At 60.4% G+C, this 114531-nt stretch carries 100 protein-coding genes, 2 tRNA genes and 2 pseudogenes (2 of these 104 cut by a window edge); 54 read left to right on the plus strand and 50 right to left on the minus strand.

Going from position 1 to position 114531, the window contains the following annotated elements; genetic code table 11:
- A protein-coding gene (gene rfbB, locus ACVWSC_RS01310; RefSeq protein WP_442111524.1) for a dTDP-glucose 4,6-dehydratase crosses the window boundary here: on the minus strand, positions 1-322 show its 5' portion. 761 nt of this gene lie to the left of the window's left edge; only the first 322 of its 1083 coding nucleotides appear in the window; it begins with the start codon at positions 320-322; its stop codon lies off the left edge, out of view.
- A gap of 196 nt (positions 323-518) precedes the next feature.
- On the opposite strand from rfbB, the gene ACVWSC_RS01315 reads away from it, so the two are divergent.
- The 4 genes from ACVWSC_RS01315 to ACVWSC_RS01330 all read left to right on the plus strand — a co-directional run bounded on the left by ACVWSC_RS01315 (position 519) and on the right by ACVWSC_RS01330 (position 6029).
- The gene (locus tag ACVWSC_RS01315) at positions 519-3425 is read left to right on the plus strand and encodes an aminotransferase (protein WP_442111526.1); all 2907 of its coding nucleotides are present in this window, start codon (positions 519-521) and stop codon (positions 3423-3425) included.
- A 183-nt stretch (positions 3426-3608) separates the two neighbouring features.
- Entirely contained in the window at positions 3609-4487 is an 879-nt protein-coding gene (gene aguB / locus ACVWSC_RS01320) for an N-carbamoylputrescine amidase (RefSeq protein ID WP_442111528.1), read from the plus strand.
- Between the two features lie 61 nt (positions 4488-4548).
- Positions 4549-5655: an agmatine deiminase gene (gene aguA, locus ACVWSC_RS01325; RefSeq protein ID WP_442114239.1), complete on the plus strand. Its 1107-nt coding sequence runs from the start codon at positions 4549-4551 to the stop codon at positions 5653-5655.
- Between the two features lie 182 nt (positions 5656-5837).
- The gene (locus ACVWSC_RS01330) at positions 5838-6029 is read left to right on the plus strand and encodes a hypothetical protein (protein WP_442111529.1); all 192 of its coding nucleotides are present in this window, start codon (positions 5838-5840) and stop codon (positions 6027-6029) included.
- Positions 6030-6114: 85 nt separating this feature from the next.
- On the opposite strand, the gene ACVWSC_RS01335 is transcribed toward ACVWSC_RS01330, so the two are convergent.
- Positions 6115-8202, minus strand: a complete 2088-nt coding sequence (locus ACVWSC_RS01335; RefSeq protein WP_442111531.1) for a TonB-dependent receptor — start codon at positions 8200-8202, stop codon at positions 6115-6117.
- Positions 8203-8553: 351 nt separating this feature from the next.
- Between ACVWSC_RS01335 and ACVWSC_RS01340 the strand changes: the two genes are divergently transcribed.
- Positions 8554-9846, plus strand: coding sequence for an OprD family porin (locus ACVWSC_RS01340; protein WP_442111533.1), 1293 nt, complete (start codon positions 8554-8556; stop codon positions 9844-9846).
- Positions 9847-9912: 66 nt separating this feature from the next.
- Here ACVWSC_RS01340 and ACVWSC_RS01345 read toward each other — a convergent pair whose 3' ends face one another.
- Complete coding sequence (locus ACVWSC_RS01345; protein WP_442111535.1) at positions 9913-11577, minus strand: FMN-binding glutamate synthase family protein; 1665 nt, start codon at positions 11575-11577, stop codon at positions 9913-9915.
- A 221-nt stretch (positions 11578-11798) separates the two neighbouring features.
- On the opposite strand from ACVWSC_RS01345, the gene ACVWSC_RS01350 reads away from it, so the two are divergent.
- Positions 11799-12989 carry an MFS transporter gene (locus ACVWSC_RS01350; protein ID WP_442111537.1) on the plus strand — a complete coding sequence of 397 codons (1191 nt, stop codon included), beginning with the start codon at positions 11799-11801 and terminating at the stop codon, positions 12987-12989.
- Positions 12990-12993: 4 nt separating this feature from the next.
- On the opposite strand, the gene ACVWSC_RS01355 is transcribed toward ACVWSC_RS01350, so the two are convergent.
- Positions 12994-14145: a lysozyme inhibitor LprI family protein gene (locus ACVWSC_RS01355; protein ID WP_442111539.1), complete on the minus strand. Its 1152-nt coding sequence runs from the start codon at positions 14143-14145 to the stop codon at positions 12994-12996.
- Positions 14146-14320: 175 nt separating this feature from the next.
- Here ACVWSC_RS01355 and rfaD point away from each other — a divergent pair, with 175 nt between their 5' ends.
- Positions 14321-15316, plus strand: coding sequence for an ADP-glyceromanno-heptose 6-epimerase (rfaD, locus tag ACVWSC_RS01360; protein WP_442111541.1), 996 nt, complete (start codon positions 14321-14323; stop codon positions 15314-15316).
- Positions 15317-15464: 148 nt separating this feature from the next.
- On the opposite strand, the gene ACVWSC_RS01365 is transcribed toward rfaD, so the two are convergent.
- Both ACVWSC_RS01365 and ACVWSC_RS01370 read right to left on the minus strand, forming a co-directional pair.
- A complete protein-coding gene (locus tag ACVWSC_RS01365) occupies positions 15465-16844 on the minus strand; it encodes a flavin-containing monooxygenase (RefSeq protein ID WP_442111543.1) in 1380 nt (459 codons plus the stop codon).
- Positions 16845-16938: 94 nt separating this feature from the next.
- Positions 16939-17139 (minus strand): hypothetical protein, encoded by a 201-nt coding sequence (locus tag ACVWSC_RS01370; RefSeq protein WP_442111545.1) that lies wholly within the window; start codon positions 17137-17139, stop codon positions 16939-16941.
- Positions 17140-17426: 287 nt separating this feature from the next.
- On the opposite strand from ACVWSC_RS01370, the pseudogene ACVWSC_RS01375 reads away from it, so the two are divergent.
- Together ACVWSC_RS01375 and ACVWSC_RS01380 are read left to right on the plus strand one after the other, a co-directional pair.
- Positions 17427-18386, plus strand: a pseudogene (locus tag ACVWSC_RS01375) (HAMP domain-containing protein); the annotation flags it as partial.
- A 93-nt stretch (positions 18387-18479) separates the two neighbouring features.
- The gene (locus tag ACVWSC_RS01380; RefSeq protein ID WP_476461744.1) at positions 18480-19244 is read left to right on the plus strand and encodes a methyl-accepting chemotaxis protein; all 765 of its coding nucleotides are present in this window, start codon (positions 18480-18482) and stop codon (positions 19242-19244) included.
- A gap of 58 nt (positions 19245-19302) precedes the next feature.
- Here the strand turns inward: ACVWSC_RS01380 and ACVWSC_RS01385 are convergent, their stop codons facing one another.
- The gene (locus ACVWSC_RS01385) at positions 19303-19500 is read right to left on the minus strand and encodes a hypothetical protein (protein ID WP_442111547.1); all 198 of its coding nucleotides are present in this window, start codon (positions 19498-19500) and stop codon (positions 19303-19305) included.
- A 245-nt stretch (positions 19501-19745) separates the two neighbouring features.
- Here ACVWSC_RS01385 and ACVWSC_RS01390 point away from each other — a divergent pair, with 245 nt between their 5' ends.
- Positions 19746-19991: a type II toxin-antitoxin system RelB/DinJ family antitoxin gene (locus ACVWSC_RS01390; RefSeq protein WP_442111549.1), complete on the plus strand. Its 246-nt coding sequence runs from the start codon at positions 19746-19748 to the stop codon at positions 19989-19991.
- A 21-nt stretch (positions 19992-20012) separates the two neighbouring features.
- Here ACVWSC_RS01390 and ACVWSC_RS01395 read toward each other — a convergent pair whose 3' ends face one another.
- The 5 genes from ACVWSC_RS01395 to ACVWSC_RS01415 all read right to left on the minus strand — a co-directional run bounded on the left by ACVWSC_RS01395 (position 20013) and on the right by ACVWSC_RS01415 (position 22047).
- Positions 20013-20939 carry an ImmA/IrrE family metallo-endopeptidase gene (locus ACVWSC_RS01395; RefSeq protein ID WP_442111551.1) on the minus strand — a complete coding sequence of 309 codons (927 nt, stop codon included), beginning with the start codon at positions 20937-20939 and terminating at the stop codon, positions 20013-20015.
- The gene (locus ACVWSC_RS01400; RefSeq protein ID WP_442111553.1) at positions 20936-21250 is read right to left on the minus strand and encodes a hypothetical protein; all 315 of its coding nucleotides are present in this window, start codon (positions 21248-21250) and stop codon (positions 20936-20938) included. The genes ACVWSC_RS01395 and ACVWSC_RS01400 overlap by 4 nt, the downstream gene beginning before the upstream one ends.
- Positions 21251-21259: 9 nt before the next feature.
- Positions 21260-21496: a colicin E3/pyocin S6 family cytotoxin gene (locus ACVWSC_RS01405; protein ID WP_442111555.1), complete on the minus strand. Its 237-nt coding sequence runs from the start codon at positions 21494-21496 to the stop codon at positions 21260-21262.
- Between the two features lie 176 nt (positions 21497-21672).
- Positions 21673-21748 (minus strand) — tRNA-Thr (locus ACVWSC_RS01410).
- Positions 21749-21822: 74 nt separating this feature from the next.
- Positions 21823-22047, minus strand: a complete 225-nt coding sequence (locus ACVWSC_RS01415; RefSeq protein WP_442111557.1) for a hypothetical protein — start codon at positions 22045-22047, stop codon at positions 21823-21825.
- Between the two features lie 457 nt (positions 22048-22504).
- On the opposite strand from ACVWSC_RS01415, the gene ACVWSC_RS01420 reads away from it, so the two are divergent.
- Both ACVWSC_RS01420 and mdtI read left to right on the plus strand, forming a co-directional pair.
- Positions 22505-22864, plus strand: a complete 360-nt coding sequence (locus ACVWSC_RS01420) for an SMR family transporter (RefSeq protein WP_442111559.1) — start codon at positions 22505-22507, stop codon at positions 22862-22864.
- Positions 22858-23187: a multidrug/spermidine efflux SMR transporter subunit MdtI gene (gene mdtI, locus ACVWSC_RS01425; protein WP_442111561.1), complete on the plus strand. Its 330-nt coding sequence runs from the start codon at positions 22858-22860 to the stop codon at positions 23185-23187. Before ACVWSC_RS01420 ends, mdtI begins: the two co-directional genes overlap by 7 nt.
- A gap of 239 nt (positions 23188-23426) precedes the next feature.
- Here the strand turns inward: mdtI and ACVWSC_RS01430 are convergent, their stop codons facing one another.
- From ACVWSC_RS01430 to ACVWSC_RS01450, 5 genes are read right to left on the minus strand one after another with little or no spacing between them, the layout of a single operon-like run.
- Positions 23427-24647 carry a methyltransferase gene (locus ACVWSC_RS01430; protein WP_442111563.1) on the minus strand — a complete coding sequence of 407 codons (1221 nt, stop codon included), beginning with the start codon at positions 24645-24647 and terminating at the stop codon, positions 23427-23429.
- Between the two features lie 45 nt (positions 24648-24692).
- On the minus strand, positions 24693-25382 hold the full coding sequence (locus ACVWSC_RS01435; protein WP_442111565.1) for an ABC transporter permease: 690 nt from the start codon (positions 25380-25382) through the stop codon (positions 24693-24695).
- The gene (locus tag ACVWSC_RS01440) at positions 25379-26074 is read right to left on the minus strand and encodes an ABC transporter permease (protein WP_442111567.1); all 696 of its coding nucleotides are present in this window, start codon (positions 26072-26074) and stop codon (positions 25379-25381) included. Before ACVWSC_RS01440 ends, ACVWSC_RS01435 begins: the two co-directional genes overlap by 4 nt.
- A 57-nt stretch (positions 26075-26131) precedes the next feature.
- Positions 26132-26893, minus strand: coding sequence for an ABC transporter substrate-binding protein (locus ACVWSC_RS01445; RefSeq protein WP_442111569.1), 762 nt, complete (start codon positions 26891-26893; stop codon positions 26132-26134).
- Positions 26894-26906: 13 nt separating this feature from the next.
- Entirely contained in the window at positions 26907-27680 is a 774-nt protein-coding gene (locus ACVWSC_RS01450; protein ID WP_442111571.1) for an ABC transporter ATP-binding protein, read from the minus strand.
- Between the two features lie 611 nt (positions 27681-28291).
- Here ACVWSC_RS01450 and gabP point away from each other — a divergent pair.
- Positions 28292-29686, plus strand: coding sequence for a GABA permease (gene gabP, locus ACVWSC_RS01455; RefSeq protein WP_442111573.1), 1395 nt, complete (start codon positions 28292-28294; stop codon positions 29684-29686).
- A 75-nt stretch (positions 29687-29761) separates the two neighbouring features.
- Here gabP and ACVWSC_RS01460 read toward each other — a convergent pair whose 3' ends face one another.
- The 6 genes from ACVWSC_RS01460 to ACVWSC_RS01485 all read right to left on the minus strand — a co-directional run bounded on the left by ACVWSC_RS01460 (position 29762) and on the right by ACVWSC_RS01485 (position 35206).
- Positions 29762-30202: a hypothetical protein gene (locus ACVWSC_RS01460; RefSeq protein ID WP_442111575.1), complete on the minus strand. Its 441-nt coding sequence runs from the start codon at positions 30200-30202 to the stop codon at positions 29762-29764.
- Between the two features lie 78 nt (positions 30203-30280).
- A complete protein-coding gene (ppk2, locus tag ACVWSC_RS01465) occupies positions 30281-31309 on the minus strand; it encodes a polyphosphate kinase 2 (RefSeq protein WP_442111577.1) in 1029 nt (342 codons plus the stop codon).
- 144 nt (positions 31310-31453) lie between these two features.
- Positions 31454-31529: transfer RNA gene (locus tag ACVWSC_RS01470), tRNA-Phe, on the minus strand.
- 91 nt (positions 31530-31620) lie between these two features.
- Positions 31621-31893: an oxidative damage protection protein gene (locus tag ACVWSC_RS01475; protein WP_133216489.1), complete on the minus strand. Its 273-nt coding sequence runs from the start codon at positions 31891-31893 to the stop codon at positions 31621-31623.
- Positions 31890-32957 carry an A/G-specific adenine glycosylase gene (gene mutY / locus ACVWSC_RS01480; RefSeq protein WP_442111579.1) on the minus strand — a complete coding sequence of 356 codons (1068 nt, stop codon included), beginning with the start codon at positions 32955-32957 and terminating at the stop codon, positions 31890-31892. Before mutY ends, ACVWSC_RS01475 begins: the two co-directional genes overlap by 4 nt.
- A complete protein-coding gene (locus tag ACVWSC_RS01485; RefSeq protein WP_442111581.1) occupies positions 32954-35206 on the minus strand; it encodes an AsmA family protein in 2253 nt (750 codons plus the stop codon). The genes mutY and ACVWSC_RS01485 overlap by 4 nt, the downstream gene beginning before the upstream one ends.
- 346 nt (positions 35207-35552) lie before the next feature.
- On the opposite strand from ACVWSC_RS01485, the gene ACVWSC_RS01490 reads away from it, so the two are divergent.
- From ACVWSC_RS01490 to hisF, 6 genes are all read left to right on the plus strand, one after another.
- The gene (locus tag ACVWSC_RS01490; protein ID WP_442111582.1) at positions 35553-37214 is read left to right on the plus strand and encodes an OFA family MFS transporter; all 1662 of its coding nucleotides are present in this window, start codon (positions 35553-35555) and stop codon (positions 37212-37214) included.
- A gap of 180 nt (positions 37215-37394) precedes the next feature.
- A complete protein-coding gene (gene hisB, locus ACVWSC_RS01495) occupies positions 37395-37988 on the plus strand; it encodes an imidazoleglycerol-phosphate dehydratase HisB (RefSeq protein WP_028942262.1) in 594 nt (197 codons plus the stop codon).
- Complete coding sequence (gene hisH / locus ACVWSC_RS01500) at positions 37988-38626, plus strand: imidazole glycerol phosphate synthase subunit HisH (protein WP_442111585.1); 639 nt, start codon at positions 37988-37990, stop codon at positions 38624-38626. The genes hisB and hisH overlap by 1 nt, the downstream gene beginning before the upstream one ends.
- Positions 38626-38886 carry a DUF2164 domain-containing protein gene (locus ACVWSC_RS01505; RefSeq protein WP_442111587.1) on the plus strand — a complete coding sequence of 87 codons (261 nt, stop codon included), beginning with the start codon at positions 38626-38628 and terminating at the stop codon, positions 38884-38886. Before hisH ends, ACVWSC_RS01505 begins: the two co-directional genes overlap by 1 nt.
- Positions 38887-38929: 43 nt before the next feature.
- Entirely contained in the window at positions 38930-39667 is a 738-nt protein-coding gene (gene hisA, locus ACVWSC_RS01510; RefSeq protein ID WP_134061226.1) for a 1-(5-phosphoribosyl)-5-[(5-phosphoribosylamino)methylideneamino]imidazole-4-carboxamide isomerase, read from the plus strand.
- A gap of 10 nt (positions 39668-39677) precedes the next feature.
- Positions 39678-40448, plus strand: a complete 771-nt coding sequence (gene hisF / locus ACVWSC_RS01515; RefSeq protein ID WP_442111589.1) for an imidazole glycerol phosphate synthase subunit HisF — start codon at positions 39678-39680, stop codon at positions 40446-40448.
- A 65-nt stretch (positions 40449-40513) separates the two neighbouring features.
- Here the strand turns inward: hisF and choV are convergent, their stop codons facing one another.
- The 3 genes from choV to ACVWSC_RS01530 all read right to left on the minus strand — a co-directional run bounded on the left by choV (position 40514) and on the right by ACVWSC_RS01530 (position 43550).
- Positions 40514-41692: a choline ABC transporter ATP-binding protein gene (gene choV, locus ACVWSC_RS01520; protein ID WP_442111591.1), complete on the minus strand. Its 1179-nt coding sequence runs from the start codon at positions 41690-41692 to the stop codon at positions 40514-40516.
- The gene (gene choW, locus ACVWSC_RS01525; protein ID WP_442114240.1) at positions 41689-42537 is read right to left on the minus strand and encodes a choline ABC transporter permease subunit; all 849 of its coding nucleotides are present in this window, start codon (positions 42535-42537) and stop codon (positions 41689-41691) included. The genes choV and choW overlap by 4 nt, the downstream gene beginning before the upstream one ends.
- A 65-nt stretch (positions 42538-42602) precedes the next feature.
- Positions 42603-43550: a choline ABC transporter substrate-binding protein gene (locus ACVWSC_RS01530; RefSeq protein ID WP_442111593.1), complete on the minus strand. Its 948-nt coding sequence runs from the start codon at positions 43548-43550 to the stop codon at positions 42603-42605.
- A 451-nt stretch (positions 43551-44001) separates the two neighbouring features.
- Here ACVWSC_RS01530 and ACVWSC_RS01535 point away from each other — a divergent pair, with 451 nt between their 5' ends.
- Both ACVWSC_RS01535 and gbdR read left to right on the plus strand, forming a co-directional pair.
- Positions 44002-45378 carry an L-serine ammonia-lyase gene (locus ACVWSC_RS01535; protein ID WP_442111595.1) on the plus strand — a complete coding sequence of 459 codons (1377 nt, stop codon included), beginning with the start codon at positions 44002-44004 and terminating at the stop codon, positions 45376-45378.
- A 392-nt stretch (positions 45379-45770) separates the two neighbouring features.
- Positions 45771-46874: a choline metabolism transcriptional regulator GbdR gene (gene gbdR, locus ACVWSC_RS01540; RefSeq protein ID WP_442111597.1), complete on the plus strand. Its 1104-nt coding sequence runs from the start codon at positions 45771-45773 to the stop codon at positions 46872-46874.
- 60 nt (positions 46875-46934) lie between these two features.
- Here gbdR and ACVWSC_RS01545 read toward each other — a convergent pair whose 3' ends face one another.
- From ACVWSC_RS01545 to choX, 5 genes are all read right to left on the minus strand, one after another.
- Positions 46935-47189 carry a hypothetical protein gene (locus ACVWSC_RS01545; protein WP_442111599.1) on the minus strand — a complete coding sequence of 85 codons (255 nt, stop codon included), beginning with the start codon at positions 47187-47189 and terminating at the stop codon, positions 46935-46937.
- 149 nt (positions 47190-47338) lie between these two features.
- A complete protein-coding gene (locus ACVWSC_RS01550; RefSeq protein WP_442111601.1) occupies positions 47339-47809 on the minus strand; it encodes a thioesterase family protein in 471 nt (156 codons plus the stop codon).
- Positions 47810-47822: 13 nt separating this feature from the next.
- A complete protein-coding gene (locus ACVWSC_RS01555; protein ID WP_442111603.1) occupies positions 47823-48788 on the minus strand; it encodes an L-carnitine dehydrogenase in 966 nt (321 codons plus the stop codon).
- Positions 48789-48803: 15 nt separating this feature from the next.
- On the minus strand, positions 48804-49688 hold the full coding sequence (gene cdhC, locus ACVWSC_RS01560; protein WP_442111605.1) for a 3-dehydrocarnitine:acetyl-CoA trimethylamine transferase CdhC: 885 nt from the start codon (positions 49686-49688) through the stop codon (positions 48804-48806).
- Positions 49689-49794: 106 nt separating this feature from the next.
- Positions 49795-50739, minus strand: coding sequence for a choline ABC transporter substrate-binding protein (choX, locus tag ACVWSC_RS01565; RefSeq protein ID WP_442111607.1), 945 nt, complete (start codon positions 50737-50739; stop codon positions 49795-49797).
- Between the two features lie 143 nt (positions 50740-50882).
- On the opposite strand from choX, the gene ACVWSC_RS01570 reads away from it, so the two are divergent.
- Positions 50883-51830: a GlxA family transcriptional regulator gene (locus ACVWSC_RS01570; RefSeq protein WP_442111609.1), complete on the plus strand. Its 948-nt coding sequence runs from the start codon at positions 50883-50885 to the stop codon at positions 51828-51830.
- A 1-nt stretch (position 51831) separates the two neighbouring features.
- Here ACVWSC_RS01570 and ACVWSC_RS01575 read toward each other — a convergent pair whose 3' ends face one another.
- From ACVWSC_RS01575 to ACVWSC_RS01585, 3 genes are all read right to left on the minus strand, one after another.
- Positions 51832-52467 carry a hypothetical protein gene (locus ACVWSC_RS01575; RefSeq protein WP_442111611.1) on the minus strand — a complete coding sequence of 212 codons (636 nt, stop codon included), beginning with the start codon at positions 52465-52467 and terminating at the stop codon, positions 51832-51834.
- A 66-nt stretch (positions 52468-52533) separates the two neighbouring features.
- A complete protein-coding gene (locus ACVWSC_RS01580; RefSeq protein WP_442111613.1) occupies positions 52534-53250 on the minus strand; it encodes a hypothetical protein in 717 nt (238 codons plus the stop codon).
- A 129-nt stretch (positions 53251-53379) separates the two neighbouring features.
- The gene (locus tag ACVWSC_RS01585) at positions 53380-53781 is read right to left on the minus strand and encodes a lysozyme inhibitor LprI family protein (RefSeq protein ID WP_442111615.1); all 402 of its coding nucleotides are present in this window, start codon (positions 53779-53781) and stop codon (positions 53380-53382) included.
- A gap of 250 nt (positions 53782-54031) precedes the next feature.
- Between ACVWSC_RS01585 and ACVWSC_RS01590 the strand changes: the two genes are divergently transcribed.
- The 6 genes from ACVWSC_RS01590 (at position 54032) to etfB (ending at position 61765) form a co-directional block, all read left to right on the plus strand.
- Positions 54032-55009 carry a dipeptidase gene (locus ACVWSC_RS01590; RefSeq protein WP_442111617.1) on the plus strand — a complete coding sequence of 326 codons (978 nt, stop codon included), beginning with the start codon at positions 54032-54034 and terminating at the stop codon, positions 55007-55009.
- A gap of 77 nt (positions 55010-55086) precedes the next feature.
- On the plus strand, positions 55087-55617 hold the full coding sequence (locus ACVWSC_RS01595) for a DUF5943 domain-containing protein (protein WP_442111619.1): 531 nt from the start codon (positions 55087-55089) through the stop codon (positions 55615-55617).
- A gap of 15 nt (positions 55618-55632) precedes the next feature.
- Complete coding sequence (gene dgcA / locus ACVWSC_RS01600; RefSeq protein ID WP_442111621.1) at positions 55633-57693, plus strand: dimethylglycine demethylation protein DgcA; 2061 nt, start codon at positions 55633-55635, stop codon at positions 57691-57693.
- A gap of 115 nt (positions 57694-57808) precedes the next feature.
- Complete coding sequence (gene dgcB, locus ACVWSC_RS01605; RefSeq protein ID WP_442111623.1) at positions 57809-59758, plus strand: dimethylglycine demethylation protein DgcB; 1950 nt, start codon at positions 57809-57811, stop codon at positions 59756-59758.
- Positions 59758-60981, plus strand: coding sequence for an electron transfer flavoprotein subunit alpha (etfA, locus tag ACVWSC_RS01610; RefSeq protein WP_442111625.1), 1224 nt, complete (start codon positions 59758-59760; stop codon positions 60979-60981). The genes dgcB and etfA overlap by 1 nt, the downstream gene beginning before the upstream one ends.
- A gap of 13 nt (positions 60982-60994) precedes the next feature.
- Positions 60995-61765 carry an electron transfer flavoprotein subunit beta gene (gene etfB, locus ACVWSC_RS01615; RefSeq protein WP_442111627.1) on the plus strand — a complete coding sequence of 257 codons (771 nt, stop codon included), beginning with the start codon at positions 60995-60997 and terminating at the stop codon, positions 61763-61765.
- A 798-nt stretch (positions 61766-62563) separates the two neighbouring features.
- Here the strand turns inward: etfB and gbcA are convergent.
- Complete coding sequence (gene gbcA, locus ACVWSC_RS01620; RefSeq protein WP_442111629.1) at positions 62564-63856, minus strand: glycine-betaine demethylase subunit GbcA; 1293 nt, start codon at positions 63854-63856, stop codon at positions 62564-62566.
- Positions 63857-64142: 286 nt separating this feature from the next.
- Between gbcA and gbcB the strand changes: the two genes are divergently transcribed.
- From gbcB to ACVWSC_RS01645, 5 genes and pseudogenes are all read left to right on the plus strand, one after another.
- Complete coding sequence (gene gbcB, locus ACVWSC_RS01625) at positions 64143-65240, plus strand: glycine-betaine demethylase subunit GbcB (RefSeq protein WP_442111631.1); 1098 nt, start codon at positions 64143-64145, stop codon at positions 65238-65240.
- Positions 65241-65464: 224 nt separating this feature from the next.
- Complete coding sequence (locus ACVWSC_RS01630; protein ID WP_442111633.1) at positions 65465-65695, plus strand: hypothetical protein; 231 nt, start codon at positions 65465-65467, stop codon at positions 65693-65695.
- Positions 65692-65994 carry a cell division protein ZapA gene (locus ACVWSC_RS01635; RefSeq protein WP_442111634.1) on the plus strand — a complete coding sequence of 101 codons (303 nt, stop codon included), beginning with the start codon at positions 65692-65694 and terminating at the stop codon, positions 65992-65994. Before ACVWSC_RS01630 ends, ACVWSC_RS01635 begins: the two co-directional genes overlap by 4 nt.
- 201 nt (positions 65995-66195) lie before the next feature.
- Positions 66196-67227 (plus strand): annotated as a pseudogene (locus ACVWSC_RS01640) (HAMP domain-containing protein); the annotation flags it as partial.
- 132 nt (positions 67228-67359) lie between these two features.
- Complete coding sequence (locus ACVWSC_RS01645; RefSeq protein ID WP_442114241.1) at positions 67360-68088, plus strand: methyl-accepting chemotaxis protein; 729 nt, start codon at positions 67360-67362, stop codon at positions 68086-68088.
- Between the two features lie 83 nt (positions 68089-68171).
- Here ACVWSC_RS01645 and ACVWSC_RS01650 read toward each other — a convergent pair whose 3' ends face one another.
- From ACVWSC_RS01650 to ACVWSC_RS01660, 3 genes are all read right to left on the minus strand, one after another.
- A complete protein-coding gene (locus ACVWSC_RS01650) occupies positions 68172-69212 on the minus strand; it encodes a threonine aldolase family protein (protein ID WP_442111636.1) in 1041 nt (346 codons plus the stop codon).
- Between the two features lie 110 nt (positions 69213-69322).
- The gene (locus ACVWSC_RS01655; RefSeq protein WP_442111637.1) at positions 69323-70018 is read right to left on the minus strand and encodes a hypothetical protein; all 696 of its coding nucleotides are present in this window, start codon (positions 70016-70018) and stop codon (positions 69323-69325) included.
- Between the two features lie 75 nt (positions 70019-70093).
- Positions 70094-70783, minus strand: a complete 690-nt coding sequence (locus tag ACVWSC_RS01660; protein WP_442111639.1) for a hypothetical protein — start codon at positions 70781-70783, stop codon at positions 70094-70096.
- A 353-nt stretch (positions 70784-71136) separates the two neighbouring features.
- Here ACVWSC_RS01660 and glyA point away from each other — a divergent pair, with 353 nt between their 5' ends.
- The 7 genes from glyA (at position 71137) to fdhA (ending at position 79939) form a co-directional block, all read left to right on the plus strand.
- Positions 71137-72390 (plus strand): serine hydroxymethyltransferase, encoded by a 1254-nt coding sequence (glyA, locus tag ACVWSC_RS01665; protein WP_442111641.1) that lies wholly within the window; start codon positions 71137-71139, stop codon positions 72388-72390.
- Between the two features lie 20 nt (positions 72391-72410).
- Positions 72411-73661 carry a sarcosine oxidase subunit beta family protein gene (locus tag ACVWSC_RS01670; RefSeq protein WP_442111643.1) on the plus strand — a complete coding sequence of 417 codons (1251 nt, stop codon included), beginning with the start codon at positions 72411-72413 and terminating at the stop codon, positions 73659-73661.
- 14 nt (positions 73662-73675) lie between these two features.
- Entirely contained in the window at positions 73676-74005 is a 330-nt protein-coding gene (locus ACVWSC_RS01675) for a sarcosine oxidase subunit delta (RefSeq protein ID WP_442111645.1), read from the plus strand.
- The gene (locus tag ACVWSC_RS01680; RefSeq protein WP_442111647.1) at positions 74002-77022 is read left to right on the plus strand and encodes a sarcosine oxidase subunit alpha; all 3021 of its coding nucleotides are present in this window, start codon (positions 74002-74004) and stop codon (positions 77020-77022) included. Before ACVWSC_RS01675 ends, ACVWSC_RS01680 begins: the two co-directional genes overlap by 4 nt.
- A 117-nt stretch (positions 77023-77139) precedes the next feature.
- A complete protein-coding gene (locus ACVWSC_RS01685; RefSeq protein ID WP_442111649.1) occupies positions 77140-77772 on the plus strand; it encodes a sarcosine oxidase subunit gamma in 633 nt (210 codons plus the stop codon).
- A gap of 11 nt (positions 77773-77783) precedes the next feature.
- On the plus strand, positions 77784-78641 hold the full coding sequence (purU, locus tag ACVWSC_RS01690; protein ID WP_442111651.1) for a formyltetrahydrofolate deformylase: 858 nt from the start codon (positions 77784-77786) through the stop codon (positions 78639-78641).
- A 98-nt stretch (positions 78642-78739) separates the two neighbouring features.
- Positions 78740-79939: a formaldehyde dehydrogenase, glutathione-independent gene (fdhA, locus tag ACVWSC_RS01695; protein ID WP_028942224.1), complete on the plus strand. Its 1200-nt coding sequence runs from the start codon at positions 78740-78742 to the stop codon at positions 79937-79939.
- A 63-nt stretch (positions 79940-80002) separates the two neighbouring features.
- On the opposite strand, the gene ACVWSC_RS01700 is transcribed toward fdhA, so the two are convergent.
- Positions 80003-80458, minus strand: a complete 456-nt coding sequence (locus tag ACVWSC_RS01700) for an REP-associated tyrosine transposase (RefSeq protein ID WP_442111653.1) — start codon at positions 80456-80458, stop codon at positions 80003-80005.
- 475 nt (positions 80459-80933) lie between these two features.
- On the opposite strand from ACVWSC_RS01700, the gene ACVWSC_RS01705 reads away from it, so the two are divergent.
- Both ACVWSC_RS01705 and ACVWSC_RS01710 read left to right on the plus strand, forming a co-directional pair.
- Positions 80934-81239, plus strand: a complete 306-nt coding sequence (locus ACVWSC_RS01705; protein WP_442111655.1) for a DUF3077 domain-containing protein — start codon at positions 80934-80936, stop codon at positions 81237-81239.
- Between the two features lie 152 nt (positions 81240-81391).
- Positions 81392-81958 (plus strand): DUF2780 domain-containing protein, encoded by a 567-nt coding sequence (locus tag ACVWSC_RS01710; protein WP_442111657.1) that lies wholly within the window; start codon positions 81392-81394, stop codon positions 81956-81958.
- A 6-nt stretch (positions 81959-81964) separates the two neighbouring features.
- Here ACVWSC_RS01710 and ACVWSC_RS01715 read toward each other — a convergent pair whose 3' ends face one another.
- On the minus strand, positions 81965-83326 hold the full coding sequence (locus tag ACVWSC_RS01715; protein ID WP_442111659.1) for an APC family permease: 1362 nt from the start codon (positions 83324-83326) through the stop codon (positions 81965-81967).
- 182 nt (positions 83327-83508) lie between these two features.
- Entirely contained in the window at positions 83509-84390 is an 882-nt protein-coding gene (locus tag ACVWSC_RS01720) for an acyltransferase (protein ID WP_442111661.1), read from the minus strand.
- A 180-nt stretch (positions 84391-84570) separates the two neighbouring features.
- On the opposite strand from ACVWSC_RS01720, the gene rloA2 reads away from it, so the two are divergent.
- The 4 genes from rloA2 to creD all read left to right on the plus strand — a co-directional run bounded on the left by rloA2 (position 84571) and on the right by creD (position 88728).
- The gene (gene rloA2, locus ACVWSC_RS01725) at positions 84571-85074 is read left to right on the plus strand and encodes a retropepsin-like aspartic peptidase RloA2 (RefSeq protein ID WP_442111663.1); all 504 of its coding nucleotides are present in this window, start codon (positions 84571-84573) and stop codon (positions 85072-85074) included.
- Between the two features lie 107 nt (positions 85075-85181).
- Positions 85182-85865 carry a two-component system response regulator CreB gene (gene creB, locus ACVWSC_RS01730; RefSeq protein ID WP_442111665.1) on the plus strand — a complete coding sequence of 228 codons (684 nt, stop codon included), beginning with the start codon at positions 85182-85184 and terminating at the stop codon, positions 85863-85865.
- On the plus strand, positions 85865-87298 hold the full coding sequence (gene creC / locus ACVWSC_RS01735; RefSeq protein WP_442111667.1) for a two-component system sensor histidine kinase CreC: 1434 nt from the start codon (positions 85865-85867) through the stop codon (positions 87296-87298). Before creB ends, creC begins: the two co-directional genes overlap by 1 nt.
- A 95-nt stretch (positions 87299-87393) precedes the next feature.
- Positions 87394-88728, plus strand: coding sequence for a cell envelope integrity protein CreD (creD, locus tag ACVWSC_RS01740; RefSeq protein ID WP_442111669.1), 1335 nt, complete (start codon positions 87394-87396; stop codon positions 88726-88728).
- Positions 88729-88915: 187 nt separating this feature from the next.
- Here creD and ACVWSC_RS01745 read toward each other — a convergent pair whose 3' ends face one another.
- The 5 genes from ACVWSC_RS01745 to aceE form a co-directional block, all read right to left on the minus strand.
- A complete protein-coding gene (locus ACVWSC_RS01745; RefSeq protein WP_442111670.1) occupies positions 88916-89545 on the minus strand; it encodes a glutathione S-transferase in 630 nt (209 codons plus the stop codon).
- A 9-nt stretch (positions 89546-89554) separates the two neighbouring features.
- Positions 89555-90217, minus strand: coding sequence for a peptide-methionine (S)-S-oxide reductase MsrA (gene msrA / locus ACVWSC_RS01750; protein WP_442111671.1), 663 nt, complete (start codon positions 90215-90217; stop codon positions 89555-89557).
- 122 nt (positions 90218-90339) lie between these two features.
- Positions 90340-93033 carry a putative bifunctional diguanylate cyclase/phosphodiesterase gene (locus tag ACVWSC_RS01755; protein ID WP_442111672.1) on the minus strand — a complete coding sequence of 898 codons (2694 nt, stop codon included), beginning with the start codon at positions 93031-93033 and terminating at the stop codon, positions 90340-90342.
- 332 nt (positions 93034-93365) lie between these two features.
- Complete coding sequence (gene aceF, locus ACVWSC_RS01760) at positions 93366-94985, minus strand: dihydrolipoyllysine-residue acetyltransferase (RefSeq protein ID WP_442111673.1); 1620 nt, start codon at positions 94983-94985, stop codon at positions 93366-93368.
- A gap of 13 nt (positions 94986-94998) precedes the next feature.
- Positions 94999-97644 carry a pyruvate dehydrogenase (acetyl-transferring), homodimeric type gene (aceE, locus tag ACVWSC_RS01765; protein ID WP_442111675.1) on the minus strand — a complete coding sequence of 882 codons (2646 nt, stop codon included), beginning with the start codon at positions 97642-97644 and terminating at the stop codon, positions 94999-95001.
- Positions 97645-98110: 466 nt separating this feature from the next.
- Between aceE and glnE the strand changes: the two genes are divergently transcribed.
- From glnE to ACVWSC_RS01805, 8 genes are all read left to right on the plus strand, one after another.
- Positions 98111-101047 (plus strand): bifunctional [glutamate--ammonia ligase]-adenylyl-L-tyrosine phosphorylase/[glutamate--ammonia-ligase] adenylyltransferase, encoded by a 2937-nt coding sequence (glnE, locus tag ACVWSC_RS01770; RefSeq protein WP_442111677.1) that lies wholly within the window; start codon positions 98111-98113, stop codon positions 101045-101047.
- Between the two features lie 157 nt (positions 101048-101204).
- Positions 101205-102254 (plus strand): lipopolysaccharide heptosyltransferase II, encoded by a 1050-nt coding sequence (gene waaF, locus ACVWSC_RS01775; RefSeq protein ID WP_442111679.1) that lies wholly within the window; start codon positions 101205-101207, stop codon positions 102252-102254.
- Entirely contained in the window at positions 102255-103313 is a 1059-nt protein-coding gene (gene waaC, locus ACVWSC_RS01780) for a lipopolysaccharide heptosyltransferase I (protein WP_442111681.1), read from the plus strand.
- The gene (locus ACVWSC_RS01785) at positions 103313-104437 is read left to right on the plus strand and encodes a glycosyltransferase family 4 protein (RefSeq protein WP_442111683.1); all 1125 of its coding nucleotides are present in this window, start codon (positions 103313-103315) and stop codon (positions 104435-104437) included. The genes waaC and ACVWSC_RS01785 overlap by 1 nt, the downstream gene beginning before the upstream one ends.
- A complete protein-coding gene (gene rfaP / locus ACVWSC_RS01790) occupies positions 104434-105240 on the plus strand; it encodes a lipopolysaccharide core heptose(I) kinase RfaP (RefSeq protein WP_442111685.1) in 807 nt (268 codons plus the stop codon). Before ACVWSC_RS01785 ends, rfaP begins: the two co-directional genes overlap by 4 nt.
- Positions 105240-105974, plus strand: coding sequence for a lipopolysaccharide kinase InaA family protein (locus ACVWSC_RS01795; protein ID WP_442111687.1), 735 nt, complete (start codon positions 105240-105242; stop codon positions 105972-105974). Before rfaP ends, ACVWSC_RS01795 begins: the two co-directional genes overlap by 1 nt.
- Positions 105971-106723 carry a lipopolysaccharide kinase InaA family protein gene (locus ACVWSC_RS01800; protein WP_442111689.1) on the plus strand — a complete coding sequence of 251 codons (753 nt, stop codon included), beginning with the start codon at positions 105971-105973 and terminating at the stop codon, positions 106721-106723. The genes ACVWSC_RS01795 and ACVWSC_RS01800 overlap by 4 nt, the downstream gene beginning before the upstream one ends.
- Positions 106723-108165: a lipopolysaccharide kinase InaA family protein gene (locus ACVWSC_RS01805; protein ID WP_442111691.1), complete on the plus strand. Its 1443-nt coding sequence runs from the start codon at positions 106723-106725 to the stop codon at positions 108163-108165. The genes ACVWSC_RS01800 and ACVWSC_RS01805 overlap by 1 nt, the downstream gene beginning before the upstream one ends.
- 91 nt (positions 108166-108256) lie before the next feature.
- Here ACVWSC_RS01805 and ACVWSC_RS01810 read toward each other — a convergent pair whose 3' ends face one another.
- From ACVWSC_RS01810 to ACVWSC_RS01825, 4 genes are all read right to left on the minus strand, one after another.
- Entirely contained in the window at positions 108257-111253 is a 2997-nt protein-coding gene (locus ACVWSC_RS01810; RefSeq protein WP_442111693.1) for a dermonecrotic toxin domain-containing protein, read from the minus strand.
- A gap of 68 nt (positions 111254-111321) precedes the next feature.
- Complete coding sequence (locus ACVWSC_RS01815) at positions 111322-111513, minus strand: hypothetical protein (protein ID WP_442111694.1); 192 nt, start codon at positions 111511-111513, stop codon at positions 111322-111324.
- A complete protein-coding gene (locus ACVWSC_RS01820; RefSeq protein WP_442111696.1) occupies positions 111510-112628 on the minus strand; it encodes a PepSY-associated TM helix domain-containing protein in 1119 nt (372 codons plus the stop codon). Before ACVWSC_RS01820 ends, ACVWSC_RS01815 begins: the two co-directional genes overlap by 4 nt.
- An 83-nt stretch (positions 112629-112711) precedes the next feature.
- Positions 112712-114531, minus strand: partial view of a TonB-dependent siderophore receptor gene (locus ACVWSC_RS01825; RefSeq protein ID WP_442111698.1) — the 3' portion only. Its footprint extends 616 nt past the window's final position; the window shows 1820 of its 2436 coding nt (coding positions 617-2436); its start codon lies off the right edge, out of view; its stop codon occupies positions 112712-112714.

The following is a 114531-nucleotide window of genomic DNA, read 5'->3' on the forward strand; positions in this document are numbered from 1 at the left end:
GCAGGCTGTAGGTGCCGACGATGTTGGTCTGAATGAAGTCTGACGGGCCATCGATCGAGCGGTCGACATGCGATTCTGCCGCAAGGTGCATGATTGCCTGGGGTTCAAAGCGCTTCAGCACCGCGCTGACCGTTGTCTGATCAGCGATATCGGCCTGGACAAATTCATAGCGGGTATTGGTCGCGATACGGGTCAGCGACTCCAGATTGCCGGCATAGGTCAGCTTGTCGAGGTTCAGCACCTCGTGCTCGGTATTGTCGATCAGGTGACGAATCAGGGCCGAGCCGATGAAGCCGGCACCGCCGGTAATGAGTATTCGCATGTCCAATGACCTTTGATGAATCTGTTGATGTTCGCTCAAGCCTAGCTCGCAAACAGTTATAAGCAGGAGCAAAGCGGTACCGCTGTCCGGGCAGGTTACTGTGCAATGCCTCGTTGTTCATCGCTTTTTACCGGCCATGCTTGCTTATCGGCCAAAGCGGTGGCGATATAAGCAGCAAAAAAAACGAGGTCGTACCATGCCGCTCAGTACCCTGATTCATCGCTCCACGCAGCCCTGCCCCGACGTCAGCGAGCAGCAGGCGCTGCTTTTAGTGCAGGAGCACTACGGGCTTGGCGGTACGTTGCAGTCGTTGGGCAGTCAGCAAGACCTGAATTTTCGCGTCGACAGCGCCCAGGGCCGTTATGTGCTGAAAATCTGTCACGGCGATTATGCCACTGCTGAACTGCAAGCTCAGCACGCGGCCTTGAGTTACCTACGTGAGCGCGGGCTGCCGGTACCAGCCGTGGTGGCTGCAGGTTCCGGTGAGCAATTGCTGGCGCTGGATGTGCAGGGCCAGCTGCTGCGGGTACGGTTGCTCGACTACATCGAAGGGCAGTCGCTGACTCGCCTCAAGCACATGCCGCCACAGCTGATTGCCGAGTTGGGCAGGCTCTGCGCGCGGATCGACCAGGCTTTGGCCGATTTCACCCATCCCGGCCTTGAGCGCACGCTGCAATGGGACCCACGCCACGCCCCGGCGCTGATTGCCCACTTGCTGCCGGTGCTCAGCGACGGGCCACGCAAGGCGCAATTGCTTGCGGTCACTGAAAAGGCCGAACAACGCTTGCGGCCCCTGCTTGAACAGCTACCGATGCAAGCCGTGCACCTGGACATCACCGATGACAACGCCGTGTGGCAGCGTGATGAACAGCGCCAATGGCAGCTACAAGGGGTGATCGATTTCGGTGATTTGCTGCACACCTGGCGCATCGCCGACTTGTCGGTAACCTGCGCGGCCCTGCTGCATCATGCCGAAGGCGATCCACTGCGCATTTTGCCCGCCGTTCAGGCCTATCATGCGCTCAACCCGCTGACCGAAGCCGAACTGCAGGCGCTCTGGCCGATGATCGTGGCGCGCGCTGCGGTGCTGGTGCTCAGCAGTGAGCAGCAACTGAGCGTCGATCCGGGCAACACCTACATTCGTGACAACCTGAGCCACGAGTGGGAAATCTTTGATGTCGCCACCAGCGTACCGTTCGAGCTGATGGAGGCTGCAATTCTGCACGTAACAGGCTTTGCCGCACCTGCCGTGGCGCAGCAAGGCGGGGTGCTGTTGCCAGGCCTGGTGGCGGGTACCGTAAAAACCGTGGACCTGGGCGTGCTGAGCAGTCATTGCCAGGCTGGCAACTGGGAGCAACCGGGGTTTGATCAGCAGTTGCTCCGCGAGCAGGCCGCTGAGCAAGGTGCGGCCTGTTCGCTGTACGGGCAGTATCGCTTGTCGCAAACCCATATCGACAACCCGCAAGAACCCGCCACTTTTGCCCTGAACGTTGAGCTGCAGGCCCCGGCGGGCACCGCGTTGCAGGCACCCTGGGCCGGTGTCTGGCTACAAACGGGCGCCGGTCAGGGATGCTTGAAGGGTGAGCAGTGCAGCCTGTGGCTGCGTGGGCTGGTGAATGCGCCGGAGTCCGGTGCGCAACTGAGCCAAGGCCAGCCGTTGGGCCAGACCGATGGCGTGTTGAGTGTGCAGCTGTGCCGTGTCGCCGACCTGTGCCCGCCCGCCTTTGTGGTGCCATCGCGGGCCGCGGCCTGGGCGGCCTTGTGCCCGTCGCCGCAAGCCGTCTTGGGGTTTGCTTGTGAGGCCGAGCCGCTGGTCGATGCGCAACAACTGCTGGCGCGTCGTGACGCCAGCTTTGCCCGTTCGCAGAAGCACTACTACGAGCAGCCACCGCATATCGAGCGCGGCTGGCGTAACTACCTGATCGACATGCAGGGGCGCTCGTACCTGGACATGCTCAACAACGTCGCGGTGCTCGGTCACGGCCACCCACGCATGGCCAGTGAATCCGCGCGCCAGTGGTCGCTGGTCAACACCAACTCGCGCTTTCACTATGCGGCGATCGCCGAGTTCTCCGAGCGTTTGCTGGAGCTGGCGCCGGACTCGATGGACCGGGTGTTCCTGGTCAACAGTGGTACCGAGGCCAACGACCTGGCGATTCGCCTGGCCTGGGCCTACAGCGGTGGTCGTGACTTGCTCAGCGTGCTAGAGGCTTACCACGGCTGGTCGGTGGCCACCGATGCGATTTCCACCTCGATTGCCGACAACCCCCAGGCATTGAGCACGCGGCCGCAGTGGGTGCACCCGGTGATCGCGCCGAACACCTACCGTGGGGCGTATCGCGGCGATGACAGCACCGCTGATTATCTGCGTGATGTCGACGCCAAATTGGAGGCTTTGGCCAGCGAGCAGCGGCAATTGGCCGGGTTCATCTGCGAGCCAGTGTATGGCAACGCGGGCGGCATCTCGCTGCCACCGGGCTATCTGCAACAGGCGTATGCCAAGGTGCGCGCGGCGGGTGGCGTGTGCATTGCCGACGAAGTGCAGGTTGGCTACGGGCGGTTGGGCGAGTACTTCTGGGGCTTTGAGCAGCAAGGCGTGGTGCCGGACATCATCACCATGGCCAAGGGCATGGGCAATGGCCAGCCACTGGGCGTGGTCATCACCCGCCGGGAGATTGCCGAGGCGCTGGAGGCCGAGGGTTATTTCTTCTCGTCTGCCGGCGGTAGCCCGGTCAGCTGCCGGATCGGCATTGCCGTGCTGGATGTCATGAAAGAGGAAGGCCTGTGGGACAACGCCCGCGATGTTGGCCGCTACTTCAAGGCACGCTTGCAGGCATTGGTCGATAAACATCCGTTAGCCGGTGCTGTGCATGGTTCGGGTTTCTACCTGGGGCTGGAGTTGGTGCGTGATCGCAGCACCCTGGAGCCGGCCAGCGAAGAAACCACCACCCTGTGCAACCGCCTGCGTGACTTGGGCATCTTCATGCAGCCTACTGGCGACTACCTGAACATCCTCAAGATCAAGCCGCCGATGTGTACCACCCGTGCCAGCGTGGACTTCTTCGTCGACAGTATCGACAAGGTGCTGAGCGAAGCGCTCTAGCCCGTGGCTTAAAAGCCGGATAAACCGATAACAATCGGTTTATCCGGCTTTTTTGTGGCTGAAATTTTTGATTTGTCACTTTTAAAGCCGATATTTATCGGATATAAAGTCGTCCATCACCCAGCAATCTGTTTTCGGTCGCCTGCACGGTCAGTCGGCCCGGTTGTCCTTCGAGGAGGTTTCATGAGCCGCACCGTCACTGTCGCCGCCACTCAGATGGCGTGTTCCTGGGATCGCCAGGACAACCTGGCCACCGCCGAAAAACTGGTTCGTGAAGCAGCTGCCAAGGGCGCGCAGATCATCCTGATCCAGGAACTGTTCGAAACCCCGTACTTCTGCCAGAAGCCGAATCCGGATTACCTGCAACTGGCGACGCCGGTTGAGACCAACGCCGCGATCGAGCATTTCCAGGCCCTGGCCAAAGAGCTGCAGGTAGTGCTGCCAATCAGCTTCTTCGAACTGGCCGGGCGTGCGCGCTTCAACAGCATCGCGATCATCGATGCCGACGGCAGCAACCTCGGTGTGTACCGCAAGACTCACATCCCGGATGGCCCTGGCTACCACGAAAAGTATTACTTCAACCCGGGCGACACCGGCTTCAAGGTCTGGCAAACCCGTTACGCCAAGATCGGCGTCGGCATCTGCTGGGACCAGTGGTTCCCCGAGTGCGCGCGCAGCATGGCGCTGCTGGGTGCCGAAGTGCTGTTCTACCCGACCGCCATCGGCAGCGAGCCGCACGACAAGACCATCTCCTCGCGCGACCATTGGCAGCGCGTACAGCAAGGCCATGCCGGCGCTAACCTGATGCCGCTGATTGCCAGCAACCGTATTGGTAACGAAGCGCAAGACGGCTACGACATCACCTTCTATGGCTCCTCGTTCATCGCCAACCAGTTCGGCGAGAAAGTCCAGGAGCTCAACGAGACCGAAGAGGGCGTGCTGGTGCATACTTTCGACCTCGACAAACTGGAGCACATCCGCAGCGCCTGGGGCACTTTCCGTGACCGCCGTCCGAACCTGTACGGCCCGGTGAAAACCCTCGATGGCGCGCTGGAATCCTGATCGTCCACTGACCCTGCTGCAGGCCCCGAATGCCTGCGGCGAACACTGCAAAGGTTTACACATGAAGACCCTGACCAGCACCCCACGCGCCGACGGCTTTTACATGCCAGCCGAATGGGCGCCGCAAACCCAGGTATGGATGGTCTGGCCTGAGCGTCCGGACAACTGGCGTCTGGGCGGCAAACCGGTACAAGCTGCACACGTGACGCTGGCCAATGCCATCGCCCGTTTCCAGCCGGTCACCGTGGCCGTTTCTGCCGCACAATACGACAACGCTCGCGCCCGTCTGGATGCGCCGAACATTCGTGTGGTTGAAATCAGCAACGACGACGCTTGGGTGCGTGACACCGGGCCAACCTTCGTCATCAACAACAGCGGCGAAGTCCGTGGCGTTGACTGGGGCTTCAATGCCTGGGGTGGTTTCGAAGGCGGGCTGTATGCGCCGTGGAACCGTGACGAGCAAGTGGCAAGCAAAGTTCTCGAAATGGAACGTTGCCCGCGCTACCACACCGAAGGCTTTGTGCTGGAAGGCGGTTCGATTCACGTCGATGGTGAAGGCACCCTGATCACCACCGAAGAATGCCTGCTCAACCACAACCGCAACCCACACCTCAATCGCGAGCAGATCGAAGCGGTGCTGCGTGACCACCTGGCGGTGGACACCATCATCTGGCTGCCCGATGGCCTGTACAACGACGAAACCGACGGCCATGTCGACAACTTCTGTTGTTACGTGCGCCCAGGTGAAGTGTTACTGGCCTGGACAGATGATCCTCAAGACCCCAACTACGCACGTTGCCATGCCGCACTTGAAGTGCTGCAGAACAGCCGCGATGCCAAAGGTCGCACCTTTACAGTGCACAAGATGCCGATTCCGGGACCGCTGTTCGCCACTGAAGAAGAGTGCGCGGGTGTCGATCCGGTTGCCGGTAGCCAGGAGCGTAACCCCTCGGTTCGCCTGGCGGGTTCCTACGTCAACTTCCTGATCGTCAACGGCGGCATCATCGCGCCAAGCTTCGACGACCCGGCAGATGCCGAGGCTAGAGCGATTCTGGCCCGAGTGTTCCCGGAGCATGAAGTGGTGATGATCCCAGGGCGCGAGATGCTTTTGGGCGGCGGCAATATCCACTGCCTGACCCAGCAGCAGCCGGCCCCATTCAAGGGCTGAATTTGCGCAAATAAAAAACCCGTCTTCGGACGGGTTTTTTTATGGGCGGGCGACAGTCGGCGTGAGCGCTGGCACACCTCTTGTATTTGTTTTGCATTGTATTTCAAACAGATAGGGCAAATCGGTTCTGTCACAAAGTTTGAGTAATTTAGCCGCTCACGGCCCAGGGAGTACGTGTTGAAATGAATGCAGTAAGTGAGTCGGCTTCGCCCTCATCGGCAATGAACCCGCAGTCACTCCAGCGAGTGGCGCAGTGGTTGAAAGACAACAGAGTTATCCGGGGCAGGAAGTCCGATCACCGTCGAGTGTTGCTGGCGCGTTACCCAACAGGCTTGATCACCGAAGCAGAGCTGGAAGCCCTGCTCGGTAGCTGAATACCTGTAGGAGCGGGCTTGCCCCGCGATACGATGTGACTGACAGATCGCTATCGCGGGGCAAGCCCGCTCCTACCGGGGTGGGTTAGAAGCTGTAGGTGCCGGTCACGACCAAGCTGCGCGGATCACCGAACTGGATCTGCGCGGCACTGGTTGCCGAGCTGTAGTAAGTCTTGTCGGTAATGTTGTTCAGCGCGGCGCGCAGGTCCCAGTCTTTGGCGCGGAAACCGGCCAGCGCGTCCCAACGGCCATAGCCAGGCAGCACCGCAGTGTTCTGGTTGTCGGCGTAACGTTCGCCAACAAAGGTCAAACCAGTTTCGCCGTACCAACCCATCTCCGGCTTCCAGGTCACGAATACGCTGCCATTGCGCTTGGCGACGTTGCTGACCCGATTGCCTTCCTGGCCGTTGCTGTCTTCAACGATGGTGGCGTCCTGAATACCGATCCCACCACGCATGTACCAGTTGCCAACGATGTTGCCGGTGGCCGTCAGTTCAATACCACGCGAGCGCTGCAGGCCGGTCATCAGCGTGACATCCGGCTGGTTCGGGTCGCTGGTGCGGCGGTTGTAGAGTTCCAGCTCGTAAATGGCCAGCGTGGTGCTCAGGCGCTCGTCGAGCCAGTCGCTCTTGACCCCCACTTCTTTCTGGCGGGTCTCTTCAGGGCTGGTCTCGTTGCTGTTGCCCGGGGCGCCTGGGGTAATACCGATCAGGCCACCACCCACTGGCGAGAAGGTCTTGCTCCAGGAGGCATAGAAGGAGTGTTCCTTCCACGGTGAATACACCACGCCCAGACGCGGGCTGGTGCTGTTGCTGTCCTGCTTCTCGGAAAGGTCGTTCTTGAGCTTGTTGGTGGTTTCCACTTCGAATTGGTCGAAGCGCACACCGGCCAGCACTTGCCATTGATCGTTCAGGCGCAGTTGGTCCTGGATGTACAGGCCGCGGCTATCGACCACCGTGTGGTTGTTGCTCGACGCGATCATCTGCCCGTTGTACTGCGCGTTACGGTCAGGGTTGTACACGTTCACGCTCGGCACTGGCGTGGCATTTTTGTACAGCAGCGGGTCACGACGCTGATGGCCGAACTCCACGCCAGTCAGCAAGGTGTGCTGCAGGCCGAAGGTGTCGAAGTTGCCTTCCAGTTCCACGTTGTTGAACAGGTTGCGGGTGTTGAGGTCTTGCTGCCAGCGTTGGCGGGTAACTTGCCCGGTCTTGGCGTTGTAGCCCGTCTGATAGGTGTTGTCGAAATCACTGTTGAGCTTGAACAAGCCCAGGGTGTGGCGCACCTGCCAGTTTTCGCTGAGCTGGTAATTCAGGCGCGAGCGCAGCGATTGCGCTTTGTCGTCGATGAAGTCGCGCTGGGTATCACCGTAGGTGGTGGAGCGGCTGACATCGGCCGGGCGGCCATTGATGCTCGGGATGCCGCGATCAGGGGTACGGTTGTAGCGGCTGTATTCATACTGCACCAGCCAGTTCAGGTCTGGGGTCAGTTGCCAGCTCATCGACGGCGCGAACAGCTGGCGGCTGCCGTCGATGCCATGACGGAAACTGTTGTTGTCCTGGTTGCCCATGTTCAGGCGCAGGCTGATGTTATCGCTCGGGTCGGCGCTGAGGTCGGCATACAGGCTGCGCAGGTCTTCGCTGCCGCCTTGCGCTTCGATGCTCGAACGGCGTCCGGCTTCGGGCAGCTTGCTGATGCGGTTGACGATCCCGCCCTGGCTGCCACGCCCGTACAGGACCGCTGCCGGGCCCTTGAGCACTTCGATGCGTTCAATGTTGTGCAGGTCGCGCACGTATTGGCTGTCGTCGCGGATGCCGTCCAGATAAAAGTCGTTACTGGCATCGAAGCCGCGGATGCGCACACTGTCAAAGCGCGTATCGGCGCCGGTGCTGACGTTCGGGATACCACTGAGCGCCTTGCCCAGGTCATTGCTGCCGTAGTCCAGTACGTTGCTGGTTTTTACCGCGTCGATGGTTTGCGGAACGTAACGTGCTGGTGTCGAAGTGCGGGTAGCGGTGCTGACTTCCTTGACCCGGGGATCGTCCTGATCACGGTCGCTTTCAGCGGTCACCGAAAGCTCGGGCAAGTTCAGGGGAGCGGCAACTGCCAGGGTGGAACCGAGAAACAGGGATACACCCAAGGTCAAGGGTGAGAGGCGGCAGGGGGCAGGCATTGAAAACATCCGAGGGTATTAGACGAAAGCGGGATTGAAAAAGCGCGCGAATGATAATGCGTGCTATTTACTTATGTTATTCGTTTCTCTTCTGCTTTCGTAGTTTTATGTTTCAATTTGTTTCGTGCTTGTCAGGGGCATTTCACGAATTTTTGACATGCTCATCTTTACACGGATAGGATTCGGTCAACGCCTGTAGGCCCATGAGCCAAGAGTCCAGAATAAAAGGCCCGCTGCGAACTTCGCAGGCGGGCTTTTTGTTTTCTGACCCGCGAGCGTCAACCCACGCAGGGGGCGTGGTTTTTGGCGTCGGCCGCAGTGCGTATTTGACTAAGTAATAAGGAAAATAAAATGTTGAAATCCAGGATCAGCCTGGTCGCGCTGGGGCTTATGGCCGCGACTCAGGTTTCGGCCAATGACCAGGCCAACGCAAAGGGCTTTATCGAAGACAGCAGCGCCAGCCTGCTGCTGCGCAACGCCTTCATCAACCGTGACAAGAAGCACGACACCCAGGACCAGCGGGAATGGGGTCAGGCTTTCATCGGTAAGTTCTCCTCTGGCTTCACCCAGGGCACCGTCGGTGTCGGTGTAGATGCTTTCGGTCTGTACGCAGTGCGTCTGGACGGCGGTAAAGGTCATAACGGCGGCGCCGGTATCGACTTCTTCAAGCCGGCTGATGGCGACTCGCCGACCAACCAGCAGAACTCCCCGCACAACCTGGCCCGTGGTGGCGCAGCCGTTAAATTCCGCGTTTCCAACACTGTACTGAAGTACGGTGACCAAATGCCGGAACTGCCAGTGCTGCAGTACGATGACGGCCGCCTGCTGCCAGAAAGCTACACCGGTACCCTGATCACCTCCAAAGAGATCAAGGGCCTGGAACTGAACGCCGGTCGTTTCACCCAGGAAGCGCGTAAAAGTGCTGAAGGCCGTGACAGCGGTGGCCTGAAAGCCATCAACGTGTTTGGCGGTAGCTACAAGTTCACCGACAACCTGTCGGCCTCGCTGTACGGCTCCGACGTTGAAGACGTGCTGAAGAAGCAGTACCTGGGCGTGAACTACGTTCACCCGCTCGCGTCTGACCAGTCCCTGACCCTGGACTTCAACGGTTACAAGACCAAGCTGGATCGCGACTTCGCTTCTGACGACCGTCGTGACAACACCATCTGGAGCCTGGCGGCAACCTACGCCTTCGGCCCGCACTCGATCACCCTCGCGCACCAGCGCAGCACCGGTGATACCGGCTACAACTACGGCTTCTACCAGAACGCCGGCGGTATCGGTGACGGTGGTTCGACCATCTACCTGGCCAACTCCTACTGGTCTGACTTCAACAACGAAGACGAACGCTCCTGGCAGCTGGGCTACGGCCTGGACTTCGGCGCCTTCGGTGTACCGGGTCTGACCTACAAAGTGGCTTACGTGCGTGGTGACAACATCAACACCCGTGGCTTCGGCGAAGGTGAAGAGCGCGAAATCTTCAACCAGTTCAAGTACGTGGTTCAGGAAGGTGCTGCCAAAGACCTGTCGATCAAACTGCGTAGCTCGTTCCTGCGTACCTCGAACAGCATGCGTCAGGCTGAGCTGAACGACGACGGCAACGAAGTCCGCGTATTCGTTGAATACCCGATCAGCATTCTCTGATCGATTCGCGGGGCAAGCCCGCTCCTACCGGTAGGAGCGGGCTTGCCCCGCGAGACGACCCCAGCGTCAAGCCGGGGTCGTATGTTTACGACGTGCAGCGAGTATCACTGGCTGCACCTCGCCTGTCTCCGGCTCAAAACTGTCACTGCGAGCCATCCGCCACATCCGCGCATAAAACTCACTGTCAATCGAGCCGCTGAGCAACTCGCCAGGCTTGAGGAACACGTGCAACTGCGAAAACAGCCGAATCTCGCTGGCACTGATACGCCGTACCAGGTGCTTGGGTTTAAGCTGCGACGGATGTTCAAGCCCCGCAGCCGCAAGCATCTCTGCCAGCGCATGCAAGGTATTGCGGTGAAAGCTGTACACCCGCTCGGCCTTGTCCGGCACCACCAGTGCGCGTTGTCGAAGCGGATCCTGAGTCGCCACCCCGGTGGGGCACTTGTTGGTGTGGCAACTCTGCGACTGAATGCAGCCAATGGCGAACATAAAGCCACGTGCCGAGTTGACCCAGTCCGCCCCGATTGCCAACACACTGGCAATATCGAAAGCGCTGACAATCTTGCCGCCCGCACCAATTCGCACCTTGTCGCGCAGGTTCAGGCCAACCAGGGTGTTATGCACAAACATCAAACCTTCGCGCATCGGCACGCCGATGTTGTCGCTGAACTCGCGCGGCGCAGCGCCGGTGCCGCCTTCCTTGCCGTCGACCACGATAAAGTCTGGAACAATGCCGGTGACCAGCATGGCCTTGGCGATGCCCATGAACTCCCACGGGTGACCCAGGCAAAACTTGAACCCCACTGGCTTGCCGCCCGACAGTTCGCGCAGTTGCGCGATGAACTGCAGCAACTCGATGGGCGTGCGAAAGGCACTGTGCGCAGCCGGTGAAATGCAGTCTTCACCCACCGTTACGCCACGGGTGGCAGCAATCTCGCTGCTGACCTTGTGCCCCGGCAGAATCCCGCCGTGCCCGGGTTTGGCGCCCTGGCTCAGCTTGATTTCAATCATCTTCACCTGCGGGTCACGCGCTTGCCTGGCGAAGCGGTCGGGGTCGAAGCGACCGGCAGGCGTGCGGCAACCAAAGTAGCCGCTGCCAATCTCCCAGATCAGGTCCCCGCCGTGTTCACGGTGATACGGGCTGATGCTGCCTTCGCCAGTGTCATGGGCGAAGCGGCCTTTCTTCGCGCCCTGGTTGAGCGCAGCGATGGCGTTGGCGCTGAGGGCGCCGAAGCTCATCGCCGAGATGTTGAAGATCGACGCCGAGTAGGGCTGACGGCACTGCGGGCCACCAATGGCGATGCGAAACGAGGCGGGGTCGGGGGTGTCGGCCGGCAACATCGAATGGCTGATGAACTCGAAGCCTGGGCGATACACATCGTTGAGCGTGCCAAAGGCCTTTTCGGCGCTTTCGTTCTTCGCCCGTGCATACACCAGTGAACGCTGGGCCCGCGAGAACGGCAGTTTGTCGTCATCGCCTTCGAGCAGGTACTGGCGAATCTCCGGGCGGATGGTTTCGATCAAGTAACGGATATTGCCCAGAATCGGGTAGTTGCGCCGCACGGCATGATGGCTTTGGCGCAGGTCGTTCAGGCCAACCAGGCTGAGCAACGCGCAGATCACCGTGAAGGGCCAGAGCCAGGCATGGCTGGCAAGGAAGGGCAGGCTGATGAAGGTGAAGAGCAGGCAGCCGGCCAGACAGGCGTAACGGCTGGGGAGCGAAGCTTTCATGAATCTTCCGCTGACAGGAGTAATCGTGCCTAGGATAGGGCAAGCACTGCAGCGGAAAACCCGTGAATTCGGTAAAAGACTTTTATCCCCGTGGTGCTTGCAAGGCCCGCGCTAGCGCGTTAGTTCGCTTGCTACTGATCCTTACTCCGCAACTTGCATAACTGCCGTGGGCAGCCTGCATGTTACAAGGCATTTCCAGTATTTTCAGGCGCCTGTGCACCATGTTTGCCACCTCTTCCGCCCCCAGAACACAGGGGTTCGGCCTGCTCTGCCTGGCCAGTTACCTGTTGTCGTTGTCGTACGGTTCGACGTTCTTGTTGTCGCTGCTGGTAAGCAGCCGTGGCGGTAACGAGCAGGATGCCGGGCAGATCATTTCACTGGCCATGCTCAGTACCGTGGTGGCGGTGTTGGTGAGCGGGCACCTGGCCGACCGCTTGGGCTCGGCGCGGGCCATTGTGCTGTCGGCGTTGTGCCTGGTGGCGGCGTGCCTGGGTTTTGCCCTGGTGCCCGGCACTGGCATAGGTTTGATGCTCTGTGGCCTAACCCTGGGCCTTGGTTGGGGCGCCTTTTACACCCTGGGGCCGATTCTGGTCAGCGAACGGGTCGATGCCCAGCGCCGCACCCACAGTTTTGCGCTGCTCTCGGGCAGTATGATGAGCGGCATCGGCTCCGGGCCGCTGGTGGGCAAGCTCGCCAGCCTGTTCGGCTTGCCGGTGCAAACGGCGTTCTTCAGCGCTGCCATGGCTGCATTGCTCGGCCTGCTGATCTTCAATTACCTGGCACGCTTGCCGTCGCCCGCTACCAGCCCGGTCAGCATCAGCCGACGCGCGTGTATCGAGGTGCTGGGCTCCAGGGCGCGCTGGCCGATCGTCATGGTCGGCCTGGGCGGGGCGATTTTTGGTGGCCTGGGCAGCTTTCAAACCTCGTATGCCGGCGCGCATGGACTGGACTACTCGTTGTTTTTCATTGGCTTCATGAGTGCCGCGATCAGTTGCCGGCTGCTGGTTGCTGGCTGGGTGGTCAAGCGCGATGCCTACTGGGCGTCGTGCGTGCTCTCGGGCTTTACCGTGCTGGCGGTGCTGGCGCTGGGCTGGGGGGTAGCGGGTAACCTTGGCTACCTGCTGGCCGCGGCATTGCTCGGGGTCGGTTATGGCCTGAACTACTCGGTGATCAACGGCCTGGCGGCCAACCAGGCACCGCCCGGCCGCACGCCACAAGCCTTGCTGCTGTTCAGCCTGGCGTACTTTCTAGGGGTGTTCGGCTACCCTTGGCTGGCAGGCCGCCTGATTGTCAGCAGCGGCACTGAAGCGATGATGGTCAGCCTGCTGATCATTGCCTTGCTCAACTGGGCGATCAGTGTTGCTCGCCTGTACGGGCGCCGACGCGCCGGGACGCTGTCGGCGCCCGCCTGAGCATTTACTGCTGAGGGGCGATGGTGAACATCAGCTTATCGCCCTCAAGATAAACAAGTGCTTCCTGGCCCAGCACGTCCACCGGGACGGCCGAAACGGCTTCGTGCTCGGGGACGATCTTTTCCAGCGTTTTGTTTACCAGGTCAGCGCGCCAGACGCAGGCAAAGTCGCCACTGTTGTCGAAGTACAGCACCGGCCGGGTTGGATTCCACATCGGGTTTACCACGCTCCAACCGTTATCGTTCTTGTCCATGATCCGGTCGTAGGTGTTGCCGTCGCGCTCGTACGGGTAATGCAGCATCACGTTTGTGTTGTTGTAGTTCAGGTCGGTGGCAATCATCGCCTTGGAAAAGCGCTTGGCACCGGATTCCGCAGAAAACAGCTGGGCCGAAGGCTGGGGTTGCTCCTTGGAGCCCAGGGTGTAAGCCATGCTCTGTTCGGCTTCGCCCTTCACCCGATGCCGGTAATAGAACACCCCGTCGATGATGCCGGCATAACGCTCACCCTGATCATTGGCGCCGATGTTGTTCCAGCCGCTGAAGCGAATGTCGCGGACAATCGGGTGCAGGCCGGGGCGGGCGTCGGAGTACTCGTACAGCGAGCCGAAGTAGCGTCTCTCATAGCTATTGCCAGCGTTACGGACCGTCTGGTCGACGTGTTCGCCAACAAAAACCACCGCGTTCAACACCCCGTCCAGGATTGCCACGTCAACTATCTGGGTATACAGGTGAGGGTTAACGCCTGGGACGGTAGCCAAGGCAAAGCGTTGCCACGGTGCGTCAGTGATCTGCAGGTAGGGCTGTTGGTCTGACGATGGCCGTAAGGTAGGTGCCTCGGCCTGAGGGTCTGGCTGTGCCGGAGTCAGCCGCGTGATTTGTTGATCGTAAGCGTTCTCAATGCATGTGGCCGATTTGCACAGGTTGCGTACTTCGCGCAGCCAGCGCCGTTGCAGTTCGCGGAAAACTTTCTGGTGTTGAAGGGGTTGGTACAGTGCGCTGAGCTGTTCGTCCTTGACCGACAGCGTCGGCGCTGTACACACGGCGGTCTCTACCAGCGTACTGGCTTTGCTGCAGTCGAAACTGGCGGCAAAGGCCGCAGGGCTGGCGAAAAAGGCGCAGGCCAGGGCAGCAGGTAGCAAGCGTGAAAAGGCGTTCATCAGACATCCATGTGCACGAGAGCGGGGCAGCGATGATACGGCAGCGGCGGCCATCACCGCAAAATCATGGCCTGACCAGCGTCACGGTTATCCACAAAACTATTGATCCTGGTTAATTCTTGTACAAATTCCCCGACTAGACTGACCGCTCAGCACCCTCAAAGGGGGAGATGGCATGACGATTATCGTGACCGGCGCCGCAGGCTTTATCGGCAGCAACCTGGTGCAGGCCCTCAACCAACGCGGCGAAACCGAGATCATCGCGGTAGACGACCTTCGCGACGGCGACAAGTTTGCCAACCTGGCCGACAGCGAGATTGCCGACTACTTGGACAAAGACGACTTTCTCGAGCGTTTTGCCCGTGGCCAGTTCGGCAAGGTGCGCGCTGTCCTGCATCAAGGCGCTTGTTCCAGTACCGTCGAAAGCGACGGACGCCTGATGATGGACAACAACTACCGCTTCAGCCGCGACCTGCTGGACGCCGCCCAAGGTCTGCAAGTGCCGTTGCTGTACGCCTCATCGGCGGCGGTGTATGGCGCCGGCAGGGACTTTCGCGAACAGCGCGAATGCGAGCGGCCCCTGAACGTCTACGGCTATTCCAAGTTTCTCTTCGACCAGCGCGTGCGTCGCCAGCTACCGGTTGCCCGTAGCCAGGTGGTGGGCCTGCGTTACTTCAATGTGTACGGCCCGCATGAGCAGCACAAAGGCGCGATGGCTTCCGTCGCCCTGCATTGCTTCAACCAGTATCAGGCGCATGGCAGAGTCAGCCTGTTCGGCAGCTACGGTGACTACCCCAGCGGCGGCCACCTGCGCGACTTTGTCTCGGTAGAGGATGTGGTCAAGGTCAACCTGTTCTTTCTCGACCGCCCGCAGCTCAGCGGTATTTTCAATGTCGGCAGCGGCCGTGCCCAGCCCTTCAACGACGTTGCCCTGGCCGTGATCAACCGCCTGCGCGAACAGCAGGATCTGGCGCCGTTGTCACTGGAAATGGCCTTGCTTGAAGGCATTCTGGAATACAGCGAGTTCCCCGAGCATTTGCGTGGCAAGTACCAGTGCTACACCTGCGCCGACCTTGAGCGTTTGCGCGGCGTGGGTTACCAGGCGCCAACGCTGACCGTCGAGCAGGGGGTTGCACGTTACTGTGACTGGTTGCAGGAAACGGCGGCCTAGTTTTGGGAGCAACTGTCCCACACCACCTGTGGGAGCGGCGGTTCGGCGACCCGACTTGCCCCGCGAACACGGGCGAAGCCCGTGCCATTCACCGCAGTGCCTGCTTCGCGGGGCAAGTCGGGTCGCCGCACCGCCGCCCCCACAGAGCCTAGTGCTGACGCAGGGTTTTGACATCGCCTTTGGCTGAAGTCTCGCGCAGGTATTCGGCCAGTGAGTCATCCATGGCCTGCAGCCAGCGGGTATGGTGCGGCACTGCCGCCGTGCCGGTGATTACCGAGCGGTAGGACTTGTCGCGATAGCCCATGATGTCCTGCTTCTTGTCCGACTTCCATTTGAGGAAGATACGGTTGACCGCGTCGATGTCGAAGCTCGGGTAATCGGTTTGCTCGATCAAGTGCTGGATATAGCGGCCTTGAAATTCGTACATCGATGCCGTTGTTTCCAGGGCTTGCTCTTCGGCACGCCAGCGTTCGCTGTCGCTGTGCATCGCTGTCTGATTCGGCAGGCTGATACGCCCGAGCATGTAATCGCGGGCAAACCAGGCCTGGGCGTCGAACAGGTTGAAGCTGTACCAGAGGTCTTGCATGCCCAGGTACATCAGCTGTGGGTTCTGCTCCCACACCACACCCTGGTAAAGCCCCAGTGGCCACAGGCGGTTGTTGGTTTTCAGCGCCAGTTCATCGGGCAGGAACGGGAAGTGATGCTGGTAGCCCGTGCACAGAATGATCGCATCGACGCGCTTGCTGGAGCCGTCGGCAAAAAACGCCAGGTCGCCTTCCACCCGCTGCAATTGCGGGCGTTCTTCCCAGCCCTTGGGCCACTTGTAACCCATCGGTTGGCTACGCCAGGCGCTGGTAATCGAACGTGCGCCGTACTTGAAACACTGCGAACCGATGTCCTCGGCGGAGTAGCTGCTGCCGACGATCAGCACGTCTTTACCCTTGAACTCCAGCGCATCGCGAAAATCGTGAGCGTGCAGAATGCGCCCGGAAAAACGCTCGAAACCGGCAAAGTCCGGCACATGCGGCGTGGAGAAATGCCCGCTGGCCACCACGACAAAATCGAACACCTGCTCGATGCTCTGGTCGAGGCTGTAGTCGTGGGCATTGACTGTGAAGGTACGGCTGACTTGATCAAAGCGCACCGCTTTAACCGCAGTATTGAAGCGAATGTAATCGCGCACACCGGCCTTCTTCACCCGGCCCTGGATGTAATCCCACAGCACTTCGCGTGGCGGATACGAAGAAATCGGCCGTCCGAAGTGTTCATCGAAACTGTAGTCGGCGAACTCCAGGCACTCCTTTGGCCCGTTCGACCACAGGTAGCGGTACATACTGCCGTGCACCGGCTCACCGTGCTCATCCAGGCCGGTGCGCCAGGTGTAGTTCCACATACCGCCCCAATCGGCCTGCTTCTCGAAACAGACCACCTCGGGCATCGGTGCGCCCTGGGCATGAGCGGATTGAAAGGCACGCAACTGCGCCAGGCCAGACGGGCCGGCGCCGATAATGGCAACACGAATAGTCATAAGATTTCCTGCCAGAAAACACTGAAAAAAATGCAAAGCGTCTCCAGCCCTGAGCGGTAAAAGCCCGAGCGATGGAAAGCGGAAAATTCAGGTGTCAGTGAGCAGGCGGAGGAACAGGGCGCTTGCGCTTGTGGGCCAGCAGGGTGTCGCGAGGTGGAATCGACAGCGTGTGAAACAGCGTCGAGAGGGGGGAGCTGCACAGCGAAAGGTCAGCGGCGAAGGAGGGCCCGAAAGGCTTGCCGAACAGCGCGGCAAACGGGCCCTGGGGGCGAAAGATACGTGTGTTCTCGTTCATGATGGGCTGATTCTGCCTCTTCTCGTTATGGATGCCTTTTTAGCTATAACGGATGGGGGCAGGGATTACAAGGTTGGCGGTCCCTGGGTGGGAGCGGGCTTGCCCCGCGATAGCGTTTTGTCAGCCATATCGCATCGCGGGGCAAGCCCGCTCCTACAGGTCAGTTCAAGGTTTGCTTGTCTGCGGCCGATACCGGTCAATTGTCCGGTAGAAGATGTACACAACAGACCATGAACAAAAATCTGCGTTTCAGTCACAAGATTCTGTTAGCCGCGTCATTGATCGTAATGCTCGCGTTTACCCTGTTCACCCTCTACAGCGATTACCTGCAGCGCAATGCGACACGCGTCAGCCTGGAAAACTACCTGGCTGAAATGGGTAAATCGACTTCCACCAACATCCGCAACCTGCTGGAAGGGCGGATCAATCTGGTGGAAAACCTGGCACAGAACATTGCCCAAGAGCCCGCCAACGCCGAGACGCTGATGGGCCAGAAAGCGCTGATCTCGAGCTTTCTCACCGTCTACCTAGGCAAAGTCGATGGCGGCTTCAGTGTTCGTCCAGACGCCAAGATGCCCGACGGCTATGACCCGCGCCCACGCCCCTGGTACAAGGACGGCATGAGCGCCAACGGCGCGATACTCACCGAGCCTTACATCGACCTGACCACCAACAAGATGGTCATTGGCATCCTCAGCAAGGTCTCCTCCAGCATCGGTGTGGTCGGCGGCGATCTGTCGTTGGACGGCCTGGTGGAAATCATCAACTCGCTGAACATCGGCGGCATGGGCTATGCCTTCCTGGTCAACGACCAAGGCAAGATTCTGGTTCATCCAGACAACACGCTGGTGATGAAGTCGCTGTCGGATCTGTACCCTGAGCGCACACCGAAACTGTCGGGTGAACTGACCGAAGTCGAGGTCGATGGCCAGCCGCGTCTGCTGACCTTTGCGCCGATCCACGGGCTGCCTTCGGCCAATTGGTACGTCGGTCTGTCGGTCGACAAAGACAAAGCCTATGCAATGCTCAGCGATTTCCGTACTTCGGCGATCATTGCCACGCTGATCGCCGTGGCCATCATCATCACCCTGCTCGGCCTGCTGATTCGCGTACTGCTGCAACCGTTGAACACGATGATCCGCGCCATGGAAGACATCGCCGAAGGTGAAGGCGACCTGACCAAGCGCCTGGCCATCCACAGCCACGACGAATTCGGCGCGCTGGGTAGCGCGTTCAACCGTTTCGTCGAACGTATTCACACCTCGATCCGCGAAGTGTCCTCGGCTACCGAGCAGGTCAACGAAGTGGCCTTGCGGGTGGTGAGCGCCTCCAACTCGTCGATGGTCAATTCCGACGAACAAGCCAACCGCACCAACAGCGTCGCGGCGGCGATCAACGAGCTTGGCGCCGCCGCCCAGGAGATCGCCCATAACGCTGCCCAGGCCTCACAACAGGCCAGTGCGGCGCGTCACCTGGCCGAAGAAGGCCAGCAAGTTGTTGATCGCAACATCGCGGCGATGAACCGCCTGTCGGACCTGATCTGCACCTCCAGCGCGCACATCGAGACGCTCAACAGCAAAACCGTGAACATCGGCCAGATCCTTGAAGTGATCACCAGCATTTCCCAGCAAACCAACCTGCTGGCGCTCAACGCCGCAATTGAAGCGGCGCGTGCGGGCGAGGCCGGGCGCGGTTTTGCCGTGGTTGCTGATGAAGTACGTAACCTCGCGCACCGCACCCAGGAGTCGGCGCAGCAGGTACAGAACATGATCGAAGAACTGCAGGTTGGCGCCCGCGAGTCGGTTGACACCATGGGCCAGAGCCAGCACCACAGTCAGGAGAGTGTCGAGATTGCCAATCAGGCCGGTGAGCGCCTGGGCAGCGTGACCCTGCGCATCGGCGAGATTGACGGCATGAACCAGTCGGTGGCGACCGCCACTGAAGAACAAACGGCCGTGGTTGAAGCGATCAACATGGACATCAACGAGATCAACATGCTCAACCAGGAAGGGGTCGAAAACCTGCAATCGACCTTGCGTGCCTGCACCGACCTGGAGCAGCAAGCCGCTCGCCTGAAACACCTGGTGGGCAGCTTCCGCATCTGACCCATTGCTGCCATTACACGCCTACACAGCCAGCCCTGTAGGCGTGTGGTGGCAGCTGTCACTCAGCGTCATCGTCAGGGACTTCATCGGTAACCAATACGCGCGCGTGAGCCGTGTGCTCATTTTCCATGCGTAGCCCGAAGTAGCGGGTGTCATTGGCGTCCCAGAAGGCTTCCACCTGAGCCATCAGTGCGTTTTCGAGCAGCACCTCGGCGCTGCGTTCCAGGATGATCGAGTAACGTGTTTCGGTGTTCATTAAAAAGGGGCTCGCAACGGTGGCGGGGGCTTGAAGAAAAATCGATGCCATTATGCCGCCCCGTCGATTTTTGGCCCTGACCGCTCATCGATTGGAGGGTGTTTCACGACGGCCGTGAACCTGTGGGAGCGGGCTTGCCCCGGGCAAGCCCGCTCCCACAGGGGGCTGCTCGAATAGCCATTCAAGGCAGTTCACCCCACCGGAGCGTTTCAGTACTTTCTTGGTAGTGCCTCAGGATCAAAGCCATGGTTTCCATCAACGTCTGTATCCACGAAGCGCTTAAGGCATGTGCTTATCGTGTTCTGGAAAAACAAGGCGTCACACCTTCTGAACTGATGCTTCAGGTGCTGATCTCCGGTGCCGAACGGGGCAAGTTGCCCTTAAAACAGAGGATGTTGACTGAGCAGACCAGGCTTTGCAGGCAACAGTGTACGAACGGCTTCCTGCTCTGCAGGAGCGGGTCAAGAAGGCGAGCAGTGCCCACGTTGTAATGCCATCGCCAGTAAGTCCCACTAGCCTCGCCGCTTCAATTCCTTCACCCGCTTGATCACGTACTGTTCGAACAGCGGATGTTGGTACACCGGCTGATAATCACCCCGGTCGGCGAACGCACGGATTATGGCCCCGCATATCTCAGCTTCGTTTCTCGTTTTGTTCTTGTTGAACGCCGCCGCCAGAATCGCATTGATGCTCTGGAGGTAAGCTCTCATGTCGGTGTCATCAAGAATGTTCGCGTAAACATCGCGCCACGGCCTTTGATCGACCTCTTGGATGTCTCGACCTACAAACACCCAGCTCATGTAACGTTGGCCGTCAATTTCGAAGCTTTCAAAGCGGCTGTCGGTGTGAAAGCAGGCGCGGGATATGAGTGTTTCTCGGGCCGGTGGGTAAGGGGCGGTAAATGATCGTTGTGCGTTCACCAGGCGTGATGCGCTATCGATTTGGACGCAGACGATGGGGTGGGGCAGTGAACGGAAGATTTTGTAGAACGTCGCTTCTTTGGAGGCACCAACCTTGGAAAGCACGGACCGAAAATACGCTTCCACATTGGCGTTTCGGTTGAACTCTTCAATGAGCCAGTTGGTGGGCATTAACAGTTCGGCTGCAAACCGATTCGCTTCTGCCTCCATCTGCAGGTAGGCAGCCCCCACTTCTCCGGGGTCGATGTGGGAAACGATGGTGCCGGTGTGCCAAGGGATGATGATGTGGCCGATCTCGTGGGCCAGGGTAAATTTACGCCGGGTAAGTGGGGCGCTAGCGTTGATCAGTATCTTTGGCTTGGCATCTCCACCTATGCCGACGGTAACTCCGTCTACGGCGAAGGGGAAATCGTGGAACTCCAGGTCGCCATAATGATTGGCGAGTTGTTCCAGGTCGAAGGGCGGGGTGAGTTTGCGAATGGCCAACACTCGGTTGGCCATTTTTTCTTCAGGGGTCAATGAATTTTGCCCATGCTGCGCAACCAGGCTTCGACCTTGGCTGCTTCAGCAACGGAAGGTGCGCGGGCTGCCATAGCCGAGCGATCACGGAGCAATTCGTCCTGCAGAGAGGTGCCGTATTTATGGGCAGTCAAAACGAATGGCAACACCGACGGTGTTGTTGACCACAGCTGGTATTCGTTCCACTCCATGCCCAGGAACTCATGTAGCTCCAGCTCTGCGCCTTGACGCCCTTCATGCCAGGCTTCCACGAACTGGTCGATTTCTTCTTCCAGCACCTCGCCTTGCAGGCACGCTTGGATAAAACTCATATGTCACCCTCAATTGGGGTTGATTCTGCGGCCGCGAACGGCAGGCTTCAAGGTAATGCCCGTGGTGGGGCAGACTGAACCCAGATGGAAGCCACGGCGATCAAAGACTTCGAACTCGCCATGGAGGGAATCCCATGAGTAGTACCGCTGCTCTACCGTATCAAAATAGTATTTTCTTTGGCCTTGGACAAACGCGACCTTGAAGCCGCTGACAATAGAAGGGTCTGGCCTCGGCTTACCACCCATTCACAGTTCCTTTCCGTGAGGCTCTGGGCCGGTCACTCTGCCGGCTAGGTGGCAACTGTAATGGATGCTTGTGCTGGAGGCATCCCAAGGCTCGAGCAGTTTCGTGTCAGGACGTATCGCAACCGAGGCACAAACAAAAAAGGCCCACCTTTCGGTGAGCCTCTTTTTACTGCGTATGGTGCCGGCACCAGGAATCGAACCCGGGACCTACTGATTACAAGTCAGTTGCTCTACCATCTGAGCTATACCGGCACAGGGGCGTCATTATAGCGATCAGTTTGCGTCTGTAAACTACTTCTGCAACTTTCCTTTCAAACGCTGTTTTCTTACCAGTCGCGGTGCAATGTCGTGGCGTCAGGTTCGGCCTTGGTTGGGTCGAATAACATCGGTTTGTGCTGGTGGCAGCCGCGCTTATTGCAGTGCGTGGAAGGCTGGACCGGGAGGGCGTTGTCGCTCATCTCGCGGGCTTGTGGCGTTTGCCAGTCAGGGCTTGGGCTGCTGCAGCCGGCCAGGGTGAGGGCGAGTGCAGCGAGGGGCAGTAGGGGTTTCATGTGGAATTCCGTTTTCTATAAGCCTGCGTCTTGAAGAGGGACGCGTTGGTTCATGGGGGGCTCTTGGTTCCAGGGCATGATCAGATATCTCCTGACTATGCGTATTAGGCTGTAAACCATGTCCCCGGTTTGTACCGGGGCAAGCCCGCTCCCACAGGGGGGGCAAAGCAGTTTGCTGGTCGGTGAATATACTTTACGAAGCTTTCAGCAGGCTTTAAGGGCTTTTAACTGAATAGCGGGAGATATACGCGATTTTTAATTAGTTGTTTTCTATCGATTTGACTTTAGCGATGCCTTGAGCTAATTTCGTGTTCATTATGTTGAACAGTAAAGCGTTTCTGCTCCCCACCTCTCGTCTGGTCTCCCGTGAAAATCACTGGACCGGCGGTCTGTAGCGCCTCCCTCGACAATCAGCGTTTTCTCTCTTTTTGTTTGTTGTTGCCCGTGGGAGGGCATCATGCGTTCCTGGATCTATTTGTTTATTGCCATCACCGCTGAGGTGATTGGTACCGCGTCGATGAAATTCGCCGCCACTGAGCATCCATTGCTTGGCCATGGCTTGATGTACGCCATGATCGGTCTTTCGTACTTTTTCCTCGCGCTGGCTGTTAAGCGTGTGCCTGTGGGCGTTGCCTACGCGTTGTGGGAAGGCATCGGCATTGTGCTGATTACGTTGATCAGCGTTACCTGGCTGGGTGAAAGCCTGGGCCTGCTCAAGGCTGCCGGCCTGGGTGTGATGATCGCCGGTATCCTGCTGATCAAGGCCGGTACTCGTCCTGCTCCTGCCGAGCGCAATGGGGAGGCCTTGCCATGCTAAGCATGAATTGGATTCCGTTCGCCTGGCTCGGCCTGGCGATTGCGCTGGAAGTCGTGGCGAACCTGCTGCTCAAATACTCCGATGGCTTTCGTAAGCGTGGCCTGGGGATTATTTCGATTCTGTGTGTGTTGGCGGCCTTTACGGCGTTGGCTCAGGCTGTTCGCGATATTGAACTGTCGCTGGCTTATGCCATTTGGGGCGGCTTCGGCATCCTCGCTACGGTCGCCATGGGCTGGGCCTTGTTTGGTCAGCGCCTGGCCGGGCGTGGCTGGTTGGGCCTGGTGCTGTTGCTGGCGGGTATGAGCCTGCTGAAACTGGCCTGATTTTGCTGCTTAGAGCAATTTGCTAAAGCGCTTATGCACAACGCACGTGCCAGCTTGGCAGTACGTGCGTCGGCGTGCCGCAGGCCGTTGGTCTTTGCGCAAATGGCTGTTTTTGCTGGCGATAAAACGCTGGATAAAAAACAGCCAAACGCGCAAAGCGCTTGGATCCAAGGTTTTTCAGGGCTTTTTCAAAAGGTTGCCCACAGAGTTATCCACAGGCTGTGCACCGTTGTCGCAGGCTACTGGCGTTCGGCCAGAAGCATCAGGTTGCGCGGGGTCAACGGCTGTTGGCAAAACACGCCTAACTGCACCCGGTAGCCTTGCTCCTGCAGGTACAAGGCACGGTCCAGTACCAGCCACAGTTCCAGCGGGCGACGGAACAGGTTGCGCAGCAGTTCCAGGTTGCGCACCTGCGCCAGGCGCTGCCAGCCCTGGGCCTGCAAAGCGTCCCAATCAGGGGTGTGATCGATGTGCAGGTCTTTGAGGGCCGCCAGGTCGCGGCAGTAGTCGGCAAACGGTTTGTGCAGCCAGCTCACCGGCAACGACGGTGTCGGCAGGTATTGATCCGTGCCGCGCAGCTGGCGTTGCAGCAGGTCGAAGCCCAGGCGCCTGGCCATCGACTCGTCGCGTTGGCGCCGCACCCTGGCGCCGGCGGTAACGGTTTCGCTCAGTGGCAAGCCAAGATCATCAATCGACAGTTGCAGGCCTGAAGCCATGGCAGCAGCCGAGAGTGCCTGATACTGCGGCGCGCGGATGCGGTTGTAGCAGCAGGGGGCAATCGCCAGCTGACGACAACCCGACTGGCTGGCCAGTTGAATCAGGCGCACGTGCAGGTCGCCGCAGGCATGCAGGGCGACGGCGGTGTGCTCACTGCTCAAGTGCCGCTCGGCATCTGCGGCCAGCACGTCTTGCAAATGATGCTGGCTGCTCAGGTTGTGATGCTGGCTGAGCGCTTGCCCGGCGGCGACCAGCGCGGGATCGTATTCCAGGCAGGTCAGTTGTTGGCTGTCGCCTTGCAGCAGGCGACGGCCGAGGTGGCCTTTGCCCGAGCACCAGTCGAGCCAGTGCTGCGGTTGAGCGCTGAAGTTCAGGTGGCTGGCAAAGGCTTCGATCTGCTGCCATTTGCGCCCGGGTACATCGACGTTCAGGCGGTGGCTCGCCGCAGGCACGGCATGTGTGGATAACTCACCGATCTCTGAAAGCTGCAGCGCGGCGCGTGCCAGCGCTGTGAAGGGGGCGGGTGCGTCGAGGTGTTCGGGGTGGTTGTGCGCCGCTTCTGCTTCGCTCAGCGAGCGCTGGCGCAACCAGTTGGCCAAGGCCGGGTGCTCGGCTTCCCAGGGTAGAGACAGTTGAGTAAACGGACGTGGCCGCCACAGTGACTGGTGCTCGCGCAGAAAACCGTCCAGGGCCTGGAAGCGGCTCAGTAACTGGTGATTTTCGAGTGGGCGGGGCGTGGTCATGGGGCGGTTACGAAAACGGGGCTGTGATAGCCCCGTTATACAGGTTTAGCGACCCTGGCAGGCGTCGACGCGCAGCCAGCGTTCAAGCAGCTTGAACGCCTGCACCAGCAGGAACGAGATCACCAGGTAGAACACACCGGCGGCGAAGAAGATCTCTACCGGCAAATAGGTGCGGGCGATGATGGTTCGGGCCATGCCGGTCAGTTCCAGCAGTGTCACCGTGCTCGCCAGGGCACTGGCCTTGAGCATGAGGATCACTTCGTTGCTGTAGGCCGGCAAGCCGATACGCGCAGCACGGGGCAGCATGATGTAGAACAGTGCCTTGGCCCTGGACATGCCCAAGGCCCGCGCCGCTTCGATTTCACCACGCGGAATGGCCTGCAGTGCGCCACGCAGAATCTCGGCGATGTAGGCGGCGGTGTGCAGGGTCATGGTCAGGACGGTACACCAGAACGGGTCGCGCAAGTACGGCCACAAGGCGCTGTTACGCACCGCTTCGAACTGAGCCAGGCCGTAGTACACCAGAAACAGTTGAACCAGCAGCGGTGTGCCGCGGAAGAAGAAGATGTAGCTGAAGGGCAGGGCGCGCACGTACCAGTGCCGCGAGGAGCGGGCGATACCCAGCGGGATGGCCAGGATCAAACCGGCAATCACGGCGATGGCCACCAGTTCCAGGGTCAGCGTGGCGCCTTGGGCCAGGCGTGGCAGCCACTTGATGATGACTTCCCAATTCATTGGTTAGGCCTCGCGAAGCCGCGTGCGGCACGTTTTTCCATGAAGTGCATGCCGGTCATGGCCAGAATGGTCAGCCCCAGGTAGATCACTGCAGCAACCATGTAGAAGGTGAATGGTTGCTTGGTCACCGTTACCGCGATCTGCGAGTGGCGCATGATCTCTTCCAGGCCGATCACCGAGACCAGCGCGGTGTCTTTCATCAGGATCATGAACAGGTTGCCAAGGCCGGGAAGGGCGATACGCCACATTTGCGGCAGGATCAGCTTGGAGAAAATCCGCCCTTTCGACAAACCCAGGGCCAGGCCCGCTTCACGGTGGCCTTTGGGGATGGCCAGGATCGCGCCACGGAAGACTTCGGTGGCGTAAGCACCGAAGCACAGGCCCAGGGCGATAACGCCAGCGGCAAAGGCGTTGAGCTCCAGGCCAGGAATATTCAGGGCTTCACCGAGCCGGTTCATCAAGGTGACGGTGCCGAAGTAAATCAACAATACCCACAGCAGCTCGGGGACACCACGCACCAGCGTGGAATAGAAACCACCGAGAAATTGCAGGGGTTTGTACGGCGAAGTCTTGGCCAGGGCGCCTAGCAGCCCCAGTACCAGCCCCAGCAGCAGGGCCGACAACGCGAGTTTGACGGTCATCAGCGTCCCGGCCAACAAGGCCGGACCGAATCCGTAGAGATCAATATTCATGGGCAGGTTTGTTCAAAGGACCGGCATTGCCGCAAGGGCAATGCCGGTCGGGGCGAATCAATAGATGCTGAACGGGAAGTATTTGTCGTTGATCTTCTTGTAGGTGCCGTCAGCAACGATTTCTTTCAGGGCAGCGTTCAGCTTGTTGCGCAGTTCGTTGTCGCCTTTGCGCACAGCGATACCGACCTTGTCGCTTTCGTTCACCGGCTCGCCTTTGAACTCGTAGTTCTGGCCTGCAGCGGACTTCAGCCAGTCGTAGTTGGCGTACTTGTCGGCCAGCAGCGCGTCGACACGGCCGGAAGTCAGGTCGAGGTAGGCGTTTTCCTGGGTGTCGTACAGGCTGACTTTGAAATCGCCGTCCATGCCGCCGTTATCGTCCAGCCAGGTAGCAGCCTGGGTGGCACGCTGGGTGCCGAGGGTCTTGCCTTTGAGCGATGCTTTGTCGGTTTTGAAGTCGACGTTTTTCGGCGCAATGAACTGCTGCTTGTTCGAGTAGTACGGGTCGGTGAAGTCCACGGCCTGCTTACGCTCGTCGGTGATCGACAGCGAAGAGACGATGAAGTCGAACTTCTTGGCGTTCAGGGCCGGGATGATGCCGTCCCAGTCGGAGGTGACCACTTCGCACTCGACCTTCATCTTGGCGCACAGGGCGTCGCCGATGTCTTTGTCGAAGCCGACGACCTGGCCACTGGCGTCCTTGTTGTTGAACGGCGGGTAAGCCGCCTCGATGCCCATTTTCAGTTTCTCGGCAGCCATTGCATTGGCCGAGAACACCAGCGTGGCGGCAGCGGCCAGGAGGAATTTCTTATAGGTCTGCATGCGTGTTGCTCCGTTAGCGGTTGCTGGACATGAATTGTTTACAGCGTGCCGAGTTCGGGTTTTCAAAAACCTGCTGCGGCGTTCCCTGCTCTTCGACCAGCCCTTGGTGCAGGAAGATGACTTCGCTGGACACCTGGCGGGCAAAGCCCATTTCGTGCGTAACCAGTAGCATGGTACGGCCTTCTTCGGCGAGGGCACGGATAACGTTAAGCACTTCCTGGACCATTTCCGGATCCAGTGCCGAGGTTGGCTCGTCAAACAGAATGACTTTGGGTTTCATTGCCAGAGTGCGGGCAATGGCGGCGCGCTGCTGCTGGCCACCGGACAGTTCAGCCGGGTAGCTGTGGCGCTTGTTGTGGATGCCGACTTTGTTGAGCAGGGCTTCGGCGTGCTCGATGGCTTCGGCCTTGCTTTGGCCAAGCACGCGGCGTGGTGCCTCAATGATGTTGTCGAGGATGCTCATGTGTGGCCAGAGGTTGAAGTTCTGGAACACGAAACCGATTTCGCTGCGCAGGCGATTGATCTGCTTGTTGTCGGCAGCCACCAGATCGCCGTTCTTCGCGGCCTTGAGCCGCAGCTCTTCACCGGCCACCAGGATCTGGCCCTGGTGCGGGTTTTCCAGCAGGTTGATGCAGCGCAGCAGAGTGGACTTGCCGGAGCCGGAGGATCCCAGGATCGAGATCACATCGCCATCGTGTGCCGTCAGCGAGATGCCCTTGAGAATCTCCTGATCGCCGTAGCGTTTGTGCAGGTTGCGGATTTCCAGCGCGGGCGTGGCCTCAGCCATGTGCGGTCCTCATGTGTTCTGGTGCGCTCCTGCCGTTGGCGGCCTTTCTTGGCGAGCGCCAAGCTAGCATAGCGGCGGAATGACAGCCAACAAGCTCGGGAGGGGCAAGGGGTTGCCGGGAGGGTGAGTGTCGCATCGCTGCAGCGGACTGTCGCGCGGATGACCACTTACCGTCCTTTCCGGGGCCGGAGCCTTGATGAAAAAAGGCGCGATGGTGCCAGTTTTGGCCGGGGCTGGGAAGTCGTTTGTGACCTTCACAGCCGCTTTGGCCCGTGAATGCGGCAATTGGTTGCGCCTTGAGGTTGCGCCTTTTTGCCCTGCGGTTGTGCGCGGGGTGTTACCGCTGGATGGTTTTGGTGCACCTGGGTATTTGTAAGTGGGTATTTCAGTAATTGTGTTTTTTCGCGGGTTTTTGATGGGCTTTCGGCCAGCTCCTGGCAGAAAGACCTGTAAGCCTTGTTGCACGGGGCTGTTAGAAATTTCATACGAACGGTCTCGTCGCTGGCGCGCTAATTGCGTCACTCCCCGGCAACAGGATGTAGCACTCTTTTCAGAAGGGTGCGCCTGACCGAAACAGGATTCTGAAAGCCACTCCTTTCAAAGGTAGTTTTATGAGCGGTACGCACAATTCCAATGACCTCGCTCAGGGGCTCAAACAACGGCATGTCACCATGCTGTCTATTGCTGGCGTGATCGGCGCTGGCCTGTTCGTGGGTTCGGGCCATGCCATTGCCGCCGCCGGCCCGGCCGTTTTGCTGGCGTATGCCGCCGCCGGTACCTTGGTGGTGCTGGTAATGCGCATGCTCGGGGAGATGGCCGTTGCCTCGCCCGATACCGGTTCGTTCTCCACCTATGCCGACAAGGCCATCGGCCACTGGGCCGGTTTCACCATTGGCTGGCTGTACTGGTGGTTCTGGGTACTGGTGATCCCGCTGGAGGCCAACGCTGCTGCAACCATCCTGCATGCCTGGTTCCCTGATGTCGGGATCTGGGTGTTCACCCTGGTCATTACTTTGCTGCTGACCGCTACCAACTTGTTCAGCGTGAAGAACTACGGTGAGTTCGAGTTCTGGTTCGCCCTGCTCAAGGTCATCGCCATCATTGGCTTCATTGTGCTGGGTGTGGCTGCGGTGTTTGGCTTGCTGCCCAACAGCCAGGTCAGCGGCGTCAGCCATCTGTTCGACACCCAGGGCTTCATGCCTAACGGCCTGGGCGCGGTGCTGGCAGCGATGCTGACGACCATGTTCTCGTTCATGGGTACCGAGATCGTTACCATCGCTGCGGCCGAATCCAAGGATCCGGGCAAGCAGATCAGCAAGGCCACCAACTCGGTGATCTGGCGGATTTTCCTGTTCTATCTGGTATCGATTTTCCTGGTGGTGGCACTGGTGCCGTGGAACAGCAGTGAGCTGGCAGAAGTCGGTTCGTACCAGACGGTGCTGAACCTGATGGGCATCCCGAATGCCAAGCTGATTGTCGATATCGTGGTCTTGATTGCGGTGACCAGCTGCCTGAACTCGGCGCTGTACACCTCTTCGCGCATGCTCTTCTCCCTGAGCAAGCGTGGTGATGCGCCAGCGGTGGCGCAGCGCACTACTTCCAGCGGCACCCCTTATGTTGCCGTGGTGCTGTCGACTGCAGCAGCCTTCCTGACGGTGATCGCCAACTACGTGGCCCCGGCTGCAGTGTTCGAGTTCCTGCTGGCCAGCTCCGGCGCGATTGCGTTGCTGGTGTACCTGGTGATTGCCGTGTCGCAGCTGCGTATGCGCCGTCAGCGTATGGCAAAGGGCGAGAAGATCGCGTTCAAGATGTGGCTGTTCCCGGGGCTGACCTGGGCGACTATCGCGTTCATTGTTGCGATTCTGACGGTGATGCTGATCCGCCCGGATCACCGCATCGAGATCATTGCGACCGGCTTGCTGTCGATTGCTGTGGTGGCGGCGGGGCTGTTGGTGGCGCGTAAGCGCAAGGCCGAGGCGGCTGGGCGTGTAGTGTTGGAGAGCTGATTGATCGCGGGGCAAGCCCGCTCCTACAGGTGATCCACTGTGGGAGCGGGCTTGCCCCGCGATAGTTACCCGAAATCAGCCAAACTGCTTCTGTTGTACCTTGGCCACTGCTTCGGAGGCCGAGACATACGCTTGCTGGAACTCATCGCTTTCCAGCCAGGCCATGGTGGTGTCTTCATCGGCACCATCGAGCCATTTGCGGTAAGCGGTGAAGACCATGACGATGTAGTCGGTGGCGTGCTCTTCCTTGTGGCCTTTAAGTACCAGGGCCAGCAGCGGGTCGACCAGGAACACCGAGATCAGCGGTACCAGGCCGCCTTCCTGGGCTTGTTTCATCTTCTCGAACAGGGCGTTGTAGCTGCCCGACTCCATGGCTTTGTTGAATACCTGCTCAACGCTGGCGCTGGAGCTCTCGCCGGAGCTTTTCACCGCCTGGCCGCTACGCACCATGCGGTTCTCGCGAGCCTTGGCGGCGGCGCGCTTGGCGCGTTTCTGTTGTTTGCTGTTGGAAGCCATCGGTGAACCCTGAGTCAAAAAATTTTGCCTATTGAAGCCTAGTTGGCACAGAAACCCAAGCGCCGCCGACGGCCTCGCTCAGGCAGGCTGCAGGAGCTCGCCACGGTCTTCTTCGGCCTGCACCCGTGCCGCGCGCTCAACCAGCAGCGGATCGGGCTGGTGGGCCACGCCAAGGTCCTTGCCGGGGTAGTCCAGCGAATGCAGGAAGTGACGGATGCAGTTGATCCGCGCGCGCTTCTTGTCGTCGGACTTGATCACCGTCCAGGGTGCATCGGCGGTGTCGGTGTGGAAGAACATGGCTTCCTTGGCCGCGGTGTACTCATCCCACTTGTCCAGCGACTTGATGTCGATCGGCGACAGCTTCCAGTGTTTGAGCGGGTCATCGCGGCGCGAGATGAAGCGGCGCAGTTGTTCTTCGCGGTTCACCGAGAACCAGTATTTGAACAGCAGGATGCCGCTGTTGCAGAGCATGCGCTCAAGATCCGGTGCCTGACGCATGAATTCCAGGTACTGCAGCGGTGAGCAGAAATCCATCACTCGCTCTACGCCAGCGCGGTTGTACCAGGAGCGGTCGAAGAACACCATTTCACCGGCAGTGGGCAGGTGCTGGATGTAGCGCTGGAAGTACCACTGGCCCTTTTCCTGCTCGGAAGGCTTCTCCAGGGCGACGATGCGTGCGCCGCGCGGGTTCAGGTGCTCCATGAAGCGTTTGATGGTGCCGCCTTTGCCGGCCGCGTCACGGCCTTCGAACAGCACGACGATGCGTTGGCCGGTTTCCTTGGCCCAGCTTTGCACCTTGAGCAGTTCGATCTGCAGTTCGTGCTTGGCCTTTTCATATTCGGCGCGACGCATGCGCGTGCGATAGGGGTAGCTGGCCGGCAGCTTGGCGTTGGTGCTGTCTTCATTGGAGCCGCGTGGCGCGGTGGCAACCTTGAGGGCGGCCGGTTTCTGGCTGATGCTGCTGATTTCACCGTCAGCGGCTTTACGCGTGGTCCGTGCTCGCCGTGGGCGAGGGCTGGCGGACGCAGGGGTGTGAGGCAGGCTGGCGTTGGACGATGTGTCTGAAGTCGGCGCAGGCAGAGGCAGGGCGGTAGATTCTTCGGTCATTGGGGGCCTGTTGGTTTTTCGAATATCCATCAGGCAGCTTACGGCGTTGTGCCAGTAGCGTACTGACGGCGGTCAACGGCTCTGGTTTTTTCCGGCACAAACAAAAAACCCCTGAATCTCGCGATTCAGGGGTTTCGGTATTAGTGGTGCCCAGAGACGGAATCGAACCGCCGACACGGGGATTTTCAATCCCCTGCTCTACCGACTGAGCTATCTGGGCAACGGGGCGCATTAAAAGACTTTTTCAGGGTTACGTCAAACTTTTTTTGAAAATTTTTTAAATTAATTCCGTCGCTTACGTTTTTCGGGGGTTATTCGCTAGGCGGAACGTAGCCTTCGGCCTTTTCGAATTCCTGGCCGGAGAAGAACTTGTCCATCTCGCCCTGGAGGAATTTGCGGTCCTCGGCGTTCATCATGTTCAGGCGCTTCTCGTTGATCAGCATGGTTTGCTCTTTCTGCCAGTCGGCCCAGGCCTTCTGCGAGATGTGCTCGAAGATGTCCTGACCTTTGGCACCCGGGTACGGTGGACGGTCCAGGCCTGGCAGTTCTTCTTTGTACTTGCGGCACATTACGGTGCGGGTCATCGCGGCTCTCCTGTAAGCAATACGTCGGCCGCGCGTTTGAGCAACTTTTTGACCGGGGCGGCAAGGCCCAGGCGCGGCGGGGTGGCGAGGTTATACCAGAGCCAGTCGGGCTCGGCCACGTGTGCCCGGGTGTCATCGACCCGGACCAACCATGGCTCGATCGCCAGCTGGAAATGGCTGAAGGTGTGGGTCAGGCCGTCGAGGGCCTGGCTGGAATCCAGGCTCAGGCCGTGCTGTTCGGCAAGGTCGTCGAGCTGGTCCAGGTTGTCGAGCTCCGGCAGGCTCCACAAGCCGCCCCACAGCCCCGTGGAAGGGCGGCGGTACAGCAGAATGGCACCTTCGCGGTTGGCCAGCAGCGGCATCACGGTACGCCGCTGTGGCAGCTCCTTGCGTGGCTTGGGTATCGGGTAGCGGATTTCCTGGCCGAGCATGTGCGCTTCGCAGCCGATCTGCAGCGGGCACAGCAGGCAGCTGGGTTTGCTGCGGGTGCACAGGGTCGCGCCGAGGTCCATCATCGCCTGGGTGTAGTGGTTGACGCGTTGGTGCGGCGTGTAACGCTCGGCGTTGGCCCACAGCACCTTGGCCACCTTCGGCTCGCCGGGGTAGCCTTCCTGCGCGGTGTAGCGCGCCAGCACGCGTTTGACGTTGCCGTCGAGGATCGGCGCGCGCAGACCCATGCTGATACTGGCAATCGCCCCGGCAGTCGACAGGCCGATACCGGGCAGATCGGTCAGCTTCTCGACATCGCGCGGGAATTCGCCGCCGTAGTGTTCAACGACGATTTTCGCGGTCTTTTGCAGGTTACGCGCTCGGGTGTAGTAACCCAGGCCGGTCCACAGGTGCAGCACTTCGTCTTCCGGCGCTGCGGCCAGGGCCTGCACGGTCGGCAAAGCCTCCATGAAGCGGCTGAAGTAGTTGAGCACGGTGCTCACCTGCGTCTGCTGCAGCATGATTTCCGAGACCCACACCCGATACGGGGTGATGCCCTGTTGCCAGGGCAGGTCATGCCGGCCGTTACGGTCGTACCATTCCAGCACCGCGCTGGAGAACTGCTCGGGGCTCATTTCTTGAACAGCCCCTTGAGCGCGTCTTTGACTTCCGGGCTCACCTTGTCACCTAGCTTCTCGTCGATCTTGTCACTGAGTTTCTCGCTGACTTTGTCACCGGCCAGCTTGGCGGCGACTTTGCCCAGGCCGTCTTTGTCCAGGCGGCAGGCTTTGGCGCCCAGCTCCAGCGGGCCACGGCAGCGCAATGGCAGTTCGAGGCCGACATAACGCTGGCCCACCTGGCAGGCAGGGTCAGGCATGTCGCGCTTGTCGCCTTCGACGATCACGCCGACGCGGTAGTCCATGCCCAGCACGCGCAGGTCGAGATCGCCATGGCCGTTGACGCTCAGGCCCGGAATACGCGCCTTGAGGTCGGGGTTGCTGGCCACGCCATTGCGCAGCACCAGGCTGCCTTTGAGCTCCTGGAACGGGGTGTCTTTGCCGCGTGGTTCGCCGCTCAGGTCTTTACGATTGAGGGTGGCGATGGCCTGGCACAGCTGCTGTTCGAGGTTGGCATTGACCAGGATGCCGTCGTTGATGACAAAGCTGGCGTTGCCGTTGAGGGTCTCGACCAGCGCTTTCTGGCTGTTGCCGGTGGCGGTCAGGTCGCTGTTCAAGGTCAGCAGGCCTTTGACCGGAGGGGTTTCGGTCTGGCTCTTGATGAAATGCTCGACTGGTACCCGGATGACCTTGGTGTTCAGGCCGATCTGCGGTACCGCCGGGCGAACGTCGAGGGTGCCCTTGGTTTCGAAGCTGCCGTCGTAGAGGCCGCCACGCAGCGCTTCCAAGGTGATCAAACCACCTTGGCCCTGGGTTTTCAGGTGGGCGTTGTCGATCGGCAGTTTTTCCAGGGTCAGCAAGCCGAAGCTCAGGTCAGCCTGCAGGTCGAGCTGGCGCAGGCGATCGACCGGCAGCAGCTTGTCGTTGCTCCAGGCTTCCTGGGTTGGGGCATCGGGCAGTGGCGTGTTACCGGCACTGGCCAGGGCGCTTTGTTCCTTGCTCTTGACCTCGGCCTGACGCGCCGCAGTGGCGCTGGCCGCCGCTTCGCTCTTGGCCGGCAGGTAACGATCGGCGTCGAACTTGTCGGCTTTGAGCTGGATACGCAGGGCCTGTTTGGCGAAGTCTTCGACGGCCAGGCGACCGCTGAAGGCGCTGTCGTCGAGTTTTACCGCCAGGTCTTCGAGGGCCAGGCTGTTCGGGGTGCCTTGCAGGCGGCTGACCATTTCGAACTTGCTTAGCGCGGTGGCGTCTGCGGTGGCAGGCAGGGTCACGCCGATGCTGTCGAGGAAGGTGCGCAGGTTGACCTGGGCGATGGACAGGCCACCGCTCAGTTGCGGGGTTTTATCCAGCTCGCGCAGGTTCAGCTCGCCCAGCGCGCGCAGTTGGTTGGCGGACAGTTTCAGACCGTTCCATTCGGCAACGTTGGCGGCCAGGTCGGCCAGCAGTTGGCCCTGGGCGGCGAAGGTCAGGGTTTTGCCTTGCAGAGGTTCACCAGAAGCCTCACCGCTGAGTTTCATGTCTTCGAACTGATAGCGCTTGAGGCGACGGTCGAAGCGCAGCTCACCGACCAGTTCGGTGCGGGCCTTGAGTACCGGCTGGCCCATGCTGACAAACGCCGTCATTTTCAGCGGGATGTTCACCCCTTCATGCACCGCGCCAGTGCTCAGCTGGATGCTCTCGGCGCCAAAGGTCTGGCCGCTGCGGGCATCGCTGTACTGCACCCGGGCGTTGTTCACGGTCAGGCTGTCGATGTCCAGCTTGACCGGGCGCTCGTTGGCGTCGCTCTTGCTCTCGGCCTTGGCGCTGCTATCAGCAGTGGGCGCTGGAGCCGTGCCGTCGGTGGTCGCTGCAGTGGCGGTTGGCAACGGTTTGCCGATGTCTTCCCAATTGCCATGGCCCTGTTCGTCACGGCTCAAGGTCAGGTTCAGGCCTTCGACGCGCACATCGCTCATCTGCACTTCGCGGCGCAGCAGCGGCAGTACGCGCACCGACAGACCAAGCATCTGCAGGTCGGCAAACGGTACTTTCGGGTTGTTCAGGGTGGCGATGCTGGCTTCATGCAGCTCCAGCCCCAACCAGGGGAAAAGGCTCCAGCCAATATCGCCATTGAGCGTCAGCTCGACGTGGGCTTTGTCGCGTGCAAGCTGGCGAATCTCGTCTTTGTAGTCGTTGGGATCGAAGAGGTGGGTCAGGGCAAAGCCTAAAGCCACAATGATCAGCAACAACCCGAGAAGCGCTAGCCCGAGGATTTTGCCGAACGCTTTCATGGGCGAGTCCTTGTAGTTCGATTCAAAATTTAGCCGCAGAGTATAGCGCCGTGCAGGTTGCTGCTGGCGACAGGTGCGGCCAATTGCGGAGTCTTCCCGCAGCGCGGGTTAGGGATTCGACAGCCAAGGACACGGCAGTTCCTTGCTCATAAGCCTCAGGTGTCGGGTAAAAGACGATATCAGTTTGCTTTCAAACAGAGGGGCTAATGCTACTCTTGCGCCCGCTCACCGGCCCTTATGTGGCGAAATGTCGCATTTTCTAGGGCAATTGCGCCAAAAACGATCAGTTGCCTGCAGGCCAAGGTCGTGAGCCGTGAGCTGACCATCTCTTGGGGGAAATACAATAATGAACAGCAGTATCACGGCAGGCGCGCTCACTGGCGGCCCTGGCTTCCTGTCCAAGGAGCGGATTATTGCCGCGCCCGGCTTCAATCGCTGGTTAGTGCCGCCGGCGGCCTTGGCGATTCACCTGTGCATTGGCATGGCCTATGGCTTTTCGGTGTTCTGGTTGCCGTTGTCGCAAGCCATCGGTATTACCGCGCCGGTTGCCTGTGCGCCAGACATGAGCTTTTTCGCTCGTCTGTTCAGTGCCGAGTGCGACTGGCAGATTTCGATGTTGAGCTGGATCTACACACTGTTCTTTGTATTCCTCGGTTGCTCCGCGGCTGTCTGGGGCGGCTGGCTGGAGCATGCCGGTCCGCGCAAGGCCGGGGTGGTTTCGGCGCTGTGCTGGTGCGGTGGTCTGCTGATGTCGGCGTATGGCATCTATAGCCACCAACTTTGGCTGATGTGGCTGGGCTCGGGGGTTATTGGCGGTATCGGCCTGGGCCTGGGCTACATCTCCCCGGTGTCGACCTTGATCAAATGGTTCCCGGACAAGCGCGGCATGGCTACCGGTATGGCCATCATGGGCTTTGGCGGCGGTGCGATGGTTGGCGCACCGTTGGCCGCAGCACTGATGAATCACTTTGCCAGCCCGGAAAGTGTGGGGGTCTGGCAAAGCTTTGTGGTGATGGCCGGCATCTACTTCGTGTTCATGATCGGCGGCGCCTTGGCCTACCGCGTGCCGCCTACCGGCTGGAAGCCCGAAGGCTGGACGGCACCCTTGAAGAAGGCCAGCAATGCAATGATCACCCACCGCCACGTGCATGTCAGCGTGGCGTGGAAAACCCCGCAGTTTGCCCTGATCTGGCTGGTACTGTGCCTGAACGTCTCGGCCGGCATCGGTATTCTCGGCATGGCTTCGCCACTGCTGCAGGAGGTCTTTGCCGGCAAGTTGCTGGGCAATGACCTGAGTTTCAGTGAACTGAGCACCGTGCAGTTGACCCAGATCGCCGCGATTGCTGCCGGGTTTACCGGGCTGTTGAGCCTGTTCAACATTGGCGGACGGTTTTTCTGGGCGTCGTTCTCGGACTATATCGGCCGCAAGAACACCTACTTCGCCTTCTTCGCCCTGGGTGTGGCGCTGTATGCGCTGATCCCGAACATGGGCCATCTGGGCAATATCGCCCTGTTCGTGGCGGCGTTCTGCATCATTCTGTCGATGTATGGCGGTGGTTTCGCCACGGTGCCGGCTTATCTGGCGGACCTGTTCGGCACGCAGATGGTTGGCGCCATTCATGGCCGCTTGCTGACGGCCTGGGCGGCTGCCGGTGTGCTTGGGCCGGTGCTGATTACCTACCTGCGCGAATATCAGTTGGCCCTGGGCGTGGAACGTGCGGCGGTTTACGACATTACCCTGTACATCCTTGCCGGTTTGCTGGTGCTGGGGTTTGTCTGCAACATGCTGGTACGCCCGGTGGCCGACAAATACTTCATGACCGACGCGCAACTGGCGGCGGAGCAGGCCTTGGGCCATGACCAGGGCAATGGCAATGCGCGGGTGCTGGAATGGCATGCGGCGCCCGGCAGCCTGCCGCTGGTGATCGCTGCCTGGCTGGCGGTGGGGATTCCGCTGGCCTGGGGTATCTGGGTGACCCTGCAGAAAACCGCAGTCCTGTTCAACTGACGCCTTCTGGTAGGAGCGGGCTTGCCCCGCGATTGCGGTGTGACAGGCAGTCCGCATCGCGGGGCAAGCCCGCTCCTACCGGGAGAAATTCCCCTGCCACATGTCATCTTCGTTTCATGCCGCGCGCTTCTGGGCCTATAATGATCGCCTTTTTCGCCCAATGATTTTGCGGAGCTGGTGATGGTCGAACGTAAGGCTTCCGTCGAGCGCAATACTCTGGAGACCCAGATCAAGGCCTCGATCAACCTGGATGGCAGCGGCAAGGCCCGATTTGATATCGGCGTGCCTTTCCTTGAACACATGCTCGACCAAATCGCCCGACATGGGCTGATTGATCTCGACATCGAGTGCAAGGGCGACCTGCATATCGACGATCACCATACCGTCGAAGACGTCGGTATTACCCTGGGCCAGGCCTTTAACCAGGCAATTGGCGACAAGAAGGGTATCCGCCGCTACGGCCATGCCTATGTGCCGCTGGACGAAGCCTTGTCGCGTGTGGTCATCGACTTCTCGGGCCGTCCAGGCCTACAGATGCACGTGCCGTACACCCGCGCGTCGGTCGGCGGCTTCGATGTCGATCTGTTCCAGGAATTCTTCCAGGGCTTCGTCAACCACGCCAACGTCACCCTGCACATCGACAACCTGCGTGGGCATAACACCCACCACCAGATCGAAACGGTGTTCAAGGCCTTCGGCCGTGCGCTGCGCATGGCCATCGAGCTGGACGAGCGTATGGCCGGGCAGATGCCGTCGACCAAGGGTTGCCTGTAATGCAGACAGTTGCCGTTATCGACTATGGCATGGGCAACCTGCACTCGGTGGCCAAGGCGCTGGAGCACGTTGGCGCCGGCAAGGTGCTGATCACCAGCGACGCTGCGGTGATCCGCGAGGCCGACCGTGTGGTGTTTCCGGGCGTGGGCGCGATTCGCGACTGCATGGCCGAGATTCGCCGCCTGGGCTTCGACAGCCTGGTGCGTGAAGTCAGCCAGGACCGTCCGTTCCTGGGCATTTGCGTAGGCATGCAGGCCCTGCTCGATCACAGCGAAGAGAACGACGGTGTCGATTGCATCGGTATGTTCCCGGGCCAGGTGAAGTTCTTCGGCAAAGACCTGCACGAAGACGGCGAGCACCTGAAGGTGCCGCACATGGGCTGGAACGAAGTGGCCCAGTCCATCGACCACCCGCTGTGGCACAACATCCCTGATCTGGCGCGTTTCTATTTCGTGCACAGCTACTACATCACCGCGGCCAAGGCCGTGCAGGTGGTGGGCCGTGGTCACTATGGCGTCGATTTCGCCGCTGCGCTGGCTGAAGGCTCGCGTTTTGCCGTGCAGTTCCACCCGGAGAAGAGCCATACCCATGGCCTGCAGCTGTTGCAGAACTTCGCCGCTTGGGACGGCCGCTGGTAATGAGCAAATCCAGGACCAAAGCCCCGATCATCACCCTCGCGCCGGAACAGGAGCGCGAGGCGTTGGATGTCCTCAAGCGCTTTCTCGAAGACCGTTTCGAGTTGCAGTTGGGGTCGTTCGAGGTGGCCGAGGTGCTGGAGCTGTTCAGCAAAGAGATTGCTCCGCATTACTACAACAGGGCGATTTTCGACGTGCAGACGCACCTCAAAGAGAGGTTCGAGAGCATCGAAAGCGACCTGTGGGCGCTCGAGAAGAACTGACTTCCCGGGCATCGCTGTTTACCGAATTGAACAGGTTTTCCAGATGCTGATTATTCCCGCTATCGATCTTAAAGACGGTGCCTGCGTACGTCTGCGCCAAGGCCGCATGGAAGATTCCACAGTATTTTCCGATGACCCGGTGAGCATGGCTGCCAAATGGGTCGAGGGCGGCTGCCGTCGTCTGCATCTGGTCGATCTGAACGGTGCCTTTGAAGGTCAGCCGGTCAACGGCGAAGTGGTTACCGCCATTGCCAAGCGCTACCCGACCCTGCCGATCCAGATCGGTGGCGGCATCCGTTCGCTGGAAACCATCGAACACTACGTCAAGGCTGGCGTCAGCTACGTGATCATCGGCACCAAGGCGGTTAAAGAGCCTGAGTTCGTTGCCGAGGCGTGCCGTGCTTTCCCTGGCAAAGTGATTGTCGGCCTCGACGCTAAAGACGGCTTTGTTGCCACCGACGGCTGGGCGGAAGTCAGCTCGGTGCAGGTGATTGACCTGGCCAAGCGTTTCGAAGCCGATGGCGTTTCGGCCATCGTTTACACCGACATCGCCAAAGACGGCATGATGCAGGGCTGCAACGTACCGTTCACCGCTGCCCTGGCCGCTGCCACCAAGATCCCGGTTATCGCTTCCGGCGGTATCCACAACCTGGGTGACATCAAGGCCCTGCTCGACGCCAAGGCGCCAGGCATCATCGGTGCGATCACCGGCCGGGCAATCTACGAAGGCACCCTGGATGTCGCCGAGGCGCAAGCCTTCTGCGACAGCTACAAAGGCTGAGGAGAACGCCATGGCCCTGGCCAAACGCATCATCCCTTGCCTGGACGTCGACAACGGCCGCGTGGTCAAGGGCGTCAAGTTCGAGAACATCCGCGATGCCGGCGATCCGGTTGAAATCGCCCGGCGCTACGATGAACAGGGCGCCGACGAAATCACCTTCCTCGACATCACCGCCAGCGTCGATGGCCGTGACACCACCCTGCATACCGTCGAGCGTATGGCCAGCCAGGTGTTCATTCCGCTGACCGTAGGTGGCGGCGTGCGTACCGTGCAGGACATCCGCAACCTGCTCAATGCCGGTGCCGACAAGGTGTCGATCAACACGGCTGCGGTGTTCAACCCGGAGTTCGTCGGCGAGGCTGCTGCGCACTTCGGTTCGCAGTGCATCGTGGTGGCCATCGATGCCAAGAAAGTCTCAGCACCCGGCGAAGCCCCGCGCTGGGAAATCTTCACCCACGGTGGCCGCAAGCCGACCGGCCTGGACGCGGTGGAGTGGGCCAAGAAGATGGAAGGCCTGGGTGCCGGTGAAATCCTGCTGACCAGCATGGATCAGGACGGCATGAAAAATGGCTTTGACCTGGGTGTTACCCGGGCCATCAGCGATGCCCTGGGTATTCCGGTGATTGCCTCGGGTGGTGTGGGTAACCTGCAGCACCTGGCCGACGGCATTCTTGAAGGTCATGCCAGTGCGGTGCTGGCAGCGAGTATCTTCCACTTCGGTGAGTACACCGTGCCGGAAGCCAAGGCGTTCATGGCCAAGCAGGGGATCGTCGTTCGCTGACGGTCCTCTATCGCGGGGCAAGCCCGCTCCCACAGTGGTGGGAGCGGGCTTGCCCCGCGATAGCTTCAGCCCAGATTCTTGCCGAGCAACGCGTGATACAACTCGCTGTCACCGAGAATCCCCACCACTGAATTCCCTTCCTGCAACACCAGCTTATTGCCGGTCTGATAACGGATCTGCAGTGCCTCACGCATGCCAATACTGGCACTGACCAGCGTCGGCTTACGCCCCAGCCCCTCTACCGCTTCACCCGGCGCCCAGTTCTGCAGGTCCATGCCATTGGCCCCCTGGCGCGCGCCTTTGATGGTGTTGCCTTCGGCCAGGTCCAGCCAGGAGTCGCCGCCCGGATCGATGCACACCGAGCCATTGATACGCTTGCACTTGTCCAGGGTGCGCATCAGGCTGCGGCCACACAGGACGTTGAGCGGGTTGGTGTGGGCGACAAAGGTGCGCACATATTCGTCGGCCGGGTTCAGCACGATCTCTTCGGGCTTGCTGTACTGGATGATCTTGCCGTCTTTCATGATGGCGATGCGGCTACCCAGCTTCAGCGCTTCGTCCAGGTCATGGCTGACGAAGACGATGGTTTTGCTCAGTTTGCGTTGCAGCTCCAGCAGCTCGTCCTGCAGGCCTTGGCGAATCAGCGGGTCGAGGGCAGAGAAGGGTTCGTCCATCAGCAGAATATCGGCGTCCATGGCCAGCGCGCGGGCCAGGCCAACGCGTTGCTGCATACCGCCTGAGAGCTCGTCGGGCTTTTTGTTGCGCCACTGCGTCAGGCCAACCAGTTCGAGTTTCTCGTCCACCAGCTTGCGCCGCTCTTTCTCCGGGCGCCCCTGCATTTCCAGGCCGAAGCTGATGTTTTCGCGCACCGTCAGCCAGGGCATCAGGGCGAATTTCTGGAACACCATGGCGATGCGTTTGGTGCGCATCATTTTCAGCTCTGCCGGGGTGCAGTGGGCGATGTCGATGTGCGAGCCTTCGTGCTCGACGAACAACTTGCCACGGCTGACGGTATTGAGGCCGTTGATGCAACGCAGCAAACTCGACTTGCCCGAGCCGGACAGGCCCATCAGCACGCAGATCTCGCCTTTGTTGATGTCCAGGTTGGCCTTTTCCACGCCGACGACCAGCCCGGTTTTCTTCAGGATCTGCTCCCGCGAAAGGCCTTGGTCTAGCAGGCTGAGGGCCTCACGCGGTCGGTTGGAGAAGATAACGTCTACATCTTCGAAGCGAATAATGCTCATGCTTCACTCCTCACCGGTACGTCAGGTTGTTTGCAGATACGGTCGAGCATGATCGCCAACAGTACGATCGCCAGACCGGCTTCGAAGCCCAGGGCGATGTCGGCGGTGTTCAGGGCGTTGACCACAGGTTTACCCAAGCCATCGGCGCCCACCAGGGCGGCAATCACCACCATCGACAGCGACAGCATGATGCACTGGGTCACACCGGCGGCGATGCTGGGCATGGCATGCGGCAGTTCGATGCGCGACAGCAATTGGCGGCGTGAGCAACCAAAGGCCTTGCCGGCGTCGAGTAGTTCCTGGGGTACATCACAGATGCCCAGGTAGGTCAGGCGGATCGGTGCGGCGATGGCGAACACCACCGTCGAGATCAGCCCGGGGACCACGCCCAGGCCAAACAGGGTCAGGGTCGGGATCAGGTAAACGAAGGTAGGCACCGTCTGCATCAGGTCGAGGACCGGGCGCATGGCCGTGTAGAACATCGGTTTGTGCGCAGCGAGGATGCCCAGCGGCACGCCAATGGCCACACAGACCATCGTCGCGAACAGCACCTGGGCCAGGGTTTCCATGGTTTCTTGCCAGTAACCCAGGTTGAGGATCAGCAGGAATGACAGCACGCAAAATGCGGTGAGCGCCCATTTACGCTGGATCAGGTGCGCGACGACTGCAATCAGGCCAATCAGGACGAAAGGGTTGAACCAGGTCAGCGCCCCGGTCACGCCGTGAATCATCAATTCCAGTGCTTCAGCGAAGGCATCGAAATAGTTGGCGCCATGTTGCGTCAGCCATTCAACGAAACCTGCGATGTACTGGCCCAGTGGTATTTTTTCATCGATCAGCATGATAGCGAGCGTCCACCTGCAAAAGATTGAAGACAGCCTGCGGCGGGCGAACCCGCCGCAGGTGGTGCTTACTGCGTGAGTTTGGCTTTGGCCGCCTCCAGGCCTGGTTTGCCATCAACGGTGGTGACTCCGGCCAGCCAGGTATCGAGTACCTGAGGGTTCTTTTTCAGCCAGGCTTTGGCGGCTGCATCGGGCTTCATCTTGTCGTCCAGAACGTTGCCCATCAGGGTGCTTTCCATGTCCAGGGTGAACGACAGGTTTTTCAGCAGCTGCCCCACGTTGCTGCATTCCTGAACGTAGCCCTTGCGGGTGTTGGTGAGTACCGTGGCCTTGCCATATTCGGGGCCGAAGAAGTCATCGCCGCCGTCCAGGTATTTCATCTTGAAGCGGGTGTTCATCGGGTGCGGTTCCCAACCGAGGAACACCACTGCGGTGTCGCGGCGCTGCGCCCGTTCAACCTGCGAAAGCATGCCCGCTTCGCTGGACTCGACCACCTTGAAGCCAGCGTCTTTGAGGCCGAAGGCGTTCTTGTCGATCATGCTCTGGATGGTGCGGTTACCGTCGTTGCCGGGTTCGATACCGTAGATCTTGCCGTCCAGCTCTTTCTTGAACTTGGGAATGTCGGCAAAGGTTTTCAGGCCTTTGTCATACAGGGCCTGGGGCACCGCCAGGGTGTACTTGGCGTTCTCAAGGTTGGCCCGTACGGTTTCCACCGTGCCGGCATCGCGGTACTGCTTGATGTCGTTTTCCATGGTCGGCATCCAGTTGCCGAGGAACACGTCCATGTTCTTGCCGTCGGCCAGCGACTTGTAGGTCATCGGCACAGAAATCATGGTGGTCTTGGTTTTGTAGCCCAGCGACTGCAAGACAACGCTGGTCATGGCCGTGGTGACGGTGATGTCGGTCCAGCCGACATCGGAGAAGTTGACGGTATGACACTGCTCGGGTTCGGCGGCCTGGGCCAGCAGCGGCATGCTCAGTAGCGCTGCGAGCAAGAGCGACGGTGAAGCTTTCATACGATGGACTCCTGATGTTTTTTCTCGGATGTCCCACGGGACCGCCGTGCTTTATGGTTTGCAGTCGGTCGGGCCGGGCTATCTGGCGATAGCGGGACGGGTGCCGTGCAATCGAGTCGATACCGATCATCTAACAGCGAAAATCAAACGCCTACAGGGTGCGTCGTATCCAGTACAGACAGGGTCGCATCCAGTGTCGGTGAGGTCGTTTACAGGTTTTTATTGCCCTGTAAACACAGTTTTGCTGGCTCTGCACCGCAAAAAAACGGCGCAGGAATGCGCGTGACAGCTGGCGGCGTTGCTGGGCAAGAGCGCGTCGGTTGCAGACGTCAAACGTCCGGTTAAAAGCCTGATGATGCGCGAATTCGGCGGATTGCCGCCTATTTAGCGTAGCAGTTGCAACGCCCTTGGCTTGGCGGGCGGGTGGCTGCTCAATCAGGAGGTAGGTGGCATGGCCATCAGCGTGTTCGACCTGTTCAAGATCGGCGTCGGTCCATCCAGCTCACATACCGTCGGGCCCATGCGAGCGGCGGCATTGTTCGTCCAGGGGCTGCGTGAGCGCGGGGAGCTTGAGCAGGTCCGGCGCATTGAAGTGCGCTTGTACGGCTCGCTCTCGGCCACTGGCATCGGCCACGGTAGCGACAATGCGGTGATCATGGGCCTGATGGGCGAATGGCCCGACGCAATCGACCCCGCGAATATCGCCCCGCGCATTGCCGCCCTGCGCGAAACAGACACGTTGCTGCTCGATGGCCGACTGGCTGTCGGGTTTGTCTGGGCGCGCGATATGCGTCTGCTCGACGAGAACCTGCCCTATCACCCCAATGCCATGACCCTGATCGCCGAGAGTGCGGCAGGCGAGCTGCACCGCGATACCTACTATTCGGTCGGCGGCGGCTTTGTGGTCGATGCCGCCCAGGCTGCAAGCGGTGTGCTAGACGCTGACAACACCGTGCTGCCGTACGATTTCAACAGCGCGGTGGAGCTGTTGGCGTTGTGCCGGGAAAACGACATGCGCGTGTCGCAACTGATGCTGGAAAACGAGAAGGTCTGGCGCAGCGAAGCGGAGATTCGTGCCGGCTTGCTCAAGCTCTGGCAGGCCATGCAGGCCTGTGTCGAAAACGGCCTTAAATACGAAGGTATTCTGCCTGGCGGGCTGAATGTGAAGCGTCGGGCAGCGAAGCTCTACCGCAGCCTGCAGGAGCTGAACAAACCCAATGTGATCGGCTCGACACTGAGTGCGATGGAGTGGGTCAACCTGTATGCGCTGGCGGTCAATGAAGAGAACGCCGCAGGCGGGCGCATGGTTACTGCACCTACCAATGGCGCGGCCGGGATCATTCCTGCTGTGCTGCATTACTACATGCGCTTTAGCGACGAAGTCAGTGAAGCCTGTGTGGTCGACTTCTTTCTCGGCGCGGCGGCGGTGGGCATTCTGTGCAAGAAGAATGCGTCGATCTCGGGGGCAGAGGTTGGATGCCAAGGCGAGGTGGGTTCAGCCTGTGCGATGGCTGCCGCAGGCCTGGCCGAAGTGCTGGGCGCCACGCCGGCACAGCTGGAAAACGCTGCCGAGATCGGTCTTGAACATAACCTCGGCCTCACCTGCGACCCGGTTGGCGGGTTGGTTCAGGTGCCGTGCATTGAACGCAACGCCATTGCGGCGGTGAAGGCGATCAACGCTGCACAGATGGCACTGCGTGGCGACGGCGAGCACTTCATCTCGCTCGACCGGGTGATTCGCACCATGCGTGACACCGGGGCTGACATGCACGACAAGTACAAAGAGACCTCGCGCGGCGGCCTGGCGGTCAACGCCATCGAGTGTTGAGCGCACGTTGCGCCGTTAATGCGCACGCGTGCCACCTTTTAGCGCGCGGTCAGATCCTACATCGTTAAACAGCTGTTACCCCGGGAAATGGCGCCTGGGGTGACACTTGTTTATGTCGCTTCTGGGCATCCTTCCCACAAGTGCTACCGAATTGCTCAGCTCACCGATGCAGTGGCGCTAGCACGCTGGTTTTCGCTAAAGGCACTACGCTGTAGCAATTGCCATATAGACGCAGCGCGACGTCGTTTTTGGGTTTTATTGAATACCCATTCAATTTCCGGCATGGCATTTGCGTTGTGATTGGCAAAGCCCCTGCATACGAATCGGGGCCGTGAGAAAAAAAGCCCGTGCCTGCCTGAGGCGCACCCTGCATTGTGTGAGGAGATACCGCGATGACGTCGTACAACTCCGGGACCCCAACCCAAAACCGCACACCCCAATCCATCGGCTTTCTGTTGCTGGATAACTTCACCCTCATCTCCCTGGCCTCAGCTGTAGAGCCGCTGCGCATGGCCAACCAGCTGTCCGGCAGAGAGCTGTATCGCTGGAGTACCTTGAGTGTGGATGGCGGGCAGGTGTGGGCCAGCGACGGCTTGCAGATCACCCCCGATGCGGCGATGCACAAGGCACCGCCGATGGACACGGTGATTGTTTGCGGCGGTATCGGCATTCAACGCACTGTGACCCGCGAGCACGTCACCTGGCTGCAGAGCCAGGCGCGTCAGTCGCGGCGTTTGGGTGCGGTGTGCACCGGCAGTTGGGCGCTGGCTTGCGCCGGTTTGCTTGACGGCTTCGATTGCAGCGTGCATTGGGAATGCCTGGCAGCGATGCAGGAAGCCTTCCCGCGGGTGAGCATGAGTACCCGGTTATTCACCCTCGACCGTAACCGCTTTACCAGTTCCGGCGGTACCGCACCGCTGGACATGATGCTGCACCTGATCAGCCGCGATCATGGCCGGGAGCTGTCTGCAGCGATTTCCGAGATGTTTGTCTATGAGCGCATTCGCAACGAGCAGGATCACCAGCGTGTGCCGCTCAAGCATATGCTCGGGACCAACCAGCCGAAGTTGCAGGAAATCGTTGCGCTGATGGAGGCCAACCTGGAGGAGCCGATCGACCTGGATGAACTGGCGGTGTATGTGTCGGTGTCTCGTCGCCAGCTTGAGCGGTTGTTCCAGAAGTACCTGCACTGCTCACCGTCGCGCTATTACCTGAAACTGCGCCTGATTCGAGCCCGGCAACTGCTCAAGCAAACGCCGATGTCGATCATTGAAGTGGCCTCGGTGTGCGGCTTCGTATCCACCCCGCACTTCTCCAAGTGCTACCGCGAGTACTTCGGCATTCCACCGCGTGATGAGCGTGTGGGTTCGAACACTGCACAACAGGTGGCGATGATGCCGATTCCACAGGCCATGGTGCTGTCGCCGCTGGCGGGGCCGATGTCGGCGTTGAGCCAGGCGCGCAATGAGTCGACGTTTGCCAGTGTGAGGCTGTAGATAGCGGATCGCGGGGCAAGCCCGCTCCTACCGTAGGAGCGGGCTTGCCCCGCGATGCTTTTAACGATTCTTAAACTGCGCCAATGCCGGCAGCAACTGCTGTTCGATGGCCTGGCGCACAGCAGGCAAAATGGTCGCATTGCCGGTATACATCTGCTCGACCATGCCTTTCAGGGCCTTGGCCCGTGGCTCGCTCAACCCCCGCACCGCGTATTCGCAGGCTTGTTCGGCGCTGGCGTCGGCTGGCATCTCGAAACCCAGGGCGCGCAATTGGCCCAGCAGGTCGTCTTGATCAATCAAATCCGCATGCATCATGGCTGTTGTCCTTGTTTGCAGGTGTGATCGCAGTCGATTCTGTGGGCACTGGGGCAGGGCGGCAAGGCCTGAATGTCGCAATGGCTGCTTTACCTAAGAACAGGTCGTTTTCGGGTAAATACGCCAGTAGGAGCGGGCTTGCCCCGCGATCAGCGCGGCAACCCGATCACCCGCCCAACAAACTCAGGCGCTGGCAAATCACCCTGCTCATCAACAACTCTCTGCAAGCGCGCCGCAACCTCAGGCGTGAACGGTGCCGAGCGCGGCCCGGCCAGGTCCACATGCAGCAGCATCTGCTCACTGGCCGCCAACGCTTCATCAAAACCTTCACGGTGCAGGCTGTGGTACAGGTGCAGGCGTTTGCGATCAAAACCGATGACCTGCGTCTGCACCCAGACCTGCGTACCAAGCTTTACCTCATGCAGGTAGTTCAGGTGACACTCCAGGGTGAACAGCGAATTGCCACTGGCACTGCGGTTGTCGCTGTCCAGGCCGATGCGGTCCATGAAGGCATCGGTGGCGTAGCTGAAAATCAGCAGGTAGAAGGCATCGCGCAGATGCCCGTTGTAGTCGACCCAGTCCTCTTGGACTGGGGTTTGATAGGTGGTCAGTGCAGGCATTGCGGGGCTCCATTCAGTCGCTGAACGTCATGCCATGTTTGGCTTTGGTGGTTTTCACCGCATCCAGCACGGCCAACAGGCAATCATCACGATAGCGCTCCAGCGCGCTGATGCTACGGTCGCCCAACTGCTCACGGGTGCCTTCGACCACGGCGTCGATCAAGCCGTCGGTCAATTCCGGCGCTGGCAGGTAGGTCCAGGGCAACTGCAGCGCGGGGCCGAACTGAGCCATGAAGTGGCGCATGCCGGCATTGCCCCCGGCCAGGGTATAGGTCAGGAAGGTGCCCATGAACGACCAGCGCAAACCCGCACCGAAGCGAATGGCATCGTCGATTTCACCGGTGCTTGCCACGCCGTCGTTGACCAGATGCAGCGCTTCGCGCCACAACGCTTCGAGCAGGCGGTCGGCGATAAAGCCGGGGACTTCCTTGCGGACATGCAGCGGCCGCATGCCCAAGGCGCTGTACACCGTTTTTGCTGCCTCGATGGCGTGCGCTGAGGTTTTGTTGCTGCCGACGATTTCCACCAGCGGCAGCAGGTACACCGGGTTGAATGGGTGACCGACCACGCAGCGTTCAGGGTGGGTCGCCGACTCATAGAACTCGCTGGGGAGCAGGCCGGAGGTGCTGGAAGCGATCAGCGCATCGGGTTTGGCGGCGGCGCTGATTTTGCGGTGCAGGTCGAGCTTGAGGTCGAGGCGCTCTGGGGCGCTCTCCTGGATGAAATCGGCATCGCCAACACAGGCTTCGATGCTGCTGACAAAGCGTAGCCGGTTCTGCGCGGCGCCAGGTGCCAGGCCCTGTTTTTCCAAGGCTGGCCAGGCGTTGGCGATGCGTTTGCGCAATGCTTCTTCAGCGCCGGGTGCCGGGTCCCAGGCCACCACATCCAGGCCGTGCGCCAGAGCACGTGCCACCCAGCCACTGCCGATTACGCCACTGCCCAGCGCGGCGAACGTCTTGATCTCGGTGATAAAGGTCATGGTGTTCTCCAGTGCTCAGCGACGGGTCAGGTTCATTTTTGCGCGGCCTTCGGCCGGGGTCAGCACCCGTGCGCCAAGGCGGCTGAGGATTTCGCTGGCGCGTTCCACCAACTGGCCGTTGCTGGCCAGTACGCCCTTGTCCAGGTACAGGTTGTCTTCCAGGCCGACGCGCACGTTGCCACCGAGCAGCACGGCTTGTGCAGCCATGGGCATCTGCATGCGGCCAATGCCGAAACCGGCCCAGGTGACACCTGCTGGCAGGTTGTCGACCATGGCTTTCATGGTGGCGGTGTCGGCTGGCGCGCCCCAGGGAATGCCCAGGCACAGCTGGAATAGGGGATCGTCGAGCAGGCCTTCTTTGATCATCTGTTTGGCGAACCACAGGTGACCGGTGTCGAAGATTTCCAGTTCGGCTTTGACTCCCAGCTCGGTGATGCGCCGGGCGCCTGCCCGCAGTTGCGCCGGGGTCGACACATAGATGCTGTTGCCATCGCCGAAATTGAGCGTGCCGCAGTCCAGGGTGCAGATTTCCGGCAGCAGGGCTTCAACGTGGGCCAAACGCTCCAGCGGGCCGATCAGGTCGGTACCGGCGCCGAATTCCAGCGGCGTTTCGCCGGGGCCGATTTCCAGGTCGCCGCCCATCCCGGCGGTGAGGTTGACGATGATGTCCACGTCGGATTCGCGGATACGCTCCATCACTTCCCGGTACAGCGCTACATCGCGGCTGAAACGCCCGGTTTGCGGGTCGCGGACATGGCAGTGGACCACGGTGGCGCCGGCTTTTGCCGCTTCCACGGCTGCGTCGGCGATTTGTTTCGGGGTGACCGGGACCAGGTGGCTCTTGCTGGCGGTGTCGCCAGCGCCGGTCAAGGCGCAGGTGATGATGACGTCGTGGTTCATGTGCGGTTTCCTTTGGGCGTGTTGGGGCCTTCGCGGGGCAAGCCCGCTCCCACCGGTGGGGCTAAATGGTCCCGGTGGGAGCGGGCTTGCCCCGCGATGCGGTCTGTCAGTTGGCAGTCAGCTTGAGGTTTTCGGCAGCAGGCTTGCCGTCAAAGGTGGTCACCCCTTCTAACCAGCGCGCCTTGTCTTCGGGATGATCGATCAGCCACTGGCGGGCCGATTGCAGGGCATCTTTGTGTTCGAGCAGCGGCTGCATCATGCGGCTCTCGTCTTCGGCGCTGAACTTCAGGTTGCTCAGCAGACGGCTGGCGTTCGGGCAGCGTTCGGCATAGTCGGGGGCGGTGACGGTCCACACGGTGGCGCGGCCTTCGTCCGGGCCCAGGGCGTCTTCGCTGCCACTGAGGTAGGCCATGTCGATATTGACGTTCATTGGGTGGGGCGCCCAGCCGAAGAACACCACGGCCTGTTTGCGCCGCACCGCACGATCCACGGCAGCGAGCATCCCGGCTTCACTGGATTCGACCAGCTGGAACTTGCCCAGACCGAACTGGTTCTTGCTGATCATCGCTTTGATCTGGGTATTGGCGCCGGAACCCGGCTCGATACCGTAGATCTTGCCACCCAGCTCTTTTTCGAATTTGGCGATGTCGGCGAAGGTTTTCAGGCCTTTGTCGGCCAGGTACTTGGGCACGGCGAGGGTCGCCCGGGCGTCGTCCAGGCTCGGTTGATCAAGAACCTTGACCTGTTTGGCATCGATAAACGGGGTGATGGTCTGGGTCATGATCGGGTTCCAGTAGCCAAGGAACATGTCCAGGCGCTGGTCGCGAATGCCGGCGAAGATGATTTGCTGCGAGGCACTGGTTTGCTTGGTGGTGTAGCCCAGGCCGTCGAGTAGCACTTGCGTCATGGCACTGGTGGCGATCACATCGGTCCAGTTGACCACGCCAAGGCGTACTTTCTGGCAAACAGCAGGTTCTGCAGCGAACAGCGGGGAGGTGAGGGACGCGCTAAGGGCAAGGGATAGCAGACTGCGGCGGATCAAGCTGTGCATGATGGCTCTCCAACGGCAGGGCGTATTGTTATAGGCCGGTCTCTGCGGACCGTGAATACACGCTACGCTGGAATCACGCTTTAAATGCGCACGGAGGCGACCATAACTAGCACACAGGCGACCAGCCAAAGAGGGTGCAGCCGATGCCGCAATCCATCCAGTTTTTGCTCTTGCCGGGGTTCTCTGCCATGGGTTTCATTTCGGCAGTCGAGCCGCTGCGGGTGGCCAACCGCTTCAGTGGCGAGCTGTATCGCTGGCGTGTGCTGAGCCTGGATGGCGGCCCGGTGCAGGCTAGCAATGGCATGTCGGTCAATGCCGATGGCGCGCTGGCAGACAGCCAGGGCGCCAGCCTGTTGTTGGTGGTCGCTGGCTTTGAGCCGCTGGCGTGTTTTGGCCCGCGGTTGCAGCAGGCGTTGCGTCGCCTCGATCACGACGGGGTGATACTCGGCGGGATCGATACCGGGGCGATGGTGCTGGCCGAGGCGGGCTTGCTCGATGGCCATCGGGCCACGCTGCACTGGGAGGCGCTGGAAGCCTTCAAAGAGCGCTATCCCCGCCTTGAGGTGATTCAGGAGTTGTTTGAAATCGACCGGCGCCGCATCACCTGCGCCGGTGGTACGGCTTCGATCGACCTGATGCTCGACCTGATCGCCCAGGCGCACGGCAGTGAGCTGGCGGTAAAGGTCTCGGAGCAGTTCGTGCTGGGCCGAATACGCGAGCGCCGGGATCACCAGCGCATGCAGATTGCCTCACGCTACGGCATCAGCAACCGCAAACTGGTGCAGGTCATCGGTGAAATGGAACAGTGCACCGAGATGCCGCTGAGCACCCTGGAGCTGGCGTCGAAGGTGATGGTTACCCGCCGGCAACTGGAGCGCCTGTTCCGCCTGTACCTGGACGATACGCCGAGCAATTTCTACTTGGTTTTGCGCCTGGAGAAAGCCCGGCAATTGTTGGCCCAGACGGACATGAGCGTCACACAGGTCAGCCTGGCCTGTGGCTTCGAGCTGCCGTCGTATTTCACCCGGCGTTACAAGCGCCACTTTGGCAAGTGCCCGAGGGAGGAGCGGCAGATGATGCGTGTCTCTTGAGTCAGGCCAGGAACTGATCGAGATTGGCCAATACTTTGATCCGGGCATCTATATGGTCGCTATGGGTGGCAAATGCAGCAGCACTGAACTCGGCTCCCAGGTGGTCAAGTTCCAGTATCAGTTGTGTCTTCGGGGCGTTTGGATCTTGGGTGCACAGCACATGGAACAGAATCGCCACAAAGGTTTCGCCGTCGTCCGAGTCGAGGGTGACGTTCAGGTGCGTAGAGGTGCTGTAATGCCGGTACTGCGCTTCGTGCTCGGCATGCAGTGAATTGATGACTTCCTGTGCCACTGCCTTGAAGCGCAAGTTCTTGGCTTGTGGTGCTGGCAACCAACCGTCAAAGACATCTTTCAGTACCGCTTGCGTAGGGGTATAGGGGATGTGCCGTCGGGTATGTTCAAACAGCTTGAAGCCAAGCGCCTCCAAGGTCTCCAGGACGCTGGAAAACCACTGTTTGGCATGCTTTTCCCTGGAGTATTGAGTATTGGCTTGAAGCTGCGCCAAACGCAGGCATTGAAAAATATGCTCTGCCGTAATGCTGGGCATGACGGTATTTTTCAGCATCGACAGAGGCGAAGAGAAAAGCTGCGTAGAGGGCAAATCTTGTGTTGTGTGTGTAGAAGTTTGGTTGGTCATGGTCTTGCCGCCTTCCGTTGCAGAGCTTAAGGCCAGGCGCCAGTCAACTGACGCCTGGCTATGTTATTACTCGTTCATGTCGAGGAAGTTGAGTGCCTGGCCGACCAGTTTGTCCAGTACAGGCTTACGCAGGGCGTCGAAATGACGAACACTGAAGGTACCTTGCTGCGACGCACGGTAGACCTTGGTGTTGGACTTATCGATCTTGCGGCCCATCGAGCCTTCAGCCTTCTCGGTTTTGTCGTAGCTCAACTGTACGCTGGTCATGTGCATGATCGGCAGGCCTTGTGGCGACATCTCACAGGCAGCAACCTGGATGGTGCTCGATTTGCCGGTAACGCCCAGGCTGCTCTGTTCCATCAGTTCGCGCGCTTTTGGCTTCTGGATGGAAATTTGCAGGGCGCGATTAACGCAGCCCGACAGGCGATGCTTGTGGCCCAGGCTGACGGTGACCAGATGTGCGGTCAGGGTTGCCGGGGTGAAGTCTTCTTTATCGATGGCTTCTTCAACGTGGGCGGCACCGGTGAGGGTCCAGCCGAACTTGGCCAGGCCTTCATTGTAGAAGTTGTACCATTCGCGCTGCTGGGTTTCCTTGTTGAACTTTTTGTTCGCCGAGATGCTCATCAGGCGCATGCCTTGCAGCACGTCCTCGGCAATACCGGCAGGGACATCGGCGGCGAAGATGCACACCGTTTCAGCGACCATGATTACGCGATCTTCGCCTTCTTTTTTCAGTGCGGCGATCGCTTTGTCCATGTCTGCTTGAGTAATGCTAGTGCCCATTTGTCTGTTTCCTTCATGTGAGTTTTACAGCCGACCCGAAGATGGGTGGCTTGAAACGCACTGTGGAGAAAACCGATGGGCGTGTTCAGCAGCACGCTTTTCCATTGGTGCAGACGCTGTGGCGTGGCCTTATTGCAGCCCCAGTGACTGCAGGTACTCCGAGCGATCATCGCTGCGCTGTGCCAGGCAGGTGTTCTGTGCTGTCTCGAAGGCCTTGCTGCCGGGCTTTTCGGCAAAAGTTTCGACCTTGCAGTCGGCATCGCGCAGTTGTTTCCAGAGGGCTTGGGCGTCGCGCAGTCGCCTGCTCAGGTCGTCAATTTGCGCGGTCTGGCCGTTGTATTGCTCTTTGATACGCTCAAGCTGGTCGTTGAAGGCGGCATCCAGTTCGCGCTCGGCGGTCTGGCGGCTGTACTTCGCGCATTCGTAGGTTTGCTGGTCGGTTTCGACGTTATCGCACGGCGTGCTTTCCTCTTCTTCGGCAACGGCACCGAATGCCAGTAACAGCAGGGTCAAGCCAACCATTGATCTCATCTGCGACATTCTCCTAAACCGGTGGGAACAGCGGCGCCGATTCTCGCTCAGCGCCACGGCAAAGAACAGGGTAGCTGCAAGCTCCGGCGCTTCCGAATGAAACTTACGCCGACCCTTTGTCGCGCTTTGACGCTTTCGGCAATTCCCCTGTCGTTTTTGCATCTGGGCGACCTGGCCCCTAGGCATATGCTGGCCCCAAAGCGCCGACAGACGATTCGGCGCAGGTAACATCAAAAAAGGGGACAGCCTGATGAGCCCAGCCGAGTTACACGCCGACAGCATCGTTATCGACGGGCTGATCATTGCCAAATGGAACCGCGAGCTGTTCGAGGACATGCGCAAGGGTGGCCTGACCGCTGCCAACTGCACGGTGTCGGTCTGGGAGGGCTTTCAGGCCACGGTCAACAACATTGCCGCCAGCCAGAAGCTGATCCGTGAAAACGCTGACCTGGTGATGCCGGTGCGTACCACCGCCGACATCCGCAAGGCCAAGGAACTGGGCAAAACCGGCATCCTCTTCGGCTTTCAGAATGCCCACGCGTTTGAAGACCAGATCGGCTATGTCGAGGTGTTCAAGCAGCTTGGCGTCGGTATCGTGCAGATGTGCTACAACACCCAGAACCTGGTGGGCACCGGTTGCTACGAGCGTGACGGCGGCCTGTCGGGCTTCGGTCGCGAAATCGTTGCCGAGATGAACCGCGTGGGGATCATGTGCGACCTCTCGCATGTCGGTTCGAAAACCTCTGAAGAAGTGATCCTCGAATCGAAAAAACCGGTGTGCTACTCCCACTGCCTGCCCTCCGGGCTTAAAGAGCACCCGCGCAACAAGTCTGATGCAGAACTGAAGTTCATTGCCGAGCACGGCGGCTTTGTCGGCGTGACCATGTTTGCGCCGTTCCTGGCCAAAGGCATCGACTCGACCATCGACGACTACGCCGAAGCGATCGAATACACCATGAACATCGTTGGTGAAGATGCGATCGGCATCGGCACCGACTTCACCCAGGGTCACGGTCAGGACTTTTTCGAGTACCTGACCCACGACAAGGGCTACGCCCGGCGCCTGACCAGCTTCGGCAAGATCATCAACCCGCTGGGCATCCGCACCGTGGGCGAGTTCCCCAACCTCACCGAAACCCTGCTGCGGCGCGGGCATAGCGAACGCGTGGTGCGCAAGATCATGGGCGAGAACTGGGTCAACGTGCTCAAGAGTGTCTGGGGCGAATAACGCCGCTCTCCACGCCTGTCCAGCCCCGGCCAGCAACGCCGGGGCCATCAATCAAATTTTTATGGAGTTGAGTTTCCATGGCCAAGATCGCCCCGCAATTGCCAATCGAAGTCGACAGCGAGACCGGTGTCTGGACCTCCGACGCCCTGCCGATGCTGTATGTGCCGCGGCATTTCTTCGTCAACAACCATATCGGCATCGAGGAAGTGCTGGGCGCCGATGCCTATGCCGAAATCCTCTACAAGGCGGGTTACAAGTCGGCCTGGCACTGGTGCGAGAAAGAGGCTGAATGCCACGGTCTGGAAGGTGTGGCGGTGTTTGAGCACTACATGAAGCGCTTGTCGCAACGCGGTTGGGGCCTGTTCAAGATCCAGGACATCGACCTGGAGAAAGGCACCGCCAGCGTCAAGCTGGAACACTCGGCGTTCGTCTACGTGTACGGCAAGGTCGGGCGCAAGGTCGATTACATGTTCACCGGCTGGTTCGCCGGGGCCATGGACCAGATCCTCGCCGCGCGTGGCAGCGCGATTCGCACGGTCGCCGAGCAGGTGTACGGCGGTTCGGAAGAAGGCCACGACGACGGCCTGTTCATCGTCAAGCCGCTGTAAGTCGAGGATCTCGCCATGGCGTTCGAAGCAATGTTCCAGCCGATCCAGATCGGCAAACTGACCATCCGCAACCGCGTGCTCAGCACCGCCCACGCCGAGGTGTACGCCACCGACGGCGGCATGACCACCGACCGCTATGTGAAGTATTACGAAGAGAAGGCCAAGGGTGGTCTGGGCCTGGCCATCTGCGGCGGTTCTTCAGTGGTGGCGATCGACAGCCCGCAGGAGTGGTGGGCGTCGGTGAACCTGTCCACGGACCGGATCATCCCGCACTTTCAGAACCTTGCCGACGCCATGCACAAGCACGGCGCCAAGATCATGATCCAGATTACCCACATGGGGCGTCGTTCACGCTGGGACGGCTTCAACTGGCCAACCCTGATGTCACCTTCGGGGATTCGTGAACCGGTCCACCGCGCCACCTGCAAAACCATCGAGCCGGAGGAGATCTGGCGGGTGATCGGCAACTATGCGCAAGCCGCGCGCCGCGCCAAAGAAGGCGGTCTGGACGGTGTGGAGCTGTCGGCGGTGCACCAGCACATGATCGACCAGTTCTGGAGCCCACGGGTCAACAAACGCACCGATGAATGGGGCGGTACTTTCGAGGGGCGGATGAAGTTCGGCCTGGAAGTGCTCAAGGCCGTGCGTGCCGAAGTGGGCCCGGACTTTTGCGTCGGCATGCGCATCTGCGGCGACGAGTTCCACCCCGATGGCCTCAGCCATGAGGACATGAAGGAGATCGCCAAGTATTACGACGCCACCGGCATGCTCGATTTCTTCGGGGTGATCGGTTCGGGGTGCGATACCCACAACACCCTGGCCAACGTTATCCCCAACATGAGTTATCCACCGGAGCCGTTCCTGCACCTGGCCGCCGGTATCAAGGAAGTGGTGAAGGTTCCGGTGCTGCACGCGCAGAACATCAAAGACCCGAACCAGGCCACGCGTATTCTGGAAGGTGGCTATGTCGATATGGTCGGCATGACCCGCGCACATATCGCCGACCCGCACCTGATCGCCAAGATCAAAATGGGCCAGGTCGATCAGATCAAGCAGTGCGTCGGGGCCAACTACTGCATCGACCGCCAGTACCAGGGCCTGGATGTGCTGTGCATCCAGAACGCGGCGACGTCTCGTGAATACATGGGCGTGCCGCACATCATCGAAAAATCCACCGGGCCCAAGCGCAAAGTGGTGGTGGTCGGTGCAGGCCCTGCCGGGATGGAAGCGGCGCGGGTTTCGGCCGAGCGTGGCCACGACGTCACCCTGTTCGAGAAGAAAGACGCCATTGGCGGTCAGATCAGCATCGCCGCCAAGGCTCCGCAGCGCGACCAGATTGCCGGTATCACCCGCTGGTATCAGCTGGAACTGGCGCGCCTGAAGGTAGACCTGCGCCTGGGTACCGCCGCGGATATCGACACCATCAAAGACCTGCGCCCGGATGTGATCGTACTGGCGGTGGGTGGCCATCCGTTCCTCGAGCAGAACGAGCACTGGGGCGCGGCCGAAGGCCTGGTGGTCAGCAGCTGGGATGTGCTCGACGGCAAGGTGGCGCCGGGCAAGAACGTGCTGGTGTACGACACCATTTGCGAGTTCACCGGCATGTCGGTGGCCGACTTCATTGCCGACAAAGGCAGCCAGGTCGAGATCGTTACCGACGACATCAAACCGGGCGTGGCCATTGGTGGCACCTCATTCCCGACCTACTACCGCAGCATGTACCCCAAGGAAGTGATCATGACCGGCGACCTGGCGCTGGAGAAGGTCTATCGCGAGGGTGACAAGCTGGTGGCGGTGCTGGAGAACGAATACACCGGCGCCAAAGAGGAGCGGGTGGTTGACCAGGTGGTGATCGAGAACGGCGTGCGTCCAGACGAAGCGCTGTACTACGGGCTCAAGGAAGGTTCGCGCAACAAAGGCCAGATCGATGTCGAGGCACTGTTCGCGATCCAGCCGCAGCCGATCCTTGGTCAGGCGGGCGAAGGCTACTTGCTGTATCGCATCGGCGACTGCGTGGCTCAGCGCAACACCCATGCGGCGATCTACGACGCCCTGCGCCTGTGCAAGGACTTCTGATCCCTCTCGGTAGGAGCGGGCTTGCCCCGCGATAGCGCAGCAGCTGACACACCGCTATCGCGGGGCAAGCCCGCTCCCACAGTGGATGTATCTCCAAATTGTGTGGGAGCTTCCCATGTTGAATACCCTGATCCCCATCCTGCTGTTCGCCGCCCTGGGCCTGGCGGTCCTCGGCGCGCTGCGGCGCGTGCGGATGTGGCGCCAAGGCCGGCCCTCTCAGGTCGATCTGCTCGGCGGCCTGCTGGCGATGCCGCGACGTTATATGGTTGACCTGCACCATGTGGTCGCCCGCGACAAATACATGGCCAACACCCACGTCGCTACCGCCGGTGGCTTTGTTCTGGCGGCGGTCTTGGCGATTGTGGTGCACGGTTTTGGCGTGCACAGCAGCATCCTGGCCTATGCCTTGCTGTTCGCCACCGTGCTGATGTTTGCCGGTGCCGTGTTCGTCTACAAACGCCGCCTCGATCCTCCTTCGCGCCTGTCCAAAGGGCCGTGGATGCGCCTGCCGAAAAGCTTGCTGGTGTTCGCCAGTACCTTCTTCATCGCCACTTTGCCGGTTGCCGGCATCCTGCCTGAAGGCTTTGGCGGTTGGCTGCTGGTGGCCCTGCTGGGCGTTGGTGTGCTGTGGGGCGTGTCCGAGCTGTTCTTCGGCATGACCTGGGGCGGGCCGATGAAGCACGCCTTCGCCGGGGCGCTGCACCTGGCCTGGCACCGCCGCGCCGAACGCTTCGGCGGTGGCCGTTCCACCGGCCTCAAGCCGCTGGACCTGGAAGACCCGCAAGCGCTGCTGGGGGTCGAGAAACCCAAGGACTTCACCTGGAACCAACTGCTCGGCTTCGATGCCTGCGTGCAGTGCGGCAAGTGCGAGGCCGCCTGCCCGGCATTCGCAGCCGGGCAACCGCTCAATCCGAAAAAGCTGATTCAGGACATGGTCGTTGGCCTGGCTGGCGGCACTGATGCCAAGTTTGCCGGCAGCCCTTACCCGGGCAAGCCGATTGGCGAACATGGCGGCAACCCGCACCAGCCGATCGTCAACGGCCTGGTCGATGCCGAAACCCTGTGGTCGTGCACCACCTGCCGCGCTTGCGTGGAAGAGTGCCCGATGATGATCGAGCACGTCGATGCCATCGTTGATATGCGCCGCCACCTGACCCTGGAAAAAGGCGCCACGCCGAACAAAGGCGCCGAGGTGCTGGATAACCTGATCGCCACCGACAACCCGGGCGGCTTTGCCCCTGGCGGGCGGATGAACTGGGCCGCAGACCTGAACCTGAAACTGCTCAGCGAGTGCCAAACCACCGACGTGCTGTTCTGGGTCGGTGACGGTGCCTTCGACATGCGCAACCAACGCACCCTTAGGGCCTTCGTCAAAGTGCTCAAGGCCGCGCAGGTGGACTTTGCCGTGCTCGGCCTGGAAGAGCGCGACAGTGGCGATGTGGCGCGGCGCTTGGGTGATGAGGCGACTTTCCAGCACCTGGCCAAGCGCAATATTCAGAGCATGGCCAAGTACAGCTTCAAACGTATCGTCACCTGCGACCCGCACAGCTTCCATGTGCTGAAGAACGAATACGCCGCCTTCGGTGGCGAGTACCGGGTGCAGCACCACAGCACCTACATCGCCGAGCTGATTGCCGCGGGTGCCTTGAGCCTGGGCCAGCACAAAGGGGGCAGCGTTACCTATCACGACCCGTGCTACCTGGGCCGCTACAACGGCGAGTACGAGGCGCCGCGCGATGTGCTACGGGCCCTGGGCATCGAGGTCAAGGAGATGCAACGTTCGGGCTTCCGCTCCCGCTGCTGCGGCGGTGGCGGCGGCGCGCCGATTACCGACATTCCCGGCAAGCAGCGGATTCCCGACATGCGCATGGACGACATCCGCGAGACAGCCGCCGAGCTGGTGGCGGTGGGTTGTCCACAGTGCACGGCAATGCTCGAAGGTGTGGTTGAGCCGCGTCCATTGATCAAAGACTTGGCCGAACTGGTGGCCGACGCCCTGCTTGAAGAGCAGACGCTAGCGAATAAGACCGCGCCAAGCAAGCGTGAACCTGCGGAGGTGCACTGATGAGCGACATTATTCGCCGTGACCCACGCGCCGAGTGGATTGCCCGCAACCGCCTGCATCCCCTGCACGCCGCCATGCAACAGAATCAACAGCACAGCTGGATGGGCCCCAACGGCATCATTCGCAAGAATCCCCATGGCGTTGGCTTCATCGGCCCCCACGGCATCAAGCGTATCGACCGTAGCGGGGCCCAGCAGGGCACCAGCAACAAGCGCAGCGCCGCGCAGGCGGTGGAACTGCCGCTGCATCAAGTGGCGCAACCCGCGTTCTACATCGCCGTTGTCCCGGACATGGTCGGTGGCCGCCTGGGCAGCCATGACCGCGACCTGCTCGGCCTGGCGCATAGCCTGGCGGGCAGCGATGGTGCGGTGTTGGCTGTGGTGTTTGGCGAGCACAAGGAAAGCAACTTTTCCACAGCCGGGGTGGATCGCCTGCTGGTCATCGAAGGCGATGAGTTCAGCGGTTATGCGCCGGAGCAGTGGGTGCAGGGTTTACGCGCTGTGGATAACCAGTTCAACCCGCGTCACTGGCTATTACCCGACAGCCGCAGCGGTGGCGGCGAGTTGGGCCGGCGCTTTGCGGCGGCGATCAATGAACGGCCAGCGACAAGGGTCTGGCAGGTCAACGATGGGCAGTGCAGCGGACGTGCCGGTGCCGGCCAGCAAGACCTGATTCGCGGCCTGCCACGGTTGATTCTGGCAGCCGCCGAATGCGCCGAGCCGGTCAGTGAAACCCGTCACGAAGCCTTGCCTGAGCAGTTATCCACAGCGGCAGCGCGAAGCCTGTCACGCATCGAAGACCTCGGCCCGGTGGCAGTGGACCCGGCTGCGATTGCCATGGCCGAAGCCGAGTTCATTGTCTCCGGGGGCAATGGCGTCAAGGACTGGCCGTTGTTCCACCGTGCCACCGTGGCCCTCGGCGCCACCGAAGGCGCTTCGCGGGTGGCGGTTGATGACGGCTTCATGCCGCGCAACCGTCAGGTTGGCGCTACCGGTACCTGGGTGACGGCGCGGGTGTATGTGGCTGTGGGTATCTCCGGGGCGATCCAGCACCTGCAGGGCATTGGCGCCTGCGACAAGGTGGTGGCGATCAACATGGACCCCGGCTGCGACATGATCAAACGCGCCGATTTGTCGGTGATCGGTGACAGCAGTGCGATTCTGCAGGCGCTGATCGAGGCTGTGGAAAACTACCGCAACGACGCCAAACGCGACGCGGCATAAGGCAGGGACAACTATGAACACCAAGGTCATTAGTCTGGTTTCAATCGGTGCCCATCCCACCTCAGGCCGCACCCGGCGTGCCGAGCAGGACGCGCGGGCGGTGGAACTGGGCCTTCAGCTGGCTGGGGATAACTTGCAGGTGTTGCACGCCGGTGATCCCCAGGAGCCTGCCTTACGCGCTTATCTGGGCATGGGCCTGGAACAACTGGATGTGCTTGAACAGCCTTACGGTGCCGATGCGCTGGGAGTACTTGGGGATTATCTACGCGACGCCGGTGCCCAGTTGGTGCTCACCGGAAGCCAGGCGGAAACTGGTGAAGGTTCCGGCATGCTGCCGTTCTTGTTGGCTGAGCGTTTGGGTTGGCCGCTGGTGGTGGGCCTGGCCGAAGTGGAATCTATCCACAACGGCGTGGCCCAGGTGCTGCAGGCGCTGCCGCGTGGCCAGCGGCGTCGCCTCAAGGTGCGCTTGCCGTTGCTGGCAACGGTGGATAACGCCGCGCCCAAGCCGCGGCAGAGCGCGTTTGGCCCGGCGCGGCGCGGGGTACTGGCTGCGCGTCAGGTGCAGGTTGTCGAAGACGAGTTATTCACAAGCGCCGAGCTGCAAGCCGCCAAGCCGCGCCCCAAGCGGTTGAAAGTGATCAAGGCCAAAAGCGGTGCTGACCGCATGAAAGCCGCCACCGCCAAGGCCAGTGGCGGCGGTGGACAAGTGCTCAAGGATGTCAGCCCGCAAGCCGGCGCCGAAGCCATCCTCAAGCTGTTGGTAGAAGAGGGCGTGCTGCGCTGAGCAGTTGCTCACAAACTCTGTTGGCCGATCTGTGGATAAAGTGTTTGTGTATGGCTACAAGGCACGCACTGCGTGCCTTTCGGCGTTATGGTCAAAAAATGATCAGGCTAAGTGACGGAATTTTCGAGCTTTTCTCTGAACGACTGGGCTGAGATTGCCCACAATCGCTGTTGGCGGCTCTGTGGATAATATGTTCGCCTATGGCTGCAGGCCACGTGCAATAAGGGCTGCACAGGTTTGATCAAAAAACGCTCAATTGGTGCATTTATCCCCTTCGACGCCCGGTTTTTATGCATGCTGAGGCGTTATCCACAGTGGTTTTCCACCGTCAGGACTTTTGCACACAAAGTCTGTTGGCGTCTTTGTGGATAAGGTGTTTGCCTTCCGCTGTGAGCCTTGTGTTTAAAGGGTTACAGAGAATTGATCAAATATTGATCAATAATTTTTGCTCGGAAAAACAGTGACTTGCCCACATTAGCTGTGGGCCGTCCTGTGGATAAAGTGTTTGCTGTATGGACGCGGCCAGCAGGGCCGGGGGATTGCGCGGGTTGGTCAATATTTAACCAGGTGATTGCCCTGCGATTGTGGTTTGCCAGTCCCATCGCATCGCGGGGCAAGCCCGCTCCCACAGAGTTTGCAATTCCAGGTGGGAGCGGGCTTGCCCCGCGATTGTGGTTTGTCAGTCACATTGCATCGCGGGGCAAGCCCGCTCCCACAGAGTCTGCAATTCCAGGTGGGAGCGGGCTTGCCCCGCGATTGGGTTTGTCAGTTACATTGTTTCGCGGGGCAAGCCCGCTCCTACTGTGAAGCCACGCCTTTGAGGTATGGCGCAGGCGCTGCCCCCAGGTTGTTCAGCATGCGCTCGCTGTACCAGTCGATGAAGTTCACCACGCCAAACTCGTAGGTCTTGGAATACGGCCCCGGCTGGTACGCGGTGGAGTTGATGCCGCGCTGGTTCTCTTCGGCCAGGCGCCGGTCCTGGTCGTTGGTGGCGTCCCACACCTGGCGCATGCGCTGCGGGTCGTAGTCCACGCCTTCAACGGCATCCTTGTGTACCAGCCACTTGGTGGTGACCATGGTTTCCTGGGCACTGATCGGCCACACGGTGAAGACGATCATGTGATCGCCCATGCAGTGGTTCCACGAATGCGGCAGGTGCAGGATGCGCATCGAGCCCAGGTCGGGGTTCTTGATCCGGCCCATGAGCTTCTGGCAGCCCTGCTTGCCATCCAGGGTCATCGACACCGTGCCTTTGAGCAAAGGCATGCGCACGATGCGGTTGCGCAGGCCGAAGCTGGCGTGGGCGTAGGGGATCTTTTCTGCGTCCCAGGCCGCCGCCGAGGCCGCGACGTGGTCTTTGAACGCCTGGTCAGCCCGTGGGTCGGTCACGTCGTCCCACTCCAGCAGGGTTTTCAACAGTTCCGGGTGGGAACCACTGCAGTGGTAGCACTCGCGGTTGTTTTCCAGCACCAGCTTCCAGTTGGCCTTTTCCATCAAGGTGGTTTGCACCGCCACCTTGGTGTTTTCCATGTCGTAGGGCTCCATGTAATGGGCCAGGGTGGAGAGGAAGTCATCGATCGCCGGTGGGTTCTCGGCCAGGCTGATAAAGATATAGCCGCCTGCGGTTTTCACCTGCACCGGCTTGAGCCCGTACTGCTTCATGTCGAAATCGGCGCCCATTTCGGTGCCGGCGAACAGCAGGCGACCATCGAGCTCGTAGGTCCACTGGTGGTAATGGCACACCAGCTTGGCGACTTTGCCTTTGTCGCTGGTGCACAGGCGCGAACCACGATGACGACAGACGTTATGGAAGGCATGCACCTGGCCTTCGGCGCCACGCACCACGAGGATCGGGTTCTTGCCGATCTGCAGGGTGAGGAAATTGCCCTTGGCCGGAATTTCACAGGTCATCCCGGCGATCAGCCATTCCTTCTGGAAGATCTCTTCCATGTCGATCTGGAACAGGCGTTCGTCGCAGTAAAACGGCTGTGGCAGCGAGAAGGTACGCTCGCGGCTCTGCAGCATCTCGGCAGTCGCCTTGCGTGCAGGTTCCAGTGGATCGCCCAGACTCAGAGTTGCGGTGACGTCCATCGTGTAAGTCCTCATGGCCAGTGCGTGTGGCCGGTGAAAGTGGCTAATCGTTGTTATGGCGACGCAAAGCTGAAGTACAGCAGGATTATTTGCGATGGAGTGTGCGATTGAAGCGGCGGCGATCCATGTCCATGGACGACATGATCCGATCCGTTTCCGACGCGCCAGCCCTTGCCACAGGGGGCTGGTCGCGATAAGCACGCCGATGTCGCGGATAGGAATGTGCCGGCCGCCGAGCTTGCGCAAAATCGCAATCATCAGGCCGCAGTCGGCCGTGGAGACGAGCATGTCCAACTTCCTCAATCCGGTCAGCACCCAGACCTGGGCCAACGGCCGTCACATCGTCCGTTGCGTCAAGGTGATCCAGGAAACCTGGGATGTGCGCACCTTCTGTTTCATGGCCGACCAACCGATCATGTTCTTCTTCAAGCCCGGTCAGTTCGTGACCCTGGAGCTGGAGATCGACGGCCAGCCGATCATGCGTTCGTACACCATCTCCAGCTCGCCTTCGGTGCCGTACAGCTTTTCGGTGACGATCAAGCGCGTGCCCGGCGGCAAGGTCTCCAACTGGCTGCACGACACCCTGCACGAAGGCCAGGAGCTGGCGGTGCACGGGCCGGTGGGGTTGTTCAATGCCATCGATTTTCCCAGCCCGAAAGTGCTGTACCTCAGTGGCGGTGTCGGCATCACGCCGGTGATGTCCATGGCGCGCTGGTTCTACGACACCAACGGCAATGTCGACATGGTGTTCGTGCACAGCGCCCGCTCACCGAAAGACATCATTTATCACCGCGAGCTGGAGCACATGGCGTCGCGGATCGAAAACTTCAGCTTGCACATCATTTGTGAGAAGCACGGCCTGGGTGAGCCTTGGGCCGGCTACCGTGGCTACCTGAACCAGAAACTGATGGAACTGATTGCCCCGGACTACCTGGAGCGGGAAATCTTCTGCTGTGGCCCTACGCCTTACATGCATGCGGTCAAACGCCTGCTCGAAGGCAGTGGCTACGACATGAGCCGCTACCATGAAGAGTCGTTCGGGGCGACCCCGGCTGAGGTCAAGGCCGATGCGGTTGAACTGGCAGAGCTTGCGGCCGAGGCGCCAGAGCTCGATAACGCCGACCTGCATCAAGTGGAATTTACCGCTGCGGGCAAAAGCATTCGCGTGGCCCCAGGCGAGACCGTGCATGCGGCAGCCGCCAAGCTGGGCCTGATGATCCCCAAGGCCTGCGGCATGGGTATCTGCGGCACCTGCAAAGTGCTCAAGCTGGGCGGTGAGGTAGAGATGGAGCACAACGGCGGCATCACCGACGATGACGTTGCCGAAGGCTATATCTTGTCGTGCTGCAGTGTGCCCAAGGGCGATGTACGGATTGAGTATTGAGGTGAGAGGATTTCACGGGGCAAGCCCGCTCCTACGGTAGGAGCGGGCTTGCCCCGCGAAAAGTCAGGCTCGATTTTCCTGACAAGCGGGCACATTCAGCGGGAACCGGACGGTTATCAGTGGGTCAATCTGCACCAGGCCGAAGCGTCTAACCCGATATCCCTGGCGAGCACGCGGAGTTTTCTTTATCGTGTGCGCCCCCTGAAAAACCCGAGAAGGCAATCATGTTGGAAACTTCCCTCAGTCAATTGGAACAACTGGTCAGCGACCTGGTACAGAAGAATCAGGAACTGGCCGAGCGCAATCAGCAGATCAGCGCAGAACTGGCCCAGGCCAAAGATGAAAACGAAAGCCTGCAGCTGGCGCTGATGGAACAGGAAGAAAAGCAGGGCGCTACCGCAGCACGCATTCAGGCCCTGGTTGAGCGCGCCAGCGTCGGTACCGTCAACGCATGAGAACTTCAGCACAGCCGATCAATGTCGTGTCGATTCTGGGCAACGACTACTCGATCAAGGCTCCCGAAGGCCAGGAACAGGCCCTGGCGCAGGCCGTGCAGATGCTCAATGCGTCGCTGGCCGACACCAAGCGCAAATACCCGACCCTGATTGGTGACAAGCTGCTGGTACTTGCAGCCCTGAACCTGTGCTCGCAGCAGGTCGAACTGCAACAGCAACACCAACAAGCCCTCGACCGTTACCAAGAGCAAGTCAGCGCCACGGTCGATGCCATTTCACGGACCATCGGCAACAGCTGATAGGGCCCGCTATAGCATCCTGCATTCTTTTGCTTGCTCACTGCCATTACGGCAGTGGGCGGCATTGTCGTGAGTCAATGGAATTATTGTATTTCCACCTGTATACAATTGGCCTGGCTATTGCAGCTCAAGGCTTATTTACTCAGGGGAAGCTACATGCAGTTCTGGCGGCGCAGCATTCAGTGGCAATTGATCGCAAGCATGGGCGCAGCCCTGTTGGTGAGCATTTTAATCGTGGTCGGGATCTACTCGGTGGTGGTCAATCGCCTGACCGAGCGTTACCTGGTCGAGACCGCATTGCCGGCCAGCATTGAGGCAATTCGTAACGATATCGAACGGATGTTGAGCCGTCCGCTCACCGCCGCCGCCGACATTGCCAACAACACCTTGCTGCGCGACTGGCTGGCAGCAGGCGAAGACCCTGCCCAAGCGCCGCAATTTATCGAGTACATCGAAGCGGTGCGGCAGAAGAACCAGGCCTTCACCGCGCTGTTCGCCGCGACGCAAACCGACCACTACTACAACGAAAAAGGCCTGGACCGCACGCTGAGTCGCAGCAACCCCAAGGACAAATGGTTTTACGGCTTTATCGACAGTGGCAACCCGCGCCTGCTCAACATCGACATTGATGGCAGTACCGGGGAACTGGCGCTGTTTATCGACTACCGGGTGGAGAAAGCCGGGAAGTTGGTGGGCATCGCCGGGCTTGGCTTGCGCATGACCGAGTTGTCGACCCTGATTCACAACTTCAGCTTCGGTGAGCGCGGCCGGGTTTTCCTGGTGCGTAACGATGGCCTGATCCAGGTGCACCCGGAGCAGCAGTTGAGTGGCAAAACAAAACTCGCCGAGCAGATCGGTGAATCCGCGGCCCAAGCGGTGTTGACGCGCACTGACGGCTTGCACAGCAGCCGCTTCGAGCGTGAGGGTGAGGGTTACCTAGCCTTGAGCCTGCCGTTGCGCGACATGAACTGGACCCTGGTCGCTGAAGTGCCGGAAGCGCAAATCTATGCCCCGGTGCGCGAGGCGCTGTGGTGGACCAGCCTGATCGGTGCCGCCGTGGCCCTGGTGTCGCTGTTGCTGGTGGTGTTGCTGGCGCGGGGTATTGTGCGGCCGATTCGCCGGGTCACGGCTGCCTTGATGGCGATTGGCAATGGTGGTGGCGACCTCACCCAACGTCTGGATGCAACACGCGCCGACGAACTGGGCGATCTGGCGCGTGGCTTCAACCGCTTTCTCGACAGCCAGCGCGACCTGATTGCTGACGTGCTGCGCACCAGTGAGCGCCTGCACAGCTCGGTGGCCCAAGTGACGCAGGTGGTGGAAAACACTGCCGAGCGTTCAGGGCGCCAGCAGGAAATGACCGAAATGGTCGCCACCGCCGTGCATGAGATGGGCCTGACCGTGCAAGACATTGCCCAGAACGCCGGTAACGCCGCGCAAGCCTCGGAAACCGCACGCACAGAAGCGCTGCAAGCCCGTGAGGTGGTGCGCCGCTCGATCGCCCACATTGAAAGCATGTCGGGCGAAATTGGCCAGGCCGCCGATGCGGTCGGTGAATTGGCCAATGAAGTGGCTTCGATTGACGAAGTGCTGGCGGTGATTCGCAGCATTTCCGAGCAAACCAACCTGCTGGCGCTCAATGCCGCGATTGAAGCGGCGCGTGCAGGGGAAATGGGCCGTGGTTTTGCCGTGGTGGCGGATGAAGTGCGGACACTGGCCAGACGTACCCAGGTGTCTACCGATGAAGTGCAGCAGATGATTCTGCGCCTCAAGCAGGGGGCGGGCAGTGCGGTGGCGTCCATGCAGGCCGGGCAGGTTGCCACTGGCACCGGCGTGCAATCGAGCCAGCAGACCGGTGCATCGCTGGGCACCATCACCGATCAGGTTGAGCACATCAGCGACATGAACCATCAGGTCGCCACCGCGACCGAGGAACAGTCGGCGGTGACGGAAGAAATCAACCGCACCGTGCAAGGCATTTCCGACCTGGCGCGGGCCACTGCATCAGAAGTGCAGGGGTGCCGGGAAGAGTGCCAGGCCTTGCGTGGCCTGGCTGATGATCTGGCGCGGCAGATGGGCGGCTTCAGACTTTAACCCGTAGGAGCGGGCTTGCCCCGCGATTGCGGTGTGTCTGTTACATCGCATCGCGGGGCAAGCCCGCTCCTACCGGCGGTTATTCAGGCACCCATGGCCGCGCGTATATCGGCGGCCAATTCACGTACCCGCGCTTCGTCGGTATCCCACGAGCACATAAACCGCGCACCCCCGCTACCGATGAAGGTGTAAAAGCGCCAGCCCTTGTTGCGCAAGGTTTCCAGGGCCGGTTCCGACATCTGCAGAAACACGCCGTTGGCCTCAACCGGGAACATCAGTTCAACCCCCGGCACGTCACTGACCAGCTCGCTGAGCAGCGTCGCGCAGCGGTTGGCATGGGCGCCGTACTTGAGCCAGGCGCCATCTTCCAGCAAGCCCACCCAAGGTGCCGACAGAAAGCGCATCTTCGAGGCCAGTTGGCCTGCCTGTTTGCAGCGGTAGTCAAAATCTTCCGCCAGCTTGCGGTTGAAGAACAGAATCGCCTCACCCACGGCCATGCCGTTTTTCGTGCCGCCAAAGCACAACACATCAACCCCGGCCTTCCAGGTCAGTTCAGCTGGTGTGCAGCCCAGAGAGGCGCAGGCGTTGCTGAAACGGGCGCCGTCCATGTGCAGGTTCAGGCCCAGCTCTTTGCAGGTGGCGCTGATGGCCTTGAGCTCATCGGGACGGTACACGGTACCGACTTCGGTCGCCTGGGTGATGGTCACCACACGCGGCTTGGGGTAGTGGATGTCCTGGCGCTTGAGGGCGATTTCGCGGATCGATTCCGGGGTCAGCTTACCGGCCACAGTACGCGCGGTGAGCAATTTGGAACCGTTGGAGAAGAACTCCGGTGCACCGCACTCGTCGGTTTCGACGTGGGCGGTTTCAGAGCAGATGACGCTGTGATAGCTCTGGCACAACGACGACAGCGCCAGGGAGTTGGCGGCGGTGCCGTTGAAGGCGAAGAACACTTCGCAGTCGGTTTCGAACAGCTTGCGAAAGTACTCGGCGGCACGGGCGGTCCACTGGTCATCGCCATAGGAGCGATCGTGGCCCTGGTTGGCTTTTTCCATCGCGGCCCAGGCTTCAGGGCAGATACCGGAATAGTTGTCGCTGGCGAATTGTTGGCTTTGATCTGTCATGACCCTGTCCTGTGAACGACGCAGAACAGCACTCTAAATCATGCCTCGCAGCTTGCCCATAGGAGTGTGCTGCCGTCGGCGAAGGACGGTATCTACGACGGCAAGGCTGTTCATTTAGGTTTGTCATTCATCACGATAGGGGTGAGTTGTATATCAAACTCCTCTTCAACTTGCATGGTGCGCCAGTTGACAAGGTGTACGTGGTCTTGGTCTGCGAAAACGACGAAGTCGCCTGGAACTAATTGTTTTACAGCACCAATCATTGTGAAGTCGCGCTCTATGAAGGCCGCGTTGATTGTTTCGATCACAAACTTCGCTCTTCCATCAGGTAGTTCGTAAAGCGTCCTTGATTTTACAGTGTCGTCGACTCCAAGAATTTTGATCTTGTTGTTTTTTGAGAGAAAAAGTGCGGCCGGATGGCTAGTTCCGGCTGTCGGGGCTAGTGGCGGAAGAACAGAGATTTGTAAGTCTGTTGATACACCATTTACAGGGATGGTTTTACCAGAGACGAAGTTGTATTCGCCATTTTCTATTATGATGTCAAAATTATCAGCGTTGGCTTTGGCCTCCTCATGGTCGACGTCTTCGGAATGCCAATCGAATGGTAAGCAAATGCTGATAGTTGCTTTGTCAGGATGCGTCAAGTCGATGAAGCGCAGCATGACAATTTGATCGGCATCATGATTTTTGTAATAGCTGCCCATTGGCGTATGCAGAAGGGTTCCAACGCCTTTAACTTTTTTCGATATTTTATCTTGACTAAGTACTTCGTTCAGGGTCGGTTGATTTTTTGTGGTTTTTTTCATGGCGATCGTCCTGCTATATTTCTTCAGTCAAATGTTGGAAGTGTGTGTGCAGTCGCCTTTGCTAGGTGTGATCGCTTAGGGATTCAGGTTAGGGATGCCCGAGACCACCTCGTATATATGATCTTCAACTTCCATTATGCGTCCGTTAACAAAGTTCATATTTGCTTTGAGTTTATAAACGACGAAATCACCGGGGACTAGAAATTCTCCAAATTCCTCGCCGGTAACGTCATCTTCAAATATATCATTGTCTTTTGTTTTTACGACAAGTTTGGATGTTCTATCTTCAAAGTGGTAGAGCGTCCTTGACGTTACGACGTCGATTTTTCCAAGAATATTAGTTCTAGTGTTTCTGGGGGTATGGCGCACGATTTTATTCTTAATCCCAGTCTCTGCATCGCGAGGTGGAAGGTCACAGGTTTCCAATCGTACTGGTACACCGTCTTCGTCAATAATTTTATGCAAGACAAACTGGTATTTGCCGTTTTCCAGGATAATGTCAAACATATCTACGCAGGCGATAGCTTTATCGCGGTCGACGACTTCGCTGTACCAAGTGTTCAGCGCCTGAATACTAATGGTCGCTTCGCCAGGGACTGTCAGATCGATGATGCGTATTCTGACAAAGGAATTATAATCGTGGGTTTTGTAATAACTTCTCATTGGTGTATACAGAAGGCTTCCAGGAATTTGAACTTTTTCCGGCGTTCTGAAGTTTTTCAGTTGCTCTTGAACGCTTAGTTCCTGAATTTCGAGGTTTTCCATGGTGAGTGTCCTGGCAAGTGCCTATCGGTTTTTCAGAAAGTTTTCGTGCAACTGCAGACGTTAAATTAAGTTTCAGCCGGGGCAGGGGCAACTGACAGTTTTACTAGTTGTCGAGCGTTGCCAGGCAGCGTTTACTGTGCGGCTATCCCGCACTTTTGTTTCAATTTGCGCTGGGTTGTCACAGCACCATCCTCTCCTCGCTACATAGGCAGGCTTCATCTGCGCGCCACGAATGTCGTAAACGCGCCACTGCACGGCGTGCGTAGGCATCTGGGCGGTCTGCGTCGGTCATACCATCGCTGCAAAAGGGCGATTGCCCGACAAGAACCGATGCCGCTGCCGGGAGAGATGCGATGTTCAGCAAGCAAGACCAGATCCAGGGTTACGACGATGCACTGCTGGCGGCGATCAATGCCGAAGAACAGCGTCAGGAAGATCACATCGAACTGATCGCCTCGGAGAACTACACCAGCAACCGGGTGATGCAGGCTCAAGGCAGCGGCCTGACCAACAAGTACGCCGAAGGCTACCCGGGCAAGCGCTACTACGGCGGCTGCGAGCATGTGGATAAAGTCGAGCAACTGGCGATCGACCGCGCTAAACAGCTGTTCGGCGCCGACTACGCGAACGTTCAGCCGCATTCCGGTTCGTCAGCCAATAGCGCCGTGTACCTGGCCCTGCTGCAAGCTGGCGACACCATCCTGGGCATGAGCCTGGCCCACGGTGGGCACCTGACCCACGGCGCCAAAGTGTCGTCTTCGGGCAAGCTGTACAACGCTGTGCAGTACGGCATCGACACTGCAACCGGCCTGATCGACTACGACGAAGTCGAGCGCCTGGCGCTGGAGCACAAGCCGAAGATGATCGTCGCCGGTTTCTCGGCCTACTCGAAAACCCTGGATTTCCCACGCTTTCGGCAGATCGCTGACAAAGTCGGTGCCTACCTGTTCGTCGACATGGCCCACGTTGCCGGCCTGGTTGCCGCAGGCCTGTACCCGAACCCGCTGCCGTACGCCGATGTCGTCACCACCACCACCCACAAAACCCTGCGTGGTCCACGGGGTGGCCTGATCCTGGCGCGCAGCAACGAAGAGATCGAGAAGAAGCTCAACGCTGCGGTGTTCCCCGGCGCCCAGGGTGGCCCGCTGATGCACGTCATTGCTGCCAAAGCGGTGTGCTTCAAAGAGGCGCTGGAGCCGGGCTTCAAGACTTATCAGCAGCAGGTCATCGACAACGCCCAGGCGATGGCTAAGGTATTTGTCGAGCGCGGCTTCGATGTGGTTTCCGGCGGCACTGACAACCACCTGTTCCTGGTCAGCCTGATTCGTCAGGGCCTGACCGGCAAAGATGCCGATGCCGCCCTGGGCCGCGCGCATATCACCGTTAACAAGAACGCCGTGCCGAACGACCCGCAGTCGCCGTTCGTCACCTCCGGTTTGCGTATCGGTACCCCGGCGGTGACCAGCCGTGGTTTCAAGGTGGCCCAGTGTGTGGCGCTGGCCGGTTGGATCTGCGACATCCTCGACAACCTCGGTGACGCCGATGTCGAGGCCAACGTTGCGAACAACGTGTCGGCACTCTGTGCAGATTTCCCGGTTTATCGCTGAGCGGTTCAGGAGTGAAGACTATGCAACGTTACTCGGGCTTCGGCCTTTTCAAGCACTCGCTCAGCCATCACGAAAACTGGCAGCGCATGTGGCGCACGCCTACCCCGAAAAAGGTCTATGACGTGGTCATCGTTGGCGGCGGCGGGCATGGCCTGGCCACCGCCTACTACCTGGCCAAAGAACACGGCATCACCAATGTGGCGGTGGTTGAAAAGGGCTGGCTGGGCGGTGGCAACACCGCGCGCAACACCACCATCGTGCGTTCCAACTACCTGTGGGACGAGTCGGCGCACCTCTATGAGCACGCCATGAAGCTCTGGGAAGGCCTGTCGCAAGACATCAACTACAACGTGATGTTCTCCCAGCGTGGCGTCTACAACCTGTGCCACACCTTGCAGGACATCCGCGACTCCGAGCGACGTGTCAGTGCCAACCGCCTCAATGGCGTGGACGGCGAACTGCTCAATACCCAGCAGGTTGCCGACGAGATTCCGTACCTGGATTGCTCGAAAAACACCCGCTACCCGATCCTCGGCGCCACCGTGCAACGGCGCGGCGGTGTTGCTCGTCACGATGCCGTGGCCTGGGGCTATGCCCGTGCCGCTGACGCCCTGGGCGTGGACCTGATCCAGCAAACCGAAGTCATCGGCTTTCGCAAAGAAAACGGTGTGGTCATCGGCGTCGAAACCAACAAAGGCTTCATCGGCGCCAAGCGCGTTGGTGTGGTCACCGCCGGTAACTCCGGACACATGGCCAAGCTTGCCGGTTTCCGCCTGCCAATCGAATCGCACCCGCTGCAGGCGCTGGTGTCCGAACCGCTCAAGCCGATTATCGACAGCGTGATCATGTCCAACGCCGTACACGGCTATATCAGCCAGTCGGACAAGGGCGACCTGGTGATCGGCGCCGGTATCGACGGCTGGGTCGGCTACGGTCAGCGCGGTTCGTACCCGGTGATCGAACACACGCTGCAGGCCATCGTTGAAATGTTCCCGATTCTTTCCCGGGTGCGCATGAACCGCCAGTGGGGCGGCATCGTCGATACCACCCCGGACGCTTGCCCGATCATCTCCAAGACCCCGGTGAAGAACATGTTCTTCAACTGCGGCTGGGGCACCGGTGGCTTCAAGGCCACGCCGGGTTCGGGCAACGTCTTTGCCGCCAGTCTGGCCAAGGGCGAAATGCACCCGCTGGCCAAACCCTTTTCCATCGACCGTTTCTACAACGGTGCACTGATCGACGAACACGGCGCCGCCGCTGTCGCCCATTAACAGGAGAAATTCCGATGCTGCATATCTTCTGTCCCCACTGCGGCGAGCTGCGCTCCGAAGAGGAGTTTCACGCTGCAGGCCAGGCGCATATTCCGCGGCCGCTGGACCCTAACGCCTGCTCCGACGAGGAGTGGGGCACTTACATGTTCTTCCGCGATAACCCGCGTGGCCTGCACCACGAGCTGTGGATTCACGCCGCCGGTTGCCGCCAGTACTTCAACGCCACCCGTGACACGGTGACTTACGAAATCCTGGAAACCTATCCAATCGGCGCCAAGCCACAAGTGACCGGTAAAAGCACCAGCCCGCAGTTGGCAGTCAGTGGTCAGGGAGAAAAGGTATGAGCCAGGTCTATCGCCTGTCCAGCGGCGGTCGTATCGATCGCAGCAAAGTCTTGAACTTCACCTTCAACGGTCAGACCTACCAGGGCTATGCCGGCGACACCCTGGCCGCCGCGTTGCTGGCCAACGGCGTCGATATTGTCGGGCGCAGCTTCAAGTACTCGCGCCCTCGCGGGATCATCGCCGCAGGCTCTGAAGAGCCGAACGCCATCCTGCAGATCGGCGCCACCGAAGCCACCCAGGTGCCGAACGTGCGCGCCACCCAGCAGGCGTTGTATGCCGGCCTGGTAGCGTCCAGCGTCAATGGCTGGCCGAGCGTGAACACCGACATGATGGGGATTCTTGGCAAGGTCGGCGGCAAGCTGATGCCGCCGGGTTTCTACTACAAGACCTTCATGTACCCGCAGTCGTTCTGGATGACCTACGAGAAGTACATCCGTAAAGCCGCAGGCCTTGGACGTGCGCCGCTGGCCAACGACCCGGACAGCTACGACTACATGAACCAGCACTGCGATGTGCTGGTGGTCGGCGCCGGGCCTGCTGGCCTCGCCGCAGCACTGGCCGCAGGTCGCAGCGGTGCGCGGGTGATCCTGGCCGATGAGCAGGAAGAGTTTGGTGGCAGCCTGCTCGACAGTCGCGAAAGCCTCGATGGCAAACCGGCGGGTGAATGGGTCGCTGCGGTGGTGGCCGAACTCAGGGGCATGCGTGAAGTCACGCTGTTGCCACGGGCGACGGTCAACGGTTATCACGACCACAACTTCCTCACCATCCATGAGCGCCTGACCGACCACCTGGGTGACCGCGCCCCAATCGGCAGCGTGCGCCAGCGCATGCACCGGGTGCGTGCCAAGCGTGTGGTGCTGGCCACCGGCGCCCATGAGCGGCCGCTGGTGTATGGCAACAACGATGTGCCGGGCAACATGCTGGCCGGTGCAGTGTCCACCTATGTGCGCCGCTATGGTGTAGCGCCGGGGCGTAATCTGGTGCTGTCGACCAACAACGACCACGCCTACCGCGTGGCGCTGGACTGGCATGACGCGGGCCTGAAAGTCGTCGCCATCGCCGATGCCCGGCATAACCCGCGCGGTTCGCTGGTGGAAGAAGCGCGCGCCAAGGGCATGCGCATCCTCACCTCCAGCGCGGTGATCGAAACCCGTGGCAGCAAGCATGTCACCTCTGCCCGCGTCGCGGCCATCGATGCCAAGGCGCATAAAATCACCAGCCCCGGCGAATGGCTGGACTGCGACTTGGTGGCGTCCTCCGGCGGCTACAGCCCGGTGGTGCACCTGGCTTCTCATCTGGGTGGCAAGCCCGTCTGGCGTGAAGACATCCTCGGCTTTGTGCCGGGCGATGCCCCGCAAAAACGTGTGTGTGTCGGTGGTATCAACGGTGTGTTCGCGCTGGCTGACACCCTGGCAGACGGCTTCGAAGGCGGTGTACGCGCCGCCACCGAGGCAGGTTTCAAGGCGGTAGAAGGCACCCTTCCCAAGGTGCTGGCGCGTCATGAAGAGGCCACCCTGGCGCTGTTCCAGGTGCCACACGACAAAACCACCGCGCGGGCACCGAAGCAGTTTGTCGATCAACAGAACGACGTTACCGCTGCCGCCATCGAGCTGGCTACCCGCGAAGGCTTCGAGTCGGTCGAACACGTCAAGCGTTACACCGCACTGGGCTTCGGTACCGACCAGGGCAAACTCGGCAACATCAACGGCCTGGCCATTGCTGCCCGCTCCATGGGCATCAGCATCCCGGAAATGGGCACCACCATGTTCCGTCCCAACTACACGCCGATTACCTTCGGTGCGGTGGCGGGTCGGCACTGTGGTCACCTGTTCGAGCCGGTACGCTTCACCGCGCTGCATGCCTGGCACCTGAAAAACGGCGCCGAGTTCGAAGACGTCGGGCAGTGGAAACGGCCGTGGTACTTCCCGCGCAACGGCGAAGACATCCACGCTGCCGTCGCCCGCGAGTGCAAGGCAGTGCGCGACAGCGTCGGCCTGCTCGATGCATCGACCCTGGGCAAGATCGACATCCAGGGCCCGGACGCACGTGAATTCCTCAACCGCATCTACACCAACGCCTGGACCAAGCTTGATGTCGGCAAGGCGCGCTACGGCCTGATGTGCAAAGAAGACGGCATGGTCTTCGACGACGGCGTTACCGCCTGCGTTGGCGAAAACCATTTCATCATGACCACCACCACGGGCGGTGCGGCGCGTGTGCTGCAGTGGCTGGAGATTTATCAACAGACCGAGTGGCCAGAGCTGAAGGTGTACTTCACCTCGGTCACTGACCACTGGGCGACGCTGACCTTGTCTGGCCCCAACAGCCGCAAGCTGCTCAGCGAAGTGACCGACATTGACCTGGACAAAGACGCCTTCCCGTTCATGAGCTGGAAGGAAGGCCTGGTGGCCGGTGTTCCGGCGCGGGTGTTCCGTATTTCGTTCACTGGCGAGCTGTCTTACGAGATCAACATCCAGGCCAACTACGCCATGGGTGTACTGGAGAAAATCGCTGAAGCAGGCAAGCAGTACAACCTGACCCCGTACGGCACCGAAACCATGCACGTACTGCGGGCCGAGAAGGGCTTCATCATCGTTGGTCAGGATACCGACGGCTCGATGACTCCGGACGATCTGAACATGGGCTGGTGTGTGGGTCGCACTAAAGCGTTCTCGTGGATCGGCTGGCGCGGCATGAACCGCGAAGACTGCGTGCGGGAAAACCGCAAGCAGTTGGTCGGGCTCAAGCCGGTTGATCCGACCCAGTGGCTGCCGGAGGGTGCGCAACTGGTGTTCGACCCGAAACAAGCGATTCCGATGGACATGGTTGGGCACGTCACTTCCAGCTACGCCAGCAACTCCCTGGGCTATTCCTTCGCTATGGGCGTGGTCAAAGGTGGGCTCAAGCGTATCGGCGAGCGGGTCTACTCGCCGCAGGCCGATGGCAGCGTGATCGAAGCGGAGATCTGTTCTTCGGTGTTCTTCGATCCGAAGGGCGAACGGCAGAACGTAGCGTAGGGGTGGGGTTGACCCGCGATGTGATGTGACTGACAGAGCGCTATCGCGGGGCAAGCCCGCTCCCACAGCAAGCCCGCTCCTACAGGCAGGGTCCATAGAATTCAAGGCAGGTGTGTAATGAGCACAGTCAACGTTTATCAGCAAAACCCTGGCAACGGTGTCAAAGCCGAGTCGCCACTGCACCACGCCGACCTGCCGAGCCTGGTCGGCAAAGGCCGCAAGAACGCCGGGGTGACCCTGCGTGAACACAAATTCCTCGGTCACCTGACCCTGCGTGGCGATGGCCGCGACCCGGCTTTTGCCGGTGGGGTCTTCAAAGCGCTGGGCCTGGAATTGCCGGTGGCACTGACGGTGGTCGCCAATGGCGAGATGTCGCTGCAATGGCTGGGCCCGGATGAGTGGCTGCTGATTGTCCCGGGCGGTCAGGAGTTTGCCGTCGAGCAAAAACTGCGCGATGCCCTTGAAGGGCAGCACATCCAGGTGGTCAACGTCAGCGGCGGGCAAACCCTGCTGGAACTCAGTGGCCCCAATGTGCGCGAAGTGCTGATGAAGTCCACCAGCTACGATGTACATCCAAACAACTTCCCCGTCGGCAAGGCAGTCGGCACCGTGTTCGCCAAGTCGCAACTGGTGATCCGCCGCACCGGCGAGGAAACCTGGGAGTTGCTGATTCGTCGCAGCTTCTCTGACTACTGGTGGCTGTGGCTGCAGGATGCGGCAGCCGAGTATGGTTTGAGCATCGAAGCCTAGGGAGCGTTGTCATGAGCCGAGCACCGGACACCTGGATTCTCACCGCTGACTGTCCGAGCCTGCTCGGCACGGTCGATGTGGTGACGCGTTATCTGTATGAGCAGCAGTGCTACGTCACCGAGCACCATTCGTTCGATGACCGCTTGTCCGGGCGCTTTTTCATTCGCGTGGAATTCCGCCAGTCGGATGACTTCGACGAAGCCCGCTTTCGCGACGGGCTGGCCGAGCGTGGTGAGGCCTTTGGCATGCTGTTCGAACTCACCGCGCCCAAGCATCGGCCGAAAGTGGTGATCATGGTGTCCAAAGCCGATCACTGCCTCAACGACCTGCTCTATCGCCAGCGCATCGGGCAATTGAGCATGGACGTTGTGGCAGTGATCTCCAATCACCCCGACCTTGAACCGCTGGCGCATTGGCACCGTATTCCTTACTACCACTTCGCCCTTGACCCGCACGACAAACCGGCGCAAGAACGCAAGGTGCTGCAGGTGATCGAAGAGTCTGGCGCCGAACTGGTGATCCTTGCCCGCTACATGCAGGTGCTGTCGCCGGAGCTGTGCCGCAAGCTCGATGGTTGGGCGATCAATATCCATCACTCGTTGTTGCCGGGCTTCAAAGGCGCCAAGCCTTACCACCAGGCCTACAACAAGGGCGTGAAACTGGTGGGCGCCACTGCCCACTACATCAACAACGACCTCGACGAGGGGCCGATCATTGCTCAGGGCGTGGAGTCGGTTGACCACAGCCATTACCCCGAAGACCTGATTGCCAAGGGGCGCGACATCGAGTGCCTGACCCTGGCGCGGGCGGTGGGGTATCACATTGAGCGGCGGGTGTTTTTGAACGCTAACAGGACGGTAGTGCTTTGATCGCGGGGCCGGTGGGAGCGGGCTTGCCCCGCGATAGAACAAACAGATTCCAGTAACACAGCGTCGCTACATAACAACAAACCTAGCGAGGTAAAAGCATGTCTGGTAATCGTGGTGTGGTGTATCTCGGTGCAGGCAAGGTCGAGGTGCAAAAAATTGACTACCCGAAAATGCAGGACCCACGAGGCAAGAAAATCGAGCACGGGGTGATCCTCAGGGTGGTTTCCACCAACATCTGCGGCTCCGACCAGCACATGGTCCGTGGCCGTACCACGGCCCAGGTTGGCCTGGTACTGGGCCATGAAATCACCGGCGAGGTGATCGAAAAGGGCCGCGATGTGGAAAACCTGCAGATCGGTGATCTGGTCTCGGTACCGTTCAACGTCGCCTGTGGCCGCTGCCGCTCCTGCAAGGAACAACACACCGGCGTGTGCCTGACCGTTAACCCGGCGCGTGCCGGTGGTGCCTACGGTTATGTCGACATGGGCGACTGGACCGGTGGCCAGGCCGAATACGTGCTGGTGCCTTACGCCGATTTCAACCTGCTGAAACTGCCCAACCGCGACAAGGCCATGGAGAAGATCCGCGACCTGACCTGCCTGTCCGACATCCTGCCGACCGGCTATCACGGCGCAGTAACCGCCGGTGTTGGCCCGGGCAGTTCGGTGTATATCGCAGGCGCCGGCCCGGTCGGTTTGGCTGCCGCTGCATCGGCGCGTCTGCTGGGCGCTGCGGTGGTCATCGTTGGTGATGTAAACCCGGTGCGCCTGGCCCACGCCAAAGCCCAGGGTTTTGAAATTGCCGACCTGTCTCAAGACACCCCGCTGCACGAGCAGATTGCCAACCTGCTGGGTGAGCCGGAAGTCGACTGCGCCGTTGATGCCGTAGGCTTTGAAGCGCGTGGCCACGGCCATGCCGGTGCCAAGCATGAAGCACCGGCCACCGTGCTCAACTCCCTGATGGGCGTGGTGCGGGTGGCGGGCAAGATTGGTATTCCCGGCCTCTACGTCACCGAAGACCCGGGTGCGGTGGATGCGGCAGCGAAGATCGGCAGCCTGAGCATTCGCTTTGGTTTGGGCTGGGCCAAATCGCACAGCTTCCATACCGGGCAAACGCCAGTGATGAAATACAACCGCCAGCTGATGCAGGCGATCATGTGGGACCGTATCAACATTGCCGAAGTGGTGGGTGTGCAGGTGATCAGCCTGGATCAGGCACCTGAGGGGTATGGGGAGTTTGATGCCGGGGTGCCGAAGAAATTTGTGATTGATCCGCATAAGTTGTTCAGCGCCGCTTGAAGCAATCGCGGGGCAAGCCCGCTCCCACCAGGCCTGTGGGAGCGGGCTTGCCCCGCGATAGATTCAAAGCCACACCGCATCCCAATGCGGATAATCCCCCAGCTTTTCCACCAGGCCAGCCCTCAGCGGGTTGGCCACCACATAGCGCGCCACCGTGCGTACATTCTCTTCGCGGCGCAGTGCATGGTCGTGGTAGCCGGGCTGCCACAGCTTGCCCTGCAGCGCTCCGGCCTTGTACAGCGCACATCGACTGCGGGACTTGAAGCGGCTCATCAGGCAGGCCAGAGAGCCGTGTTGTAGTTGGATCAGCCAATGAATGTGATCGGGCATCACCACCCAGGCCAGCGTGCGGGCGGCGCCTTCCAGTTGTGCCTGGTGGAACTGTGCGGGAATACAGCGTGCGGCCTGAAAGTCATTGAAGTAGGGGATGCGATTGCGGGTAATACTGGTGAGCAGATACAGCCGCCCTGGCTCGGAGAACCTTCCTCGGCGCAGGCGATGAGAAGCGGGACTGTCCATGTCGTGCTCCTTGAGAGGTGAGTACTCAAGGTAGTTGTCCTGTGCGCAAGACAGCGCCCAGTGTTGAATCTCAATATTACAGCCACCCCCTTCCGGTGGGAGCGGGCTTGCCCCGCGATAGCGGTCTGTCAGTCACATTGCATCGCGGGGCAAGCCCGCTCCCACCGGGTGTGCTTCGGGATGTTTCGTGGCTGGTCAATTCAGGTCCTAGGAAATACCCTACTGAGTCTGTCGATCACCGTCTGATTGCCCTCGGAAGCCTGTCCTCCTAGGCTCCGTGGGTCGCTGTCAGTTCAGCGACCGGGTGTGGAAACCCGGTAATCACACGATTGTCGTCCTTGTTATGGCGGCTGTGCGCGGGAGGCTTTCGAGCCTACCGGGTTTCTCCGTGTGCCCCGGCTTTCCACCCCGCGTACAGCTGCCACCATTTCGTGTGGAAACTAAATGGTGCAGCCAAACTACACACGGAGGCTGTATGAAAAAGATCGTCCCCGACCCACCCCCATCACTCAACGCCACCCTCGAAAAGCCCTTCGGCGACTGCCCAGCCGGTCACCCGCAACTATTTGCAGTAAATGCCGGAATCGCCCCGCATGACGCGTTGGTGCATGTTTCGCTGTACCTGCGTTGCGCCTACGACACTGCGTATAAATCTTTTGAGGGTATCGACGAAGCCTCCAAAGGCTTTCTCTGGTCCACCCTGCACTCGGTCGAAATGGCCAAGGGGTTGGTCGAAGCCTTGCTGGATGCGCTGGAAAATCATGAGCTGACCCCACTCTGACTGTGGGTGGGAGCGGGCTTGCCCCGCGATAGCGATCTGTCTGCCACATCGCATCGCGGGGCAAGCCCGCTCCTACCGGGGGATTGAACATTCTCCCGCGCATGCAGTCCAACCCTCGTTTCCCCCGCCTTTACGGCTGACGAGGTCTATTCATGAAACGTTTTGCACTGGTCACCCTGATGACCCTGGCCGCCGGGTCGGTATTTGCCTTCAACCTCAATGACGCAGCCAACGCGGTTTCCGCTATTCAAGGCAACAAGGACGGGGCAGCGGTACAGGCGCCAGCGGCGTCGGCGAATTTGCTCAACACCCTCGGCAGCGAACTGAAAATCACCCCTGAACAAGCCATCGGCGGCACCGGCGCTTTGTTGGGCCTTGCTCGCAATCAGCTGAGCAGCACCGACTATGAGCAGTTGAGCAAAGCCGTGCCGGGCCTTGATCTGCTCTCTGGCGAAAACGCCTTGGGCGCGTTGAGCGGGCTGGGTGAGTTGCTGGGCAACAGCGAAAACGCTTCGGCCCTGAGCAATGCCCTGGGCGATAACGTCAAAAGCGCCACCGACCTGAGTAACGCCTTCAGCGCGTTGGGCATGGACACCGGCATGATCGGCCAGTTTGCCCCGCTGATCTTGCAATACCTCGGTCAGCAGGGCGTTGCCGGTTCGTTGCTGCAGAACTTGAGTAGCCTGTGGATTACACCCGAGACCGTGCCTTCGGTGTAATCAGCTTCAAGCCGCTTCAGAGAAGTTGACCGTGCGCACCGGGCGGCGGAAGCCGCTGGTGAGCACCATCAGGTAGGCCAGCCCCAGGCCGAACCAGCTCAGACCAATGGTCAGGGTCAGCGTCGACAGGCTGGTCCACAGCCACAGGGTCAGGCACATACCCACCAGCGGGATCAGGCCATAGCGCAGCAACCCGGCCAGGTTGCGATGGCTGCTGTCGCTGATCAGGTGAGTACGAATCACCGCCAGGTTGACCGCCGAGAAGGCGACCAGCGCGCCAAAGCTGATCAGCGATGCCAGGGTGGCGAGGTCGATCACCAGCGCCAGCAAAGAGAACGCCGAAACCACCAGGGTGGCAACCACCGGGGTACCAAAGCGCGGCGACAGAGTCGCGAACCAACGTTCAGGCAAAACCTTGTCGCGGCCCATGGTGTAGAGGATGCGCGACACCGCCGCTTGCGAAGCCAGCGCAGAACCCAGGCTGCCAGCCACATAGGCTGCGGTGAAGAAGTTGGCGAGGAACTGCCCGCCTGCCTTGAGCATGACTTCGTTGGCAGCCGCATCGGTATTGGCGAAATGGCTGCCAGGCATCACCAACTGGCTGATGTAGGCCAGCAGGGTGAACAGCAAGCCCGCCCCCAGGGTGGTGAGGATGATGGCCCGTGGCACGTTGCGCTGCGGGTCTTTGGCTTCTTCGGCCAGGGTCGATACCGCATCGAAGCCAAGAAACGACAAGCACAGCACCGCCGCCCCGGCCATCAAGGCGCCAAAGCCTGGCTGGCTGCCATCACCGAGCAACGGCGAGAGCACATCGACCGGCTGCCCGCCGAGGGTTTTCACCGACATGGCGACGAATACCACAATGAAGATGATCTGCGCGCCGACAATCAGGTTGCTGGCTTTGGCTACGGAATGGATGCCGAGGACGTTGAGTACGGTGACCAGGGTGATCGAGCCGAGCACCAGGGTCCAGACCGGAATGCTGGGGAAGGCGATGTTCAGGAACAGGCCGATCAACAGGTAGTTGATCATTGGCAGGAACAGGTAATCGAGCAGCAGCGACCAGCCGGCGAGAAAGCCTACGCCTGGTCCGAATGCCAGGTTGGTGTAGGAGTAGGCAGAGCCTGCAACCGGAAAGCGGCGCACCATGAAGCTGTAGGAGGCGGCGGTGAACAGCATGGCCAGCAAGGTGACCAGGTAAGCGCCAGCGGTACGGCCACCGGTCAGCTCGGTGACGATGCCGTAGGTGGTGAAGATGGTCAGCGGGACCATGTACACCAGGCCGAAGAACACCAGGGCGGGAAGGCCGAGGACGCGGCGCAGTTGAGCGGAATCTGCCTGGGCAGTAGTGCTGGATGGGGTGGCCATTGATCGATCCTGGCTTTTTTGTAGTTGTTTGTTGATCGATTTTTATCCAGTTAATCCGCCAATAGCAAAGAAGATTCCCTTATCTCGATTATTAGTGAGGGTTTTAATGGGCGCCTGTAGGAGCGGGCTTGCCCCGCGATAGCGGTCTGTCAGTTAAATCGCATCGCGGGGCAAGCCCGCTCCTACAGGCTGCGCAACGCTTCTATGCGCTGATCTTTTTCATGCCACAGCTGGTTGACCCACTCCTGTACCGCTTGGCGCACAGCCGGATCGCTTTCGTAATCACCACTCCACAGCGCCGGGTCCAGCTCACGCACCTGAATGTCGATGATCACCTTAGGCACCGCGCCGCTCAGCAGGTCCCAGAATCCCGGGGCTTTGTTGCCGGGGTAGACAATGGTGACATCCAGCAAGGCATCAAGTTGGTCGCCCAGTGCAGCCAGCACGAAGGCGACGCCTCCGGCCTTGGGCTTGAGCAGGTGCTTGTACGGTGATTGCTGGGCGCTACGCTTGGCTTCGGTGAAGCGAGTGCCTTCCAGGTAGTTGACCACGGTCACCGGCTGGCGCTTGAACAGCTCGCAGGCCGCCTTGGTGATTTCCAGGTCCTGGCCTTTGAGGTGCGGATGTTTATCGAGAAACGCTTTGCTGTAGCGCTTCATGAACGGGTAATCCAACGCCCACCAGGCCAGGCCCAGCAGCGGCACCCAGATCAGCTCTTTCTTCAGGAAGAATTTGAAGAACGGAATGCGCCGGTTCAGTGCCTGGATCAATGCCGGAATATCGACCCAGGTCTGATGGTTGCTGATCGCCAGGTACGAAGTGTCCAGGCGCAGGTCTTCTGCGCCGCGCACTTCCCATACAGTGGGGATGCACAGGCGGAAAATCAGCTTGTCGATTTCCGACCAGGTTTCGGCGATCCACATCACCGCCAAGGAGGCGTAGTCGCGGTAACGGCCGGGCAGAACCAGCTTGAGCAGGGCAAAGACCAGCAAGGGGCCGATCAGGACCAGGGTGTTGAGCAGCAACAGCAAGGTCACCAGAATGCCCGTTAGTAAGCGGCGCATAAGAAAGCTCTTATCTTCAAGTAAACAGTCGGCAATGATAAGCAGCCTGGCGGCGTACGCCAAATGTGCCGGTCTGCGAGTACCGGACAAATGTTTCACATTGTGTTGAATAAGCTATTAACGCGAACCTATCCTGCTTGCGCAGTCTAAACACTGTCTTATCTCAAGGAAGCGCAACCTGTGAAATCTGTACTTGCCCTGCTGTCGCTGCTGGCCCTTCCGGTGATGGCTGCCGAACCGACCCTGTACGGCCGTTACGAATACATCACCTTGCCGGAATTTGGCGGTGAAACCCTCAAGGCGAAAATGGACACCGGCGCGCTGACCGCCTCGTTGTCGGCCAAAGACATCGAACTGTTCACCCGAGACGGTGAAGAGTGGGTGCGTTTCCGCCTGGCGACCAAAGAGTCCGATGGCAAGGTCTACGAACACAAGCTGGCGCGCATCAGCAAAATCAAAAACCGCGCCGACGAAGATGAAGACGGTGAGGGCGCGGAAATCAGCAAACGCCCAGTGGTTGATCTGGAACTGTGCCTGGGCGACGTCAAGCGCACGGTCGAGGTTAACCTGACCGACCGCAGCAGCTTCAATTACCCGCTGCTCATCGGTGCCAAGGCCTTGCGCGAGTTCAAGGCAGCAGTGAACCCGGCGCGACGCTTTACCGCGGGCAAACCAGAGTGTTGACTGGAAGCTTCAAGTTTTAAGCGGTTAGCGGCAAGATGAAGCAGTTTGTGTAACGTCACCGAATCTGCTTCTTCTTGAAGCTTGTTGCTTGAGGCTTGCAGCTCCCCATGTCGTACATTCTGATTGTCGAAGATGAAGCGGCCATCGCCGATACCCTGATTTTTGCCTTGCAGGGCGACGGTCACAGCACACAGTGGGTGACGCTGGGGAATGCAGCGGTGGAGCAGCAGCGTCAGCACCCGGCTGACCTGATCATTCTCGATATCGGCCTGCCGGATATCAGCGGCTTTGAAGCCTGCCGGCAACTGCGGCGTTTCACTGAGGTGCCGGTGATGTTCCTGAGTGCCCGCGATGGCGAAATCGATCGGGTGGTGGGGCTGGAAATCGGTGCCGACGATTATGTGGTCAAGCCGTTCAGCCCGCGGGAAGTCGCAGCGCGGGTGCGCGCCATCCTCAAGCGTATGGCGCCGCGTGCCGAACCAACCAGCAGCGCGCCTGGGCTGTTTCAGGTCGATACCTTGCGCATGCTGATCAGCTATCGCGGCCAGGCCCTGAGCCTGACCCGTCACGAATTTCGCCTGTTGCAGAGCCTGCTGGAGCAGCCGGAGCGGGTGCTGAGCCGCGAGCAGTTGCTCGATGCCGTCGGGGTGCCGGCCGATGCCGGTTATGAGCGCAGTATCGACAGCCACATCAAGAGCCTGCGCGCCAAACTGCGCCTGGTGGCTGCCGAGGCCGAGCCGATCCAGACCCACCGCGGCCTGGGTTACAGCTATAGCCCGAGCCACAGCTGATGCGTCTGGGGATCCGGATCTTTCTGGTGTACTTCCTGTTTGTCGGGCTGACCGGGTATTTCATCCTCAGCACGGTGCGCGAGGAGATCCGCCCCGGGGTGCGCCAATCCACCGAAGAAACCCTGGTAGACACCGCCAACCTGCTCGCTGAACTGCTGCATGACGACGTCAAGGCCGGCACGCTCGGTCAGAGTCGTTTGCCGCAGTTGTTGCGCGCCTATGGCCAGCGTCAGCCGCGTGCGGATATCTGGGGGCTGTCGAAGAATCAGGTCAATCACCGCATCTACGTTACCGATGCCAAGGGCATTGTCCTGCTCGATTCCACGGGTGCAGCGGTGGGCCAGGACTATTCGCGCTGGAACGATGTGTACCTGACCCTGCGCGGTGAATACGGGGCGCGTTCAACCCGCAGCAATCCGGATGATCCTGAGTCGTCGGTGATGCACGTTGCCGCACCCATCCTCGATGACGGCAAGATCATCGGCGTGGTGACCGTGGCCAAGCCGAACAAGTCGCTGCAGCCTTATATCGACCGCTCCGAACAGCGCCTGATGTACCTGGGCTTGGGGCTGATCGGCCTGGGCTTGCTGGTGGGTGCGGCGTTGTCGTGGTGGCTGGCACGCTCGCTGCGGCGCCTGACCCACTACGCGCAGGCCGTCAGCGAGGGTGAGCGTACCGCGCTGCCGCATTATCGCGGCGGTGAACTGGGGCAGCTGGCCGCGGCGGTAGAGCGCATGCGCACCCAGCTCGATGGCAAAGACTATGTCGAGCGCTATGTGCACACCCTGACCCATGAGCTGAAGAGCCCGCTGGCGGCGATCCGCGGCGCCTCCGAGCTGCTTCAGGGGCCGATGCCGGAGGAGCAGCGCCAGCGCTTTGCCGATAACATTGAGCGTGAAAGTGCGCGCATGCAGCAGCTGATCGAGCGCTTGCTCAATCTGGCTCAGGTCGAGCAATTACAGACGCTGGAGGAACAGCAACAGGTGTCGCTGGCGGCCTTGGTTGATGAACTGCTGCTGGCCCAGAGCGCGCGGATCGAAAGCAATGCATTGCAGGTGCGCCAGCGCATCGCGGCCAGCACCCGGTTGCTGTGTGAGCCTTTTCTCATGCGTCAGGCGATTGCCAATCTGCTCGACAACGCCCTCGATTTCACCCCGCCCGGTGGCCTGTTGTTGTTCGAGCTGGAAAAACGCGGCGAGCGTGTGGCGCTGAGCCTGTTCAACCAGGGCGAGGCGATTCCCGACTATGCCCTGGGGCGCTTGAGCGAGCGCTTCTACTCGTTGCCGCGCCCGGCGAGCGGGCGTAAAAGCACCGGGCTGGGGCTGAACTTCGTCGAAGAAGTGATGCAGCTGCACGGTGGCTCGCTGGAAGTGGCCAACGTTGAAGAGGGCGTGCGCGTGCGCCTGTGGTTGCCGGCCAAACGCCTGGACTGAAACTTCACACACTCTGCACACACGCTCCACATAGCTCCCTCAAGGCTCCATGTGGATTGCCCAGACTCCGCCTATCGAAACCGGAGTCTTGCCTCATGAACCGAACCTTGAGTATCAAACTGGGCACCATTGCCTTGCTGATTGTGTTGTTGCTGATTCCGCTGCTGATGATCGGCGGCCTGATCGGTGAACGCCAGGAGCAGCGCGACAGCGTTGTACAAGACATCGCCCAGAGCGCGAGCTTCAGCCAGCAGATCAGTGGCCCGCTATTGGTGGTGCCGTACCGCAAAACCGAACGGCGCTGGAAAACCGAAGAAGGCCACACGTTCCAGGAAACCAAAGAGGTCAACGGCCACCTGTACTTTTTGCCGGAAACCTTCGAACTGAAGTCGGGCGTCAACACCGAGCTGCGCTCGCGAGGGATTTACCAGACGCGGTTGTTCCACGCCGACAACCACATCAGCGGCACATTCAAAGTCCCGGCCAACTGGGGTATCAGCGTCAACCTTGACGACTACCGTTTTGATCCGGCGTTTCTGGTGGTGGGTGTCAGTGATATCCGTGGTATCGAAAAGGGTGTGCAACTGCAGTACAACGACCAGCGCCTGGACTTTCAGGCGGGCACGCGCCTGAGCTGGTTTGGCGGTGGTGTGCACGTGGTGCTGAACAACCTCGATGGCAAGGCGCCCACCCAGTTCAATTACGCCTTTGACCTCAGCCTGCAGGGCACCGGGCTGCTGCAAGTGTTGCCGGTGGGCCGCAGTAGCAGTGTCAGCATGGCAGCCAACTGGCCGCACCCAAGCTTTGTCGGCAGCTACCTGCCGGGTACGCGCAAGATCGATGCCGGCGGCTTCTCGGCGCACTGGCAAACCTCATTCTTTTCCACCAACCTGGAAGACGCCTTGCGTCAGTGTGTGGGCAACGAAGGCTGTGATGAATTTCGTAGCCGCGCCTTTGGGGTGAGTTTTATCGACCCGGTCGACCAGTACCTCAAGAGTGAGCGGGCGATCAAATATGCGCTGCTGTTCATTGCCCTGACCTTTGCCGGCTTCTTCCTCTTCGAAGTGCTCAAGAATCTGAGCGTGCACCCGATTCAGTACATCCTGGTGGGGGCGGCGCTGGCGTTGTTCTACCTGCTGCTGTTGTCGTTGTCCGAACACCTGGGCTTTGGCCTGGCTTACCTGCTGTCTGCGGCGGCCTGTGTGCTGTTGATCGGCTTCTACCTGTGCCATGTGCTGCACAGCCTGATGCGCGCCACCAGCTTTGCCCTGGGTCTGGCGGTGCTTTACGGCATGCTCTACGGACTGCTCAGCGCCGAGGACTATGCCTTGCTGATGGGCTCGCTGTTGCTGTTCGGGCTGTTGGGCGTGTTCATGGTTCTGACCCGGCGGTTGGATTGGTACAGCGTTGGCCAGGGGAAACTGCAATGAGCGGGTTACGTGAAGAGCGGCGAGTGGGGGCGGTGCTGGCCAGGCGGATTGAGCGGTGGCTCATTCGCGGGGCAAGCCCGCTCCCACTGGTTACCTATCAATCCTGTGGGAGCGGGCTTGCCCCGCGAGACGATGTGCCAGACAAACCGCCATCGCGGGTCAAGCCCGCTCCTACCGAAGTAAACCCTCAGGCGGGTGGGGCAGTCGCCAGCATCGAAGGGCGCTGGCTGACTTGGGCATACCACGCCGCCAGCTTCGGCTGCTGCTCACGCCAGCCGAAGTCGGGCATGCGCAGGTCGAGGTAACCCAACGCACAGGCCACACCAATCGCGGCGATGTCGAACACGGAGCTCAGCTCGGCCATGTGCTCCTGTTCGAAGTTGGCCAGGCCACGACGGATTTTGTCCTGCTGCGCTTCGACCCAGGCATCCCAACGCTTGTCCTCTGGGCGCAGGAAGGTTTCGTAACGGGTCAGCACCGCCGCATCCATGATCGCATCGGCCAGCGAGGCGAGGGTCAGGCGGTGCCAGCGCGACCAGCCTTCCTTGGCAATCAGGGGAACACCGACATGCTGCTGGTCGAGGTATTCGCAGATCACCCGGCTGTCGTGCAGTACGTTACCGTCAGCCAGGCGCAGGGCCGGGATCTTGCCGGCCGGGTTGCCCTGGTTGAGTTCATCGACCGGGCTGATCGGCGACAGGTTGACGGCATGCAGGGCAACGCGATCGGTTTGCCCGGTCTCGTGCAGCACCACCATGACCTTGCGCACGAACGGCGAGGAGGGGGAATGAAACAGCGTCATGCTCGGTGCTGACATGTCGAACCCTCAGTTGCCTTGCAGGCTAGGTGGCAAGCAGACACCGGTACCACCGATGCCGCAGTAGCCTTGGGGGTTCTTGGCCAGGTATTGCTGGTGATAGGCCTCGGCGAAGTAGACGGTCGGCGCCTGATCAATCTCAGTGGTGATTTCGCCAAAACCGGCCTTGCTCAGCTCGGCCTGGTAAGCCCGTTTGCTGGCCTGGGCTTCTTCCAGTTGCTCAGGGGTGGTGCAGTAGATCACCGAGCGGTACTGGGTGCCGATGTCGTTGCCCTGGCGCATGCCCTGGGTAGGGTTGTGCAGTTCCCAGAACATCGCCAGTAGTTCGCGGTAGCTGATCTTGTCCTGGTCGTAGACCACCAGCACCACTTCGGTGTGGCCGGTCAGGCCCGAGCAGACTTCTTCGTAGGTGGGGTTGGGGGTAATGCCGCCGGCATAGCCGACCACGGTGCTGACCACACCCTCACGCTGCCAGAAGCGCCGCTCGGCGCCCCAGAAGCAACCCAGGCCGAAGATGGCGAAGCCAACATTCTCGAAGAACGGACCCAGCAGCGGGGTATCGTTGACGAAGTGCTTCTCCGGCAGGGTCATCGGGGTTTCGCGGCCAGGCAGGGCCTGTTCCGCAGTGGGCAGCACGTTTTTGTTCACCAGAATCTCCGAACGCAGGACCATAGCTGTTCCTCTGTTTTCAGGTCGATAGGGGGCGGCCCTTTCGCGGGGCAAGCCCGCTCCTACCGGTAGGAGCGGGCTTGCCCCGCGATGGCGCCTTGAATGAACACTATATTGCCCTGCTGTCAGGCCATCGGTCCACGTGGATAACGCTTGAGTTTGTTCACCAGCTCAGCCCCGGGGATTGGCTTGTCGAACAGGTAACCCTGGCCAACGTCACAACGGTGACGCCGCAGAAACGCCAGTTGCTCGGCGGTTTCAATGCCTTCGGCCACCACCTTGAGCTTCAGGTTGTGGGCCATCGCCACCACCGCAGAGGTGATTTCCATGTCGTCCTGATTGTCGGGAATTTCATGGATGAAGCTGCGGTCGATCTTGATGATGTCGATCGGGAACTTCTTCAGGTAGCTGAGCGAGGAGTAACCGGTGCCGAAGTCGTCCATGGCCAGGGTCAGGCCCAGTTGCTTGAGCTGGTCGAGCTGGCGGTGGGTGTCTTCGGTGGCTTCCAGCAGCAGGCCTTCGGTCAGCTCCAGTTCGAGCAGGTGCGGCGGCAGGGCTTCTTCTTTGAGAATGTTGCCGATCGAAGCAACCAGATCAGGGTCGGAGAACTGCTTCGGCGACAAGTTGATCGCCACCTGCAGGTTGCCCAGCCCTTCGGTACGTAAGCGCTGGCTCATGCGGCAGGCCTGGCGGGCGATCCATTTGCCGATGGGAATGATCAGCCCGGTTTCTTCGGCAACGCTGATGAACTGGTCCGGGCGGATCATGCCCTTCTCGGGGTGGTTCCAGCGCAGCAGCGCTTCCAGGCCCAGCAAACGGCCGCTACGCAGGCACAGCTTGGGCTGGTAGAACACGTCCAGTTCGTTTTGCGCCAGGGCGCGGCGCAGGTTGTTTTCAACGAACAGTTTGTAGCTGGCTTCGGCATTCAGCGCTTCGGTGAACACCTGGGCCTGATGCTTGCCGTTGGCTTTGGCCTTGTGCAAGGCCAGGCCTGCGTTCTTCATCAGGGTCTGCGGGTCGCGGCCATGCAAGGGCGCGCAGGCCAGGCCTACGGAGCCGGTGACGTTGATCAGCTGATTGTCGACGAACAGCGGCTTGTCGAGGGTTCGCAGCAACTGCTGGGCAATCTGCTGGCCGCTGTTGAGGTCGGTATCTTCCAGCAACACCGCGAACTCGTTACTGGCAAAGCGCGCCAGGCTGCCACCGACACTCAGGCTATTGCGCAAACGCCGCGCCAGGCTGATGAGCAATTTGTCGCCGGTCTGGTGACCGAGGCTGTCGTTGATCCGCTTGAAGTTGTCGATGTCCACCAGCAGCAGGCAGATCGGGCTGTCGCTGTCGCGGGCGAAACGCTCGTCGAGGTTGCGGATGAACGCCGGGCGGTTGCCCAGGCTGGTCAGGTTGTCGGTATAGGCCAGGCGTTCGATGCGCTGCTGGGCCAGCTTGCTTTGGGTGATGTCTTCGTAGATGCCGATGTAGTGGGTCAGCTCACGGTTGTCACCGTAGACCTTGGAAATCGACAGCTGCCCCCAGTAGGGCTCGAGGTTCTTGCGCCGACTCTTGAACTCACCCTGCCAGCTGTTGCTGCCGTCGAGGTCCGAAGGGCCGTCGAACAACAGCTCGTTGAGGTTTTCCAGTGCCGGTAACTCCGCGAGCCGGTGGCCGTGGACTTCCTCGGTGCTGTACTGGGTGATGGCGGTGAAGCTTGGATTGACGTACTCGACCACGCCATCGCGGTTGACCAGCAAAAAGGCGTTGGCGCTTTGTTCTACCGCACGCTGGAACAGGTGCAGGGCGCTGGTGGCGGTACGGCGGTTGTGGTTGTTGATGACCTGGGCGAACTGATCGGCCAGCTCACCGGCAAAGGCAATTTCATCGGTCTGCCAGGCGCGGGTTGAACCGGTGTGTTCCAGGCAGAGTACGCCGACCACCTGGCCATCGATGCGGATACTGGCATCGAGCATGGCGTTGATATCGCGCGCGCGCAGGCTTTCAGCCATTTCCCGGGTACGCGGGTCATGGTTGGCGTTGTGGGCATCGATGGCGCGGCTGGTGTGCAAGGCATCGAGGTAGTCGGGAAAGCAACTGGCGTCGATGGGCTCGGGCAGGCGGTGTTCCTGGGTGTCGCGGTAGTACGCGGAAATCGGCTCCAGCTGCTGGCCTTCCAGGTACCAGATACTCGCACAATCGATCCTGTAGATCTCACAAGCGCTGCGGGTGATCAGTTCAGCGGCCTCCAGCAACGAGTTGCTGGCGCTGTAGCGGTGGCGGGCCAGGTGCAGGATCAGTTCCTGCTGGGCGCGCACTCGCTCAAGGTGTTCAAGCTGCTCTTGCTGGGCCTGCTGGTTCAGTTGCAAGGCGATCTGCAGGCGGTTGTTGCGGGTTTCCAGCTCGACGGCGCTGAGGGTGGGGGCATCGCCGGGTTGGGCGTCGATCACCATCAGGTAGCCGCGTAACAGCTGACGGTTGTGCTGCTTATAGGCTTCACCCAGCTCCAGCAGATGCAGCGGCCCTTGCGCCGTGTGCAGGGTGTAGCGCACCAGGTAGTGCGGGCGCTGGCCCAACTGCAGCTGGATGGCGTCATGCAGCTTGTAGCGCGCCTCAGGCTCCATCAGGCTGGCATAGGGCGAGCCGACCAAGGCGCAGAGCTCGACCGCCGCCAGGCCGAACTGGCGTTCACAGGCAGGGTCGAGGTACAGCAGCGCCCAGCTGGCCTCATTCAGCCGTTCGAAACGCAGCATGCCGAGCCGCGAGGGCACGGGCAACTGCGTCACGACCTCGGCCACCATACGGCTGGCGGCATCGGGTTGGCTTTTCATTGAGAGCTCGCTTCAAGAGGGCTGTTCGCGAAGGTAGCGCAATCTGCTACTCGACGTTTTCGCAAGGTTGCATCATGCAGCGGGGGCTGACAAGCCTGCACACACTGTGTCGGCAGCAAAGCCAGAATCTTGACCCATTCCGGTGGGAGCGGGCTTGCCCCGCGATTGCGGTTTGTCAGCCACATCGTATCGCGGGGCAAGCCCGCTCCTACCGGAGTCTGGTAAACCGTGGGGCAAAAAAAGCCCCGCCAAAGTGGCGGGGTTGAGGTACGAGCGTGGCAGCTCGAAAAGGGAGCCTGTCTCCCCCGGCAGAGGGAGACAGGAAACAGCAGTTACAGCAGCATGGTGCGGATGTCGGTCAGCAGGTCGCCCAGGCGCTTGGTGAAGCGCGCAGCAGCGGCACCGTTGATCACGCGGTGATCGTAAGACAGCGACAGCGGCAGCATCAGCTTCGGCTGGAAGGCTTTGCCATCCCAGACTGGCTGGATGGTGGCCTTGGAAACACCGAGGATCGCCACTTCCGGCGCGTTGACGATCGGCGTGAAGCCGGTGCCGCCAATGTGACCGAGGCTGGAGATAGTGAAGCAAGCGCCTTGCATGTCATCAGCCGAGAGCTTTTTGGTCCGGGCTTTTTCAGCCAGGGCCGCCGCTTCGCCAGCCAGTTGCAGCAGGCTCTTCTGATCGACGTTCTTGATCACCGGAACCAGCAGGCCATCCGGGGTATCAACGGCGAAACCGACGTTGACGTACTTCTTGCGGATGATCGCTTTGCCGCTTGGCGCCAGCGAGCTGTTGAAGTCTGGCAGTTCCTTGAGCAGGTGTGCGCAGGCCTTGAGCAGTAGCGGCAGAACGGTCAGCTTGACGCCAGCTTTCTCTGCAACCGCTTTCTGCGCAACGCGGAAGGCTTCCAGTTCAGTGATGTCGGCCGAATCGAACTGGGTGACGTGAGGCACGTTCAGCCAGCTGCGGTGCAGGTTGGTCGCGCCCATCTGCATCAGGCGGGTCATCGGCACTTCTTCGATTTCGCCGAAACGGCTGAAGTCGACTTCCGGGATCGGCGGGATGCCAGCACCACCGGTTGCACCGGCGGCAGGGGCTTCCTTGGCCTTCTGCATCATGGCCTTGACGTAAACCTGCACGTCTTCCTTGAGGATACGACCGTGCGGGCCAGTGGCAGCGACAGCGCTCAGCTCGACGCCAAACTCACGGGCCAGCTGACGTACCGCTGGGCCTGCGTGAACCTTGGCACCGCTGGCAGCAGCAGGTGCGGCAGCCGGTGCTGCGGGTGCAGCTTCAGCTTTGGCAGCTGGCGCTGGAGCAGCAGCGGCCGGAGCGGCAGCAGCAGGTGCAGCGGCAGGTGCTGGAGCTGCGGCGGCGGCAGGCGCAGCGCCCGCCACTTTCAGCTTGAGGATCAGGTCGCCGGTACCGACTTCGTCGTCCAGCTTGGCAACAATGGCTTCGACCACGCCTGCGGCAGGAGACGGGATCTCCATCGAGGCTTTGTCCGATTCCAGGGTGATCAGCGACTGGTCAGCTTCGACGCTGTCGCCAACCTTGACCAGCATTTCGATGATCTTGGCTTTGCCCGAGGAACCGATATCCGGAACGTGGATGTCCTGAACAGCGGCAGCAGCCGGTGCAGCGGCCTCGGCAACTGGAGCAGCAGCGGCAGGGGCAGCAGCAGGGGCTGCGGCCGGAGCCTCAGGCGCAGCAACTGCGCCCTCGACTTCCAGTTCCAGCAGTTCGTCGCCTTCTTTCAGGCGGTCGCCCAGCTTGACCTTCAGCGACTTGATCACGCCGGCCTTGGGGGCCGGGATCTCCATGGAGGCCTTGTCGGACTCCAGGGTCAGCAGGCTTTGGTCAGCCTCGATGCGGTCGCCGACTTTGACGAACAGCTCAATGATTTCACCTTCACCGCTGCCGATGTCAGGTACGCGAATGAGTTCGCTCACTTAAAAATACTCCTCAGCAGTCCAGTGGGTTGCGCTTGTCCGGGTCGATACCGAACTTGGTGATGGCATCGGCCACGACCTTAGGTTCGATTTCGCCACGGTCAGCCAGGGCTTCCAGGGCAGCCAGCACCACGAAGTGACGGTCGACTTCGAAGAAGTGACGCAGCTTCTTGCGGCTGTCGCTGCGACCGTAGCCATCGGTACCCAGGACTTTGAATTCTTTGCTCGGCACCCACTGACGGATCTGCTCGGCGAACAGTTTCATGTAGTCGGTAGAGGCAATGACCGGACCTTTGCGACCGTTCAGGCACTGCTCGACGTAAGTCTGCTGTGGCTTCTGGCCAGGCTTGAGGCGGTTGCTGCGCTCTACGGCCAGGCCGTCGCGACGCAGTTCGTTGAAGCTGGTGACGCTCCACACGTCGGCGCCGACGTTGAACTCTTCACGCAGGATCTTCGCCGCTTCACGCACTTCACGCAGGATGGTGCCGGAGCCCATCAGTTGAACGTGATGCGCCGCTTCACGGGTATCTTCCTCGAGCAGGTACATACCTTTGATGATGCCTTCCTCGACACCGGCCGGCATGGCTGGCTGCTGGTAAGACTCGTTCATCACGGTGATGTAGTAGAAGACGTCCTGTTGCTCTTCGGTCATCTTCTTCATGCCGTCCTGGATGATCACCGCCAGCTCGTAGCCGTAGGTTGGATCGTAGGTGCGGCAGTTCGGGATGGTACCGGCCATCATGTGGCTGTGACCGTCTTCGTGCTGCAGGCCTTCACCGTTGAGGGTGGTACGGCCGGCGGTACCGCCGATCAGGAAGCCACGGGTACGGCTGTCGCCAGCGGCCCAGGCCAGGTCACCGATGCGCTGGAAGCCGAACATCGAGTAGAAGATGTAGAACGGCAGCATCGGCTGGTTGTGGCAGCTGTACGAAGTACCGGCAGCGATGAACGACGACATGGCGCCGGCTTCGTTGATGCCTTCTTCGAGGATCTGACCTTTCTTGTCTTCGCGGTAGAACATCACCTGGTCTTTATCGACTGGCTCGTAGAGCTGGCCGACCGACGAGTAGATGCCCAGCTGGCGGAACATGCCTTCCATACCAAAGGTACGGGCTTCGTCCGGGATGATCGGAACGATGCGCTGGCCGATTTCCTTGTCTTTGACCAGTTGCGCGAGGATCCGCACGAAGGCCATGGTGGTGGAGATTTCGCGGTCGCCCGAACCGTCCAGGATCGCCTTCAGGGTTTCCAGTGGCGGGGTTGGCACGCTGAAGCTCTGGGCGCGGCGTTGTGGCACGAAACCACCCAGTGCAGAGCGGCGCTCGGCCAGGTAACGGGCTTCGGCGCTGCCTTCTTCCGGTTTGAAGAACGGCAGGTTTTCCAGCTCGTCGTCTTTGACTGGGATGTCGAAGCGGTCGCGGAACTGACGCAGGCTCTCGACGTCGACCTTCTTGGTGTTGTGCGCGGTGTTCTTGGCTTCGCCAGCACCGGTGCCGTAACCCTTGATGGTCTTGGCCAGGATGACAGTCGGTTGCTCTTTGTGGTTGACCGCCTGATGGTAGGCCGCATAGACCTTGTACGGGTCGTGACCACCACGGTTGAGCTTCCAGATCTCGTCGTCGGACAGGTCTTCGACCATGGCCTTGAGCTCTGGGGTGTTGAAGAAGTGCTCACGGACGAACGCGCCGTCTTTGGCTTTGTAGTTCTGGTACTCGCCGTCGATGACTTCGTCCATACGGCGTTGCAGGGCACCGTTGGTGTCCTTGGCCAGCAGTGGGTCCCAGAAACGGCCCCAAACCACTTTGTTGACGTTCCAGCCACCGCCACGGAACACGCCTTCGAGTTCCTGGATGATCTTGCCGTTGCCGCGAACCGGGCCGTCGAGGCGCTGCAGGTTGCAGTTGATGACGAAGATCAGGTTGTCCAGCTTCTCGCGGCCAGCCAGGGCGATTGCACCCAGGGATTCCGGCTCGTCGCACTCGCCGTCGCCCATGAAGCACCAGACTTTCTGCTTGCCAGCCGGGATGAAACCACGGGCTTCCAGGTACTTCATGAAGCGTGCCTGGTAGATCGCCTGGATCGGGCCCAGACCCATGGAAACAGTCGGGAACTGCCAGAAGTCAGGCATCAGCCATGGGTGCGGGTAGGACGACAGGCCCTTGCCATCAACTTCCTGACGGAAGTTGTTCATCTGGTCTTCGCTGATGCGGCCTTCCATGAAGGCGCGGGCGTAGACGCCAGGCGAGGCGTGGCCCTGGAAGAAGATCAGGTCGCCGCCGTGTTCTTCGGTCGGGGCCTGGAAGAAGTAGTTGAAGCCGATGTCATACAGGGTGGCACTGGAGGCGAAGCTCGAAATGTGGCCGCCCAGATCCGAGTCTTTCAGGTTGGTGCGCATAACCATTGCCAGCGCGTTCCAACGAACCATCGAGCGAATGCGGCGTTCCATGAACAGGTCGCCAGGCATGCGTGCTTCGTGGGTGACAGGGATGGTGTTGCGGTATGGCGTGGTGATGGCATATGGCAGCTGGGAGCCACTACGGGTGGCCAGCTCGCCCATACGGGTCATCAGGTAGTGAGCGCGGTCTTCGCCTTCTTTGTCGAGAACCGACTCCAGGGCGTCCAGCCATTCCTGGGTTTCGACGGGATCGAGGTCTTGCATGGCTTGCTCCAGGGCGGAAAGGCTTCCAGAATCGGTTGCCTGAGTTTGCGACTGGCCTTTTGGGCAGACGACATGAAATTCTTGGATTACCGGAGAGTGTACCGGCGTTGTGTAGTTTTACTACAAATGAATCACCATTTCATGCTTTTGAAGTGAAGAAGCAGTAGTAAAACTACAGAAAACTGGCTTGTGGCCTCAGTTCAGGTTGTGGGAAAAAACGATACCGGTGGTTAAAAGCAAGTTAAGAAAAGGTTTGCTGCGATGGTTTCTGCCACAGAATCATGTTTTTCAGCTATTTCTAACTTTTGTATGACAGTCCAGCCACGGTTGGTGGGAGCGGGCTTGCCCCGCGATCGCATTTCACCCATCACATCGCTTCGCGGGGCAAGCCCGCTCCTACAGAGGGTGCAATACAAATGATCCCACCTGTTGCCGCTAATCTTTTCTCGCCGATCAAGGATAGACCATGAGCCTGCCTTTGCTGGTTGACCTGCCTGCCCCCCTCGCACCGTTAGTCAGCCGTAACGAACAAGCGCTGCGCGCCGCGGTTGCCCAGGTGCCTGATGTGTCCCTTGATAGCTGGACGCCTGAACGGTGGGCGCAGTTCGCTCGGGTTGCCGCCGCCAGTGACTTTGTCCTGGAACAGTCATTGCGCGACCCGGCCATGCTGCTGGCACTGGCCGCCAGCGGCGAACTCGACCGTAGCTTCGGCCCAGGTGAACTGTGCGCGCAGATTGCCGACGCCAGTCAGGCGGCGCAAAGCGAGGACGAACTGGCGCGCAACTTGCGCCGCCAGCGCAACCGCCAGCAGGTGCGGATCATCTGGCGTGACCTGAACCGCCAGGCCGATCTGGTGCAAAGCTGCCGGGACCTGTCTGATCTGGCCGATGCCTGCATTGACCAAGCCTATAACTGGCTGTACCCGCGTCACTGCCAGCAGTTCGGTACACCGATGGGGCATCGCAGCGGCCAGCCGCAGCACATGGTGGTGCTGGGCATGGGCAAGCTGGGTGCGGTCGAGCTGAACCTGTCTTCGGACATCGACCTGATCTTTGCCTTCCCCGAGGGTGGTGAAACCGAAGGGGTCAAGCGCTCGCTGGATAACCAGGAGTTCTTTACCCGCCTGGGCCAGCGCCTGATCAAAGCCCTGGACCCGATCACCGTCGACGGTTTCGTGTTCCGCGTTGATATGCGTCTGCGGCCTTACGGCTCGTCGGGCGCGCTGGTGCTCAGCTTCAATGCACTGGAGCAGTATTACCAGGACCAGGGCCGCGACTGGGAACGCTACGCGATGATCAAGGCGCGGGTGGTGGCCGGTGACCAGCAGGCCGGAGCACAGTTGCTGAATGTGCTGCGCCCGTTCGTTTACCGGCGCTACCTGGATTTTTCCGCCATTGAAGCGCTGCGCACCATGAAGCAGCTGATCCAGCAAGAAGTGCGGCGCAAAGGTATGGCCGACAACATCAAGCTCGGTGCTGGCGGTATTCGTGAGGTCGAGTTTATTGCCCAGGCGTTCCAGCTGATTCACGGCGGGCGCGACCTGAGCCTGCAGCAACGGCCCTTGCTCAAGGTGCTGGCGACCCTTGAGGGGCAAGGCTACCTGCCGCCTGCGGTGGTCGCCGAACTGCGTGAAGGCTATGAGTTCTTGCGTTACACCGAGCATGCGATCCAGGCCATCGCCGACCGCCAGACCCAGATGCTGCCAGACAGTGACCTGGACCGTGCGCGCATCGCCTTTATGCTCGGCTTTGCCGACTGGGCGAGTTTCCATGCCCAGCTGATGCACTGGCGCGGCCGCATCGACTGGCATTTCCGTCAGGTCATCGCCGACCCGGACGAAGACGAAAACGAAGAGGGCGAGGTGATTGTTGGCGGTGAATGGCTGCCGCTGTGGGAAGAAGCCCAGGATGAGGAGGCCGCTTGCCGCCAGCTGCAGGACGCCGGTTTTGCCGACCCGAGCAAGGCGCTGCGGCAACTGGCCGGTCTGCGCAACAGTGGCCAGCTGCGCGCCATGCAGCGCTTGGGGCGTGAGCGTCTGGACGCCTTCATTCCACGCTTGCTGGCGCAGGCCGTGGAGCATGCCGACCCGGACCTGGTGCTCGAGCGGGTCTTGCCGTTGGTGGAAGCGGTGGCCCGGCGTTCGGCGTATCTGGTGCTGCTGACCGAAAACCCCGGGGCGCTGCGCCGTTTGTTGACCTTGTGTGCCGCCAGCCCGTGGATTGCCGAGCAGATCACCCGCTTCCCGCTGCTGCTCGATGAACTGTTGAACGAGGGCCGTTTGTTCAGCCCGCCACTGGCGCCGGAGCTTGCAGCCGAGCTGCGCGAGCGGCTGACGCGCATCCCCGAGGACGATCTGGAACAGCAGATGGAAGCCTTGCGCCATTTCAAGCTGGCCCACAGCCTGCGCGTGGCCGCGTCTGAAATCGCCGGTAACCTGCCGTTGATGAAGGTCAGTGACTACCTGACCTGGCTGGCGGAAGCGATTCTCAACCAGGTGCTGGCCCTGGCCTGGCGCCAGACGGTATCGCGCCACGGCCAACCGAAGCGCAGCGACGGCAGCCTGTGTGATCCGGGGTTCATTATTGTCGGCTACGGCAAAGTCGGTGGCATCGAACTGGGCCATGGCTCGGACCTTGACCTGGTGTTCATCCATGACGGTGATCCGCAGGCCGAAACCGATGGCGCCAAACCTATCGACAGCGCCCAGTTCTTCACCCGCCTGGGCCAGCGCATCATTCACCTGCTGACCACCCAGACCAACTCCGGGCAGCTCTACGACGTGGACATGCGCCTGCGTCCTTCAGGTGCCTCGGGCCTGTTGGTCAGTTCGGTAGGGGCTTTCGAGCGTTATCAACAGAACGAGGCCTGGACCTGGGAGCACCAGGCGCTGGTGCGCGCACGGGTGTTGGCCGGTTGCCCACAGGTGGGCTCGGCCTTCGAAGCGGTACGGGCGCGGATTCTCGGGCAGGCGCGTGATTTGCCCAAGTTGCAGCTTGAAGTCAGCGAAATGCGCACCAAGATGCGTGACAACCTGGGGACCAAGGTCAGTGCCGCCGGTACCGGCGCCAACGCTTTCGAGGCGGGCGTGCCCTTTGATATCAAGCAGGATGCCGGTGGTATCGTCGATATCGAATTTATGGTGCAATACGCCGCTTTGGCCTGGTCTCACGACCATCCGGAACTGCTGCGCTGGACCGACAACATCCGCATCCTTGAAGAGCTTGAACAGGCCGGGTTGATGCCCGCCAGCGATGCGATTCTGCTGCGTGAGGTGTACAAGGCATTTCGCTCGGCAGCTCACCGCCAGGCCCTGCAGAAGCAGGCCGGGGTGATCGATGCCTCGCAGTTCGTTAAAGAACGCGGCGAAGTGCGGCGGATCTGGGCGCAAATGGGCCTGACCTAAGCGGTTGAACCAGGCGAATCAGGCGGCAGGAAGCCTGCCTCGACCACACTACAGCCCGAGTGGCGTACACTGGTCGCTATATAGCCTGAATATAAAGAAGGGAGGCCAGGCTGTTTGCGGACAGGCTGCAGCCTCCCTGATCGTTTCTGGATAAAGCATGAGAATTTTGATCATTGGCCCCAGCTGGGTGGGCGACATGGTAATGGCACAGACCCTGTTCCATTGCCTGAAGCAGCAACATCCGGCGTGTGTGATCGACGTCCTGGCCCCCGAGTGGAGCCGGCCGATCCTCGAGCGCATGCCTGAAGTGCGTCAGGCCTTGAGCTTTCCGCTCGGCCACGGCGCGCTGGAACTGGCGACGCGGCGGCGTATCGGCAAATCGCTGGCCGGTCAGTACGACCAGGCCATCTTGCTGCCCAATTCGCTGAAGTCGGCGTTGGTGCCGTTCTTCGCTGGTATCCCCAAGCGCACCGGCTGGCGCGGTGAGCTGCGTTTCGGCCTGCTCAACGATGTGCGCAAGCTGGACAAGGCGCGCTACCCGCTGATGATCGAGCGCTTCATGGCCCTGGCTTACCCGGCAGGCACCGAGCTGCCAAAGCCGTACCCGCGCCCAAGCCTGCAGATCGAGGCCACCAGCCGTGATGCGGCCCTGGCCAAGTTCGGCCTGAGCCTCGATCGTCCGGTATTGGCGCTGTGCCCGGGTGCCGAGTTCGGCGAGGCCAAACGCTGGCCTTCGGAACACTACGCCAAGGTTGCCGAGGTGAAGATCCGCGAAGGCTGGCAAGTGTGGCTGTTTGGCTCGAAAAACGACCACGCGGTGGGCGAGTCGATTCGTGACCGGCTGATCCCGGGCCTGCGTGAAGAGTCCTATAACCTCAGCGGCGAAACCTCGCTGGCCGAGGCTATCGATCTGCTGTCGTGCAGCGATGCGGTGGTGTCCAACGATTCGGGGCTGATGCATGTAGCCGCAGCCCTCAACCGTCCGCTGGTAGCGGTCTACGGCTCAACCTCACCGGGCTTTACCCCGCCGCTGGCCGATCAGGTCGAAGTGGTGCGCCTGGGCCTGGAGTGCAGCCCGTGTTTCGACCGTACCTGCCGTTTCGGCCATTACAACTGCCTGCGTCAGCTCGAACCTGAGGCTGTGGTAGCTGCCTTGCAGCGCCTGAATGGTCCGAGCCTGGTCGATGTTCTGGTTGAGGTCGACTAAGTGCGGGTATTGCTGATCAAGACCTCGTCCCTGGGTGATGTGATTCACGCGCTGCCGGCGCTCACCGACGCGTCGCGGGCGATTCCCGGGATTCGATTCGACTGGGTGGTTGAAGAAGGCTTTGCCGAGATCCCCAGCTGGCACCCGGCGGTAGACCAGGTCATCCCGGTGGCGATTCGCCGTTGGCGCAAGAACCTCTGGCAGACCATCAAAAATGGCGAATGGCGGCAGTTCAAGCAGCGCCTGCGCGAGCGTCAGTATGACCTGGTGATCGACGCGCAAGGCCTGGTCAAATCGGCCTGGCTGACCCGCTACGTCAAAGCCCCGGTGGCTGGGCTGGACCGTTATTCGGCACGTGAAGGGCTGTCCAGCCGCTTCTATGACCGACGCTTTTCGGTGCAGCGCGGGCAACATGCGGTGGAGCGGGTACGGCAACTGATCGCCCTGGCCTTGGGCTATGACCTGCCCGCTGGCCTGGGTGACTACGGGCTCGACCTCAATCGCCTGCAGTTGCCGCCAGCTGCACCGTTCGTGGTGTTCCTGCATGGCACAACCTGGGCGACCAAGCACTGGCCCGAGGCCTACTGGCGGCAGTTGGCTGAGCGCCTGGGCCAGCAAGGCCTGCAGGTGCGCCTGCCGTGGGGCAATCCGGCCGAGCAGGCGCGTGCCGAACGCATTGCCAAAGGCTTGAGCAACTGCCAGGTACTGCCAAAATTGAACCTGGCCGGTGTCGCCCGGGTGCTGGCTGCGGCCAAGGCCTGTGTGGCGGTGGATACCGGACTGGGGCACTTGGCTGCGGCGCTGGATGTGCCGACCCTGTCGCTGTTCGGCCCGACCAACCCGGGGCTGACCGGCGCTTACGGCAAGTCGCAGGTACACCTGGCCAGCGACTTTGCCTGTGCCCCGTGCCTGCAGAAAAAATGTACCTATAAACCGAGTGCTGACGATCAGCGCCGGTTCGATCTCAAACGCGAGTGGCCGCTGTGCTTCACTCGCCTGAATCCCGAGCGTGTAGCGAGCCAATTGCGCGCGTTGCTGCTGGCTGAGGATGTTCGTTAATGCAACTGGCTTTTGTGCTGTACAAATATTTCCCCTTCGGCGGGCTGCAGCGCGATTTCATGCGTATCGCCCTGGAGTGCCAGCGCCGTGGTCACAAGATCCGCGTTTACACGCTGATCTGGGAAGGCGATGTGCCTGAAGGTTTCGAGGTGCTGGTGGCACCGGTCAAGGCGCTGTTCAACCATCGGCGCAACGAGAAACTCAGCGCCTGGATGGAGGCCGACCTGGCCAAGCGTCCGGTAGACCGTCTGATCGGCTTCAACAAGATGCCGGGGCTGGATGTGTACTACGCCGCCGACGGCTGCTTCGAAGACAAGGCGCAGAACCTGCGTAACTCGCTGTACCGTCGCTGGGGCCGCTACCGGCACTTTGCCGAGTATGAGCGGGCGGTGTTTGCCAAGGATGCCAAGACCGAGGTGTTGATGATCTCGGAAGTCCAGCAACCCTTGTTCATCAAGCACTACGGCACGCCGCTGGAGCGTTTCCACCTGCTGCCGCCGGGAATTTCCCAGGACCGTCGGGCGCCGGCCAATGCCGCCGAGATCCGCGCCGAGTTTCGCCGTGAGTTCGACCTCAAGGATGACCAGCTGCTGATGGTGCAGATCGGCTCCGGGTTCAAGACCAAAGGCGTTGACCGCAGCCTCAAGGCGCTGGCGGCGCTGCCCACGGCCCTGCGCAAGCGCACCCGGCTGATGGTGATCGGCCAGGACGATCCCAAGGTGTTCCAGCTGCAGAGCACAACACTCGGTCTGAACGATCAGGTGCAGTTCCTCAAGGGCCGCAGCGATATCCCGCGTTTCCTGCTCGGCGCCGACCTGTTGATTCACCCGGCCTACAACGAAAACACTGGCACGGTATTGCTCGAAGCGCTGGTCGCCGGGCTGCCGGTGCTGGTCTCGGCAGTCTGTGGTTATGCCCATTACATTGCCGAGGCCGACAGCGGCCTGGTGCTGGATGAGCCGTTCGAACAGGAACAGCTCAATCAGTACCTGCAGCGCATGCTCGAAGACGATAGCGCCCGCGCTGACTGGGCCCGCAATGGCCTGGCGTTCGCCGACACCGCCGACCTCTACAGCATGCCCGAGCATGCTGCCGATGTGATTCTGGCCCCGGAGCGTAAATGAAACTGATATTGGCCGAGCCGTTCAAACGCCTGTGGGCCGGGCGCGATGCCTTCGATGCCGTGGAGGGCCTGCAGGGCCAGGTGTACCGCGAGCTGGAAGGTCGCCGCACGCTGCGCACCGAGGTCGAGGGGCGTGGCTACTTCGTGAAGATTCACCGGGGCATTGGCTGGGGTGAGATCTTCAAGAACCTGTTCACTGCCAAGCTGCCGGTGCTCGGTGCCGGTCAGGAATGGCAAGCGATCCAGCGCCTGCATGAGGTTGGCGTGCCGACCATGACCGCCGTGGCGTACGGCGAGCGTGGCAGCAACCCGGCGGCGCAGCATTCATTTATCGTCACCGAAGAGCTGGCGCCGACGGTCAGCCTCGAAGACTTCAGCATCGACTGGCTCAAGCAACCGCCGCAGCCGCGCCTCAAGCGCGCGCTGATCGCTGAAGTGGCGCGCATGACCGGGATGATGCACCGCGCCGGGGTCAATCACCGAGACTGCTACATCTGCCACTTTCTGCTGCACACCGACCGCGAAGTGACGGCCGATGATTTCAAACTGTCGGTCATCGACCTGCACCGTGCGCAGACCCGTGCGAGCATCTCGCGACGCTGGCGTAACAAGGACCTGGCCGCGCTGTATTTCTCGGCGCTGGACATCGGCCTGACCCGGCGCGACAAGTTGCGCTTTCTGCGCGGTTACTTCCAGCAACCGCTGCGCCAGATCCTTGCCGAAGAAGCCGTGCTGCTGCGCTGGCTGGAAGGCAAGGCGCAGAAGCTCTACGAGCGTAAACAACGATACGGGGATGCGCTCTGATGGCGGGATGGACACTGGAGCCTGGTTACCAGGCGCTGGCGGCGGATTTTGGCAGTATCGAGGCAGTCTTCGCCTTGCAGGGTGAGCGTCTGACCCACGACCCGTTGAGTGAAGTGATCCGCGTTGAGCGCGACGGGGTGAATTATTACGTCAAGCGTTACACCGGCGCCGGTAAAGGCTTGCGCCGCTACTTGGGGCGCCCGCGGATCAAGGCCGAGTGGCAAAACCTCAAGCAGTTCGCCAAATGGGATATCCCCACCGCCGAGGTGGTGGCCTGGGGCCTGGAACGCAACGGCCTGGCCTTTGGCCGTGGGGCGATGATCACCCGCGAACTGCCGCGCACCGAAGACCTCTCGGCCCTGGCCGAGCGCAAGGACTCACGCCTGGCCGATCGTGGCTGGGTCGACCACATCAGCCGTCAGTTGGCCCGGCACACGCGGGTCATGCATGATCACCATTTCACCCATAACGACCTGAAGTGGCGCAACCTGCTGGTTGATGATCAAGCGCGGCTATTCTTCATCGATTGCCCGACGGGCGACTTCTGGTGGGGCTTTATGCTGCGCTACCGGATTACCAAAGACTTGGCGTGCCTGGACAAAGTGGCCAAATATCACCTGTCGGCCACGCAGCGTTTGCGCTTTTACCTGCAGTACCGCGGGCGCGAGCGCCTCAATGCATCGGACAAGCGCCGGATTCGGCATGTCGTGACGTTTTTCGAGGGACGCGAATGACTGATTTTCTCGCCAGTGCCGACATTGCACTGCTTGAGCGCCATGGCCTGAACGGTTTCGACCAGCTCTGGGCGCTGCAGCTCGATGCCGTGGATGAGCCCAACACCGGCCGCGGCGGCTGGAGCAGCGTTTATCGTCTGGAGCTTGAGGGTAAGGGTTACTACCTCAAACGCCAGAGCGACTACCTGACCCGCACCTTGCATCGGCCCTTCGGTGAGCCGACCTTTGCCCGCGAGTTCCGCAATATCACCCGTTACCAGAAGTTGGGCATTCCCGCGCTGCAGGCGGTTTACTACGGCGAACGCAAGATTGATGGTGAGCGCCGGGCGATCCTGCTGACCCGTGCGCTCGATGACTGGAGCGACCTGGACAGCCTGTTCGGCGTGTGGCCGACCCTGGAGATTGGCCAGCGCCAAGGCATTCTGCGGGCCTGTGGCCTGTTGGCGCGTACCGTGCACTCAGCAGGTCAGGTGCATGGCTGTTTCTATCCCAAGCACATTTTTTTGCGTGAGCGCAGCGAAGGCTGGCAGGCGCAACTGATCGACCTGGAAAAAACCCGGCCGCTGTTGCTGGGCATGCGTGACCGGCTCAAGGATCTTGAGCCGCTGTTGCGTCGCGCACCGCTGTGGAGCGAGGCTGATGTGCGGGTAATGCTGTCGTCTTATCTTGAGCAACCCACCGACAGCACGCTGGTCGATACCTGGCTGCAGCGCCTGTCGCGCCGCCGTCGTGAGAAAGAGGCTCGTTGATGCGTTTGTCCGAACTCAAAGGTGCCGGGCGTTACCCGGACCTGCCCCTGAACATCGGCCTGGCCGATGCCGCAGGCCCTGCCGAACTGCAATTGCTCAGCCTGTTGCGGGTGTTGCCCGGGCAACGTTACGTAGGCGCCGGTATCTGGCGCGGCAAGCCGGTGCTGGCAAAGCTGCTGGTTGGCAACAGTGCCCCCCGGCATTTTCAGCGTGAACTCGACGGTGCCCGCCTGCTGGCGGCGCAAGGGCTGACCACGCCGCTGCTGCTGGCCGACGGCCTGCGCGAAGGCGAGGGCGGCTGGTTGTTGTTCGAATTCCTTGAAGGTGCGCAGAGCCTGGCCGATGCCTGGGCCGAGGTCGAAGCCCTGCCTGTGCTGGCTGATGAGCAACAAATGGTGCTCGGTGAAGCGTTGGCCGCCGTGGCACAGATGCACGCCAAGGGCTTGTGGCAGGAAGACTTGCACCTGGACAACCTGATGCGCCATGGCGGTCAGCTGTACCTGATCGATGGCGCCGGGATCAAGGCCGAAACCTTGGGTAAACCGCTGTCGCGCGCGCAGGTGTTGCAGAACCTCGGCGTATTGTTCGCACAACTGCCCAAGCGCCTGGAACCGTTCATTGAAGAACTGCTGGTGCATTACCTGTTGGCCAACGCCGAGCATGCGCTGCCACTGGAAGCGCTGCAGAAGCAGATCGACAAGGTACGCAGCTGGCGTTTGAAGGATTATCTGGAAAAGGCCGGTCGCGAATGCACGCTGTTCAGCGTGGAGCGTGGCCTGAGCGGATTGCGTTCGGTTCGTCGCGAAGAACTGGCTGCCATGCTGCCGGTGCTGGAGCAGGCGGATTCACTGATTGACCAGGGCCACCTGTACAAGACCGGTGGTGCTGCCAGTGTCGCGCGAGTCGAGGTGAATGGCCGGCCGTTGGTGCTCAAGCGTTACAACATCAAGAACACCGCGCACTGGTTCAAGCGCTTCTGGCGCCCGAGCCGGGCCTGGCACTCGTGGATCGAAGGGCATCGCCTGGAGTTTCTCGGTATCGCCACGCCCCGACCGCTGGCGGTGTTGGAGCAGCGGGTCATGGGCTTGCGCAGCCGTGCCTATCTGGTGACCGAGTACGCCGAAGGACCGGACCTGATCGAGTGCTTCGCACCTTATATCGACAGCGGCGAAGTGCCCGAGGCGCAGCTTGAGGCCTTGCAGGCGCTGCTCAAGCAGCTGATCCACGAGCGCATCAGTCACGGCGACATGAAGGGTCATAACCTGTTCTGGCAGGCCGGCCAATGGTCGCTGATCGACCTCGACGCGATGTGTCAGCACGCCACCCAGCTCAGTTTCGCCCCGGCCTTTGCCCGTGACCGTGCGCGCCTGCTGCGCAACTGGCCGAGTGGCAGTGCCTTGCACAAACGCCTGGATGAGTGCCTGCCAAAGCTGACCGATTGACCACCCTCCGGTGGGAGCGGCGGTGCGGCGATCCGACTTGCCCCGCGATTGCGGTTTGTCAGTCACATCGCATCGCGGGGCAAGCCCGCTCCTACCGGGACTCGTCCGGCAGTGGCAGCCAGTCGCTGCTACGGCCGCTCTGGCGAACGCGAATACGCCATTGTTTGTCTTGCCAGCGCAACACCGCCCACACCGGCACGGCGCTGTGCTGCGCCTGCGGGATCTGTAGGTGGTAGTGGTCAGCGAGCAGGTGCGGGCGTAGCGGCAGTTGGTGGGTCTTGGCTTGCAGGTAGAGTTGTCCGTCAGCCCGGTAAAGCTGGCTGGCTGGCTCGACCGGGGCGCCAGCCAATGGTGTATCCGGCTGGCAGTCGGCAAACAGCTTGGGCAAGTCGGGCAACCCGTCGTACCAGAGTACCGGTGAGTCGATCACCCACTCGCCATCTTCACGACGCTTGAGCGGCACTTTCAGGTAGCTGTCCGGTTGTTTGGGATCGATCGCCAGCCAGCGTCGCCCGTCGTAGCTGACCTGGTAGTGACGCCCTTGCCTGTCCTTGACGAAGTATTGAGTGAGCCCCGTATAGGCTGACGATTGCTCGTAGACACCTTCTCCGTAAATACCATCGATTCGATAGCGCAACTGGCTGCTGTTGGGCGTTACGCTCATGCGTTGCGGTAAAGGCAGGGGTGGGTTTTTGGGCAGGCCACGCAGGGTGCGGCGCATCAACGTCGAGCCCGCATAATTGTTGATGCCGTCGCTCGTGTGTGCCAAAGCGCTGTAGGTATGACGCAGCACCGCCTCGAGGTCGTTAGCTTTGAGGCCCGACAGCGCATCCCAGACATCAATGGCCATACGGCCAAACGCCAGCGCTGCCAAGGCACGGCTAGGCAGTACCAGGCTGATCAGGTCGACGATCCACCAGGCGATCGTCACCATTGACTGAATATTCATCTCAGTCGTTGTACGGCTACCGTTGTCGACCGCGGCAAGCAGCGACTTCACTTCCGCCAGGTAGTAGGCCTCGCACCAGTTGCCGTCGATGGTAGGCCGACTCAGGTGTGGGCCGAGCCTGCCCTTGTGTAGCAACTGATCAATGTATTTGCCATCGGCAAAGGGCACGCGCTCGACGAAGTAGCTGCGCAACGTCGGAGATTTGCGCAGGGCTTTGAGCAGTTCGCGTGAGTTACGGTATTCCCGCCAGGGGCGTCGGTCAGGGGCATTGGGGGTGTAAAGCACAAAAGAACTGACACTGTCGACTTCAGCCGTCAGCAGCAGTACACCCTGCACGGTATGACCCTGGATGACCAGTTGGCGAACACTGATCCGGTGCTCTTCTACCGTTGCGCGCCATGCGCTGTCGGGGAATTTGAGAATCACGCTGGCCCAGCGATAACCCTGCTCCAGCGAGTCGGCAAGGAAGTGCCCGGCATGCCGCGCCTTGGCTGCTTCGGCACGCATACGTGCCCGATTGACACTGATGTGGGCTTGCTGGCGCCACTGGCCGGCGTCTGAGTCGATCAAGTGGCTGCGCACAAAGTGCGCATAGCCACTGCCGGCATTGAGGGAGCGAACCAGCGCTTTCACAACACCTGGTGTCAGTGCTGGTATGTTGAGACCATCAACGTGATAGACACGGGCCGTCAGCCAGTAGTCGATATCGAACCAGGCGATGTTCAGCAGCGCCAGCTCATCCAGGGACCAGGTGGTGCTCACCATTTCGATGCTTTCACCGGCCTGCGGTCGGCTGGCCACGGCAATGTAACTGGTTGGCAGCAACGGGTTCAGGACTGGCCCGATCTGGCGGGCCATGGTGACGCTGATGCGAATGTCTTGCGGCTTGAGGTCCAGCCCATGCTCGTTGCGTAGGCGTTCGCGCAGCCGTTCCTGCGTCCAGCCGAGCAGCGTGTGGCGCTGATTGAATTGCTCAAGGGTGAGGATGCCCGGGGCTGCAGCGAGTTCGATGGCGGCGGCCAACTCCTGCAGGGTCTGCATGATCTGGGAGAGGGCTTGCTGCGAGCTTGAGCGCAGCCAGGACGGCAGGTGCTTCTCCAGTAGCAAGGCATAGCGGGTGGCGAGCAAGCCTTTGCTGGTGGCCGCCGGGCGCAGGTCCATCGCCTGCAGGAGCGCACGGTCAAAGGCCGGGATATCGCCTTGAAGACCCTGGTTCCAGGCCTCCAGCCAGGCGTTGCTCAAGCGTGCACGCTGCACGGCTAGCAGGCTTTCGACCTGTTCTTCCAGCACGCTCCCGGTAAACCAGTCGTAGCGCAGGCGTTCGGCCTGAGGGGCTCGTTCGCGGTCTTGGGGGCGCGTTGTCAGTTCGAGCAGGGGCGAGCTTTGATGAGGATCGTCCAGGCGTTCGCACAGCTCAGTGTGCAAGGCCTTGAGACTGGCGAAGACTTCGATGCCATGCGCCAGGCTGTAAAGCAGCGCCGAGCCCACCTCTTCCTGGCCTGTGAGCATCGTCCCTTGCGGCCCCGTCTGGACGATCACCAGCGTGCCTGGCAGGTAGGCCCGCCAATTGGGGGCGCTGGCGCTGAGCAAGGGGCGGTACACCTGTGGGCGATTGCTCAATGGCAAATGCAGACGTTGCCAGGGCAGTGGCAGCTCCAGGCAGATTCGCAGGGAGTAGGCCTGGTCGTAGTTCAGGGTTTGATCACCCAGGCGCAGTTCGATTTCGTTGAGCAATTGTGTTTTGCGTAGCGCGGTCAGGCGCTGCTGGCGGCTTTTCCCCGTGCTGTCTGTCTGTGCCCAGAAGTCGAGCAGGCTGGCGTAAAAGGTTTGCCGCAGGTGCTGGCAGAGCGTCTCAACAGCACTGGCCAATGCCTTCAGGTTGAGTGCTGTCAGCGGCTTATCGCCGTGGCTGACCAGGCTGTCGGCTGCAAGGGTAAATGCGCTGTTGCCCTGTAGCCGCTCGCCCACATGTTCGAGCAGGGATCGCTTGTCGATGATCAGGTCACGGGCGCGCAGGGTGGTGTCAGCCGCAGCATTGGCCAGGCACTGGTCCAGGGCCTGCTCCAGGCTGGGTAGCCCTTCCAGCAAGGTGCCCAGCTGGGTATCAATGGATTCAATACGATCGAGGGGGGTTGGCATGGCCCAGCTCCTGATGAAAGGGAGCTGGGCATGCTAGGCCTGCGCGGTTGAGCGCAGTCGGTACATGCTTATGTCACTTTTGCGCGGCGTTTGAGCAGTCCACGCAGGCTCAGTAACGCGGGAATCCCCAGGCCAACCCAGGACAGCACGTCCCAGGCGTCATCACCGAGCAACGCGGCAAACAGCCCCGCGGCGCCCAGCAGGCCAATCACAAGGGGCCAGGCAAAGATCGTCCGGGTAGATTGCGAGCGATGGCTCATGCGCTGGCCTCCTGCACCCGCGGGCGCCGATGTTTGCTCCACCACAGGTACAGGCCGCTGCCCAGCACGATGATGGTCAGCACATCGAGCACGGCCCAGAGGATCTGCATCGGCCGGCCGCCGTAATCACCAAAGTGCAGCGGTTGCGACAGCAGCATCGCGTCCATGTACCAGGGACGGTCACCGACGGCGGTCACGGCCAGTGTCGAAGCATCGATCAGCACTGGCGTCAGCAGGTGCGAGGTGAGGTGTGTGCCGCCTTTCATGAACACGGCGTAATGGTGCTCGCTGGAAAAGCGCGTGCCGGGGAATGCGATGAAGTCCGGGACCATGCCGGGTGCGGCGCCTTCAGCGATATCCAGTACACGGCTGACTGGAGCCAGTTCGGTCAAGGGCGGAGCGTCCCGGTAAGGTGCGACCAAGGCACTCAGGCTGTCGTTGCGCCAGGCGGCGATCACCAGGTCCGACAGGGCGCTGATGACCCCGGTGACACCCACCACCAACGCCCAGGTCAGGGTGACGATGCCGATCAGGTTGTGCAGGTCGAGCCAGCGCAGCCGCGACGACTTCTCATGGCGCACGGAGGCGAATTTCAAGCGGCGCATGAAAGGCGCGTAAAGCACCACGCCGGAGATGATCGCCACGACGAACAGCAAGCCCATGAACGCCAGCAGCAGTTTCCCCGGTAGCCCGGCAAACATGTCCACGTGCAGGCGCAGCATGGTCATCATGAAGCCACCGTTGGAAGACGGCATTTCGACGGCTTCGCCGGTGCGGCCATCGAGCATGAAGGTGTGCGACAAGTCAGGGTGAGTACCGGCAGTGGCCGCCATGATGGTGATCACACCGTTACTGTCGTCTTCATCCCAGCCGAAATACTGCATGGCCTCGCCCGGGCGATGGGCCTGGGCCTTGAGTACCAGCTGTTGCAGGTCCAGCTTCGGCGTGTCGGCGGGCATCTCTTTGAGTTCCGGCGCATTGCCCAGCAAGTGGTCGATCTCGTGGTGAAAGATCAGCGGCAAACCGGTCAGCGCCAGCATCAGCAGGAACAGGGTGCAGATCAGGCTGGTCCAGGTGTGGATGAACGACCAGCGGCGTATGGTTGAGCTTTTCATTACATTTTATTTCTCAGCTTTCAGAAATACCAAAGCCGTCCACGGTGGGACGGCTTGGTCTTTACCCAGGTATTTTCAGGCCGTTACCACCTGTAGGTGGCGCTGGCGACAACGCTGCGCAGGTCTCCGTAGTAGCAATAGAAGCCGTCGCAGGTGGAGATGTAATCCTTGTTGAATACGTTGGTGGCGTTGACGGCCAACGATGCGCCTTTGAGGCTGTTGTCCAGGCGGCCCAAGTCGTAGTGCACGGCGGCATCGAACACGGTGTAGGCATCTGCCTTGCCCAGCCAGGTGTTGGCCTGGTCGCCGTAGGTGTTGCCGGTATAGCGCGCACCGCCACCGATACCAAAGCCATCGAGCACACCGCTGTGCCAGGTGTAGTCAGCCCACAGCGAGGCTTGCTGGTTTGGCATCAGCTGCAAGCGGTTGCCTTTGTACTGGCCGTCTTGCACTTCGGATTTGGCCAGGGTGTAGGCGGCGATCACTTTGAGGTTTTCAGTGACGTCGGAAACGGCTTCGAGCTCAAGGCCGTGGACTTTCACTTCACCGGTCTGGCTGGTGACGGTGATGTTGCCGATGTTGTTGGTCACTTCCACATTTTTCTGGGTGAGGTCATAAATCGCCGCACTCAACAGGGTGTTGGAACCTGGTGGCTGATACTTGATGCCCAGCTCCCACTGCTTGCCTTCGGTAGGCTTGAACGATTCTTGCGGATCAGCACTGGCGTTGCTGGTTGGCTGGAAGGATTCGGCATAGGACAGGTACGGTACAAAACCCGAGTCGAACACGTAGCTGATTGCAGCGTTGCCGCTGAACTTCTTGTCGCGTTCGGTGTTGGTGGCATCGCCTTTGTTATAGAACTTGGTGCCGGTATGAACCCAGTCCTCGCGACCACCCAGGGTCAGACGCCAGTTGTCGAGCGCCATTTGGTCCTGAATGTAGAGCCCGGTTTGGCGGGATTTCTGGTTGTAATCGAAATCGAAAGCGCCGGGCACCGTTGGGCGAACGATGGGGAGCCCGTATTCCGGGTGGTTCACATTCACGCCTGGCGCAGTACCGAACAACGACAGATAGTTGGTGTTGATGCGCTGGTGATCCAGGCCAATCAATAAGGTGTGGTTGATCTCACCTGTAGCGAAGTCGCCCTGGAAGTTGTTATCCACCGCGAACTGGCTGATGTCTTCATCCACGTTGGTGGTAGACCTGCCAGTGTTCCCTTCGTTGTCGACTTCAAGGCCGAATTCGGGGACATAGGCGCTGACGGTAATTGTCTGGAACGCCAGGTCCGATTTGGTATAGCGCAGGTTCTGGCGGAACTGCCAGACATCATTGATGCGATGTTCGAAGGCATAGCCCAGCGCGTAGTAAGTGCGGTCGTAAAACTCGTAATTCGGATCGCCCAGGTTCTTGTGGTGTGAGATATCGCCGAACGGCATGTCGATCTTGGTGCCCTGGATCGGGCGGAATTGACTGGTCACACCGGTATCGTCGCGGGTGAATTGCGACAGAAAGGTCAGTTTGGTGTCTTCGTCGATATTCCAGGTCAGGCTCGGAGCAATGTTGTAGCGCTTGTCGTCGACATGATCGATCTGGGTACCACTGTCGCGCAGTACGCCGCTCAGGCTGTAGAGAAACTGGCCTTCATCATCGATTTTACCGGTGCTGGCAAAGTTGATCTGACGATGATTATCACTGCCGTACTGGAGCTGAATTTCGTGAGCACTTTCGGCCTGCGGGCGACGGCTTACCATGTCCAGCAAACCACCGGGCGGCGTCTGGCCGTAGATTGAGGAAGCCGGCCCGCGCAGCAAGGCGAGGCGATCCAGGTTCCAGGTTTCGGCTTTCGGGTTGGCGTACACACCTCGTGGCAGCGGCAGGCCGTCGAGGAACTGCGTGGGCTCAA

The organism is Pseudomonas sp. NUPR-002 (assembly GCF_056322725.1).

Coding starts and splice junctions, on each gene's coding strand:
- ACVWSC_RS01315 (WP_442111526.1), top strand. CDS start 519: ATGCCGCTCAGTACCCTGATTCATCGCTCCACGCAGCCCTGCCCCGAC.
- aguB (WP_442111528.1), top strand. CDS start 3,609: ATGAGCCGCACCGTCACTGTCGCCGCCACTCAGATGGCGTGTTCCTGG.
- aguA (WP_442114239.1), top strand. CDS start 4,549: ATGAAGACCCTGACCAGCACCCCACGCGCCGACGGCTTTTACATGCCA.
- ACVWSC_RS01330 (WP_442111529.1), top strand. CDS start 5,838: ATGAATGCAGTAAGTGAGTCGGCTTCGCCCTCATCGGCAATGAACCCG.
- ACVWSC_RS01335 (WP_442111531.1), bottom strand. CDS start 8,202: ATGCCTGCCCCCTGCCGCCTCTCACCCTTGACCTTGGGTGTATCCCTG.
- ACVWSC_RS01340 (WP_442111533.1), top strand. CDS start 8,554: ATGTTGAAATCCAGGATCAGCCTGGTCGCGCTGGGGCTTATGGCCGCG.
- ACVWSC_RS01345 (WP_442111535.1), bottom strand. CDS start 11,577: ATGAAAGCTTCGCTCCCCAGCCGTTACGCCTGTCTGGCCGGCTGCCTG.
- ACVWSC_RS01350 (WP_442111537.1), top strand. CDS start 11,799: ATGTTTGCCACCTCTTCCGCCCCCAGAACACAGGGGTTCGGCCTGCTC.
- ACVWSC_RS01355 (WP_442111539.1), bottom strand. CDS start 14,145: ATGAACGCCTTTTCACGCTTGCTACCTGCTGCCCTGGCCTGCGCCTTT.
- rfaD (WP_442111541.1), top strand. CDS start 14,321: ATGACGATTATCGTGACCGGCGCCGCAGGCTTTATCGGCAGCAACCTG.
- ACVWSC_RS01365 (WP_442111543.1), bottom strand. CDS start 16,844: ATGACTATTCGTGTTGCCATTATCGGCGCCGGCCCGTCTGGCCTGGCG.
- ACVWSC_RS01370 (WP_442111545.1), bottom strand. CDS start 17,139: ATGAACGAGAACACACGTATCTTTCGCCCCCAGGGCCCGTTTGCCGCG.
- ACVWSC_RS01380 (WP_476461744.1), top strand. CDS start 18,480: ATGGTCAATTCCGACGAACAAGCCAACCGCACCAACAGCGTCGCGGCG.
- ACVWSC_RS01385 (WP_442111547.1), bottom strand. CDS start 19,500: ATGAACACCGAAACACGTTACTCGATCATCCTGGAACGCAGCGCCGAG.
- ACVWSC_RS01390 (WP_442111549.1), top strand. CDS start 19,746: ATGGTTTCCATCAACGTCTGTATCCACGAAGCGCTTAAGGCATGTGCT.
- ACVWSC_RS01400 (WP_442111553.1), bottom strand. CDS start 21,250: ATGAGTTTTATCCAAGCGTGCCTGCAAGGCGAGGTGCTGGAAGAAGAA.
- ACVWSC_RS01405 (WP_442111555.1), bottom strand. CDS start 21,496: ATGGGTGGTAAGCCGAGGCCAGACCCTTCTATTGTCAGCGGCTTCAAG.
- ACVWSC_RS01415 (WP_442111557.1), bottom strand. CDS start 22,047: ATGAAACCCCTACTGCCCCTCGCTGCACTCGCCCTCACCCTGGCCGGC.
- ACVWSC_RS01420 (WP_442111559.1), top strand. CDS start 22,505: ATGCGTTCCTGGATCTATTTGTTTATTGCCATCACCGCTGAGGTGATT.
- mdtI (WP_442111561.1), top strand. CDS start 22,858: ATGCTAAGCATGAATTGGATTCCGTTCGCCTGGCTCGGCCTGGCGATT.
- ACVWSC_RS01430 (WP_442111563.1), bottom strand. CDS start 24,647: ATGACCACGCCCCGCCCACTCGAAAATCACCAGTTACTGAGCCGCTTC.
- ACVWSC_RS01435 (WP_442111565.1), bottom strand. CDS start 25,382: ATGAATTGGGAAGTCATCATCAAGTGGCTGCCACGCCTGGCCCAAGGC.
- ACVWSC_RS01440 (WP_442111567.1), bottom strand. CDS start 26,074: ATGAATATTGATCTCTACGGATTCGGTCCGGCCTTGTTGGCCGGGACG.
- ACVWSC_RS01445 (WP_442111569.1), bottom strand. CDS start 26,893: ATGCAGACCTATAAGAAATTCCTCCTGGCCGCTGCCGCCACGCTGGTG.
- ACVWSC_RS01450 (WP_442111571.1), bottom strand. CDS start 27,680: ATGGCTGAGGCCACGCCCGCGCTGGAAATCCGCAACCTGCACAAACGC.
- gabP (WP_442111573.1), top strand. CDS start 28,292: ATGAGCGGTACGCACAATTCCAATGACCTCGCTCAGGGGCTCAAACAA.
- ACVWSC_RS01460 (WP_442111575.1), bottom strand. CDS start 30,202: ATGGCTTCCAACAGCAAACAACAGAAACGCGCCAAGCGCGCCGCCGCC.
- ppk2 (WP_442111577.1), bottom strand. CDS start 31,309: ATGACCGAAGAATCTACCGCCCTGCCTCTGCCTGCGCCGACTTCAGAC.
- ACVWSC_RS01475 (WP_133216489.1), bottom strand. CDS start 31,893: ATGACCCGCACCGTAATGTGCCGCAAGTACAAAGAAGAACTGCCAGGC.
- mutY (WP_442111579.1), bottom strand. CDS start 32,957: ATGAGCCCCGAGCAGTTCTCCAGCGCGGTGCTGGAATGGTACGACCGT.
- ACVWSC_RS01485 (WP_442111581.1), bottom strand. CDS start 35,206: ATGAAAGCGTTCGGCAAAATCCTCGGGCTAGCGCTTCTCGGGTTGTTG.
- ACVWSC_RS01490 (WP_442111582.1), top strand. CDS start 35,553: ATGAACAGCAGTATCACGGCAGGCGCGCTCACTGGCGGCCCTGGCTTC.
- hisB (WP_028942262.1), top strand. CDS start 37,395: ATGGTCGAACGTAAGGCTTCCGTCGAGCGCAATACTCTGGAGACCCAG.
- hisH (WP_442111585.1), top strand. CDS start 37,988: ATGCAGACAGTTGCCGTTATCGACTATGGCATGGGCAACCTGCACTCG.
- ACVWSC_RS01505 (WP_442111587.1), top strand. CDS start 38,626: ATGAGCAAATCCAGGACCAAAGCCCCGATCATCACCCTCGCGCCGGAA.
- hisA (WP_134061226.1), top strand. CDS start 38,930: ATGCTGATTATTCCCGCTATCGATCTTAAAGACGGTGCCTGCGTACGT.
- hisF (WP_442111589.1), top strand. CDS start 39,678: ATGGCCCTGGCCAAACGCATCATCCCTTGCCTGGACGTCGACAACGGC.
- choV (WP_442111591.1), bottom strand. CDS start 41,692: ATGAGCATTATTCGCTTCGAAGATGTAGACGTTATCTTCTCCAACCGA.
- ACVWSC_RS01530 (WP_442111593.1), bottom strand. CDS start 43,550: ATGAAAGCTTCACCGTCGCTCTTGCTCGCAGCGCTACTGAGCATGCCG.
- ACVWSC_RS01535 (WP_442111595.1), top strand. CDS start 44,002: ATGGCCATCAGCGTGTTCGACCTGTTCAAGATCGGCGTCGGTCCATCC.
- gbdR (WP_442111597.1), top strand. CDS start 45,771: ATGACGTCGTACAACTCCGGGACCCCAACCCAAAACCGCACACCCCAA.
- ACVWSC_RS01545 (WP_442111599.1), bottom strand. CDS start 47,189: ATGATGCATGCGGATTTGATTGATCAAGACGACCTGCTGGGCCAATTG.
- ACVWSC_RS01550 (WP_442111601.1), bottom strand. CDS start 47,809: ATGCCTGCACTGACCACCTATCAAACCCCAGTCCAAGAGGACTGGGTC.
- ACVWSC_RS01555 (WP_442111603.1), bottom strand. CDS start 48,788: ATGACCTTTATCACCGAGATCAAGACGTTCGCCGCGCTGGGCAGTGGC.
- cdhC (WP_442111605.1), bottom strand. CDS start 49,688: ATGAACCACGACGTCATCATCACCTGCGCCTTGACCGGCGCTGGCGAC.
- choX (WP_442111607.1), bottom strand. CDS start 50,739: ATGCACAGCTTGATCCGCCGCAGTCTGCTATCCCTTGCCCTTAGCGCG.
- ACVWSC_RS01570 (WP_442111609.1), top strand. CDS start 50,883: ATGCCGCAATCCATCCAGTTTTTGCTCTTGCCGGGGTTCTCTGCCATG.
- ACVWSC_RS01575 (WP_442111611.1), bottom strand. CDS start 52,467: ATGACCAACCAAACTTCTACACACACAACACAAGATTTGCCCTCTACG.
- ACVWSC_RS01580 (WP_442111613.1), bottom strand. CDS start 53,250: ATGGGCACTAGCATTACTCAAGCAGACATGGACAAAGCGATCGCCGCA.
- ACVWSC_RS01585 (WP_442111615.1), bottom strand. CDS start 53,781: ATGAGATCAATGGTTGGCTTGACCCTGCTGTTACTGGCATTCGGTGCC.
- ACVWSC_RS01590 (WP_442111617.1), top strand. CDS start 54,032: ATGAGCCCAGCCGAGTTACACGCCGACAGCATCGTTATCGACGGGCTG.
- ACVWSC_RS01595 (WP_442111619.1), top strand. CDS start 55,087: ATGGCCAAGATCGCCCCGCAATTGCCAATCGAAGTCGACAGCGAGACC.
- dgcA (WP_442111621.1), top strand. CDS start 55,633: ATGGCGTTCGAAGCAATGTTCCAGCCGATCCAGATCGGCAAACTGACC.
- dgcB (WP_442111623.1), top strand. CDS start 57,809: ATGTTGAATACCCTGATCCCCATCCTGCTGTTCGCCGCCCTGGGCCTG.
- etfA (WP_442111625.1), top strand. CDS start 59,758: ATGAGCGACATTATTCGCCGTGACCCACGCGCCGAGTGGATTGCCCGC.
- etfB (WP_442111627.1), top strand. CDS start 60,995: ATGAACACCAAGGTCATTAGTCTGGTTTCAATCGGTGCCCATCCCACC.
- gbcA (WP_442111629.1), bottom strand. CDS start 63,856: ATGGACGTCACCGCAACTCTGAGTCTGGGCGATCCACTGGAACCTGCA.
- gbcB (WP_442111631.1), top strand. CDS start 64,143: ATGTCCAACTTCCTCAATCCGGTCAGCACCCAGACCTGGGCCAACGGC.
- ACVWSC_RS01630 (WP_442111633.1), top strand. CDS start 65,465: ATGTTGGAAACTTCCCTCAGTCAATTGGAACAACTGGTCAGCGACCTG.
- ACVWSC_RS01635 (WP_442111634.1), top strand. CDS start 65,692: ATGAGAACTTCAGCACAGCCGATCAATGTCGTGTCGATTCTGGGCAAC.
- ACVWSC_RS01645 (WP_442114241.1), top strand. CDS start 67,360: ATGGTCGCCACCGCCGTGCATGAGATGGGCCTGACCGTGCAAGACATT.
- ACVWSC_RS01650 (WP_442111636.1), bottom strand. CDS start 69,212: ATGACAGATCAAAGCCAACAATTCGCCAGCGACAACTATTCCGGTATC.
- ACVWSC_RS01655 (WP_442111637.1), bottom strand. CDS start 70,018: ATGAAAAAAACCACAAAAAATCAACCGACCCTGAACGAAGTACTTAGT.
- ACVWSC_RS01660 (WP_442111639.1), bottom strand. CDS start 70,783: ATGGAAAACCTCGAAATTCAGGAACTAAGCGTTCAAGAGCAACTGAAA.
- glyA (WP_442111641.1), top strand. CDS start 71,137: ATGTTCAGCAAGCAAGACCAGATCCAGGGTTACGACGATGCACTGCTG.
- ACVWSC_RS01670 (WP_442111643.1), top strand. CDS start 72,411: ATGCAACGTTACTCGGGCTTCGGCCTTTTCAAGCACTCGCTCAGCCAT.
- ACVWSC_RS01675 (WP_442111645.1), top strand. CDS start 73,676: ATGCTGCATATCTTCTGTCCCCACTGCGGCGAGCTGCGCTCCGAAGAG.
- ACVWSC_RS01680 (WP_442111647.1), top strand. CDS start 74,002: ATGAGCCAGGTCTATCGCCTGTCCAGCGGCGGTCGTATCGATCGCAGC.
- ACVWSC_RS01685 (WP_442111649.1), top strand. CDS start 77,140: ATGAGCACAGTCAACGTTTATCAGCAAAACCCTGGCAACGGTGTCAAA.
- purU (WP_442111651.1), top strand. CDS start 77,784: ATGAGCCGAGCACCGGACACCTGGATTCTCACCGCTGACTGTCCGAGC.
- fdhA (WP_028942224.1), top strand. CDS start 78,740: ATGTCTGGTAATCGTGGTGTGGTGTATCTCGGTGCAGGCAAGGTCGAG.
- ACVWSC_RS01700 (WP_442111653.1), bottom strand. CDS start 80,458: ATGGACAGTCCCGCTTCTCATCGCCTGCGCCGAGGAAGGTTCTCCGAG.
- ACVWSC_RS01705 (WP_442111655.1), top strand. CDS start 80,934: ATGAAAAAGATCGTCCCCGACCCACCCCCATCACTCAACGCCACCCTC.
- ACVWSC_RS01710 (WP_442111657.1), top strand. CDS start 81,392: ATGAAACGTTTTGCACTGGTCACCCTGATGACCCTGGCCGCCGGGTCG.
- ACVWSC_RS01715 (WP_442111659.1), bottom strand. CDS start 83,326: ATGGCCACCCCATCCAGCACTACTGCCCAGGCAGATTCCGCTCAACTG.
- ACVWSC_RS01720 (WP_442111661.1), bottom strand. CDS start 84,390: ATGCGCCGCTTACTAACGGGCATTCTGGTGACCTTGCTGTTGCTGCTC.
- creB (WP_442111665.1), top strand. CDS start 85,182: ATGTCGTACATTCTGATTGTCGAAGATGAAGCGGCCATCGCCGATACC.
- creC (WP_442111667.1), top strand. CDS start 85,865: ATGCGTCTGGGGATCCGGATCTTTCTGGTGTACTTCCTGTTTGTCGGG.
- creD (WP_442111669.1), top strand. CDS start 87,394: ATGAACCGAACCTTGAGTATCAAACTGGGCACCATTGCCTTGCTGATT.
- ACVWSC_RS01745 (WP_442111670.1), bottom strand. CDS start 89,545: ATGTCAGCACCGAGCATGACGCTGTTTCATTCCCCCTCCTCGCCGTTC.
- msrA (WP_442111671.1), bottom strand. CDS start 90,217: ATGGTCCTGCGTTCGGAGATTCTGGTGAACAAAAACGTGCTGCCCACT.
- ACVWSC_RS01755 (WP_442111672.1), bottom strand. CDS start 93,033: ATGAAAAGCCAACCCGATGCCGCCAGCCGTATGGTGGCCGAGGTCGTG.
- aceE (WP_442111675.1), bottom strand. CDS start 97,644: ATGCAAGACCTCGATCCCGTCGAAACCCAGGAATGGCTGGACGCCCTG.
- glnE (WP_442111677.1), top strand. CDS start 98,111: ATGAGCCTGCCTTTGCTGGTTGACCTGCCTGCCCCCCTCGCACCGTTA.
- waaF (WP_442111679.1), top strand. CDS start 101,205: ATGAGAATTTTGATCATTGGCCCCAGCTGGGTGGGCGACATGGTAATG.
- ACVWSC_RS01785 (WP_442111683.1), top strand. CDS start 103,313: ATGCAACTGGCTTTTGTGCTGTACAAATATTTCCCCTTCGGCGGGCTG.
- rfaP (WP_442111685.1), top strand. CDS start 104,434: ATGAAACTGATATTGGCCGAGCCGTTCAAACGCCTGTGGGCCGGGCGC.
- ACVWSC_RS01795 (WP_442111687.1), top strand. CDS start 105,240: ATGGCGGGATGGACACTGGAGCCTGGTTACCAGGCGCTGGCGGCGGAT.
- ACVWSC_RS01800 (WP_442111689.1), top strand. CDS start 105,971: ATGACTGATTTTCTCGCCAGTGCCGACATTGCACTGCTTGAGCGCCAT.
- ACVWSC_RS01805 (WP_442111691.1), top strand. CDS start 106,723: ATGCGTTTGTCCGAACTCAAAGGTGCCGGGCGTTACCCGGACCTGCCC.
- ACVWSC_RS01810 (WP_442111693.1), bottom strand. CDS start 111,253: ATGCCAACCCCCCTCGATCGTATTGAATCCATTGATACCCAGCTGGGC.
- ACVWSC_RS01815 (WP_442111694.1), bottom strand. CDS start 111,513: ATGAGCCATCGCTCGCAATCTACCCGGACGATCTTTGCCTGGCCCCTT.
- ACVWSC_RS01820 (WP_442111696.1), bottom strand. CDS start 112,628: ATGAAAAGCTCAACCATACGCCGCTGGTCGTTCATCCACACCTGGACC.